Genomic DNA, 115,343 nt, shown 5'->3' with positions numbered 1-115,343 from the left:
TTCATGCTGTCTACCCGTCTCAAAACCACCATTCGCAATACCTATCGACAAATTGCCGATGGCTTACCCGGTTTTGTGCCGCGCAAGGAGCAGAATTTTCTGGTGGCCGAGATAGCCAAGACACTGACCGGGGAGTATGACAAACAGCGTCGCATCCTGGTGGCCGAAGCCGGCACCGGCATCGGCAAGTCCCTCTCCTATGCCCAGGGGGCCATCCCGGTGGCACGGCTCACCCAGAAGAAGCTGGTGATCTCCACCGCCACCGTGGCGCTGCAGGAACAGCTGATCCACAAGGACCTCCCCTTCTACCACCGCCACAGCGAGCTGCCGTTTCGCTTCATGCTGGTCAAGGGGCGCCAGCGTTACTGCTGCGAGCACCTGCTGGAACAGGCCGCAAGCGGCAGCGAGATGGCCAACTTCGAGTTCGACTTCGGCAGCCTCAGCAAACACAAGCCGTCAGACGCCGACAAAAGCTGCTATCAGGCGCTGTGGCAGGCCTACACGGACGGCAAATGGGATGGCGATCGGGACAACTGGCCCAAACCCATCACCGATCTCTGCTGGGATCGCATCGCCGCCGACCGCCACACCTGCAACAAGGCGCTCAGTCATCATCAACACTGCCCCTTCCACCGCGCCCGCAACGACATGGATGCGGCCGATGTGCTGGTAGTCAACCACGCCCTGCTGCTCTCCGACCTCACCATGGGTGGCGGCATCATATTGCCGCCGCCGGACGAGTGTATCTATGTGCTGGATGAGGCCCACCACCTGCCCACCATCGCCCGCGATCACGGCGCCGCCTCGGCCAGCGTCAAGGGTTCGCGCCGCTGGCTGGAGAAGCTGGCGCAGGGTGCCGGCAAGCTGGCCAGAACCCTCAACAAGGAGAGCCTGCTCGATCCCCAGCTCAAGCTGCAGGATGCGCTGGCCTCCCTGCAGCCGGATCTGAAGGCGCTGGAGCAGTGGCTCGCCGCCAACGACCGGCTGTTCAATGAGGAAAAACACTGTCGCTTCGCCGATGGCGTCTTGCCAGACCCGCTGCCGATGCTAGCGGAGAACCTCAAGGAGGCGAGCAAGAAGGCACTGCGGGCGCTGGACAGAATGCAGGGCGCCATTGGCGAGGCGTTGAAGGATGGCGAGATCCGCCGCAAGGAGGCCGAACCCCTGCTGGCGGAGAGCGGCTTCTATCTGCAGCGACTGGAGGGGTTTTGCGCCCTGTGGGAGATGTTGGGGCGGCACGTGGCACAAGGCAAGACGCCGCTGGCCCGCTGGATGGTCAAGAGCGATGACGGCGACATCTGGCTGCATGCCTCCCCCATCGAGGTCGGCTATCTGCTGGAAGAGTGGCTCTGGTCCAGGTGTCTTGGCGCCGTGCTGGTGTCGGCGACCCTGACCGCCCTTTCCTCGTTCAGCTATTTTCGCCATCAGGTGGGGCTCAAAGAGCACGACGGCACCCGCTATCTGCGGCTGCGCTCCCCCTTCGATTACCAGAAGGCCGAGCTCTATCTGCCCAAAATGGAGCACGAGCCCAGCGCCCCCGCCTTCACCCAGGAGCTCATCAGCGCCTTGCCCCGCCTGCTGGCAGGCAAGGAGGCGAGCCTGGTACTGTTCTCCTCCTACCGGCAGATGAACGAGGTGGCAGTGGGGCTGCGGGCCAAGGGGCTCTCCCTGCTGGTGCAGGGCGAAGCCTCCCGCAATGCCCTGCTCACCCTGCACAAGCAAAAGTGCGATGGCGGCCAGGCCAGCATCCTGTTCGGCACCGGCAGCTTTTCGGAAGGGCTGGATCTGCCCGGCCACTACCTCACCAACCTGGTGATCACCAAGCTGCCGTTTGCGGTGCCCAACTCGCCGGTGGAAGAGGCCACCGCTGAGTGGGTCGAGAAACGGGGCGGCAACCCCTTCCTGCAGCTGACGGTGCCGGAGGCCTCTCGCAAGCTCATTCAGGCCTGTGGCCGTCTCATCCGCAAGGAGGCGGACAGGGGCCGGGTCACCATCCTCGACCGACGTCTATTGACCAAGCGTTATGGCAAGGGGTTGCTCGACGCGCTGCCCCCCTTCAGCCGTCGGATTGAGTAAGACAGGGGCCCATTGGCTAGGTCAGCACCCTTGCCATGGCTCGCGTTCGCTTTAAACATCGGGGCCGAGAGGCAACCCAGGCGCCATAAACGCCTATTGCTGCCCTTGGGCAAACCTGTAAAAATGAGCCCCTGTTTTTCAGTGGGCACTCGCCGACTGTTCAAGGAGATGAAATGAAACTGACTGTTCTGGTGCCGGCCCTGGCTGGTCTGTTGTGGGCAGGTAGTGCCCTGGCCGATGCCCAATTGGAAGTGACCAACCCCTACGTCGTACAGCTGATCGATGGCCAATCCATCAATCCCAAGCTGCTCGACAAGACGAGTACCTATCCTATCAAAGCGGGCAAGCACCAACTGGTTGTCGCTTTTGAAGGCAACTACTCCAGCCGCAGCGAGACCAAGCTGGTCACTGCCGAGCCGCTGGTGATCAACTTCACCGCCGCCGACAACCAGAAGCTGGTGCTGGACTACAAGAAGCCGCGCAACGAAGCTGAAGCCAAGCTGTTCGTCAAAGAGCAGAAAGTCGCGCTGAAAGACAAGAGCAGCAACCAGGTCGTCGCCAGCGAGCAGTTCGTGCTGCCGAAAGTCGAAGGCTTCCAGCTGACTCGTGACTATCAGCAAGAGCTGCTGAACATGGGCAAGGCCTTCAACCAGCCGGCCACTGTCGCCGTCTCCACCGCCGCCGTCATGGCCGCCAACAGCGCCCCGGTGCAAGTAGCCCCGAGCAAGGCTCAGAGCAACCCGGAAGCCCTGACCCAGCTGCAAAACTGGTACAACAAGGCCGATGCGGAGACTCGCAAAGCCTTCCAGATCTGGGTGATCCAGCAGCAGTAATGGCGCGCGAGCACTCGTTTCGTGCGACAAGGGGAGCCTGGCTCCCCTTTTTCATATCTGCCTCTCTGCCAAGGCCCTGCCGTCATGTCACTGCGCATCTTCTATCACCCCCTCTACTCCGCCCTGGCCCTGCCCGCGCGCCATCGCTTCCCGCTGGCCAAGTACCAGGCGCTGTTCGAACGGCTCGGCAGCCTCGGCTATCCGCTGGCAGAAGCCTCCCCCGCCACCCCTGAGCAGATAAAACGGGTGCACGATGCCGCCTATGTGGAGGCAGCCCTCGCCGGCACCCTTGATGCAGGCGCCATTCGCCAGCTCGGTTTCCCCTGGTCGCCCCTGTTGATTGAGCGCACCCTGCGCTCGGTGGGAGCCACCCTGGCCGCCAGCCGCCACGCCTTGGAGCAGGGTTGCGGCCTGCAGATCTCCGGCGGCTATCACCACGCCCATCGGGATGTTGGCAGCGGCTTTTGCCTCTTCAACGATCTGGTGATCGCCGCCCAGATGTGCCTGGACGAAGGGCGCTGCGAGCAGGTATTGATCGTCGATCTCGATGTACACCAAGGGGACGGCAGCGCAGCACTGTGCCAGGGGCGGCGCGACATCATCACCCTCTCCCTGCACGGGGAGCACAACTTCCCCCGCCACAAGCCCGCCTCCCACATGGATTTTCCCCTGCCAAGCGGCATGACGGACGATGCCTATCTCACCACGCTGGCAGAGGCGCTCAACCTGGCGCTGCGACTCTACACCCCCGACCTCATCCTCTATCAGGCCGGGGTCGATGTGCATAAGGACGACGAGCTTGGCTATCTCGCCTTGAGCGATGAAGGGGTCCGCCAGCGCGATGCCATGGTCTTTGACTGCGCACTGCGGCACGGGCTGCCCATCGCCGCCGTGCCGGGCGGCGGCTACCGGCGTGACTGGCAGCAACTGATCCCGCTGCATATGTCCTTGTTTGAAGAGGCGAAAAAGCGCTACGGCTAGCCGTTCATCTCTTCGTCAATCTCTCCTCTCCATGAAGCTCTAACTGGCAACCGTTGCAAACAACAAGGCGGCCCTGGGGCCGCCTCTTCTTTATACCGGGTACCCTATTGATACCGGGCACCCTAGCACCGTCTTGCCCCCTTGTCGGGAAGCGAGATTGGGGTCCTGCTGCCCCCGTTCAGGCGTGGGCCACCGGCGTCGGGTGTTCACCCAGCTTGCGCAGCAACATCAGCAGATAAACGCACGACACGCCGGCGATCACGATGAACAGCTGATTGTCCGAGTAGTGCTGCATCAACAGCGCGGTACAGGCCGGCCCCAGCAGGCTGCCGATGGTGTAGCTCAGCAGCAGCGCCTGATTCATCGCCACCAGCTGATGATGCTCGACCTTCTCGCAGGCCCACGCCATGGCCACCGGGTAGAGGGTGAAACCGGCGGCGCCCAGCACAAACAGCGCCGGGCCCATCGCCACGCCGCCGAGCATGGCCCCGCACCCCAGGATCACCACCAGCACCTGTACCCGCAGCACCGGCAAGCGGCCGAGCCGATCCGCCAGACGGCCCACCGGCCACTGCCCCAGGATACCCGCGCTCACCATCACCGCCATCCAGTAGCCAATGCCGGCATCGCTCACCCCCCGGTGGTTCAGATAAAGCGGCATCAGGCCGTACAGCGACCCCAACACCATGCCGGAGATGATGCAACCATCGACCCCGAGCCGCGCCTGCCGCAGCCGCAGCATAGGCCAGACCCGGGTACTCCCTTGCTGCTCATTGTGCTCACTGACGATGCGGGTGAACAACAGCGGCAGGATAGCCGCCAATATCAGCCCGGTCGCCCAGGGCAGCACCTCCATCAGGCCGGTCGGCAGCTTGCTGACCAGCAGTTGCCCAAGCACGGTCCCCAGGTAGTAGACCATCATGTAGGCGGCCAGCAGCCGCCCCCGATTGCGCGCGTTGCCGCTGCACATCAGCGCGCTCTCCACCACCACCCAGATCATGGCGCAGCCGATCCCGGCGAGGAACCGCCAGCCGAGCCAGCTCCAGAAACCAAGGGTGATACCGAGCCCGACACAACCTGCGGCAAAGAGGGCGGAGGCCAGGTAGTAGCTGCGGTTGAACCCGTAGCGCTTGATCAGCGCCCCCGCCAGCAGGGTGCCCAGCAGGTTGCCGCTGAAATAGGAGGAGCTGACCATGCCCACCTGCCAGGTCGGCAGATTGTCATGGGCCAGCCAGAGCGGCACCAGGGTGTTCAACACCGCGATGGCCAGCGTGAGCAACAGCAGGCCGCAGAGCAACAACAGCACTGGCCGGGTGTAGGTGGTCATGGGTAATACCGTGCGGAGAGTCAAAATGCGAGCGCATCATGCCACCGCCAATGCCATTGTCAATCGGCGTTAATTGGCGCAGGGGATGTTTTTTTCGCGCTGGCAACAAATCCTCATTTGGCACAGAGCTGCACTTGCTCGGCAGCCGGCTTATCCCCTTGATTAACGGGTAGTTTGGCAGTGTTGGTGAGGACATGGCCGGTCGATCATCCCCATCGACCTTGCGCGGCGCTATGAAAAGGGCCGCGGAGCACGCACACCAAAGTACGCCACCTCAGTGGCCAAGCCGCTTCGTCATTGATGCTCAATCTGCCCAAAAACGAAGAGGCGACCCCAGGGTCGCCTCTTCGTGAGTACCAGACACAATGCCGGTTAGCGCTGACGCTTCTTGGCGTACTTGCGACGTGCCCGCGCCTGACGCTCCTCTTCCCGCTCGGCCTTCTCCTTGGCCTTCTGTTCGGCCTCCGCCTCGGCTTCCACAATCTCGACGCTCACCATCGCCGGGGTCTCCAGCGAGATGCGGCCCAACAAGCCTGAGCGGAACTCGTTGACCAAGATCTCGGACGCCTTGTGCAGATCGGCCAGGCCGCCCTTGCGCATGAAGCCGCGCTGGCGGGCGATGAGCTCCAGCAGCTCGATCTCTGTTTCCGGCAGCTCGCTCAGCTGGTAGCGCGCCTGGATCCGCTCCGGGTAGGCCTTGATGAAGTAATCGGCGGCAAACATGGCGATGTCGGCGTAGTCGAACACCGTGTCCTTGATGGCGGCGGTGATCGCCAAGCGGTAGCCGCAGGAGGGCGGGTTGAGCTTGGGCCACAAGAACCCCGGGGTATCGGTCAGGATGACGTTGTTGTCGAGCTTGATCCGCTGCTGGGATTTGGTCACCCCCGCCTCGTTGCCGGTGCGGGCGATGATGCGCCCGGCCAGGGTATTGATCAGGGTGGATTTGCCCACGTTGGGAATGCCCATGATCATGGCGCGCACGCCGCGCAGCTCCAGGTTGCGCTCCGGCAGCATCTCGTGGCAAAGGGTCAGCAGCTGCTTGATCTTCTCCGGCTCCTGCTGGGTCAGAGGCAACGCCTTGATCCCCTTCTCCTGCTCCATGTGGGCCACCCACAGCTCGGTGATCTCGGGGTCGGCGAGATCCGCCTTGTTGAGCACCTTGATCACCGGAGTATCGCCGCGCAGCTCGGGCACCAGCGGGTTTTCGCTGGAGAAGGGGATGCGGGCGTCGAGCATCTCGATGATGACATCGACCTGGGGCATGACCTCGGCAATCTCTTTGCGGGCCTTGTGCATGTGGCCGGGGAACCAGTTGATGGACATATCCGTTACTCTCATCTAGGGACTGCGGGCGCTGGCTTGCGGTGGTGCGAGCGGCGAGCGGTGGCGGACGCAGGGCGTCGCAAGGGGGCGCATTTTACCTGCACACGCCCTGATTTGACAGGCCATTCTAGCCGCCGGCCCGCAATCCAGCCAGATTATCTCCCACCCGGCCCCCTCGCCCACCGGCATCCCGTGCTCCGGCTGCATTAATATAAGCTATTGATACAACATAACATTCACGCAACACCTTCATCGGATTGTCATCCCGTTTCACTAAAAGTGTCATCTGCGACCTCTAGGCTGCGCTCAGGTTTTACAAGGAGCGAACCCCAATGAGAAAGATGGCAGGACTTGCATTGATGATCGGCGCCGCCCTGGCTGCCGGCTGCAACTCCAACAACGACAGCAGTGCGCCCGCCCCCGGCGCCAAGAACGTGATCTTCTTCCTCGGCGACGGCATGGGTCTCAATACCCTGACCGCCGCCCGCATCTACGGCGTCGGTGAAGAGGGCAGCCTCACCATCGATACCCTGCCGGAGACGGCCTTCATCAAGACCTTCTCCCACGACGCCCAGGTGACCGACTCGGCCCCCTCCATGTCCGCCTACATGACCGGGGTCAAGAGCAACAACGGCGTCATCAGCATGGACAGCGACGCCACCCAGGAGAGCAACTGCAGCAAGAGCAGCGGCAAGCCGGTCACCACCTTGCTGGAGCTGGCCAAGGCCGCCGGCCGCGGCACCGGCGTGGTCACCACCACCCGAGTGACTCACGCCACCCCGGCCGCTACCTATGCCCACCTCTGCAACCGGGATCTGGAAGCCGACATCGCCGCCCAGCTGGTGCCCGGTGGTGCCGGTTACAACAGCGCCCTCAAAGAGGGGGTGGACGTGGTGCTCGGCGGCGGCAGCAGCTTCTTCTTACCCAAGGCCGACAAGGGCAAGCGCGAGGATGGCCGCAACCTCATCGATGAGATGAAGGCCAAGGGCTACCAGTTTGCCGGCAATCTGGACGAGTTGAACAAGGCCGAGGCGGGCAAGCCGCTGCTGGGGCTGTTTGGCTCAAGCCACATGAAATATGACCTGGACCGGTCCGCCAGCGAGCCTTCCCTGGCCCAGATGACCCTGGCCGCCATCAAGCAGCTCAAAGACCAGAAGCAGGGCTACTTCCTTATGGTGGAAGGGGGTCGCATCGACCACGCCCTGCACGACACCAACGCCAAGCGTGCCCTGCAGGACACCCTCGCCTTCGACAACGCCATCAAGGCGACCCTCGACGAGGTGAAGAAAACCGATCCCGAGCTGAAAAACACCCTGATCGTGGTCACCGCCGACCATGACCACACGCTAGTCCTGAATGGTTATGCCAAGCGCACCGGCAAGACCACCGCCGACAACCCCGGCGTGCTCGGGCTGGTGAAGAATTACGAAACCGGTGAGCCGAGCAAGGATGCCGATGGCATGCCCTACACCATCATCGGCTTTGGCAACGGCTACAACCGGGTGGACGGGCCGCGCAGCAGCGTGGCGCCGCTGGACGACGCCACCGTCTCCGCCAACGACTATCACCAGGAGGTGGTGGTCAAGGTGGGCGAAATAGGCAACGAGACCCACGGCGGCACCGACGTCTTCCTCGGCGCCATCGGCCAGGGAGCGGATAGCTTCCACGGCTCACTCGACAACACCGCCGTGTTCGGCAAGGTCAAGGCTGCGGCCGGGCTGTAAGGAGCATTCCCATGAAAAGAACCATCAACCAATCCATGAAGCAGAACCTGCATAAAACCCTGGTCAGCACCGCCCTGCTGGCCGCCCTCGGCGGCGCGGCCCAGGCACAGGCCGCCGACGCCAAAAACGTCATCCTGTTCATCGGCGATGGCATGGGCCCCAGCGTGCTCACCGCCACCCGCCTCTACAAGGTGGGAGAAGAGGGCAATCTGGAGATGATGAAGCTGGCCCGCAGCGCCCGCATCAAGACCTTCTCCAACGATGCCCAGACCACCGACTCGGCCCCCTCCATGGCGGCCTACACCACCGGGGTCAAGATGAACAACGAGGTGATCGCCATGAGCAGCGACACCAGGGCCGTCGCGCCCGGCAAGGACGCCAACGGCAACAAGGGGGTCAACAACTGCACCAGCGACAACGGCAAGCCGGTGCCCACCCTTCTCGAGCTGGCCAAGGCGGCTGGCAAGTCGGTGGGGGCCATCACCACCACCGAGCTGACCCATGCCACCCCGGCCGCCACCTACTCCCACATCTGCCATCGGGATGCCGCCTACGCCATCGCCGAGCAGGCGGTACCGGGCGGCGCCGGCTTCAACCAGGCGCTGGGGGACGGGCTCGACGTGCTGATGGGGGGCGGCGCCAACCACTGGACGCCCTACAACAGCACCAGCAACAAGGGTGGCCGCGCCGACGGGCGGGATCTCACCGCCGAGCTGACGGCCCAGGGCTATCGCTACGTCACCACTAAAGATGAGCTCTCTGGCATCAACTCGGGCAAGGTGCTTGGGCTGTTCAGCGCCAAGTCCCACCTCGACTACGAGCTGGACCGCGTCGCCAAGGGGGCGGCCAGTACCCAGCCGTCACTCTCCGAGATGACCGCCAAGGCGATCGATCTGCTCAGCCAGAATAGCCAGGGTTACTTCCTGATGGTGGAAGGGGGCCGGATCGATCACGCCCTGCACGGCACCAATGCCAAGCGCTCGCTCACCGATGCGGTGGCGCTGGACGACGCGGTCAAGACGGCGCTCGGCAAGGTGGATTTGAAAGATACCCTGATCGTGGTCACCGCCGACCATGACCACACCATGACCATCAACGGCTACTCCGCCAAGGGCAACAAGGTGCTGGACCTGGTGAAAAATGGCGACGGCTCGACCCAGAACGACGTGGATGGCAAACCCTTCACCACCCTGGTGTTCGGCAACGGCCCCAACCGCGCCGACGTGCGCCCCACCCTCACCAGCGATCAGGTGATGGCGGACGACTACCTGCAAGAGACCGGGGTCAAGCTGGGCTCCGAAACCCACGGCGGCGGCGATGTGATGCTCTTTGCCGACGGCGCCGGCAGCAGCCGCTTCAAGGGGACGCTGGATAACACCAAGGTGTTCGGCAAGCTCAAGGAGGCGCTCGGTCTGTAAACGGCAGGGCCCGGCAGGGTGCCGGGCCCTGCTCGTTCGAGCGATCCCCCATGATGCGACTGTTACTTCCATTGTGGCTGCTCGCCAGCAGCCTCGCTTTTCCCCTCCTGGCCGATGAAGTCCCCGATCTGGCCGCCCGCATCCGTTATCAGGACAGGGTCACCAGCAGCGACGGCATCAGCAAGGAGAACCAGTGGCAGGAGAAGTGGCTGCGGGTTGGCGATCAGGTGTGGAGCCAGCGGCTCATCCCGCTGCCCCTTGCCCGCGCCTATCACGCCACCCACGATGCCACCCCGGGTCACAAGCACTTTACCCACCAGATGGCGGCGCGCTGGGTGACCCGCGATCAGCAGGGGATGCTGCAACTGCGCTACGCCGACAGCTGGCACAACCAGCTGGTGGAGGTGCCGGAGGAGGAGTACGGCCAGGTGGCCTTCAAGCCCGACTGGCCGCGGATCCGCCACCTCATCAACCCGGCTCTGTTGCAGGAGATGACCCCCCTCGACGAGGCGGCCCCCGAACAGGCACGCTGGTATGAAAAACGCGAGGGCAACCAGCGCACCCGCATCCTCTGGTCGAGCCGCTGGCAGCTGCCGCTGGTGGTGGAGTCGGCAAGCCTCGACGGTTATCGCAGCTACCGGATGGAGGTGACCCTCAAGCCCCTGCCAAAGAGCCTGCCCTGGCAGCAGCTGGAGGGCTACCAGACCCTGGATCTGCGGGATTTCTTCGACTGACGGGACGCCCCGAATGGGGTGAGCTGATTTGTGCTGACGGGATGTTACACTCTGTGTACTCATCCCGGATCCGGCCTGCCATGCGTACTTCCCTGCTCTTGCTGCTTTGCGCCCTGCTCTTCCCCGCCATCCAGGCCCAGGCCGTGGTGGTCATCGCCGCCGAGATCCCCCCCTATGTCATTCGCTCCTATCAGGGCGCCCCGAGCGGCATGGCCATCGAGGTGCTGGAGGAGGCGGCCCGCCGCCTCAAGGAGCCACTCACCATCGAGCTGATGCCGCTGGCCCGTGCCCTCAGCCAGACCCGCCACCGCCAGGACGTGCTGCTGGTGCCACCGGTGCGCAGCCCCCAGCGCGAGCCGCAGTTCCTGTGGATTGCGCCGTTGCTGGACGAGGCCTTCGTGCTGGTCAGCCATCGCCAGTACCACCCGGCCCCCATCACCAGCAAAGAGCTGCCCGGCCTCACCGTCGGCGTGATGCGCGGCTCTTATGGCCAGAGCCTGCTGCAGCCCTATCCACAAGTGAAACAGGCGCTGGTGGCCGAGGAGATCCACAATGCCAGCAAGCTGGCGCTGGGCCGCATCCAGGGCTGGGCGGTGGCCTGGAACAGCGCCCGCTACAACCAGCAGCAGGCCGGCCTGCCGCTGGCGGATCTGGTGCGTGGCGACACCCTGCAGCGGGCTTCGCTCTATCTGGCCGCCAGCCCTCGTTTCCCGGCCACCGAGGCGACCCGCTGGCGTAAGATCATCGCCACCATGCACGACGATGGCAGCCTGGCGCGCATCATCAAGCAGTACGATTACCAGGCCCCCTGACAAGCTTGTCAGGATAATTGCCAAAGCAGTCCAGAATGGTTATGGTATCCCCATGAAAGCGCTCATTATTTTATCAAGCCAGCTCACACCCCGTTGAGCCCCCGCCCTCGCCTCCGACAGCGAGTCGTTCGGGGGCATCGCATTCCCGATCTGTTTTTTCGTATCGCACACTCTTTTTCGACCAGCTTGCCCGTCATCCTGGTCCTTTAACCCATTGATAAGGAATATCTTATGAAACAGCCTCATCTCGTGATCTCCAGCCTGGATCTCGACCGCATCGAGCAACTGCTCGGCAACCATCCCCAGCACCTGGCCCTGCAGGAGGAGCTGGATCGCGCCGAGATGCGCGAGCCGGCCGACATGCCGCCGGACGTGGTCACCATGAACAGCACGGTGCGCTTCAAGATGCCGAGCAGCGGCAACGAGTTCTGCCTGACCCTGGTCTACCCCAAGGACGTACAGGGTGACGAGTCGAAGATCTCCGTGCTGGCCCCGGTCGGCAGCGCCCTGCTCGGCCTGAAGGTAGGCGACAGCATCGCCTGGCCCGGCCCGGCCGGTCGCACCATCGAGGTGGAGATCCTGGAAGTGGTCTATCAGCCGGAGCGTGCCGGCGAGCTGCACCGCTAACCCTCCCGGGTACGTGCCAAGCCGCTGTCGCAGGCCTGCGCACGTGCCCGCCCCTGATCCCGATCAAGCTTTGCCACAGAAGCGCCGCCGATCCCGCTCACATGCCCTGCTTTCTCTTGAGCCCGGACGAGGGGGCAGGTATCTTGTTGGCCGCGCCAGCCCCCTGGCCGCAGATTTCAGGCTGACATCATGATAAAGATTGCCCTCATCGACGATCACCAGATCGTCCGCTCCGGCTTTGCCCAACTGCTCAATCTCGAACCCGACCTGCGGGTGGTGGCCGAATTCGGATCCGCCGCCGAGGCGCTGGCGGGATTGCCCGGCAGCGGCGTGCAACTGTGCGTGTGTGACATCTCCATGCCGGACCAGTCCGGGCTGGATCTGCTCAAGCGCCTCCCTTCCGGCCTCGCCGTGGTGATGCTGTCGGTGCACGACAGCCCGGCGTTGATCGAACAGGCGCTGCAGGCCGGCGCCAAGGGGTTCCTCTCCAAGCGCTGCAGCCCGGACGAGCTGATCGCCGCGGTGCGCACCGCCGCCCATGGCGGCTGCTACCTCACCCCGGACATCGCCCACAAGCTGGCCTGCAACAGCCAGGATCCGCTCACCAACCGGGAGCGGGAAGTAGCGCAGCTGCTGGCGCGGGGCCTCGAGGTGAAGGCCATCGCCGAGCAGCTTGGTCTCTCCCCCAAGACGGTGCACGTGCACCGCGCCAACCTGATGGATAAACTCAAGGTCAGCAACAACGTGGAGCTGGCCCACCGCATGCTGGACAGCTGGTGATCCCCCGTCTTGCCAGCTATGTCGCCATCTCGCTGGCGGCCTGCTTCATCTTTGCCGCCGGCTGGTTCTGCCTGTGGAGCATCGGCCTGCACCTGGCGGGATCGCCCATGCTGGCGGCCCTGCTGTTCCCCTTCGGCCTGCGTCTGGGGCTGCTGCTGCAAAGCCCGATCTCCTACTGGCCGCCGCTGCTGCTGTGCGAATCCCTGCTGCTCTACTGGCTCAACCAGGAGGTGGGGCTGCCGCTGTGGCCGCTCATTCAGGCCGGCAGCCTGCTCACCCTGCTGCCGCTGCTCATCGCCCGCCGCCAACCGGTGCGCAACGACTGGCAACAGCTGCTGGTACTGCTGGCCACCGTCACGGTGGCGGCGGGGCTGCAATCCCTGCTCTGGCATCTGGCCGGCGAGGATGGCCTCACCGCGCTGCTGCTCACCCTCACCGGCGGGCTGACGCTGACCTCCACCTGCATGCTGATCTGGCACTACCTCACCCGCGCCACCTGGGTGCCGCTCGGGCCGACTCTGGTGGATCAACCGGTGGACTGGCGTTTTCGCCATCTGGTCTGGTATCTGCTGCTGTTCGTGCTGAGCCTCTGGCTGCAGCTTGGCCTGCCGGACTCGCTGGTGCGCTTCACCCCGTTTTGCCTGGCCATCCCCATCATGGCCATGGCCTGGCGCTACGGCTGGCAGGGGGCCCTGCTCGCCACCCTGATGAACACGGTAGCGCTGATGGCCGGCCAGGCCTGGCACGATCATCCGCTCGATTTGCTGCTCTCCCTGCTGGCCCAGAGCCTCACCGGCCTGCTGCTCGGCGCCGGTATCCAGCGCCAGCGCGAGCTCAACCAGGCGCTGACCCGCCAGCTCGCCCACAATCGCCAGCTCACCGAGCGGCTGCTGGAAACCGAAGAGAGCATCCGCAAGGAGGTGGCGCGCGAGCTGCACGACGACATCGGCCAGACCATCACCGCCATCCGCACCCAGGCCGGCATCGTGCGCCGCCTCGCCCCCGACAATGCCGGGGTCGGCCAGAGCAGCGCCCTCATCGAGACGCTGTCGCTGGGCATCTACGATGCGGTGCGCGGCCTGCTCGGCCGGCTGCGCCCCCGCCAGCTCGACGACATGAGCCTGGAGCAGGCGGTACGCGGCCTGCTGCGGGAGCTGGAGCTGGAGCGCCGCGGCATCGTCACCCGGCTCGAGTGGCAGCTGGCGGACGCCGGCCTCTCCGATGCCCAGCGGGTCACCCTGTTTCGGGTCTGTCAGGAGGGGCTCAACAACGTGGTGAAACACGCCAATGCCAGCTCGGTCACCATCCGGGCCCACCGCCAGGGCGAGCGACTGACTCTGCTGCTGGAAGACGACGGCTGCGGCCTGCCGGAACACCGCACGCCCCAGGGCTACGGCCTGCTCGGCATCCGCGAGCGGGTGCAGGCGCTGGGAGGCGCATTGCAGCTCTCCTGCGTGCACGGCACCCAGCTGACCGTGACCCTGCCCGGCCGCAAACGGGAGGAGAGTCATGAGTAACACCCAGCCGCAGGGGAGAACTGCCTGATGCTCAGCTTCATGAGAAGCGCACCGCCCCAGCCCCTCATCCGCGATCAGGCCGAGATCGACGCCTGTTATCGCCACTGGCGGCTGCACATCCTGCTGACCATGTATCTGGGCTACGCGGTGTTCTACTTCACCCGCAAGAGCTTCAACTTCGCCATGCCGGACATGCTGGCCAGCGGCATGCTGAACAAGGCCGACATCGGCATGCTGTGGACCCTGTTCTACATCACCTACGGCTGCTCCAAGTTCTTCTCCGGCATCATCAGCGACCGCGCCAACCCGCGCTACTTCATGGGACTCGGGCTGATGGCGACCGGGGTCATCAACATACTGTTCGGGCTCTCGTCGTCGCTGTGGCTGTTCGCCGCCCTCTGGGTGGCCAACGCCTTCTTCCAGGGCTGGGGCTGGCCTCCCTGCTCCAAGCTGCTCACCAGCTGGTACTCGCGCAGCGAGCGCGGCTTCTGGTGGTCAGCCTGGAACACGGCCCACAACGTGGGCGGCGCGCTCATTCCCCTCATCGTCAGCACCCTGGCCCTGCAGCACGGCTGGCGTTACGGCATGATAGTGCCCGGCCTTATCGCCATCCTTGCGGGGTTGTTCCTCTGCTGGCGGCTGCGCGATACCCCGAGCGCCATGGGACTGCCCACGGTGGGCGAGTGGCGAAACGATGCCATGGAGCTGGCCCAGCAGACCCAGGATGCCGGCCTCTCCCCTCGCCAGATCCTGCGCAAATACGTGCTCGGCAACCCCTATATCTGGCTGCTGGCCTGCTGCTACGTGCTGGTCTACGTGGTGCGCACCGCCATCAACGACTGGGGCAATCTCTACATGACCGAGCAGCGAGGCTTCAATCTGATGAGCGCCAACTCGGCCATCTCCATGTTCGAGGTGGGGGGCTTTATCGGTGCCCTGGTGGCGGGCTGGGGATCGGACAAGCTGTTCAACGGCAACCGCGGGCCGATGAACCTCATCTTCGCGGTGGGAATATTGCTGGCGGTGGGATCGCTCTGGCTGATGCCCTTCTTCAGCTACGTGATGCAGGCGGCCTGTTTCTTCACCATCGGCTTCTTCGTGTTCGGCCCCCAGATGCTGATCGGCATGGCGGCGGCCGAGTGCTCCCACAAGAATTCGGCGGGGGCCGCCACCGGCTTCGTCGGCCTGTTTGCCTACATGGGGGCGGCGCTCTCTGGCTATCCGCTGGCGAGGGTGCTGGAGATCTGGCACTGGCAGGGCTTCTTCGTGGTGATCTCGGTGGCCGCCGGCGTCTCCGCCCTGCTGCTGCTCCCCTTCCTCAAGGCGCAGGCACCGCGCCCCCGCGACGCAGGTTGACCGGCTAGGCTTGCGCCAGCCGGCAGACCCGGTTCTTGCCCTCCCGCTTGGCCTGATAGAGGGCGCGATCCGCCTGGCTGAACAGGGTGTCGAAGTGCCAGCTGTGCTGGCAGCGCACCAGCCCCATGCTGACGGTGATGCCGATCCCTTGCATGTCCTGCGCCGCCAGAGAGCGGATGATCTGCTCGCAGCGCTGCTGCTGCGCCGTTTCATCCTCCTTGGGCAGCAGCAACACGAACTCCTCGCCGCCAAAGCGACTGGCCACCAGCTCTTGCTGAGCGCCGAGATAGGCCCCCACCGCTGCCAGCACTCTATCCCCCATCTCATGACCATGGCGATCGTTGATCTGCTTGAAGTCATCGAGATCCAGCACCGCCAGGGCACCGAACTCGGTCATCCGGCGCCGGGCCATCAGCTCCATGAAGCCGCGCCGGTTGAGCAGGCCGGTGAGCGGATCGTGGCTCGCCTGCTGGCGCAGGGCCAGTGCCCGGTACTGGGTGCAGAGCAGCAGCACCCCGAAGGTGGAGAGGTAGCTGCCCATCAGCATGGAGAGGAAGGGCAGCACGTTGACACCGCTCTGATCCATCAAGACTCTGGCGTCCCCCTGCAGCAGAAATGCCATGCGCAGCAGGTTGAAGCCGTAGAGCAGGATGTTGACCACGGTGAACACCAGTACGGCGGGCAGGTAGGCGGGATAGCCGTGCCGCCAGATGAGAAAGACGATCACCGCCCCCAGCACCATGTAGCTCAGGCAGGCCAGCAGCACCCGGGGAGCCATCTGATCGTTGAAGGCAATGCTCCAGCTCAGGATCAGCACATAGCTCAGCATGAACCAGCCGCTGGCAGACCAGCTGAGGGGCTGGCCGAAGAAACGCTGCAGTGCCAGCGGCATCAGGGCGATGCAGACGGTGATAAGCAGATTGGCCAGCCAGATCCCCGCCAGACTCGGCATGAAGGCCTGCAGGGTAAAGAGGCTCTGGGCTGCCAGTGCGAACAGACTGGACCACCACCAGTATCCGAGTCCGGGGATCTCCCTGTGGGTCGACCAGATGATGGAGAGGGTGATGAAGCCGAGGCTGTAGCCACCCAGCGCCATGATCATCAGGGTGAATACATCCAGCTTGAGCAGTATTGAGGCGTCCATACCAGTGCCACTAAACGAAGGTAACTGAGTATATTGGAAGCGCAAAACAAGACCCAGCGGCGTCTGACTAAATCCTCAATTAAAAACCATTTGGTGGGCGGCAATCGCACGTACTAAATTCATTCGAATCTGTTTTTTGGCACTTGGCGGCCGGGTGAGCAACAATTGACACTGCTGATGGCGGGCTGGCCTGTAACAAAATGTGCTGAATACATTTTTGGCTTGAACCCGCCTCATTAGATAGATATGTTGTTTTCGTGTGATTTTATGAGTGTCGCCACGGGGAAAAAGCGCCACTAACCTATTGAGTCATCTGGCACAATCGGAATTTGGTACATTTTTCACTCAACGAGCGGCAAATAGAATCTCATATGGGGCTTTTGCCTCAATCAAGACAATAATCCTGTCTTGCCCTGTTGCCGGATGCAGCAGTCTCTTGTGCCACGGAGTCGCACGGGATCAGGTTCAAGGCCGAACACACTTTTGACAGAGACGTCACTTATGATCAAAAAACTCATTCTTTCTACCCTGCTGCTGTGCGGGCTGGCCAATGCGGCGCCCACTTCCACCCTGGATGCCGTGCTGGAGCGCGGCGTGCTGCGGGTCGGTTTCGACGCCGGCTATCAACCCTTCGAAATGACCAACAAGCAGGGCCAATACATCGGCTTTGACGTGGATCTGGCCAAGATGGTCGCCAAGGAGATGGGCGTGAAGGTCGAGTTCGTCAACACCGCCTGGGATGGCATCATTCCGGCCCTTTTGACCGACAAGTTCGACGTCATCATGGGCGGCATGACCGTCACCCCTCAGCGCAACCTGCGCGTCAACTTTGCCGACCCCTATATCGTGGTCGGGCAGACCATCGTCCTGCGCAAGGACAAGGCTGGCGAGATCAAATCCTTCACCGACCTCAACGATCCCAAGTACAAGATCGCGGTCAAGCTCGGCACCACCGGCGAGCAGGCAGTCAAGCGTCTGATCCCGAAAGCCACCCTGCTGCAGTTTGAAACCCAGGATGACGCCAAGCTGGAAGTGATCAACGGCAAGGTCGATGCCTTCGTCTACGACCTGCCCTACAACGCCATCTTCGCCACCCAGAACAAGGGCGCCGTGGTGCACCTCGACAAGCCGTTCACCTTCGAACCGCTGGCCTGGGCCATCCGCAAGGGCGACCAGGACACCCTCAACTGGTTCAACAACTACCTGCGCCAAATCAAGGGCGACGGCAGCTACGACCGCCTCTACCAGAAGTGGTTCGAGTCCACCGCCTGGCTGAACCAGCTCAAGTAACCTCGCAAGGGGCGGCCCGCCGCCCCTTCACGCAGATCCCCACACAATAACTACAACGAGGTTGCGACAGTGCACAACCCAACAAGACAGATGGAAAAACAACCCAATCAACTGCTCTGGCACGGGATCTTCCTGCTGATCGTGCTGGCCGCCATCTTTGGCATCTACAAGGCCGTGCAATCGGTGGATTACACCTGGCGCTGGGAGCGGATCCCCCAGTACATCGCCTATCAGGCAGAACAGAAAAATTACGCCGAATTTGACGGTACCGTGGTCGCCGGCACCACAGAGGCCGACAAGGGCAAACTGTTTTTGCAAAACGATCTCGATCCCAACCAGCGCCAAGCCATCGCCATCAGCGGCGGCCAGGTAGCGGAAGGGGACACCGTCTTTCGCGGCGACACCCTCGACACCCAGCTGAGCTGGACTGCCGGCCCCATCGCCTGGGGCGTCTGGGTCACGGTCAAACTCTCGCTGGTGGCGGGCATCTTCGCCATCCTGCTCGGCACCCTGGCCGGGCTGGCCCGACTCTCCCCCAACCCCGCCCTGCGCAACCTGGCGGTTACCTACGTGGAGCTCATCCGTGGCACCCCGCTGCTGGTGCAGATCTTCATCGTCTACTTCTTCATCGGCACCGTGCTGAACCTCGACCGGTTCACCGCCGGGGTGGCGGCACTGGTGGTCTTTACCGGCGCCTACGTGGCGGAAATCGTCCGTGCCGGCATCAGCTCCATCCACAAGGGGCAGATGGAAGCGGGCAGAAGCCTCGGCATGACCTCGGCCCAGACCATGCGCTACGTCATCCTGCCGCAGGCCTTCAAGCGAGTGCTGCCACCGCTGGCCGGCCAGTTCATCAACCTTATCAAGGACTCCTCGCTGGTCTCTGTCATCTCCATCACCGATCTGACCAAGGCGGGGCGCGAGGTGGTGAGCTCCACCTTCAGTCCGTTCGAGGTGTGGTTCACTGTGGCCCTGCTCTATCTGGTGCTGACTGGCACTCTCTCCTTCCTGGTGCGTCGTCTGGAGGTGAAATATGCGCGCAGCAACTGATCCCATTATCAAAGCCAGCGGTGTAGAAAAGTTCTACGGCACCGAGGTGCACGCCCTCAAGAACGTCAGTACCCAGGTCGCCGAGGGGGAAGTGGTGGTGATCGTCGGCCCCAGCGGCTCTGGCAAGTCCACCTTCCTGCGCACCCTCAACCAGCTGGAGACCATCAACGACGGCAATATCGTGGTGGATGGCATCAGCCTGACCGAGCCGGGGGACGTCAACAAATTGCGGGAAGAGGTGGGCATGGTGTTCCAGTCTTTCAACCTCTTCCCCCACCTGAACGTGCTGGACAACATCTGCCTCGCCCCGCAGAAGGTGCGCGGGCTGTCGCGTCGCGATGCCGAAGACAGAGCCAAGGCTCTGCTGCTCAAAGTTGGTCTGTCGGCCAAGGCCGAGAGCTATCCCTCCCAGCTCTCCGGCGGTCAGCAACAGCGGGTGGCCATTGCCCGGGCACTCGCCATGCAGCCGCGCATCATGCTGTTTGATGAGCCCACCAGCGCGCTCGACCCCGAGATGGTGGGCGAGGTGCTGGACGTGATGAAGGGACTGGCCCGCGAAGGGATGACCATGGTGGTGGTCACCCACGAGATGGGCTTTGCCCGTGAGGTGGCAGATCGGGTGCTCTTTATGGAGAGCGGCGAACTGCTGGTAGACGAGAAGCCGACGGACTTTTTTGACAATCCACCCTCCCCGCGCCTGCGCCAGTTCCTGAGCCAGGTGCTGTAATAGCGCCGGCGATAAAAAGCAGAAGAGGGAGCCCATGGCTCCCTCTTTTCGTTGATGCCCTGCCGACCATATCTATTTTGTCGCGTTGCGTTTTGCTTCATCCAGCATGGCTTGCAGTGCCGGCATGTTGCGCTCGGCCAGAGATTGGCCCACCAGCGAGCTCTCCTGAAAGATGGCCGGCATGGTATCCAGGGATTTCTTCCCGACCGGGCTCTGATAAAAGGCGATCAGTTGCTTGAGCTCAGCCTCGGTGAAATGCTTGCGGTAGATAGCGGCCACTTCGGTACTCATGGCCCCCCAGGAGAGGTAACGGCTCACCCAGGCCTCCAGTACATCGCGGTGCTGGGCCAACTCCTGTGCATGTTCACCGGCGCCCCGGATGATCAGCGGGATCATCTGTGCCTGCATCTGGGCCTGCAGCTGCTCCGCCTGCTGCTCGCTGTTGAGCAGGTTGACCAGTTCCTGAGCGGGATCAGGCCCACACACTGCCACTCCACACCAGGGCGATGACAACCCCTCTTTTCACCCACTGCATAACAACCTCGCTAATCATATAAAAACAACAGGTTACATTGATTTATCAAACAGACCAGTCGCCAGATGGTGGTGATGCGTGCAAGGTCTGTGATGGTCACCCGGATCTGTGCCGGCGACCCCTGTGGTGCAGCCTTGCCCGCTGCCGTGACCGGTGCCCCACCAAAAACAGCAGAGGGACCCTCAGTCCCTCTGCTGTGGCAGAAACCCTGTGTTTACCGGCTGAATCTGACTGGCTCCCTTATCAGTTCAGCGCGGGGACTTTCCCAGATAACGCTCCACTATGGTTCGGATCCCGTCCCGCTTCTTGAGCTCGTAGAGCCGCTTGTCGAACTGCTCGGCAAAGTCCTGCTTGAAGTCGAACTCCCCCTTGCGGCTGTAGCCGAGGAATCCCTGCTCCTTGCTGAGCACTGGCCCCTGCTTGAGCTGGGACATGTCGGCCACCGCCAGCTGGTTGCCCTTGATCATGTTGAGCAACTCATACAGCAGGGAGAGGCGGTCGTTGACGGTACAGTCCACCCGGCCGCGCACTATCTTGAGCAAGTTCTCCCGGTTGCTCTTCACCTCCTCCAACCCGATCTTCTGCTGCTGGACGGCCTGCCAGAAGGGGGCACCGCCGATGGTGAAACCGGCATTCATGCCAAAGCGCAGCCCGTAGTAGTCGACCGGGAACTGCGCCTGCGGGGTATTGACCGCCACCCCGGCGCCGCACATCACCACCAACTCCTCGTCGAGCAAGGGTTGGGAGTAGGGCCACATCCAGGGACGGCTGTCGGGTTGGTAGTAGGGTGGAAAGATGGCGAAGGCACTGCCCTGTTCCACCATGCTGAGACCCCGTCGCCAGGGCATGGCCTTGAGCACCACCTCGTACTCATCCATGGAGGCCGTCACGCTGCGCACTATGTCGGCATAGATCCCCTTCACCTCCTCCCCCTCCTGCCAGGAGTAGGGCGGATAGTTGGCATCGGCCAGGATCTCGACCCGGGTCTTGGCCTGCGCCAGTAGGCAGACCCCCATCAACAAACAACACCACAGCCGCATCATCTGCCACTCCAGAGGTAGAAAACCTCATCAAGCATAGTCACTGCGCCATGGCTCAGAGGACCATCACGCCCTTTCATGGCCATGCACTTGCAGACTCCTGCCGCCAGCGTCAGATGGCGACGGCCATCGGGCGAAAATTGTTAATGAAAGATTAAATTCATCCTTTATGCTGGAGAGCAATTGCTCTGACTGGATACCCGACATGGATGTGCAACTGATCCTGCTCTACCTCTCGCCGCTCTTTCTGGCCTTCATCGGCTGGGAAATGCTCTATCTGCGCAAACATGGCGCCGCCTATCCCACCGCCGGCTACCAGTGGAAGGATCTCTTCGCCAACGCCACCCTGGCGCTGATGCATCAGGGAGGCGATGCGCTGACGGCCATCGCCATCGCCTACCTCTACGACGCCCTCTGGGGCTGGCGGCTGCTGGATATCGATCTCAACCTCTGGAGCCTGTTGCTGCTCTTTTTGTTGCAGGATCTCTGCTACTGGCTGTTCCACTTCGCCAGTCACCACGTGCGCTGGTTGTGGGCCTCCCACGTGGTGCACCACAGCTCGGAACGGCTCAACCTCTCCACCGCCTTTCGCCAGAGCCTGATGTACCCGGTCTCCGGCATGTGGCTGTTCTGGATCCCGATGATCCTCATCGGCTTCCCGCCCGAGGCAGTGGTGACCACCGTGCTCTTGAGCCTGGGTTTTCAGTTCTTCGTCCACACCCAGGTGGTGGGCAAGCTCGGCAGGCTGGAGTGGGTTTTCAACACCCCCTCCCACCACAGGGTGCACCACGCCAGCAACGCCAAATACATAGATCGCAACTTCGCCGGCGTGCTCATTATCTGGGACAGGCTGTTTGGCACCTTCGTGGAAGAGGACCCCGCCGAGCCGTGTCGCTTCGGCATCACCAAGCCCATCCACAGCTTCAACCCGCTCACCCTCACCTTCCATGAGTGGCGCGACATGCTGCAAGAGGCCCGCGGCCTCCCCTGGCGGCAAAAACTTGCGGTGCTGTTTGGCAAGCCGGCCGGTCCTGCCAGCCGCTAAGCCCTTGCCGCCGCTAAAAAGTGCGCGTCGCAGACAAAAAGAGAGCGCCCCTTGGGCGCTCTCTTGCATTGCCGGTCACAACCCGGTCAGACGTGGGCAAAAGACCAGATGGCGGGGATCAGGCTCAGCAACGTCACCCCGGCCAGCAGCCGTTCGCGCCCGCTGAGTCGCAGCTCGGCCCCCAGCTGGCGGCGGCTGTAGAGAAACAGCAGCAGACCCGGCCCGTAGAGCAGCAAGGAGAGCAGCAGGTACTCCACCCCGGCGGCGTAGAGCAGCCAGAGGCCGTAACCACTCGACACCAGCGCTACCGCCCGCATCAGGCCATTGCCCTCCCCACGCAAGGAGAGCTTGAGCAGGAACAGACCGATCAACAGGTAGGGCACCAAGATCATCGAGGTGGAGATGAGCAGCAGGTTGGTGTAACCCTTGCCGAGCAGCCACACCAGCAGCAGACAGCCCTGCACCGTCAGGCTGGTGAGCCACAGCGATGCGATGGGGGTGCCGTTGCGGTTCTGGCGCCGGAAGATTGCCGGGAAGGCGCCGTGGCGCGCCGCGCTGAACGGCACCTCGGCCGAGAACAGGGTCCAGCTCACATAGGAGGCGAGCACCGAGACGATAAGGCCGGCGCTGATGAGCAGCTTGCCCCAGGAGCCTGTCATCTGGGCCATCAGCCCCGCCATGGAGGGGTTGGGCAGGGCCGCAAGCTCCGGGCGGCTCAGGATCCCGAGCGCCAGCACCGAGATGAGCACATAGAGCAGCAGCGCCAGCACTACCCCGAGTACGGTGGCCGTGCCCACATCCCGCTTGTTTCTCGCCCGGGCCGACAGCACCGCTGCCCCTTCGATGCCGGTGAAGACCCAGAGTGTGATCAGCATGGTGTTGCGCACCTGCTCGGAGACCGGTACCGCCAGGGTGCTGCCCTGCTGATCCGCCGCGAAGGTGACCGGGTCGAACCAGTAGCAGGCGAACAAGATGAACAGCAGCAGCGGCAGGCTCTTGGCCAGGGTCGCCACCAGATTGAACAGGGCCGCCTGCTGCACGCCGCGCGCCACCAGCAGGTGCACCGCCCAGAGGATGCAGGACTCGCCGACAAAAGCCGCCAGGGTGTTGCCCTCGCCAAACCAGACCTGTCCCGTGGTGTCGACGAAGCTGCCCAGCGCCGCGAAGGCGATCACCAGATAGCCCACTACGCCGATGGTGGCACAAAGCCAATAGCCCCAGGCGGAGAAAAAACCCACCAGATCGCCGAAACCGGCGCGGGCATAGCTGTAGATGCCACCGTCAAGATCCGGCCTTAACCGCGACAGATACAGAAAACTCATGGCGAGCGCCAGGATGCCCACCCCGGTGACGCCCCAGCCGATCAGCACGGCGCGGGCGCCAGCCACCTCGGCCATGTTCTGGGGCAGGCTGAAGATCCCCGCCCCCACCATGGAGCTGAACACCAGCGCGGTGAGGGACCAGAGCCCGATCTTGTTCTCTTTCATGGGCTCTCCTTAGCGCAGCCGACTGCTCAGTGCCTGGATGTGTTCCGGCCCGATGCCGCAGCAACCGCCGATAAGGTTTGCCCCGGCAGCGCGCCAGCGCTCGGCCCAGCCGAGGTAATCCAGCGGTCCCAGATCGGTGCGGATCTCGTCCAGCCCGTCGTTGGCGGTGGCCTCCTTGGGCTGGGGCGGGAAGGCGTTGGCATAGGCGCCGAGCCGAATATCGCTGCGACCCTGTTCTTGCAAAGCGGCACCGGCCACCTTGAGCGCCCCTTCGATCACCTCGGGCTGACAGCAGTTGAACAGGATGGCGTCCACCCCGGCCGATGCCAGCGCGCAGACCGCATCGGCCACTCGCTCGCCGGAGCGCAGGGTCGGCTCGCTGCCCGGCGCCTCGTCTTCCAGAGTGAAGGAGACCCAGAACGGCTTGCCGTCCTCGGGCAGCAGGGCCCGGATGGCCAGCGGCTCGGCGATGAGGCTCATGGTCTCCGCCAGCCAGAGATCCACGTGGGGGGAGAGCGCCCGAATAAGCGGGGTCGCCAGCTCGCTCACCCGGCCTGCGTCGAACAGGTCGGCGCGGTAGGAACCAAACAGCGGCGGCAAGGAGCCGGCCACCTGCACGCGACCCGGCAGCTCGTCGGCCACCTCGCGGGCCAGCTGACCGGCCAGGGCCGCCAGCACCTCCCCCTCTGCCGCAAAGCGCGCGTCACCGATATGAAACGGCACCAGCGCATAGCTGTTGGTGGTGATGACGCGGGCCCCGCTCGCCACATAGGCCTGATGCACCTCGCGCACCGTCTCGGGGGCCTCCATCAGGGCCAGCGCCGACCACTCCGGCTGGCGAAACGGCGCACCCCGCCGTGCCAGTTCGCGTCCCATGCCACCATCCAGTATCCACAATGCCTGCGTATCCATCTGTCTCGTCTCTTGTTTGTTGTTTTGTTGTGCGGGTCTGTGCGCATTATCCATTGCGCCTGCCCCGGTCGTGCGGCAGCCCGTCGCCTTCATCACCCGGGATAAAATCAGCCATAAAAACATATAGACATTTAGATGGCTAAAGTAAGATAAAGCAAAGCCGGGCCGACGGCAACCGGCATCACCACAAATCCACAAGCCGCAGAGGGGAAGCGGTAAAGAGAGAAAGCAAAAGGCCACCCGAAGGTGGCCTCTTGTGGCGACAGGTGCACTGGCGGCTCAACGTCCGGCCAGTACCCGCTTGGTCTGCTTGACCCAGTCGGACACCCGACCCTGCTGGGGATACCCCTGCCAGATCTGCTCCCACTGGGCGGGGCTGAGCGGGCGGCCCAACCGGCGCTGCACCCCGGCATAGAGGTAGTCGTGAGCCGTGGTGCGTGCCTGGGCGGAGGTGAGGAACTTGGCCACCGGATCGGTCAGGCGCACGTCCCGCATGCCGAGCAGCGGGTAGTCGCTGTGCACCGCCGCCAGCATGGTCTCGCGCATGGCCGATTCGATGTAGCCACGGGCAAACAGGGCGGTCACCGACTCGAGCGAACCTTGATCCGGGCCGTGATACTCCTCGTCGAACACCGGACTCGGCTCCGCAACGGCGCTTTGCACCACCGCATCCGGGTCCTGCTGCGGCACCACCACGGCCGCCTTGGGGGCTGCCGGTTTGGCGACTGTGGTGGCCTTGCGCGGAGCGCTCTGGCTGCAGGCACCGAGTGCCAGGGCGAGCGCCACACAGGCCAGCGCACGGGAATGAGACTGCATCTTCATGATTGCTAACTAGCTCCTTTTACGATTCCTGAGCGGGTTTCTCGGCCGGCGTGGGCTCGACCCGGGTGACCAGCAGCTGGTCAATCTTGTAGCTGTCGATGTCCACCACTTCGAACTTGTAACCGGCGTATTTGACCGAATCGGTTCGCTTGGGGATCTTGCGCAGCATGTACATGATGAAGCCGGCGATGGTTTCATAATTCTGGTTTTCCGGGAACTCCTCGATGTCGAAGGCGCGCATCACGTCGGAGATGGGGGTCACCCCGTCCACCAGCCAGGAGTTCTCGTCGCGCTGCACGATCTGCTCTTCCACCACGTGGGTGGCCCACTCGCCCATGACGGTGCTCATCAGATCGTTCATGGTGACGATCCCCACCACCAGGGCGTACTCGTTCATCACCACGGCAAAATCGCCACGATGGTTCTTGAAGTACTCCATCGCCTCGTAGAGGTTGAGGGTGTCGGGGATGATGATGACGTTCTGCACCAGCGAGCCGCTGTTGAGATCGATGCTCTGGCCGCTGATGACCCGGATCAGCAGCTCCTTGGAGTCGACGAAGCCTTTGATGCTGTCGAGGTTGTGGTCACACACCAGGAACTTGTTGTGGGGGTGTTCGGCAATCTTGGCCTTGATGCTCTCCTCGCCCTCTTGCAGGGTGAAGTAGATGAGGCTCTCACGCGCGGTCATGGCGGAGGTGACACCGAGGGACTGCAGCTCGAACACGTTCTCGATGAGCTGGTGCTCCTCACGCTGGATGACACCCGCTTCGGCGCCTGCATCCATCACCGCATAGATGTCGTCGGAGGTGATCTCGTCGTTGCGCACCATGGAGATGCGCAGCAGGCGGAACAGGCCGTTGGCCATGCCGTTGAACAGCCATACCAGCGGCATCAGCAGGGTGACGCACAGCAGCATGGGGCGCACCACCACCACGGCGATCCGCTCCGGCATGGTCATGGCGAGGCGCTTGGGCATCAGATCGGCGATCAGGATGAACATGCCGGTGACGAACACGAAGGAGGCTGCCGAGCTGATCTCGCCAAGCCAGGGCCCCTGATAGAACTCGGAGATGAACTCCTTGATGGCCGGGTTCAGGGCAGACTCGCCCAGGATACCGCCCAGGATGGCGACGGTGTTGAGCCCGATCTGCACCACGGTAAAGAAGTTGCCCGGCTGGGCCTGCAGTGCCAGTACCTTTTCGGCATGGCGGTTGCCCTCATCGGCCATCACCTGCAACTTGATCTTGCGGGAGGCAGCGAGGGAGATCTCGGAGAGAGAGAAGAACACGCTGCCGGCGACCAGCAGCATCAGGAAAAATAAACTATCGGCAAAACTCATGATTAACCTATTGCAACAGCCGCCTTAGCACAAGACGGCAAACTGGGTCCGGGGGACCGGACCGTGAGTCAATCCGGGACTCACACAGGGGGCATATTCTAGCAGAAAAGCGCCAAGCGGGTGGCGATATCTTGCACTGACTGAAAAGGCAACAAAAAAGGCGCTCAAAGCGCCTTTTTATTCATCTCAGACTCACCCTTTCCCCAGCAGGGTGCCCAGATCGTCCGCCTTGGTGTGGCGCACGTCCTTGCCCTTGACGTAGTAGACGATGTACTCGCAGATATGCTGGCAGCGATCCCCTACCCGTTCGATGGCCCGCGCCGCCCACAGCACGTTGAGCACCTGCGGTATGGTACGCGGATCTTCCATCATGTAGGTCATCAGCTCGCGGATGATGGACTCGTATTCGCGGTCCACCTTGTCATCTTCCTTGTAGACCGCCAGCGCCGCGTCCAGATCCATGCGGGCGAAAGCGTCCAGCACGTCGTGCAGCATCTTGATGGTGCGGCGGCCCATGTTCTCCAGCGACACCAGCGGCGGCTGCGGCTTGTTGGCGTTGTCGGTCAGCATGCGGGCGATCTTGTCCGCCACATCGCCGATGCGCTCAAGATCGGTGATGGTCTTGATGATGGCCATCACCAGCCGCAGGTCGGAGGCGGTGGGCTGGCGCTTGGCGATGATGCGGGTGCACTCCTCGTCGATCGCCACTTCCATGGCGTTGACCTTGTGGTCGTTGGCCACGATCTTGCGCGCCGCGTCCAGATCCTGATCGTGGATCGCCGCGATGGCGTCGGTCAGCTGCTGCTCTACCAGCCCGCCCATCACCAGCACCTGGTTGCGCACGCTCTCGAGCTCGGCATTGAACTGACCGGAGATGTGTTTGTTGAGGTTCATATTGTCCATACAAATAATCCTTGATGCTCCGAGTATGCCTTAGTCGTTGAACTGACCGGTAATCTGTTTGTTGATGCTCATCTTGCTCATCTCCATCGCCAGCACTTAGCCGTAACGACCGGTGATGTAGTCTTCGGTCTTCTTCTTGGCCGGGGTGGTAAAGATGGTGTTGGTGTCCGAGTACTCGATGAGCTCGCCCATGTACATGAAGGCGGTCTGATCCGAGACACGCGCCGCCTGCTGCATGTTGTGGGTCACGATCACCACGGTGAACTGGCTCTTGAGCTCGTTGATCAGCTCCTCGATGGTGAGGGTGGAGATGGGGTCGAGCGCCGAGGTCGGTTCATCGAGCAGCAGCACTTCCGGCTCGATGGCGATGGCACGGGCAATCACCAGTCGCTGCTGCTGACCACCGGAGAGGCCGAAGGCGTTGTCGTGCAGCCGATCCTTCACCTCGTCCCACAGGGCCGCGCCGCGCAGAGAGCGCTCGGCCGCCTCGTCCAGGGTGCGGCGATCGTTGATGCCCTGCAGGCGCAGGCCATAGACCACGTTCTCGTAGATGGACTTGGGGAAGGGGTTGGGACGCTGGAACACCATGCCCACCTGACGACGCAGGGCGGAGACATCCACGCTCTTGTCGTAGATGTTGTGGCCGTGCAGCTGGATTTCGCCCTCGATGCGGCAGATCTCCACCAGGTCGTTCATCCGGTTGATGCAGCGCAGCAGAGTGGACTTGCCGCAGCCAGAGGGGCCGATGAAGGCGGTGACCTGGCCCTTGGGGATCTTCATGTTGACGTTGAACAGCGCCTGCTTGTTGCCGTAGTACAGGTTGAGATCCTTCACTTCCAGCGCGGTCTGCTCCGGGCTCAGGTTGAGCAGGTCGGTCGCGGTGTGCTGGCTGGATGCGGTCGTTACGTTGATCATCTGTTACCTCAAAATCTGTCGGTGGCGGCGGGCACTCTCATTGCCCGCGGCCGGAACGCTTGGCTGGCAGGGAACCCCGTTCCCTGCCCGTCTCTGTGGTGCTGGTCTATCAATGTTCCAGCGACCGGAATTTCTCGCGTAAGTGGTTGCGGATACCGATGGCCGTCAGGTTGAGGCCGACGATCACCGTCACCAGCAGGAAGGAGGTGGCGTACACCAGCGGGCGCGCCGCCTCGACGTTGGGGCTCTGGAAGCCGACGTCATAGATGTGGAAGCCCAGGTGCATGAACTTGCGCTCCACGTGCAGGTACGGGAAGTTGCCGTCCATCGGCAGGGTCGGCGCCAGTTTCACCACCCCCACCAGCATCAGCGGCGCCACTTCACCGGCCGCGCGGGCGATGGCCAGGATGAGACCGGTCATGATGGCCGGGCTCGCCATCGGCAGCACGATGCGCCACAGGGTCTCGGCCTGGGTGGCTCCCAGTGCCAGCGAGCCCTGGCGGATGGTGCTCGGGATCCGGGCCAGCCCCTCTTCGGTGGAGACGATCACCACCGGCAGGGTCAGGATGGCCAGAGTCAGCGCCGACCAGATGACGCCAGGGGAGCCAAAGGTCGGGCTCGGCAGCGCTTCGGGGTAGAACAGCTGGTCCAGCGAACCACCGAGGGTGTAGACGAAGAAGCCCAGACCGAACACGCCGTACACGATGGAGGGCACACCCGCCAGGTTGATCACCGCGATGCGGATGATCTTGGTCAGGCTGTTCTTGCCCGCGTATTCGTGCAGGTAGACCGCCGCCACCACGCCGAGCGGGGTCACGATGATCGCCATCAGGAACACCATGAACACGGTACCGAAGATGGCCGGGAACACCCCGCCCTCGGTGTTGGCCTCGCGCGGATCGTCGGAGACGAACTTGCCGATCTGGTGGAACCAGTAGCCCACCTTGGCCGGCAGACTCATGTCGTTGGGCCACACCACATCCAGCACCTTGGACATGGGCATGGTCACCAGTTCGCCACGCATGTCCTTGACCGTGATGCTGTCTCTGTCCGCCTGGGCACGCAGGGAGAAGAGCTCTTTTTCCAGCACCTGATAACGGTCGTTGAGGGCCTGACGCTCGCTCGCCAGCTCGGCTTTAAGCCGATCGGTCAGCTTGTCGTCCAGCTCGGCCTTGCGCTCTTTGAGGCGCAGCCGCTCCAGCTGATAGTTGATGCTGCCGATGTCCCCTTTTTGCAGATCGTCGGCCTGCTCGGAGAGACCGTTGGCCCGCGCCAGCACGCGCTGCAGGGCAGGATGCAGGTTCTCGGTCAGCGCCTTGCCATCCTCTTTCACCCCGACGATGTAGCCGTAGAAGTTGCCGTTGGTGGCACGCTCCACCATGGCCAGCTCGGTCGGCAGGCTCTGGGACTTGATGTCGGTCTCCAGCACCCAGCGAAAATCCAGGTCGACGAACTCGCGGTTGCCGGTCTTGACCAGATAGCGGGTCAGCAGCTCGCGCTCTTCCCCTGCCAGCGGCAGGCCGGCGGCCCGCAGCCGCTCTACCGGCACCAGCTCGCGGTCATTGATTTCGCCGATCAGCACGCTCTTGTTGCCCTGGGCGTCTTCCAGTTGCCACTCATAGATGGGATGGGGCCAGAAGTAGACCAGACCACGCCAGCCGATCAGCAGCAGCAGACCCAGTACCGCTACCAGACTCAGGCTGACGGCGCCGCCGGTCATCCAGATCCAGGGGGCCCCCGATTTAAACCACTTACCCATTGTCGATTCCTCGGTCCTTTCAGAGCAGCCCATCACAGAGAGCTGTATTTTTCACGCAACCGCTGACGGATGAACTCGGCCAGGGTATTGAACAAGAAGGTGAACACGAACAGCACGAAGGCAGCGAGGAACAGCACCCGATAGTGCGAGCTGCCCACTTCCGATTCCGGCATCTCCACCGCGATGTTGGCGGCCAGGGTACGCAGCCCCTGGAACATGGAGAAGTCCATGATGGGCGTGTTGCCGGTGGCCATCAGCACTATCATGGTCTCACCTACGGCGCGGCCAAGGCCCATCATCACCGCCGAGAAGATGCCCGGGCTCGCGGTGAGGATCACCACCCGGCTCAGGGTCTGCCACGGGGTCGCCCCCAGCGCCAGCGAGCCCTGGGTCAGGTGCTTGGGCACCGAGAAGACCGCGTCTTCGGCGATTGAGAAGATGGTCGGAATGACCGCGAAGCCCATGGCGATACCCACCACCAGCGAGTTGCGCTGGTCGAACTTGATGCCCATCTCGTGGGTCAGCCAGATGCGCGAATCACCGTGCATGAAGGCGTTCTCGATGAGCGGGCTCACCGCGAAGGCGCCCCAGCCAATCAGCAGCAGCACCGGGATCAGCAAGATGGCGTGCCACCCCTCCGGCAGCCAGGATTTGCCGCGCTCCGGCAGGTAGTTCCAGATCAAGGCGGTCAGCAGCATCCCCATCGGCAGCAGGATCAACAGCAGCACCACCCCGGGCAGCGCCCCCTCGATGATGGGCGCCAGCCACAGACCGGCCAGGAAGCCCAGGATAACGGTCGGCAGCGCCGCCATGATCTCCACCGTCGGCTTGACGTATTTGCGCAGCCCCGCCGACATGAAGTAGGCGGTGTAGATGGCGCCGGCGACGCCGAGCGGCACCGCAAACACCATGGCATAGAAGGAGGCCTTGAGGGTACCGAACACCAGCGGTACCAGGCTCAGCTTGGCTTCGAAGTCGTTGCTGGCGGAGGTGGATTGCCAAACGTACTGGGGCTCGGGATAGCCTTCGTACCACACCTGTTGCCAGAGGGCCGACCAGGTCACCTCGGGGTGCTCGTTCTCCACCGCAAACAGCTTGAAGGCATCGCCCTGTTGCATCAGCAGCACGTTGTGACGGGGGGAGATGGCCAAAGCCGACAGGGCGCCGCCCTCCACCTTCTCGCTCAGCAGCTTGGTCTCGCCGGTGGCGTGGAAGAAGCTGACGGTGCCCTCTTTGTCGGCACTGATGAAGCCCTTGCGAAAGTGCTCCGGGGTCAGCTGCGCCACGGCACCATCGCCCTTGAAGTCACGGATCTGGGTGAACTGGCGCTTGCCATCCCGGGCCACTTCGAACCACTGGGAGATGACGCCATTGTCGTTGCCCACCAGCAGGGAGGAGGCGCCGGAGAGCAGCTCGACCCGGGTCACGTTGGCGTTGGGGGCATTGATCTCCATGACATCGCGCAGGGAGATGTCATTGAGGTTGTGAATGTCGTAGACGGAGAGGCGGTTGCCTTCGCGCACGAACAGAATGCGCAGGTTGGGGGTCAGCAGCATCTGATCCACATGACGCGGCAGGGACGGGATGCTGTAGTTCTGGGCGCTCCACTCGATGTCACCGGAGAGGAAGTTCTCCTCGCCGCTCATCACCGCCATCACGCCACGACCATCGGCGGTCACGGCGGCGGTGGCCATCTTGTCCTTGGTGGCCTCAAACACCATGAGCGTCAGCGCCTTGCCCTGGGGGTCCACCACTACCGGCTCTTCGCCGAAGGGGGACTGCAGGCTGGGCTCGATGACCCGCACATCGTTGGGATAGGAGACCTTGAAATAGGGCTGCACCACCTGGGCCTTGCCATCGGCAAAACCATAGGCGATGAGTTTCTGGCCTGGCGCGGGCGGGGCGACGGCGGTGATGTCACCCTTCACCTGCGCCTGACCCAGCACCTGGCCCACCTTGACCTTGCCATCTCCCTGGACGGCGAAGAAGTTGACCTGGCCTTTGTCGCTGAAGCGATAGCCAATCTCGTTCTGCTCTTCCACCCCGAGCCAGGCGGTCTTGCCCGCCACGGGCAAGGTAAATGACGCGGTCGGCTCCATCGTGGCGCCATTGAAGATGGGTTTCACCACATAGAGCAGGTAGAAGAAAATGAGCAACAGGGCGACCAGCACCAGAGCACCACCCGTGGTGACCCCGTACTTGGCCAACTTATCCTTGATACGGCGCTTTCTGCTGCCCGCCATACCTAAGTTTATCGATTCCGATGACATGCAAAACCTCAATGTGAGCTAGGCTTGGCGGCATTATATGGCGGTTGCATGACAGTTTTGTTACATCAAGGCCCTCTGGGAAGAGGTTATTTTGAAGGGAAATTCAGACCAGGAACCGCTGGCAAACAGCATTGCCAACCATCTGTTTTACAAGGACATAAAGGAAAATATAACGCGCGAAGGCGGCCTCACCGACTTCGCCGTTCTCAGTCGGCGGGGCCGCCGCTTTGTTGCAGTGCCAATCTGGCGGCCTTTTTCTCGGCGCGCCGCCGCCGGAAGAAATCCGACAACTGGGCCGAGCAGGCATCGGCCAGCACACCGCCGGTCAGTTCAACCCCGTGGTTGTGACGCGGGTCCTGCAGAATCTCGAACACCGAGCCCGCCGCGCCGGTCTTGAGATCACGGGCGCCGTAGACCACCCGTTTGACCCGGCTGTGGATGAGGGCACCGGCACACATGCAGCAGGGCTCCAGAGTGACATAGAGGGTGGTATCGAGCAGACGGTAGTTTTGCAGCCGAACGCCGGCGGCCCGGATCGCCATCACTTCGGCATGGGCACAGGCATCGTGCTCGCTGATGGAGCGGTTCCACCCCTCCCCCACGATCTCGTCACCCAGCACCAGCACGGCCCCGACCGGGATCTCGCCGATCCCCTCCGCCCTCTCGGCCAACGCCATGGCATGGCGCATCCAGCGTTCATCCTGCTCGCGCTGGCTCACTGATTCTGTGACGTCTGATGGTTTCACACCCTGGTTCCTCTCTGTGACGGGTTGCCGGCGATGCACTTGCAGCTTGATTGCCTGCCGCTCATTAGCCGCAACCGGGTAGCGCAGCCAAACAACATGATGACGGGCTCCCCGGCAATACGGGGCGGCGATTATGCCAAATCTGCGCCACAGCCCCAAGTCGCATCTTGCCTGCACAATAAAGAAGCAGTCAGCATCTCTCTGATAAAAAAGGAGTTGCACCCATTTGCTCAGATCATTAGACTTCCCTCCGTCAGCTCAAACTGACCTCGTCGGTGTGTAGCGCAGCCAGGTAGCGCATCTGCATGGGGTGTAGAGGGTCGGAGGTTCGAATCCTCTCACACCGACCAATTTCCCCGAAAATAGCCCAGTCTCGCGACTGGGCTATTTTTTTGCCTGCTTTATATTTCCGCCACACCTGTTGTAGCGCATCAGCCAACCGTCTAAATGCTCTTCCTGGGTGAGCCTGTCGCAGAGTCACCACACAGTTGTGGTACAAATTTCATTCAGAACCGCTTGAAACCTTTCAAGAGTCCCGCTAGGATACGCAACTTTTCCGCCGGCAGTTCAAACAGGGAGGTGGGAGCGCGGGTGATGGAGTCACCGACCGGCTTGCAATCAATGAGGCAAGCACCCATGACCAAAGCAGTTGACACACAGCCCGAGTACGCCCCCCTGCCCCAACCGGCTACCGAGTCGGCAACCAATCAGTATGCCACCGAACACGGCCCGGTGGTGCGACTCGATGTCGTCGATCTGGCGGCCCCGGACGATGATTACTGAGCCGACGGCGCAGACATGCCGCTCTTGAACTACCGGGAGAAAATGGCAGTGGCACTGGAAATAGCGCCCCGTTTTACCTCCTTTGAGGGCCAGGATGGCCCGCTGATACAAATAACAATAAAATGCTAAATAACTAAACGACAGTAGTCATATCCACTGCTACATCCCCTCCCCGCCCCCAGGCACCTCATCAACCCAAGTGATACAAACCTACGTTATTGCGCCTCACTTTCTCCTCTTCTGCCGACCAGATCCCATTCGACCCCTTTTAGCCTGTATTGTTTTAAACAAACGTTCTTTCCTTAATTTCAGCAGGAGTTATATGCCTGCTGGGTTTACACCTTTCATTTCATACATGTGTTTTTTAGAAGCTTGGAGTTAGGTCGGGATTTGTTTTTGCATTTGTAATTTTACTACGTAATAACTTACATCCATGCATCCCTATTCCCCCTCACCATCCGCTACCGGCAGGGGATGAAAAACAAGAGCATAACCATCTGCATAGAGTTTTTACGCTAATCACATAAATTGTTTATAAACATCAACTTAACATCATGACCAAAACGTGCGTTTTAAAAAACCTGTTGACGAATAGAGCAATATTTCGCACCTTATGAATCGTGTTACCCCGTTGTTACGGGAAGTTTGAAAAAACAGGGATCGACTTTAGTCGTAGTTAATTAGTTCAAAATGTAATTCTCAAAGGAGTGAACCCTATGTCGGCACCGGCCCAGACCCACTGCAGCGCTCGTCTGCGCATCCAGGGCGAGACGCATCCCGATTACGCGCAAATTCTGACGCCGGATGCGGTGGCCCTGGTATCCGAACTGGTGGAACGCTTTGCTCCCCAACGGGACGAATTGTTGAAACAACGTGTGGCGCGTCAGGCCCGCATCGACGGCGGCGAGCTGCCCGATTTTCTGCCTGAAACCGCCCACATCCGCGCCGGAGACTGGACGGTGCGCGGCATTCCCGCCGACCTGCAAGACCGCCGTGTGGAGATCACCGGCCCGGTCGAGCGCAAGATGGTGATCAACGCCCTCAACGCCAACGTCAAGGTATTCATGGCGGACTTCGAGGATTCGCTGGCACCGGCCTGGAACAAGGTGATCGAGGGTCAGATCAACCTGCGCGATGCGGTCAACGGCACCGTCTCCTACACCAGCCCGGAAGGGAAGGCTTATACCCTGAGCGCCGATCCGGCCGTACTCATCTGCCGGGTGCGCGGTCTGCATCTGCCGGAAAAACATGTCACCTTCGATGGCGCTCCCATTCCCGGCGGCCTGTTCGACTTCGCCCTCTACTTCCTGCACAACTATCAGGCGCTGCTGGCCAAGGGCTCCGGCCCCTACTTCTACGTACCCAAGCTGCAGAGCCATCTGGAAGGGCGCTGGTGGAGCGAGGTATTCGCCTGGACCGAGGACAAATTCGGCCTGCCCCGTGGCACCATCAAGGCCACCGTGCTGATCGAAACCCTGCCGGCGGTGTTCGAGATGGATGAGCTGCTCTATCAGATGAAGGATCACATCGTCGCCCTCAACTGCGGCCGCTGGGATTACATCTTTAGCTACATCAAGACCTTGAAGAACCACCCTGATCGCGTCCTGCCGGACCGTCAGGTAGTGACCATGGACAAACCGTTCCTGTCCGCCTATTCGCGGCTGCTGATCAAGACCTGCCACAAGCGCGGCGCGCTGGCCATGGGCGGCATGGCAGCCTTTATCCCGGCGAAAGATCCTGCCGTGAATGAACAGGTATTTGCCAAGGTGAAGGCAGATAAAGAGCGTGAAGCCAACAACGGCCACGACGGTACCTGGGTGGCCCACCCCGGTCTCGCCGATACCGCCATGGCGGTGTTCAACGCTGCCATCCCGGCTGGCGCCAGCAACCAGATCGGCGTGCTGCGCGAGCAGGATGCCCCCATCACGGCCGCTGAACTGCTGGCCCCTTGCGAGGGTGAGCGCACTGAGGCAGGCATGCGCACCAACATCCGGGTGGCGCTGCAATACCTGGAAGCCTGGATCAACGGCAACGGCTGCGTACCCATCTACGGTCTGATGGAAGATGCCGCCACCGCCGAGATCTCCCGCACCTCCATCTGGCAGTGGATCCGCCACGGCAAGAGCCTGTCGAACGGCAAGGTGGTGACCAAGGATCTGTTCCGCCAGATGCTGGCCGAGGAGCAGGAGGTGGTCAAAGCCGAAGTGGGGGCCGAGCGCTGGCAGGCAGGCCGCTTCGCCGAGGCGAGCGAGCTGATGGAACAGATCACCTGCGCCGATACTCTGATCGATTTTCTGACGCTGCCCGGTTACGAGCGGCTCTGAACTACGGGCCTCCCCAGCGGGGCTCGCCAATAACAAGTCAATGGAAACGTGAAATCAATGAAAGAGGGAACTGATATGGCACTGACCCGTGAGCAACAGATCCAGGCTATCGAGAAAGACTGGGCGGAAAACCCCCGCTGGAAAGGGATCAAGCGCGGCTACAGCGCCGAAGACGTGGTAAACCTGCGTGGCAGCCTGCAACCGGTGCACACCCTGGCCCAACGCGGTGCCGACAAACTGTGGGAACTGATCCACGGCGGCGCCAAGAAAGGCTATGTAAACTGCCTCGGCGCGCTGACCGGCGGTCAGGCGGTGCAACAGGCCAAGGCGGGCATCGAGGCAATTTACCTCTCCGGCTGGCAGGTGGCGGCGGACAACAACCTCTCCTCCACCATGTACCCGGATCAGTCCCTCTACCCGGCCAACTCGGTGCCGTCGGTGGTGGAGCGCATCAACAACTCCTTCGCCCGTGCCGACCAGATCCAGTGGGCCAACAAGGTGGGCCCGCAGGACAAGGGCTTCATCGACTACTTCCTGCCCATAGTAGCGGATGCCGAAGCCGGCTTCGGCGGCGTGCTGAACGCCTTCGAATTGATGAAGGGGATGATTGAAGCGGGCGCCGCCGGCGTGCACTTCGAAGATCAGCTCGCTTCCGTCAAGAAGTGCGGCCACATGGGCGGCAAGGTGCTGGTACCGAGCCAGGAAGCGGTGCAGAAGCTCATCGCAGCCCGTCTGGCAGCCGACGTCTGCGGCACCACCACCCTGGTGATCGCCCGTACCGACGCCAACGCCGCCGACCTGCTGACCACGGACGCCGATCCGTACGATGCCGGCTTCCTGACCGGTGAGCGCACCTCAGAAGGCTTCTACAAGGTGCAGGCCGGTATCGAGCAAGCCATCTCCCGCGGTCTGGCCTATGCCCCTTACGCCGACATGGTGTGGTGCGAAACCGCCAAGCCGGATCTGGACGAGGCGCGCAAGTTTGCCGAAGCCATCAAGGCCCAGTACCCGGACAAGATCCTGGCCTACAACTGCTCGCCGAGCTTCAACTGGAAGAAGAACCTGGACGATGCCACCATCGCCCGCTTCCAGCAGGAGCTGTCCGACATGGGCTACAAGTACCAGTTCATCACCCTGGCGGGTATCCACAACATGTGGTTCCACATGTACGAGCTGGCCTACCAGTACGCCCGTGGCGAAGGGATGAAGCACTATGTCGAGATGGTGCAGCAGCCTGAATTCGCCGCTGCCGAGCGGGGTTACACCTTCGTGGCACACCAACAGGAAGTGGGGACCGGTTACTTCGACAAGGTAACCACCGTCATTCAGGGCGGCCAATCCTCGGTGACCGCGCTGACCGGTTCCACCGAAGAAGATCAGTTCCACTGATAGGCAGAACTCTTTGAGAAAGTCCTTGAGATAGCAAAACCCCGGCCACTGGCCGGGGTTTCTTTTTATTGATTGCCTCGGCGCCGCTCGCGCTCAAGCACACCCGAAGGGCTCAGAGCTCGAGGATCTCTTTGACAAAGGGGATGGTCAGCTTGCGCTTGGCACGGAAGGAGGCGTTGTCGAGCTGATTGAGAGTGGTGAGCAGGGTGCGCATGTCGCGCGAGAGACGGTTTAGCAGGAAGCGGCCCACGTCGATGGGCAGTTTGAAGCCCCGCAGCTCGGCACGCAGCTGCAGGGCACTGAGCTTGCCTTCATCGTCCAGCTCGTCGAGGTGGAAGCTCACTCCCCAGTCCAGCCGTGAGGCGAGATCCGGCAGTTGCAGCCCCAGTTTGCGCGGCGCACTGCAGCCGGTCACCACCAGGGTACCCTCACCCTTCTCCTGCCAGCGGTTGTAAAAATCGAACAGGGCCCGCTCCCACAGCGCATTGCCGGCGATCGCCTCCAGGCTGTCGAGGCAGACCAGCGGCAGGCTTTCGAGGGCGTCGAGCATGCTGGGGTCGAGCTGTTCGAACTGATCGAGGGAGAGATAAGCGGCTGCGGCGTCACGGGCATTGACCTCGGCGCAGGTGGCGTGCAGCAGGTGGGAGCGGCCCGATCCCTTAGCCCCCCAGAAATAGAGGAAAGGTGAGCCCTGACCAATGGCCGCATTTTTGAGGGCGGTGATCAGATGAGCATTGTTGCCGGGATAAAAACTGACGAAGGTTTCATCATCCGGTAGTTGTACGGCTAAAGACAGTTGGGCCGGTTGCTTCACTCGTTGGGCTTTGACTGTGACATTTGCGGGCAAGTGTATCATCGCGAAGGCGGATAGAGAACCGCCCGGACGATGCCGGGCGGTGTGGATCCTCATAAAGGATCCAGGCTGCGACCATTGCTAACGAAAGCGGCTACTCCTTGGCCTGCTTGAAAAACCGCACTCTGGGCCCACGCTGGTTGTGCTCGGCCAGCCAAGCAGGATCCTTGCCAGGATCAGGGCTGCGACCATTGATAGCTCAGCCCCTCGGGGGTATCCGCCAGCTGGCGCAACCGGCTCTCCAGCTGCAGCCCGCGGATGAGTTCGGCCTTGTCCCCTTGCAGGCTCAGGTTGAAGGTCACCTTGTCCCCCTCCAGTTTGCCAATCTCCACCTTGGTGACGCTGGCCATCCCCTGCAACATCTTCTGCACCGTGATCATGCCGTCGATGCCGGACAACCCCTCCACCACCAGTGTCTGGCTAGAGGCCACCCCCGAGATGCGCGCCCCGTAGTTCTGCACCAGCCAGCCTGCCAGGGCATCGGCGAACGTCTGCGCCACCTCGGCCTGGGTGCCGGCGCCCTCGCCCTTGGTCAGTTCGCTCAGCTCACCGCCCGCTTTGGGGCCGTAGAGTCCCCAGTCGATGCTCCACTTTCCTTCCTCCTTGCCATCGGGCGTCAACTTGCCCAGCACCACCATCTCGGCGCCATAACGCTGGCTCGCCTTGAGGATGGGGTCGGCGAAGCGGCCCCAGACGTCGGTGGCGTTGACCGCCATGTTGTCGTCCAAGTCCATCAGCGGAATACTGACCGGCAGCCCCATCGCCTGGGCCTGGGTACGCAGGGCGGCGGCCCAGCCATCGTTGGACTGATCCGGCAGAATGCGCCGCTCCCCTTCATTGATCACCAGCCAGATGGCCACTTGTGGCCGAGCCGGGCCCAGCAGGGCGAACTTGCTCTCGGCCACCAGGGCATTGACCTTGGCCACATCGAAATCGGCCTTGAGAAACTTCACCGGCCCCACGTCCTGATAACCGTAGTGCTGCACGAACTCGCCGGGGGCCGCCAGCGCCTTGACCACCGCCGGCTGGGTCAGAATGTCGCGCTTGCCGGTCACCTTGATCAGCACCTCGCCCAGGGCCTGGGACTGAGCCGCCGCCATGTCGCCGCTGGTGGGCGCCTTGCCCTGATAGAGATCGGTCACCTGGGCGGCCGACACCATGAATGACAAGCCGCAGCAGAGGGCGGTCACAACACGTTTGAGCATGAGAGGAGTCTCGAAATGGGAGATGGTGCTTATGGTAGCGGCAAGGCGCGCATGGCAGCAAGCCGGGGCGGGAGAAACAGCGGAGCCGGCGGGGTGCCGGCTCCGTTTGCGCGCCAGCTGGCGCGCGATGAGGCGATCGAGGCTTACTTGGTGCCGAAGATCTTGTCGCCGGCGTCGCCCAGACCCGGGACAATGTAGCCCTTCTCGTTCAGGCCCTGGTCGATGGAGGCGCAGAACAGCTCCACGTCCGGGTGAGCGGCTTCCAGCGCCTTGATGCCTTCCGGCGCGGCAACCAGCACCAGCACCTTGATGGACTGGCAGCCCTTCTTCTTGAGCAGGTCGATGGTGGCGATCATGGAGCCGCCGGTAGCCAGCATGGGGTCGATGACCAGCGCCAGACGCTCTTCGATGTTGCTGACGATCTTCTCGAAATAGGGAACCGGCTGCAGGGTCTCTTCGTCGCGGTAGATGCCGACCACGCTGACGCGGGCGCTCGGCATGTGCTCCAGCACGCCATCCATCATGCCAAGACCGGCACGCAGGATGGGCACGACGGTGACCTTCTTGCCCTTGATCTGGTCAACTTCCACTGGCCCATTCCAGCCATCGATGGTAACCTTCTCGGTTTCGAAGTCAGAGGTCGCTTCGTAGGTCAACAAACTGCCCACTTCCTTGGCCAGTTCACGGAAACGCTTGGTGCTGATATCGCCTTCACGCATCAGACCGATCTTGTGCTTGACCAGGGGGTGTTTGACTTCAACGACTTTCATTATTATCTCCTCTAACTGCCGCAAAAAAATCGCGGAATCATACAACAAAAGCCGCCGCTTGTAGAGCATTTCCGCGCAAAAACGCGCAAACGATTTCCTTTCTGGTTTTTCACCGCCACTGTTAGAATACGCCCCGAATTTTACCCTCCACTTCTTTATATGACGGGGAATACGCGTGACTGACAAAACCTCACTGAGCTACAAGGATGCTGGCGTGGATATCGATGCCGGCAATGCACTGGTTGAACGTATCAAGGGCGTGTCAAAGCGCACTCGTCGTCCTGAAGTCCTTGGTGGTCTTGGCGGCTTTGGGGCCTTGTGTCAAATCCCTGCGGGCTACAAGGAGCCGGTGCTGGTCTCCGGCACCGACGGGGTGGGCACCAAGCTGCGCCTCGCCATCGACCTGAAGAAGCACGACACCGTCGGCATCGATCTGGTGGCCATGTGCGTCAATGACCTGATCGTGCAGGGCGCCGAGCCCCTCTTCTTCCTCGACTACTATGCCACCGGCAAGCTGGACGTCGACACCGCCGCGGCCGTGGTCACCGGCATCGGTGCCGGCTGCGAGCAGTCCGGTTGCGCCCTGGTGGGCGGCGAAACCGCCGAGATGCCGGGCATGTATGAAGGGGAAGACTACGACATCGCCGGTTTCTGCGTCGGTGTGGTGGAGAAGAGCGAGATCATCGACGGCAGCAAGGTCGGCGAAGGGGATGCCCTGATCGCCCTGGCCGCCAGCGGCCCCCACTCCAACGGCTTCTCGCTGGTACGCAAGATCCTGGAAGTCTCCAAGGCCGACGTGCAGCAGCCGCTGGGTGACACCACCCTGGCCAACGCCCTGCTGGAGCCGACCCGCATCTACGTGAAACCCGTGCTCAAGCTCATCAAGGAGTGCGAGATCCACGCTCTGTCCCACATCACAGGTGGCGGCTTCTGGGAGAACATCCCACGCGTGCTGCCTGCCAACACCCAGGCGGTGATCGACGAGCAGAGCTGGCAGTGGCCGGCGGTGTTCAGCTGGCTGCAGCAGGCCGGCAACGTCACCCGCCACGAGATGTACCGTACCTTCAACTGCGGCGTCGGCATGATCATCGCCCTGCCGGCAGATCAGCTGGAAAAAGCGCTGACCCTGCTCAAGGCCGAAGGCGAGAACGCCTGGCATATCGGCCATATCGCCAAGGCGGCCGATGGTGAGGAGCAGGTCATCATTCAATGAATGACCGGATCAACAGCCAAATGACCTCCCCCATGAAACGCATATTGGTGCTGATCTCCGGCAACGGCAGCAACCTGCAGACCATCCTCGACGGCTGTGCCGGTGGCAAGATTGCCGGTCAGGTGGTCGGCGTCATCAGCAACAAGGCCGATGCATATGGTCTGGTGCGTGCCAAAGAGGCGGGGGTGGCCACCGCCATCCTCGCCCAGCAGCAGTTTGCCAGCCGGGAAGAGTATGACGCGGCCCTGTTGGCGCTGATGGCGGACTATCAGCCCGATCTGGTGGTACTGGCCGGGTTTATGCGGATCCTGAGTGCCGACCTGGTGCAACACTTTGCCGGGCGGATGATCAACATCCACCCCTCCCTGCTGCCGAAATATCAGGGGCTGCACACCCACCAGCGCGCCATCGAGGCCGGTGAGGACGAGCATGGCGCCAGCGTCCACTTCGTCACCGAAGAGCTCGACGGCGGCCCGGTGATCCTGCAGGCCCGCGTCCCCATCTTCGAAGGGGATGATGCCGACGAGGTGGCGGCCCGGGTACAGGTGCAGGAGCACAGCATCTACCCGCTGGTGGTGCAGTGGTTCTGTGAAGGGCGCTTGCAGATGCGAGCAGGGTCTGCCTTGCTCGATGGCAAGCAGCTTGGCCCGGCAGGCTATGCCAGCGAGTAACCGCTAACCGCAGTAATAAAATGCAACAAGGGAGGCCCAGGCCTCCCTTGTCATTTCTATCTACCAGCGCACTTGCTGTCATCACGTCCGATTACGCCGCTATGCGGCTAATCGAACCTACACCGGATTGTCGATATCGATAAAGGTGACCTCCAGCCCGTGTACCGTCGCCAGCCACTCCCCCAGCGCCTTGACGCCGTAACGCTCGGTGGCGTGGTGACCGGCGGCGTAGAAGTGCATGCCCATCTCGCGGGCGGTGTGGATGGTCTGCTCGGAGGCTTCGCCGGAGATGAAGGCATCGATGCCCTGCTCCGCCGCCAGATTGATGTAGCTCTGGCCGCCGCCGGTGCACCAGGCCACGGAGCGAATAAGCTCGGGGCCGCTGTCACCGCAATGGAGCGGCTCACGGCCGAGCCGCTCGGCAATCAGCTTGGCAAAATCGCTGCCGCTCATGGGCTCTTCCAGCTTGCCCACCATGGCGACGCTCTTGCTGTTCCAGGGCTCGAGGCCGCGGCGCACCTTGATGTCGAGCAGCTTGGCGAGCTGGGCGTTGTTGCCCACCTCGGGGTGCACGTCCAGCGGCAGGTGGTAGGCAAACAGGTTGATGTCGTGGGTCAAGAGGGTCTTGATGCGGCGCTGTTTCATGCCGGTGATCTGGGCCGGTTCACCGCTCCAGAAGTAGCCGTGATGAACCAGGATGGCGTCAGCATCGGCGGCCACGGCCGCATCGATCAGGGCCTGGCTGGCGGTGACACCGGTCACCACCTTGCGAATGCGCTCACGCCCCTCCACCTGCAGGCCATTGGGGCAGTAATCCTTGATGGCATGCGGTTCGAGCAGATGGTTGAGTACGGTTTCGAGTTTTCGATGAGAGATCATAGGGGTCCCTTATAAAGGCGCCGACCCCTGTGCGGCGATGCAGACAGGAATCGGGCTCATAACGCCGAGGCCCCATGATAATCGAGGCCGGCCGCCAAGACCATGATGCCTCCCGCACTGTAGGCCTGGAATGGCTTCAGACCGGCAGGTCGATCCCCGCCTCGCGCATCTGGGCCAGCTTGTAGCGCAGGGTGCGCGGGCTGATGCCGAGCCGGTCGGCCACCGCCTTGCGGCTGCCGTTGCAATCCTGCAGGGTGTCGAGAATGATCTGGTGCTCCTGCTGCTTGAGCTCGCTGCCCAGGTGTTCGCTGCCGCTGCTGCGCTCACTGCCGACAAGGCGGATCTCTTCTTCCTCCACCTCTTCCAGGATCAGGTGCTCGCAGCCGATGAGGCCATCCGGGCTCAGAATGAGGGCACGCTGCACCACGTTGTCGAGTTCGCGCACGTTGCCGGGCCAGGGGTGAGCCAGCAGCCGCTCGCGCGCGGGTTCTGTGAGCTGCGGCGTCGGCAGTCCCTGCTGACCGGCATGCAGTGCCAGCAGGTGCTCCGCCAGCGGTAGTATGTCACCGGGACGCTCCCACAGCGCCGTCCAGCGCAGCGGGAAGACATTGAGCCGGTAGTAGAGATCCTCGCGAAACAGACCGTCCTGCACCGCTTTTTTCAGATCCCGGTTGCTGGTGGCGATGACCCGCACGTCGAGCGGGATCATCTTGCGACTGCCGAGCCGCTCCACCTCTTTCTCCTGCAACACCCGCAGCAGCTTGGCCTGCAGCCCCAGATCCATCTCGGTGATCTCGTCGAGCAGCAGGGTGCCACCCTGCGCCTGCTCGAACTTACCGGGGCAGCCCTGTACCGCGCCGGTAAAGGCCCCCTTCTCGTAGCCGAACAGAGTCGCCTCCAGCATGTTCTCCGGAATGGCGGCGCAGTTGATGGCGACGAACGTCTGCTCGGCGCGGTTGGAGTTGTCGTGAATGTAGCGGGCCAGCACCTCTTTGCCCGTCCCGCTCGGACCGGTCACCATCACGGTGGCCTCGCTTCTGGCCACCCGGGTCGCCAACTGGAACAGCTCGGCGGTCTTGGGATCGCCGTAGACCACGGCCCGCTTCTCCACCTTCTGGGCCGGCACATAGCGGCTGACCTGGTTGAGCAGCACCTCGGGCGAGAAGGGCTTGGCCAGGTAATCGATGGCGCCTTCGCGCATGGCGCGCACCGCACCGTCGATGTTGGCGTAGGCGGTCATCAACAGCACCGGCACCTGGGGATATTGCTGACGAATGTTGGCCAGCAGGGTCAGGCCATCCATGCCCCCCATCTGGATATCCGAGATCACCATGTCGAAACTCTGGCGCGACAGGGCCAGCAAAGCGCGCTCGCCACTGTCCACCTCGCGGCACTCATAGCCGCCGAGCAACAGGGTATCCACCAGCGCTTCGCGCAAGCCATTGTCATCTTCCACTACCAGGATCCGGGCCTGAGTCATGCTACACCTCCCACCACAGCCAACCTGGCCGCTGCAATATTCATTTCCACGAGCCTGACGCTCATGCTACACCCCCCAGCGGCACCGCTTGCTGGTGCAGGGGGAACGACAGGGTAAAACAGGTCCCCTCGCCGGGTACCGAGGCCACACTGACCTCGCCCTGATGGGCACGGACCACGGATTGCACCACCGCCAGCCCAAGGCCGGTGCCCTGGGAGCGGGTGGTGAAGAAGGGTTCGAAAATCTGGCTGAGCAGGTGAGCGGGCATCCCCTTGCCGTTGTCGAGAATGCGCAGCTCCACCCGGGCGCCGCTGCGTACCGCGCTCACCAGAAGCGACGTGGCGCCGGCCTGCTGGGCATTGGCGATGAGGTTGTTGACCGCCCCCGCCAGCGCGCTGCTGTTGGCCAGCAGATAGAGATCGGGCTCCGGCGCCTCCATGTGCAGCTCACAGCCCTGCTGGCTGCAAAATGCCTCGGCACCGGCCTGCACCTCGGCCAGCAGCCCCTGCACCGACGTCGGGGTCACCACCTGGTTGTCGCCGTTGCGGGCAAACAGCAGGATGTCGCTGATCTGTTTCTCGAGATCCTGCAGGCGCGCCATCAGCTTTTGCTGGAACTGGCTGCGGGATTCCGGTTTGAGGGTGCGGTTGGCCAGGTTGGCGGCATAGAGCATGGCGGCGGAGAGCGGGGTACGGATCTGGTGGGCCAGCGAGGCGGCCATGTTGCCAAGGGCGGACAACCGCTTCATGTGGTTGATGCGATCTTGCAGCTGACGGGTTTCGGTCAGATCGTTGATGAACACCAGCTGGCCCGGCTGATCCGGCAGCGGCTGGGTCGACAGCTGGACCCGGCGCCCATCGCGCAGAGAAATTTCGTGGCCGTCATCCTCGCGGGGCTGGAAACAGCGGTCGATGATCTGGCGCCAGGCCTGACCTTCCAGCGGCTCCCCCAGCAGCGCCTTGGCGGCCGGGTTGGCGCGGGTGATCCGGCCCTCGCCGTCGAGCAGCAAGACACCGGTGGGCAGCGCCGTGAAGATGGCGTAAAGCTGGCTCACCTCGTGAGACTGGAGCGGGGTATCCTGCGGCTGGGCTGTCATAAAGCTGACCTCAAACTGGCGACTGAGTCAGCTTATTCAATTTCCATGCCACTAAAATTTACATATAAAATCAAAGCCTTGAAGCTAGGCGTCAAGGCTTTGACCCTTATGCTTCCTTGCTCATCCCGTATTTTTTCATCTTCTCCACCAGAGTGGTACGGCGCATGCCGAGCAGGTCGGCGGCGCGGGCCACCACCCCGTCCTGGGACTCCAGCGCCTGGCGGATCAGTTCCACCTCCAGGTCGGCCAGCATCTCCTTGAGGTTGACCCCCTCCTCCGGCAGTTGCATGGCGCGGGCGTGGCTGGCGGGCAGATCCAGCTCGGGCGGATCCTGGAACACCGCGGCCAGCGCATCGCGCTCGTCCATCTCGGTCAGCCGCTCGTCCCGCGGCTCGCACGGCAACAACCGATAGCGGCTCGGCAAGTCAGCCACGTCGACGATCTGCTGCGGGTAGAGGATGAGCAGCCGCTCCAGCAGGTTGGAGAGCTCGCGCACGTTGCCGGGCCAGGGATACTGCATCAGGGATTCCATGGCGCGCTGGGTCAGGCGGATCATCCCCTGATGCAGCTCGGCATGGCGGTTGAGCAGCTCCTGCAGCAGCAGCGGGATGTCATCGGCCCGATCCCGCAGCGGCGGGGTCTCGATGGGGAAGACGTTGAGGCGATAGTAGAGATCTTCGCGAAAACCCTGGGTACGGATCATGGCTTCCAGATCCCGGTGGGTGGCCGCGATGATGCGCACATCCGCCTGGATGGGCTTGCCGCCGCCAACCCGATCAAACAACCGCTCCTGCAGCACCCGCAGCAGTTTGACCTGCATCGGCAGCGGCATGTCGCCGATCTCGTCGAGAAACAGGGTGCCCCCCTGTGCCAGCTCGAAGCGGCCGCGCCGGGCCGCGATGGCACCGGTGAAGGCCCCCTTCTCGTGGCCGAACAGTTCGCTTTCCAGCAGTTCAGCCGGAATGGCGCCGCAGTTGATGGGCACGAAGGGGCCCTGGCTTCGGCCGGACAGTTCATGGATCGCGCGGGCCACCACCTCCTTGCCGGTACCCGATTCACCGAGGATCAGCACGTTGGCATCGGTCTCGGCCACCTGGCTGATAAGCCGACGCACCTCCTGGATCCCTTTGCCCTTGCCCACCAGCAGGCGCAACAGCGCCTGCCCCTTGTCGTGGGTCTGCTGACGGGGATGGAGGGAGACGAAGGCCTGGCAAAAGTGCAGATGGCGGGTCAGGGATTCGTAGGTGAAGGGTGCCTCGGCCACTCCGATGAAGTTGCTGTTGGGGAAGTCGGCCTCCACCAGCGACAGGAAAGGCACCCGGGGGAATCCGGTCAGCAGCTCGCCCAGCGGGCGGCCGTTGAGGGAACCGGTCAGCACCCCCTGCAGCGGGCCGGATGACTCGATGGCCACATCCAGATCGCCCTCGGCAACGTCCTGCCAGGGGATCCCCATGAACGAGAGAACTGTCCCCAACTGTTGGCGCCGCTGCGCATCGGCGTCAACAATCAACACTCCCATTGCCATCATATCCATCCCTCTATTCTCGACGTAACTTATTGTTTTATTGTGCTTATGTGGTCAAACCACGCACTTTATGCAGGATGCACAAAGTGCCAAAATTCCGACGCATTGTCAAAATTTGTCGCATTTCACCTAAGTTTATCGACCCAACGGCGCAACAAGATAAATTTTGTCGCCTCTTTTTTTGGGTACGGTGGGCAGACAGCGGGCAAACAAGAGAGGCAGGAACACGAGCAGGTGCACCTGTTTGCGGCCGGCAGCAGGCCGCAAACAGATGGTGAGGATCAATGGCAGGCGTGAGTATGGGGTGCGGCGTAACGGCACTCGGGGAAGCGGCTGCAGGCTAGGAACAGCCGGCCGGCATGGGGGCCCTTCTTGGCTTCCCGCTCCACCAGCGGCGCATCACAGCGCGGGCAGTGCGGCACCTGATGGGGATACTCGTCCTCATCCTCCTCCACCTCGGCAAACAGATTCTCCACCAGCTCGGCGTCGGCCGCCGGCAGCGGTGCACTGCGCGGCGATACGATCGCCTTGATGGGGGCCACGGCCGGGGCACGACCGCCATGACGAGGCTCTTCCACCTCGACCCGATCCAGTTGCAGGGGACTGAAGGTGGGCTCGCGGCGATCCCCTGGCAGCAGATCCTCATCCGGGGCTCGGCGGGGGCCGCTTAGCAGCGGCAGGATCTGTTCGCGCAGCTCTTCGACCTGATAATGGCTGCTTGCCGGGATCTGCAGCAGCGGCAGACCGGCGCTGTCAAAGGCGGCCTTGAGGAAACTGTCGCGCACCTTGCGCTTCTGGTGGCGATGGGAGCTGTCATCGAGCTCGATGGCGCAGATGAAGGAGAGATCGGAGGGGTGGCAGAGCAGATAGTCCACGTGCTTGGCGCTGATCTTGTTGAACGCCTGCTGCCACTTGCTCTTGCCCATGCCCGCCTCCGGCGTCAGCACATCGGCCACCCGCACCTTGGCAAAGACCCGGGCCTGGTCGCCGACCGCCAGATCCAGTACGCCGAGGAAGGCGCGCTCGGCGGGGCTGAACAGAGTCTCCTGCAGATCATAGGGCAGCGCCTTGCCCTTCTTGCCCCTGCTCCAGAAGATCGCCAGCAGCAGCAACACCAACAACACCAATCCCGATACGACAAGGCTATTCATACGCGCACATCCCGTTCACAAGAGCTATCCGGTTCACAATACAAAACAGGGGCATCACTCTACCACGGCGCAGCGGGCGCAGGCAGTGCAGAAATGGCGCCAACCCCCTCCCGGCGGTGCTTTTTCGCCATATTTGCGGTGGGCGGGGCTTCATATGGCCTGTGACAGCAGGCACAATGCTACCGAGTACCCATTTTCCAAGGAGAGCAGGATGCAAAAGCAATTGGTCGTGACCGTGATAGGCGCTGACAAGCCCGGTATCGTTGAGAGTCTGGCGGACGTCATCACCCACCAGCAGGGCAACTGGCTGGCCAGCTCCATGAGCGAGCTGGCGGGACAATTTGCCGGCATCCTGCACGTCAGCGTGCCTGATGAGCACTACCGCAGCCTGTGCGAGGCGCTGGTGATGCTGCCCGGCCTCACCGTCAGCTTCGCCGAAGGCCAGCTCAGCCAGGAGCCGGAACGGCAGGTGATGGTCAGCGTCACCGGCAACGACCGGGCCGGCATCGTCCACGAGGTGGCCAGCATCCTGCGTCAGCTCAACATCAACGTGGCCGACCTCACCACCGGCTGCGAACCGGCGCCCCACTCCGGCGCCCCGCTCTTCTACGCCCACGCCCTGGTGGCGCTGCCGCCCCGACTCGAACTGGGGGATCTCATCAGCGCGCTGGAGTCGTTGTCGGACGATCTGGTGGTCGACATCGATCAGGCCATCATCGACTGAGCGGATGGTCATCAATCTGTCATATTTTCACGCCATAACTGCCGCGCAGACGCGACCTGACCACAGAGGCATCACATGAGCACCGACAAGCAGTATGAAGAGAAGGAGCTGAGTTGGCTCTCATTCAATGAACGGGTGTTGCAAGAGGCAATGGACAAGACGGTCCCGCTCATCGAGCGGGTCCGCTTCCTCGGGATCTTCTCCTCCAACCAGGACGAGTTCTTTAAAGTACGGGTATCGGACGTCAAGCGCCGCATCCTGATCAACGAGGTGCACGGCGGCGACGACGAGGCCAAGGTGCTGCTGCGCGCCATCCAGCAGAAGGTAATGGCACTCGGCGAGGCGTTCGACAACACCTACAAGGAGCTGTTGATAGCGCTGGCCCGCCACAACATCTTCCTGGTCAACGAGTACCAGCTCTCCGAGTCCATCCAGCAGTGGCTGCGGGTCTTCTTCAAGGAGAAGGTGCTGCGCCACATCATCCCGATCCTGCTCAACAAAGAGGTCAACCCGGTCAAGTTCCTGAAAGACGAGTACACCTATCTGGCCATCGAGATGAAGAAGAATGGTCAGGTGATCCAGTACGCGCTGGTGGAGGTACCGACCGACGATCTGCCCCGCTTCTTCCAGCTGCCGCCGGAGGGCACCCGCCGCAAGAAGCAGATCATCATCCTCGACAACGTCATCCGCTTCTGTCTCGACGAGATCTTCAAGGGCTTCTTCGACTACGACGAGATAGCCGCCTACGCGGTCAAGCTGACTCGGGATGCCGAATACGATCTCTCCGACCAGCTGGATCTGAGCCTGGTGGACAAGATGAGTGACGGCTTGAAGCAGCGCCTCACCGCCATGCCGGTGCGCTTCGTCTACGAGCGGGAGATGCCGGCGGCGATGATAAGCTTCTTGAAGCTCAAGCTGCAGATCAGCTCCTACGACGCCATCATGCCGGGCGGCCGTTATCACAATTTCAAGGATTTCATCGGCTTCCCCAACGTGGGCCGGGATTATCTGGAAAACCCCAAGCTGCCGGCGCTGGATTGCCGCGACTTTGACGGCTTCGTCAACGCCTTCGACGCCATCACCAAGCAGGACATACTGCTCTACTACCCGTACCACAAGTTTCACCACTTCACCGAGCTGGTGCGTCAGGCGGCGTTCGATCCGGCGGTCAGCGCCATTCGCATCAATATCTACCGGGTGGCCAAGAAGTCGCGCATCATCCACTCCCTGATCGACGCCGCCAACAACGGCAAGAAGGTGACCGTGGTGGTGGAGCTGCGCGCCCGCTTCGACGAAGCGGCCAACATCGACTGGGCCAACATCCTGACCGATGCCGGCGTCAAGGTGGTGTTCGGGGTGCCAAGCCTCAAAATCCACTCCAAGCTCTGCCTCATCACCCGCCACGAGCAGGGTGAGGCAGTGCGCTACGCCCACATCGGCACCGGCAACTTCAACGAGAAGACGGCGAAGATCTATACCGACTTCTCCCTGCTGACCCGCCACCCGGACATCACCGCCGAGGTGGAGGGGGTGTTCGAGTACATCGAATACCCTTATCGGCGCTACAAGTTCAACCACCTGCTGGTCTCCCCCATCAACAGCCGCCGCCAGCTCTACCGGCTCATCGACAACGAACTGGCCAACGCCAAGGCGGGCCAGCCGAGCGGCATCACCCTCAAGATCAACAACCTGGTGGACAGAGACCTCATCAACCGGCTCTATGCCGCCGGTCAGGCCGGGGTGCCCATCCAGATGATCATCCGCGGCATGTGTGCCCTGCGTCCGGGCGTACCGGGCCTCAGTGACAACATCAGGGTGATCAGCATCATCGACCGCTTCCTCGAGCACCCGCGGGTGATGGTGTTCCACAACAAGGGCAATCCCCAGCTCTATATCTCCAGCGCCGACTGGATGAGCCGCAACATCGACGGCCGCATCGAGGTGGGCACCCCCATCTATGACGAGCGGCTCAAGCAGCGCATCCTCGACATTCTCGAGCTACAACTGAGTGACACCTGCAAGGCGCGGGTCATCGATGCCGACCAGAAGAACGAATACGTGAAGCGGGGCAACCGCCGCAAGATCCGTTCCCAGGTCGCGATTTACGACTACCTCAAACGCATAGAGTCAAACAATGGACAATAGCCTGTACGCCGCCGTCGATCTGGGCTCGAACAGCTTTCACATGGTCATCGCCCGCCTCACCGAAGGACGGCTGCAGATCGTCGATCGGATAAAAGAGCGGGTGCGGCTGGCAGAGGGAATGGACGGCCAGCGCCGCATGTCTGCCGAAGCCATGACCCGGGGCCTCGACTGCCTCGCCCTGTTTGCCGAGCGGCTGACCAACATCAAGCCGGATCAGATCCGCATCGCCGGCACCTATACCCTGCGCCGAGCCAGCAACGCACGTGAGTTCGTGAGCGAGGCGGCCAAGGTGCTCAACCACCCCATCGAGATCATCAGCGGCCAGGAAGAGGCGCGCCTCATCTATCAGGGGGTCGCCCATACCCAGCACATAGAAGGCCAGGTACTGGTGGTGGACATCGGCGGCGGCAGCACCGAGCTCATCATCGGCGAGGGCTTCGATCACAAGGCGCTCACCAGCCGCAAGATGGGCTGCGTCAGCTTCACCCAGAGCTTCTTTGCCAACGGCAAGCTGAGCGAAAAAGCCTTCAACAATGCCGTGCTGGAGGCCCAGCACCAGCTCGCCCCCATCATCAACCAGTACCGCAAGCTGGGCTGGCAGAGCTGCCTCGGCAGCTCGGGCTCGATCCGCACCGTGCGCGATGTGTTGCAGGGAGAAGAGTGGACCGATGGCGCCATCACCCTGGCCGGGCTGGAACGGCTCAAGCAGGAGATGATCCGGCACAAGCGGGTCGGCGATCTCAAGCTGGCCGGCCTCACCGAAGAACGTCAGGAGGTGTTTGCCGCCGCGGTGGCCATCCTGCTCGGGCTCTTCACCTCCCTGCCCATCGAGCGGATGGACTATTCCGATGGCGCCCTGCGTGAGGGGTTACTGTACGAGTTCGAGGAGCGCTTGCAGCACCACGACATTCGCGAGCGCACCGCCCTGGCGCTCTCCACCCACTATCGCATCGACAAGCGTCAGGCTGGCCGGGTCGAACAGAGCGTGCTGACCCTGTTTGATCTGCTCAGCGGCCCCTGGGAGATGCCGGAGGAGCCCTATCGCGCCATCCTCGGCTGGGCGGCGCGACTGCACGAGATCGGCCTTGCCATCAACTACAGTGGCATTCACCGTCACTCCGCCTATATCCTGCAGCACACCGACCTGCCCGGCTTCAACCAGGACGATCAGGCCCTGCTGGCCGCGCTGGTACGCTTTCACCGCAAGGGGCTCAAGCTCTCCGAGCTGCCCTCCCTGCCCAACCACGACGAACAGACGGTGCTGCGCTGCATCCGCATTCTGCGCCTCGCGGTTGCCGCCCACCACAGGCGCCAGGACAACCTGCTGCCCGATTGGCATGTGCAGGCCGCCGGCGATCAGCTGGTGGTCACCCTGCCACTGGACTGGTGCGACGAGAACAAGTTGCTGATGCAGAATCTGGAGAAGGAGCACCGCTACTGTCAGGAGCAGGGCTGGCCACTGCTGTTCCAGCTCGGCTGACGCCGACGCAGCGCGACAAAGCGGCGAAACAAAAAAGGCAGCCCATGGGCTGCCTTTTACATTTTCGGGATGGCGGCTTACTGCAGCTGGGGCAGCAGCAACTTGGCGATTTCGAAGTAGATGATAAGACCGGTACCATCCACCAGAGTAGCGATGAAGGGGGCGGATACCACGGCCGGGTCGATGCGGAAGCGACGCAGCACCATGGGGATCACAGAAGCAACAGTGGCGCTCCACAGCACGATGGCGATGATGGTCAGGGTGACGACCATGCCGATCTGGGGACCAACCCCCAGGCTCCAGGCCCGTACCCAGGCGGCCAGCGCGATGGCGGCCGAGATGAGCAGACCGGTGGAGATCTCCTTTTTCAGCACGGTGCCGAGGTTGCGCAGACTCACCTCCCCGACCGCCATGGCTCGCACTATGGTGGTGGTGATCTGGGTACCACTGTTGCCGCCGGTGCCAATCAGGAGCGGAATGAAGAAGGCCAGCGCGATGGCCGCTTCCAGCTGCTCCTCAAACGCCCGCAACACGGTACCGGTATAGGCTTCGGCCACGAACAGGATCAGCAGCCAGCCCACCCGCTTGCGCCACAGTTGCCAGGGGGTCGCCTGCAGATAGGGAGTGTCGAGCGGTGAGGAACCACCCTGCATCTCCGCATCCTCGGTGGATTCGAGCTCCAGGATGTCGGCAGCATCGTCCACATGGAAGATCCCCACCAGCTTGCCCTGATCCTCGACCGGCAGGGTCGAGATGTCGCGGTCGATCAGCAGGCGGGCGGCCAGTTCCTGATCCGCTCGGGCGTTGATGCGCACCGTCTCCCGGTCCATCAACTCGCTCACCGGCAGTTGCGGGTCGGCAATCAGCAGGGATTTGAGCGAGATGCTGCCAAGCAGGCGGTGGTCGTTGTTGACCACATAGAGGTTCTGGAACAGCTGGGCGTTGTCCCAGGCATCGTGGATCAGCTGCTTGGCACTGCCCACCGTCTCCTGATCACCGATGGCCAGGAATTCGTGACGCATGTTGGCGCCCACCGATTCGGTCGGCCAGTCGAGCAGGGAGTAGAAGGTGGACTGCACCTGCTCCGGGAAGCGGGCAAGCAGCATGGTGCGATCACTGCTGCCCAACCGGCGCAGAATGGCCAGCATGTCGCGACGGGGCATGGCCCCCTGCAACACGCTGACGATGCTGGCATGCAGCCGCATCAGCAGACGCCCGGCACAGTCAGCAGACAGCGAACTGAGCAGCGCCGCACCCTCGGCAGTGGGCAGGGTATCGAAGATGCAGTTGAGCTCTTCCGGACGCAGGGTCAGCAGCTGATCGGCACGCTGAACCGGATCCAGGTTGTGCTCCAGCCAGCCCTGCAGGGCAGCCAGATCGAGCAGTTGGTGACGATTGAGTAGAGTCTGTGTTTTCTTCATCACAAATGACCTCATGTGATTTCAGGCAAGCCTGAGCGCGAACGGTGATCCGTCGCCGTCTGAAAGAAAACAGCAATTTGATTGACGAGTAATAGGCAGGAAATGACGCCGTCCGGCGTGTCATCATCCCCACGTACCAGCTTTAGCACTGCATAACGTATCCGGCATGCCGGAAGCCACTTGGGTTTACACCTTAATCCGATGAAAACTGTCCTGATCTTGGGCGTCTCTGGACGTCGTGAGATCAGTGGCCTGTGTTTATACAGGAGCCTCGCCTAACGAGATGCTGCAAATATGCGCACAACCCTCTGTTGTGCGGGCTGCATGATTATCGAATGCTCAATAGGAGTCAACCCGTCGCAATGCGCTAAATAGCCTGTGGCAACAGCTTGTTACAATTGGCCGACATGGGGAGTTGAATGAGGATAAACGAGCGGGAAAAACAGGGGCCAAGCGGGTAACCATCACTCGCAGCCACCAGAGCCGCGAGCGATGGGCAACCGGTCAACGAATGTAGTCGAACAGGGTCAGCTTGCTGATCTTGCTGAAGGAGAGCTGGGTGGCGCTCAGCGCCGCATCCTCTTTTGACAGGGTGGCAATCACCTCATAGAGATCCGCTTCGGAAACCTTGGCCCTCGCTTGCTGGTTCAAGGTGCTCAGCCCTTCGTTCGAGCCCATCACCTGCTCCAGCCCATTCATTCTGCCGCCAATCTCCCCCAGCCCCTGATCCACGTTCAGCCGGGCATTCTTCATGTGGGCAGTAGCATCTGCCACCTTCAGCTGGAAGGTATCCGGTGTGATGTTGGGATCCCGCAGCGCCGTGATGAAATCGGACATGCCATCGAGGATGTTGTTGTTCTGGGGCGGATCCAGCACGAAGTTTTGTGCCGCTCCCCCCGCCGGCAGTGACAGAGTCAGCTCCAGTCCGTTGAAGGGGATCTTGTTGCCCGCCACATAGTCGCCGCTTTGCAGCAAGGCACCGCCGCCATCCCTGATCTCGTAGGTATCCGGCGTGCCAGCGATGGTGTTCACCGTATACTGGTTGCTGGCGAGCGAAGGGTCGTAGTTGTTGCGGTAGAAGCTGTCAAAGTGGCCCTGATCGGCCACCCCGACCTGAATATTGGCGCTCCCCGCGCTGCTGGTTCTGCGGGTTGGCACTATCTCGAACAGGTTGAAGCCGGAATCGTTGGCGGCAATCTGCACCGTCGGCGACACCTGAATGTTGCGCTGGCCGGTATCCCCCTGAAAGACATAATTGCCGCTGGCATCCTGAATGAAGGGCTGGGTCTTGCTCTGGTTACCGCCGAAAATGTATTCGCCCTGGGAGTTCTTGCTGTTCATCAGGTCGAACATCTGCTTTTGCAGCCCCTCCAGCTCGCTGGCAATCGCCTGACGATCCTCGTACCCCACCGCCGAGTCGTTCGCCTTCTGGATCAGGGTCTGGGCACTGGTCATGGCGGTGTTGAGGGCGGTCAGCACCGTCTCCTCATGGCCCAGGCTGTTTTCCAGCAGGCTGCCGTTGACCCCGTACTGCTTGAAGAGATCGATCTCCTTGGTCAGCGCCAGCTTCTGGCTCATGCCGGAGGGATCTTCCCCCGCCGTCTTGAACTTGTTGCCGGTCATCAGCTGCTCATACGCCGTGCTCAACCGCTCGTTGGCGCCATTCAGCGAGGAGATATTGCGGTCATAGACCATGTTGGTGGTAATACGCATCGATTTACCTCACTGATGACAACAGGGTATCGAAGATGGTCTTGGCGGTGCTGACGATCTGGGCGGAAGCGGCATAGGACTGCTGATAACGGATCAGGTTGGCCGCCTCTTCCTCCAGACTGACGCCGGAGACACTCTCGAAAATCCCCCTGCTCTGGGTCAATTTCGTTTCATCTGCCTTGAGCTGGCTCTTGGCCTGGCTGGCGGTGTTGCCCACCCCGGTCACCAGGCTGGAGTAAGCCTCGTTGAAGGTCATCTTGTCGTTGCTGGTGCCGGCGTTGCTGCTCTTGCGCACCAGATCCTTGTTCTGCAGATCCGCCAGTGCCAACCCGTTGGCGTTGTCGGCAAAGCCGTCGGTGTTGTAGCTGAGAGTAAAGCTGTCCTTGGCCTCCACCTTGCCGGTGATACTGAACTCGTAACCAGGCATCTGTTTAGGATCACTGTAAACAGGCGTACCCACCGGGAAGGGGTTGATAATAGAGCCCATCAGGTTCTGCCCCTTGCTGGAAGCAGGAGCCACCCCAATCAACGTGGTACCGTCCGCCGCATAGACCTGGTAGTTGCCGCTGCCGTCTATCTTCACCACCTGGGGTGAGGCCGGATTCAGGCTGTTGGTGCCAAAACCGGAGCCGGTACCGGTATTGGTGATGCCGTTGAGCTTGATCTCGCCCGAACCGAAGTTGTTCTTGCCTTTGTCGGCCTTGAGCGGCGATGCCAGCGCCAGATCTTCGGCCCGAGTTGCCAGCTGACCCAAGCCGGCTGCCGCCCGCTTGGTCGGTTGCAGCAGGATCTTATCCCCCGCCGCCGGGGTGCCGGAGAGATCGATCTGGATGCCGTGACCGGCCACCTGTACCGTGGCGGGCGGCGTGGTACCTGTGGTCAGCGAAGTGCGGTTGCCATCCTTGTCCACCGAGAACACCTCGTAGCCGGTGGCGCTGCTGAACTGCACTTCGTAATCAAAGGTGGTCACTTCCGTGCCCTTGCCGGGCACGAAGCTCACCTTGGCGGCGCCACTGCCGGTATTCTGGCTGTAGGCCAGACCATCACTCGAGCCAAGAGAGAAGAGATCTCCCCCCAGTTCGTTGTCCAGATCCATCCCCAGCCGGTTCTGCTGGTTCATGGCATCGGCCATGGCGGCGGCCAATTGACCCAGCTCACGCTTGGACGGTTCCAGATCGTTGCGGGCGGAGAAGAGACCGCCGAGACCGCCACCAATGTCCTTGTTGTTCAGGGTGATCTTGTTGGGGTCCATGTTCAGCTGCAACTCAGGCTCACGGGCATCGGGATTGCCCGGCACCACGCTGAGCTGGGCAACGCTGCCATTGAGTACCAAGGAGTGGCCGGTGCTCATGTTGACCAGCATGCTGCCGTTGTCCTGCGGCACGGTGCGGATCTCCATCTTCTCGGAGAGCTGGCGAATGGCCTCGTCGCGCTGGTCGAACAGCATCAGGTTCTCTTCCGGCGTGCCCTGGGTACGAATGATGGCCTGGTTCAGATCGTTGATACTGTTGATCAGGCTGTTCACCCGCTTGGCCTCATCGCCGATGGTGGTGTTGATGGTGTCGGTCTGCTTGTCCAGCTGGGCCGACAGGGTGTGAAAGCGGTTTACCATGCCACTGAGTTGGCTCAGGGTAGTCTTGCGGCCGGAGATATCGGCGGGGGCTTCGTTGGCGGTATGGAAGCCCTCGAAATAGGAGCTGATGGCGGCGCCGACGCTGTTGCTGGTGTCTCCCAGCAGGCTGTCGGTGTTGGCGAGCTGCTGATAACGGGTGGACGAGGCATAGAAGGCGGACGTGTCACGCCTGACCTCCCCCTGGGCATAGGCGTTGATGACCCGTTCGGTCAGCATGTCGCCGGTGCCGAGTCCGTTGGCATTGGTATAGATCAGGGTCCGTTCACGCACATAGCCCTGGCTATTGACGTTGACGATGTTGTTACTGGTGGTCTGCAGCAGTCGCTGCTGGGCCATCACACCCGAGGTACCAATTCCAAGCAGATCGCTTGCCATGACTTACAGCTCCATTTCTGTATTGTTGGTCGCGGAGTAGCCAGCAATGGCATCACTGCGCAATACCTGTTTCAGTTTCCTGGCGTAGTGCGGGTCGGTGGCATATCCAGCCTGTTGCAAGGCTTCGAAATAACGGTCCGGACTGTCCACCTTGGCCAGAGCCCCCTTGTAGCGGGAACCCGAAGTCAGGAAATCGACATAGTCGTTGAAGCTCTCCTCGAACGACTCGTAGGAGCGAAACGCCGCCTTCTGGCGCGATGCCACTCCTTTCTCATATTCCAGGGTGCTGACCACCGTCTTGGGTCCTTCCCAGCGCGGATCGGCCTTGATGCCAAACAAGTTGTGGGTCACCTGCCCCTCCCCGTTCTTGATCACCCGCTTGCCCCAGCCGCTCTCCAGTGCAGCCTGGGCCACCAGCACTGCCGGGCTCAATCCCAGCTTGTCGGCCGCCTTCTTGGCCAGCGGCATCAGCCGGTTGACAAACTCTTCAGGGGTGTCAAACACCTGGGTCGTTTCATCGAACGCCTTGGCGCTGCGAATGCCATGTCCCACTTGCGCAGGTCCCATCGGCGGTATGGTGCGGCGACTGCGATGAGCCATTGCCAAAGGCTGCACATCGCCACTCATCTCCTTGTCAGCAAAATCTTTGCCAACTTTTGAGGCGGAGATGAGATCGTTGGCGGCCGAGGTGGGGGGTTGATAGGGTTTATAGACCCGCTCCGTACGCTGCGGCATCTTGAGCACCCGCCCGTCGTGATGGGTAAAGGTCTCCGGCGAGAGCTGCTTGGCTACCATGGCAGCCAGGCCGATGCCACCCTTGCTCGACATGTCGGCAACCCGCTGCTCGTCCAGCATCCCCTCGTAGAACTGGGTGTAGCTGCTGTTGAAGGGGCTGTCCTGGGTCAATACCTGGTTGGCCTGGCGCATGCTTTGAAACAGGGTCTGGGTAAAAATGGACTCAAACTGGCGAGAAGCCGCCATGAGTGCATCCGCCTTGCCCTCCTTGCTCTGGCTCAGCTGACGCAGGCGATCCAGGTTCTGGATATCCTGCACCATGCCCAGATTCACGCCGCTGTTGGTATCTAACTCTGCCATTTTGCTTACCTCATTGCCGCCCGTGGCAACCCCTTGCCGCTTTATTACAGTATGACCAGCTGGCCTTCGATGGCGCCGGCCTGTTGCAGCGCCTCCAGGATCGCCATCAGATCGCCGGGCGCCACCCCGACCTGATTCACCGCCCGCACCAGATCATCCAGGGTGGCCCCGGTATCCAGCTTGAACATGCGTCCCTGCTCCTGCTGCACGTTGATGGTGGAGTTGTTGGTAACCGCCGTCTGCCCGCCGGAGAGCGGGTTGGGCTGGGACACCTGCTGATTTTCCGCGATGGTGACCGTCAAGCCGCCATGGCTGATGGCCGCCGGCTTGAGCCGCACCTGGCTGCCGATGACGATGGTGCCGGTACGGGAGTTGACGATGATCTTGGCTGCCTCGCTGGCCGGATCCACCTCCAGGTTCTCGATGGTGGCGAGATAGGAGACACGCTGGCCCGGGTCCCGCGGCGCGTAAACCTTGACCGAGGTGGCATCGAGCGCCTGCGCCGTGTTGGGACCGACCAGATCGTTGACCACGTCCGCCAGTCGGCGCGCCGTGGTGAAGTCGGGGCGGTTCAGGTTGAAGGTGATGGTATCCCCCTGGCTGAAGGAGTTCGGGACTTCCCGCTCCACGGTAGCCCCGTTGGCGATGCGGCCCACAGTCGGCGTATTGACCACCACCTTGGAGCCGTCGGCCCCCTCGGCCCCCAGCCCGCCAACGACTAGGCTGCCCTGCGCCACCGCATAGACCCGGCCATCCAGCCCCTTGAGGAAGCTTTGCAGCAGGGTGCCGCCGCGCAGGCTCTTGGCCTCGCCGATGGCCGACACGGTGACGTCTATGGTCTGGCCCGGCTTGGCAAACGGCGGCAGATCTGCATGAATGGCCACCGGCGCCACGTCCTTGATCTTGGGCTTGATGTTGTCCGGCACCTTGATGCCGAAATTGTTCAGCATGGTGCGAAAGGTCTGCTCGGTGAAGGCGTTGCTCTTCTCACCCGTGCCCGGCAGACCGACCACCAGACCGTAGCCGATCAGCTGGTTGCTACGTACCCCTTCCACCGAGCTGATGTCCTTGATCCGGGAGGCATGGGCCATCCCCAGGGGCAACAGGCAGCAGAACAGGGCAACAAGACGGAGCGACTTCATAACACCTCCTAGAGCGGCCACCAGGGGCCATTGAAAAAGCTGGTGAGCCACCCCTGTTCCTGAGTATTGGCCAGATCACCGGTGCCACCGTAATGGATGCGCGCATTGGCCACCTTCTGGGATGAGACGCTGTTGTCAGTGGTCACATCCTCGGGGCGGATCATGCCGGTGATCCGGATATATTCGTTGCCGTTGTTGAGCATGATCCACTTCTCGCCGCGCACCAGCAAGTTGCCGTTGGGCAGGACCTTGGCCACGCTGACGGAGATGTTGCCCTGCAGGCTGTTGCTCTGATCCGCCTTGGCCTGCCCCTTGAAGGCACCGTTCTGGCTGAGGGAAGCCGACAGGTCGTAGGGACCGGCCGTCACCGGCACACCGCCCAACACAGCCGGATTCATGGTGAATTTATTATCCTTGCCGCTCTGGGTATTGGCCTTCTTGGAGGCGGAAGTGGACTCGGCCAGCTCGATGGTGATGATGTCGCCCACCTTGTGCGCCTTGATGTCCGAATAGATGCCGTTGACCTGATCGGGCTGGAAGATGGCACCGGTCGGTCTGACCGAGACCGGCTCCGACTCCCCGTAGACGGGGGCAAACTCGGGATCATCGGGCTTGGCGGTATTGGGTGTGCTGCTGCAGCCCCCCAACGCCAGCAGCCCCAGCATCCATATGGCTTTCATGGTGCGCCTCCTACTTATGTGCGCTGGATCAGGAAGGACATCATGCCATCCACCGCCGAGAGAACTTTGGAGTTCATCTCGTACACCCGCTGGGCCTGGATCAGGTTCACCAGCTCTTCGGTCACGTTGACGTTGGAGGTCTCCAGCATGCCCTGCTTGATCACCCCCAGTCCGTCCGTCCCGGCAACACCCTGCACCGGCGCACCGCTGGACTGGGTCTCGACAAACATGTTTTCGCCCATGGGCTGCAGGCCCGAGGCGTTGACGAAATCAGTGGTATTGATCTGGCCCACAACCTGAGAGGCGCCATCCCCTTTGAGCTGCACCGACACCTGGCCATCCTCGCCAATCGTCACGCTCTGGGCGTTCTCCGGGATCTGGATCTCCGGCTGCAACGGATAACCGTTGCCCGGCGTGACGATGGTCCCTTCGCTGTTGAGGGTGAACTGGCCGTTACGCGTATAAGCCGCGCTGCCATCGGGCAGCTGGATCTCGAAGTAGCCGCGGCCGCTTATCATCAGGTCCAGCGAGTTGTCCGTGGTTTGCACGTTGCCCTGGCTGTGGTTCTTCTGGGTGGCCACTACCTTGGCACCCGCCCCCAGCATCAGGCCGGAAGGGCGCTCAGTATCGGCCGATGAACGACCACCGGGCTGGTTGATGTTTTGATAGAGCAAGTCCTCGAAGATGGCCCGGGATTTTTTGTAACCCACGGTGCTGGCGTTCGCCAGGTTGTTCGAGGTAACCGAGATGTTGGTCTGCTGTGCATCCAAGCCGGTCTTGCTGATCCAGAGTGCAGGGTTCATGTAAAACTCCTTGGTTAGCTGATACGCAGCAGCTGGGTTTGAGCCTCGTCATTCTCTTCCGCGGTCTTCATTATTTTGACCTGGGTTTCAAACTGACGTTGCAACCGAATAAGGTTGGTCATTTCATCGACCACGTTGACGTTGCTCCCCTCGAGGGAGCCGGCAATAAGGCCGACAGTGGCCGATGCCGCTTCATTCTGGCCATCCTTGCGACGGAACAGGCCGTCCTGCCCCTTCTCCACCGCATCCACCGCCGGATTGACCAGCTTGATGCGCTGGAAATTCTCCGGCAGGTTGGCGGCAGCCCCTTCCGGACGGCCACTGATGGTGCCGTCCCGGTTGATTTCAATTTTCTCCATCGGCAGCGGCAGCACGATGGGCTGACCGCCGTCGTCCACCACGTTCAACCCGGTGGAGGTTTGCAGGTTGCCGGTCGCGCTCAGCTGCAGATTGCCCATGCGGGTATAGGCTTCACCGCCCTTGGGATCCTGCACCGCAATCCAGCCCTGGCCGTCAACGGCAACGTCAAGATCCCGACCCGTGGTCATCAGCATGCCATGCTGCAGATTCTGGCCTGGCCGCTCCGCCATGGCGAACACCCGGGTGGGCAGCCCCTCGCCAAACGCCTGCATGCTGCGCGCCTGCTCGAAGTCGGACTTGAAGCCGGTAGTATTGGCGTTGGCCAGGTTGTTGCTTCGAACAGCCAGGCTGTTCATGCTCTCCTTGGCGCCCGACATGGCGATGTATAGCAGGTGATCCATGGGATCCTCCGTCAAACTGATGACTCTGACAGAGGAACTGCAATTTGAATGCCAATCCCCATTACCTCGGGTCGCCAAGGCGGCAAATACCCATGAAAAAGGGCGCCGAAGCGCCCTTTGTTAATAAGAGGATGATTAGCGGATCTGCAGTATGGTCTGCTGCAAGGAGCTGTTCACTTCCAGCGAACGGGAGTTGGCCTGGAAGTTGCGCTGCGCGGTGATGAGGTTGACCAGCTGGGAGGTCAAATCCACGTTGGATTGCTCCAGCGCAGAGGACTTGATGCTACCCAAGGTACCCGAGTTGGGGGTACCGGGCAACGCATCACCAGACAGCAGAGACTGGCGCCAGGAGGTATCACCGACCTGGGTCAATCCTTGCGAGTTGGCGAATTTGGCAAGTGCCACCATAGCAACCTTCAACGTCGTCGCATTGCTGTAGGTCGCCGACACAATGCCGTCCGGCGTAATCTCAACCTTGGTCAGATTGCCAACGGTGGCACCATCCTGAGTCAGTTTGGTAACGTTGAAAGGTGAGCTGTATTGAGTCACATCACCGAGACGGATCTCCAATGTCTGGGTGGGATCTGCACCGTTATTGATGATACCGGCCGCCGTGCCAAGGGCGACGGTTTTGATCGGGTCAGCTGGAACAGTCAGCGTGGGATCCAATTTACCGCCGGAGGTAAACGTCATCTTCACGCCTGTGGGGATACCTGCGGCCGGGCTGGGTGAACCACCAGCGATATCGATGGGCTTGTTCCCTTCATACATGTACATGCTCCAGGTACCCGGTGTCAGCGGCGTTCCCGGGGCAGCCGGATCCTCATGGCGGACAAAATATTTGGTGATCACATGGGGAGCACCAAGCGAATCATAAATTGTCACCGAGGTTGAGTGGGCAAAGGTGGCCGAGTTGGTTGGATCAAACGAAGCCGGTGACGTTGGTTTGGTTTTCGACTCGATACTCAGGTTGAAACTGGCTTCCACCAGCTCGGTCATTTTGGGCTCACCCGCCCGATCCGGTATTTGAATCGGTTTGGTGGCGTTGATGCTGACCGCCTTGGGCGTCCCATCCGTGTTGATTTCATAACCTTGCAGATAGTTGCCCTGATTGTTGACCATGTAGCTGTTTTCATTCAGCTTGAAGGCGCCGGCCCGGGTAAAGGTACGATCCAGGTTGGTCAGACCGTCCGACGTCACGAAAAAGCCGTTGCCCTGAATGGACAAATCAAGGGCGTTGTTGGTGAACTGCAGCGCCCCCTGGTGAAACTGTTGTGCCACCGCCCCCGTTGCCACACCATTGCCGACCTGGGTCTTGGCATTGACGAAGATGGAGTTAGCGTAGACGTCTGCAAACTCGGCACGAGACTCTTTAAAGCCCGTGGTATTGACGTTGGCAATGTTGTTGGCGGTAACGTTCAGATCTTTTTGTGCCGCGTTGACACCGCTCAAGGCATTGTTAAATGACATATCCAGCTCCTTAGATCGATGCTGTTGGCGTGGGGGTTGATGGTGTTTTCACCGTACCTGCAATCTGCAAGATACTGTTCAGGCTTGTTGTACCGAGGCCTTTCAAATTGAGCTGAGTCGGATTGCTTGCCGTACCCAGGATCACGCTGTCGACCTTGCCATAGGCAAAGATCGGGACACTCTCCGACTTCCCGTCCACGGTGCCGTTTGCCTTGAGGGTGTATTTGCCCTCTTTGGCCGGGTTGCCGTCCTTGTCCTTGCCATCCCATACGATTTCGACGTTGCCCTTCTGGTCACCTTCCAGCGGAAACTCCTTGATGACCTGTCCGCTTTCGTCTTCGATGGTGATCTTGACGTTCGAATACTTGTTTTCTGTGCCCACGGCGACCACGCCGGGCAAAGAGCCGTCTTTTTCCAGGTAACCCACATTGCTCTGCAGCAAGACGTTTTGTCCCACCAGCGCCGAGGCTTGCAGCGCCTGGCTGGAGGTCATCAAGCTATTGAGGCTGCCAATCTGGTTGGAGAGGCTGCTGATCCCCTGTGACGTCGACATGGAGGTCATCTGGGAAAGCATCTGGGCGTTGTCCACCGGCTTGAACGGATCCTGATAGGAGAGCTGCATGGTCAGCAGCTTCAGGAACGACTCCTGATCAAGCTCCTTCTTGGGCGTCGATGTCGTGCCCGTGGTCTGGGTGGTCGTGCGGCCGATGCCGTTCACGCCACTGGTTGTATCTGCCATCTATGCGTCCCCCTGTCAGGACTTGCCGAGGTTGAGCGTCTGCTGCAGCATCTTCTTGGCAGAGTCTGCAACCTGCACATTGGTTTGATAGCTGCGCGAAGCGTTGATCATGTCCGCCATCTCTTCCACCATGTTGACGTTGGGCTTGAAGATGAAGCCGTCTTTATCCGCCATGGGGTGGTTGGGGTTGTACTCCTTGAGCAAGGGGGCCTCGCTCTCGACAATCCCCTTTACTTCAACCCCGGCCGACGCCTGCTTGTCCGACATGGCCTGATCCAGCTGGGCGGCAAAAATTGGCCGCCTGGCATGGTAAGTTTTTTCCACGCTGGAGCTGACGCTGTCGGCGTTGGCCATGTTGCTGGCTACCGTGTTGAGGCGAACAGACTGTGCACTCATGGCCGAGCCTGCAATGTCAAAGACCTTGAACAAACTCATCACTGTTCTCCTTTCAAGGCCTTCAGCAGGCCGCTGATCTTGCTGTTCATAAATTCAAGGGAGGTCTGGTATTCAAGGCTGTTACGCAAAAACTCGCTGCGCTCCTGCTGCACGTCGACCGTGTTGCCATCACCGGTATCGGGCTGCAGGGGATTGCGATATTGCGTAACGCCTGGGGCATCCATCTGCAGGGCGAAATGTTTCTCACTGGTCGTGGCAAGGCCAAAGCCCTGTTGTTGCTGGGCCTCTTCCAATGCTTGCGAGAAGTTGATATCCCGAGCCTTGAAGCCCGGCGTGTCCGCGTTGGCAATGTTGCTGGACAACACCTCTGCACGCTTGGAGCGAACGCTCAGCGTGTATTGATGAATACCAAATGCCTTGTCGAATGAAATTGCCATAGCACACCTCCTGCTTGAGAAATTATTAGCAAGAGGTGTGCCAAAGAGGGATTTAAGCGGGGATCATTTAACCTTGTAGACGATGCCGGGGTTGCACCGGATCATCTCGAACCTGTCGGTCAACCCGGCCAGCGACTCGGAAGCCCCCAGCATCAGATAGCCGCCGGGATTGAGGCTGGCAGCAAACTGGTTGAGGATCTTGGACTTCACTTCCGGTGCAAAATAGATGAGCACGTTACGACAAAAGATGATGTCGAACTTGCCAAGCAGGCTGTAGCTCTCCAGCAGGTTCAATGGCCGGAAGGTGGTCAATTTTCTGACACGCTCCACCACTCGCATCTTGTTGTCACCATAAGGTTCGAAGAACAGCTTCTTGCGTTCGGGTGACAGACCGCGAGCCAGCGCCAGACTGTCGTACACCCCTTCTTTGCACTGATTGAGCATGGTGCTGGAAATATCAGTCCCGACGATCTGCACCCCACCTGGCAAGGTGCCTGGTTTTTTTACCTGCTGTTCCAGGGCAGTCATGGCAATGGAATACGGCTCCTGCCCAGAAGAGGAGGCCGCAGACCAGATCTTGATCGGTCGGCCACTCTTGCCGAGCTCGGGAAATATCTTGTCCGTCAGCAGCTGGAAGGGGTAGGTATCGCGAAACCACAGGGTTTCGTTGGTAGTCATGGCATCAACCACTGCCATTTTCAAGTCACGCTCACGCACACTCATCGCTCGAGTAACCAGATCAGACAGACTCTCAATACCAAACTGAGTCATCAAGGGTGAAAGCCGACTCTTGACCAGATACTGTTTGTTGTCACCCAGCACGATTCCGCTCTGTACCGCCAGAAAATTGCTGAATTGTTTGTATAAGTCGTCCGAAAGTGTCTTCATGCAGTTTGTTCTTCTTGATTAGAGTGCGCCTTGTACGGCCTTGGCCAATTCATCCGGCTGGAATTTGGCAATGAAATTGTTCGCACCAACTTTCTGCACCATGGCCTGATTGAACACCCCACTGAGGGATGTGTGCAGAATAACATGTAAGTCCTTGAGATTGGGATTGTTGCGGATCTCGGCGGTAAAAGTATAACCATCCATTTCCGGCATCTCGATGTCCGAAATCACCAAGGCGATCTGATCCTTGATGGGACCGTTTTTGGACATCTCCAGCAACATGTTGAGCGCTTCACGCCCATCCTTGGCCAATACGCACTGCACGCCAATGGCTTCGAGCGCACGCTGTACCTGCTTGCGAGCCACGGAAGAGTCATCAGCCACCAGCACCGGGCGTCCCAGGGTCGGATGTTCCACGCTGGCTTCCACCAGCTCTTTGCTGACCTCGGTCGATACCGGCGAGATTTCGTTGAGAATGCGTTCCACGTCCAGGATCTCGACCAACTCACCGTCGACCTCGGTCACTGCCGTCATATAGTTGATGCGCCCCGCCCCTTTCGGTGGCGGCAGGATGGATTCCCAGTTCATGTTGATGATGCGCTCGACCGAGTGCACCAGGAAGCCCTGAATGGAGCGGTTGTATTCGGAGATGATGATGAAGCATTTGGTCAGATCTTCGATCGGGCGCTTGCCCATCGCCATGCTGAGATCGATCACCGAGATGGTTTGGCCGCGAATATGGGCCACCCCGCGAATGCAGGAGTTCAGCTTGGGCATGACAGTCAAGGGAGGACACTGCAACACTTCACGTACCTTGAATACGTTGATGCCAAATCTTTGACGTCCATTGAGACGAAACAACAATAACTCCAGCCGGTTTTGCCCAACTAGCTGGGTACGTTGGTTGACCGAGTCCAGGATACTGGCCATAAACACTCCCTAAAAACGCTTGGCATTAATCATGCATGCGTGTTGGCTTGCGTCAGACTATCGATGTCACTGCGAACGAATTCTGAAGCAAGCATAGTTAAATATGGTGATATACGTGAACAACTTATCGGCCAGCGAGCGAAAATGATTAGTAGACTTTTCCTCACCTTACTGCTGTTTTGCAGCATTTCTCACGCCACGGCATCCGAGGTGACCAGTTACTTGCAAGAAAAGGCGCAGGATTTTGTGCTCGGCCAGCTCGATGTCCCGCTCGATGCCCAGGTACAGGTGCAGGCAGCCTCCATCGATGAGCGCCTGCCTTTGAGTCGCTGCGACGAACATCTTGCCATCACGCTGCCCGCCAAGATGGAGATCCGCCGCAATACCACCGTCTACCTCAAATGTGAGGAAGAGAAGCCCTGGGATCTCTACCTGCCGGTGCGGGTCAGCATACAGAAGCCTTATGTGACCGTCTCCACCCCGGTGGCCAAGGGCGATATCCTCAGCGAAAGCGTGCTGACGCAGGCCTATCAGGATCAGACGCTGATCCGCGGCGACTATCTCAGCGATACCACGGCGCTCATTGGCGTGCGTAGCAAGCGCGAACTCAAGCCAGGCCAGCCTATCCGGCTCAGTCAGGTCTGCGTGGTCTGCAAGGGCGATCAGGTGACCCTCAGCGCAGAAAATAGCAGCATGCAAATCAAAACCATGGCCCGAGCCTTGCAAGATGGCAGCTTCGGAGACATGATCAGGCTCGTCAATATCCGCTCAGGCAAAACGGTGCAGGGTAAAGTCAACGCTGTTGGCTCCGTGGTGGTCACCTTCTGAGTGTTTTTCAGATCACTTTTTTTCTAAAGTTATGGCGATGACCACCGATAAACAGGTAAGCGAACAGCAAAGCAGACGAAGGTAAACACTATGGCTATTAACAATATCAACAACTTGGCGAACAACCGGTTGCAAAATACCGGAAGCAGCCAGGGTGCCAATACCAAACCAGCGACCTCGTCCCCCGATAACCGTGCGGCGACCGTCAAGACCGACTCCGTCTCCTTGACCAGCGAGGCGCAGCAATTGCAACAGATGCAGAAGAACCTCAACTCAGCCTCCACCGGCAATGAAAGCCGGGTCGAGAGCCTGAAGAAAGCCGTGGCCAATGGTGAATATCAGGTCAACAGTGAAGCTGTGGCCAAGAAGATGTTCAGCTTCGAATCCAACCTCGACAAGTTGCTGGGATAATGGATTTACCTTCGCTGCTGCACACTCAAGACGACTACCTCTCCCAGATGCAAGGCTTGCTGGAGGAGGAGTTCAACCTGCTCAAGCAGCACCAGGCGCTGGCGCTGCCCGAGCTGGCAGAGCGCAAGCAGAAGCTGCTTGCCGATATTGAAGAGCTGGACAAGGCCATGGCGCAGCAGCCAGACCTGAAACAGCAACTGAACGCCTACCCCGAGCAGATGCGCACCCTGCGTGAGAAACTCGATGCCTGCCAGGAACAGAACGATCTGAACGGGCGCCTGCTCGAGCTCAGCATCGTCTCCAACCGCCGGCTGGCCAGCTACCTGAGCAAGCTGCGGGATCGCAACTCCCTGACCTATGACGCCAAGGGCAATACCCGCTCCGGTACCCGCTCCATCGGCATCAAGGCCTGACTTCCCCGTTATGACGGCTGGCTGCTCCGCAGCACGACCATCCCAACCCCCTCTCTTTTACAGTTCCAGCCGCAACAGCACTTCGCTGTCCGCACAGGCGTGGATCCCGAGCACCCCATCCTCGTAGCGGCCATAACTTGCCGCCAGGTTGCCGCGTGGAAAACAGATGGATCCCGGGTTCATCAGCACCAGCTCCCCTTCGCGCTGCAGCACGGGCAAATGGGTGTGACCGCTGATGAACAGGCTGCCGGCAGGCAGCGGTACCTCTGCAGGCCGATAGAGATGGCCGTGGCTGACGAACCAGCGCCGACCATCCACCAGCATCTGGTTGTAAGGGGCGGTGATGGGGAAATCCAGCAGCATCTGATCCACTTCCGAATCACAATTGCCCCGTACCGCCATGACGCGGGAAGCCAGCGTGTTGAGTCGCTCGGCCACGGCCGCAGGGGCATAGCCCGGCGGCACAGGGTTGCGCGGGCCGTGGTTGAGCAGATCGCCGAGCAGCAGGTAGTGATCCGGCTGCCAGGGGACAAGCTGGTCCAGCACCCGCTCCAGCGCACTCAGGCTGCCGTGCAGGTCGGAAAGAATGGCAATTTTCATGGCAAGCTCCTTACTGCTGGCTGAAGTAGAGATCCTTGGTGGCGATCGCCCCCTTGAGGTTCTGTACCGGCAGGCCGCGCAGGGTGGGATCCACCAGCCGCATCTGGTTGTAGTGATAGACGGGAATGGCCGGCATCTCGTCCATCAACAGTTGCTCGGCCTGGTGGTAGAGCCCGGTTCGCGCATTGCCATCCAGGGTATCAGCCGCCTGCTGCAGCAGGCCGTCGAAGGTCGGGTTGCAGTAACCACTCTCGTTCTGGGGATCCTGGCAGCGGAAGCTGTTGAGCATGGCGGAGGGCTCCACGTAATCCCCGAACAGGAAGGAGCGGGCCAGCATGAAATCGCCGCTGTCTTTGGCCACCTGATAGGCATTCCACTCCATGTTGTTGAGCGTCACCTCGACTCCCAGCGGCTTCCACATGGACGCGACCGCCAGCGCCAGCTTCTTGTGATTCTCCGAGGTGTTGTAGGTGAGCGTCAGCTTGAGAGGATGCTGACTGTCATAGCCCGCCTGGGCCAGCAGCGCCGCCGCCTTGGCCAACCGGGTCGGTTGATCCTGCAGGGCCAGGGGGGAGCTCAGCGCCTCGTAGCCCGGCATGCCGGGCAGCAGCGACCAGGCGGCCTGCTCTCCCTGCCCGCTGACCTTCTCGGTCAACAGGTGCCGATCGATGGTCATGGCCAGCGCCTGGCGCACCCGCACATCCTGCAGCTCGGGGCGACGCAGGTTGAAGGTGTAGAGGTAGGTGCCCAATAGCGGCAGTCCCCAGATCCGCTCGGGGGTCGCCTCCTTGGTCTTCTGGTAATACTCCAGCGCCACCTTGTTGGTGAGCTGGATCTCCCCCGCCTCGTAGCGCAGCCGTTCGGCATGCTGGGAAGCGAGCGGCAGGTAGGTCACCCGCTGGATCCGGGTGTGGGCATCATCCCAGTACTGGACGTTGCGCTCGGCTTCGATGCGCTCATTGGGCACCCAGTTCACCAGCTTGTAGGCACCGTTGCTCACCAGTTTGCCAGGCTGTGTCCACTGCTTGCCAAACTGGCTGACCGCTTTCTGGTTGACCGGCACGAAGGGGCGCTGGCTTATCAGTTGCAGGAAGTAGGGCACCGGCCGCTCCAGCGTCACTTTGAGGATCTGGTCGCTTTCCGCCTCCACCCCCAGGGTGTTGAGATCGAGCGCACCGGCATAGATGGACTGGGCATTGTTGATGCCGGTCGCCAGCAGCAGGCCGGCTGAGGGCGAGGCCTGGGCCGGATCCAGCAGACGACGCCAGGCATAGACGAAATCGGCGGCGGTGAGCGCGTCACCATTGGACCACTTGAGCTGGGGGCGCAGGAAGAAACGCCAGACCAGCCCGTCCTCGCTGGTCTCCCAGCGCTGGGCCTGGGCCGGCACGATCCGCCCCTGCCCATCTTCGCTCACCAGCCCCTCGAACAAGTCCACCAGCACCACTTCACCGGGAAAACCGGAGCGGATCTGGGCCGGATCGAGGGACTCGGGTTCGGCGCCATTGCCCTTGACCAGGGTCTGGCGATCAGACAGCGCAGGCTCCTGGGATACCGTGGTCGCCTGCAGCGGCGGCGCCAGCAGCAGACCCAGCAGCATGGGAGGAAGCCAGCGACGGGCTGGCCGGGAAGCGGGGCACAAAACCATGACATAAACCTCGTTCAAAACACTTATTTCAAGAAGGGGGAAGGCCGGCGGCGCGCCTGAATACGAATGCATGATGCCGCGCTTGTTATCCCCGAAGACGCCCCGTATTGTATCGGGCTTGCCCAAGAGATGGAGTCTCTCGGGCTATTTTTTTCCGTAGTTTTTTATGAGGTGCGAGCGGTTGTCGCCTGCGTCCTTCATCTGGCTACATTTTCAGGAGTTTTTATGGGGTACGAGTGGCTGGCACTGGCAGCAGCCAGTTTATGGGCGATAGCTGCCCTTATCTCCGTCAAACCGGCGCGCCACTTGGGAGCATTTGCCTACAGCCGCTGGCGCATGTTGCTGGTCAGCCTGATGCTGGGGTCGGCCAGTCTGGCCACCGGTGGCTGGCAGACCCTGACCCAGAGCGCCCTGCCCCTGCTGGCACTGTCGGGCTTGATCGGCATCTTCGTTGGCGACACCGCCCTGTTTGCCTGCATGAACCGGCTGGGGCCAAGACGCAGCGGCCTGCTGTTCTCCTGCCATGCCCTCTTCTCCGCCCTGCTCGGCCTCTGGTTGTTTGGTGAGCAGCTCGGTGGCTGGCGACTGGTGGGGGCCATGCTGGTCTTTGCCGGCGTCATGCTGGCCATCCTGTTCGGCCGCCGTGGCAATGCTCAGCAGAATGAATGGGAACAGGTACGCGGCCATCTCGTCATCGGCATCGGTCTGGGCCTGACCGCCGCCTTCTGCCAAAGTTTGGGTGCCATCATCGCCAAACCGGTGATGATGAGTGGCACCGTGGATGCGATCAGCGCCTCCGGCATCCGCATGGGCAGCGCCCTGCTGGCCCACTGCACCCTGCGTGCGCTGAGAGTGCCGCTGTCATTGCCGCACAACCCCATCAACCGCCAGGTATTGGGGATGATCGGCATCAACGGCTTTCTGGCGATGGCCATGGGCATGACGCTGATCCTGGTCGCTTTGCGCCAGGGAGACGTCGGCATGGTGGCGATCCTCTCCTCCACCACGCCGGTGATCCTGTTGCCACTGCTGTGGTGGCACTCGGGCCAGCGCCCTTCCCTGGCGGCCTGGGCCGGCGCCCTGCTGGCGACCCTGGGCACCACGCTGGTACTGGGAGCCAGCGGACACTGACTCCAGAAGGGTCAGAACCGGGCGATCTCGTCGGCGGTGAGCTCGCGATATTCGCCCGGTGCCAGCTCTTCATCCAGCGTCAGGTCACCCACCCGCTCCCGGTGCAGTCCCACCACCTTGTTGCCGATGGCGGCAAACATCCGCTTCACCTGATGGTACTTGCCCTCGTGGATGGTCAGACGCGCCTCGCACTCTCCCAGGATCTCCAGCTGGGCCGGCCGGGTCTTCTCGGTCTCGCTGCGCAGCAGCACCCCTTCGGCAAACAGTGCAATGGCATCCGGGCTGACCGGGTCGGCCAGCCAGACGTGGTAGGTCTTCGCGCACTCGTGACGGGGGGAAGTGATGCGATGGGACCACTGGCCGTCGTCGGTCACCAGCACCAGGCCGGTGGTGTCGAGATCGAGCCGTCCCACCACGTGCAGCTTGCCCATGGCCGGCTCATCCATCAGGAAGAACACGGTGGGGTGATCCGGATCTTCGTTGGAGCAGACATACCCTTCCGGCTTGTGCAGCATGAAGTAGCGATTGCGCTGATCCAGGGTCAGGGTGACACCGTCAAATTCCACCTGGCTCTGCTCGTTGATGTGGAAGGCGGGCTGCTTGACCACGATACCGTCCACCATCACCTCTCCCTGCCGGATCAGTTTGCCCGCCAGCGAGCGGGTCAAGTCGGAACAATCGCAAAGAAATTTATCGAGCCGCATGCACAACCTCAGAGTCCATCAAGAAAGGGGCGTCATTATATCGGCCGGGGCCGACAACTCCAGCACTAAGCACCGCGGCCGCCACGCATGTCGCCATGACGAACCGGGGCGCCGGTGTTAGACTGCCAACAGAGGGCCTAACGTTACGCATAATAATAAAGTTCAGGAAGCCGTATGAAGTCGCAAACACCTCATCCCGTTATTCCCGTCAACCAGCTGCAACCCGGCATGTACGTGATCGCCATCATCAGCCAGACCGGCGGCATGGAGATTGCCCAGATGGGGCTGGTGACCACCCGCCAGCAGATCAACGATCTGGTCAAGCGTGGCGTACTCACGGTGCGGGTCGATCTCGCCCGCAGCAAGCTGCCCGGCATCGAGCAGGTCATCTCCCCCGACCCGGCCATCTCCCCGGCCAGCACCCAGCGTCCCTCCGGCAGCGGCAACAGCGAGGGGCGCGAGCTGAAGATCCGCCGGCTTTATCAGGAGGCCCGCGAGCTGCAGGGCAAGTTCATCCGCCATCTCAAGGCGGGGGAGCCCATCGACATCACGCCGCTGGCGGCGGTCGCCGAGGAGATGGTGGACACCATGTTCACCCACGGTGACGCCATGCTCTGTCTGGCCCGCATTCGCGCCAAGGATGCCTACTTGATGGAGCACTCGATGAACGTCGCCATCCTGCTGGCGAACTTCGGCCGCTATCTGGACCTGGATCGCAGCGTGCTCAAGGAGCTGACCCTGGGAGGCCTGCTGCACGACGTGGGCAAGATCATGACCCCGGACGAGGTGCTCAACAAACCGGGCAAGCTCACCGACGAGGAGTTCGCCGTCATGCGCCAGCACGTGGTGCACAGCTACGAGATCCTGAGCAACACCCCCGGCATCACCGCCACCATGCTGGAGGTGGCCGCCAACCACCACGAACGGCTCGACGGCACCGGTTACCCGCAGCGGCTCAAAGGCGAGCAGCTCTCGCTCTATACCCGCATGAGCGGCATCGTCGATGTCTATGACGCCGTTACGGCGGATCGGGTCTACAAGCAGGGGATGCAGCCAACCCAGGCCTTTCGCATTCTGCTCAAAGGGATCAACCACCACTTCGATGCCGAACTGGTCACCAAGTTCATCAAGTGCATGGGGGTCTATCCGGTGGGGACGCTGGTGCAGCTCTCCAACCAGCGGCTGGCCATCGTCATGCAGCGCAATCCCCATGAGCCGCTCAAACCGGTGGTGAAGGTGATCTATCACGGGACCCAGCGCCACTACCTCGAGGTGCAGTGGCTGGATCTGGCCAAGAACGGGGTGCAGGAAACCATCGAGAGCACGGTCGATCCCAAGGAGTTCGGCATCAACCTCGCCAACTTCGTCTAGTCGGCATCTCCCTCCCGCAACCGCTCGACGCAGTGCTGGATGAGAAACTCCTCATCCAGCGGCGACAGATCGAAGCGGATGCAGGCCTCTTCGATGGCCCGGATGTCGTGTTGATGGTGCTCGCTGAGCCAGCGCACGGCGCGGCGCAGATCTTCACCATGGGGCAGCAGGGTATGGTCGCTCATGGGGCACCTCCGATCAGCCATCGATAGTGGCCCATCACTGCGGGCCCTCTCTTCTAGCTTAGCCCGCCTGTCGCCCCTTCATCCTGCCTTCAAGCAGCCTCAGGCAAACGCCCGCTGCCAATCCTCGTCAAACTTCGCCAGCGCCGCATCCACCGCCGGCACCCGCAGCAACTGTTCGGCCACGTCGAGCGGTAATGTGATGGACTGGCAACCCGCCAGCAGGCAGTCAAGCGCCTGGCGCGGAGTGCGGAACGATGCCGCCAGCACCTTGCTGTGCGGCGCATGCAGCGCCAGCAGCTGTTGCAGCTCCTGTACGGTGGCGATGCCATCGCCCCCCTGGGCATCCAGCCGGTTGACGTAGGGCGCCACGTATTCCGCCCCCGCCACCGCCGCCAGCCAGCCCTGCAGCGGGGTATAGACCGCCGTGCCCAGGGTCGGTACCCCGTTGGCCGTCAGGGTCTTGATGGCCGCCAGCCCCTCTTCACATACCGGGATCTTGATCACCAGGTCCCGGTCCAGCTCACGCAGGGCAAATGCCTCGCGCACCATCTCGGTCTCGGTTTTGGCCATCACCTGGGCAAACAGCCGCGCCTTGGGACCCAGCACCTCCCGCAGGGCGGGCAGCAACTCGGTCAGCGGCATACCGCCTGCCGCGGTAATGGACGGGTTGGTGGTGACGCCGGCCAGCGGCAGGATCCGTGACCAGCGGCGCACCGCAGCCACATCGGCAGTATCGAGATAAAGCTCCATCTCTGACTCCTTAATGGGATGTTCAATCTGTCGCCATTCTAGCGAGATAACATCCGCACATTGTTTGATCAAAATCAAATCAACTTTCGAACGAAAGAAAATAGAATGCAAAAACAAAAGGAGGCGGTATGATTTTCGACCTGCAACGCTATTCAACTCACGATGGCCCCGGCATTCGCACCCTGGTGTTTCTCAAGGGGTGCTCGCTGGCCTGTCGCTGGTGTCAAAACCCGGAAAGCCGCTCTCCCAAGCCGGACATACTACTCGACCGGCGCCAATGCATCGAGGGATGCCGGCTCTGCAGCGATGCCTGCCCGGCAATCTTGCGTGACAGCCAGGGTGTCCAGCTCACCCGCTCAGCCCTCGGCAATCAGGATGTGGAACGGCTGCGCGGCCTCTGCCCCAGCGAAGCGCTGCAGGTGTGCGGCCGGGAGGAGAGTCTGGACACCCTGATGGCCACCATCCTGCGGGATCGCCCCTTCTTCGAGCGCAGCGGCGGCGGGGTCACCCTCTCCGGCGGCGAGCCCTTCATGCAGCCCGAATTTGCCGCCAGCCTGCTGGCCCGCTGCAAGGCCGAGGGACTGCATACCGCGGTAGAAAGCTGCCTGCACGTGCCTTGGCACCAGATTGAACCTAGCCTCCCCCACCTCGACCTGCTGCTGGCTGATCTCAAGCATGTGGATGAGGAGCGCTTCTTCGACTGGACCCGCGGCAAGGTCGCCCTGCCCCTGGCCAACCTCAAGCGTCTGGCCGAGCGCGGCGTGGCCATGCAGATCCGGGTGCCGCTCATCCCCGGCTTCAATGCCGACCGCGCCTCCATCGAGGCCATTACCCAAGCTGCCGCCACTCTTGGCACAGTGCAGGAGATCCACTTTCTCCCCTACCACACCCTGGGCGCAGGCAAATACGCCCTGCTCGACCAACCCTATCAGGCGCCCCTGCAGCCACTCGATGACCCGGCACTGCTCGCCTTTGCCCATGAGTGTGCCCGTGCGCAGGGGCTGACCCCGCTCACCCGGGGCTAGCAACACCCCATGACATCCGCCACTGACCGACCATTTACCGTCAACTCACCGTCCTATGACCAGAGGATAAGACCATGACCCAGCTCGACCTCACTACCCTGCCCCCGCGGATCCGTGCCCACAAGGAGAGCCTGATCCACATCGTCCAACCGCCGGTCTGCACCGAGCGCGCCCGCCACTACACGCAAGCCTATCAGGCCCATCTGGCCCGGCCGCTGCCGGTGCGCCGCGCCCTGGCGCTGGCCCACCACCTCAAGGAGCGCACCATCTGGATCAAGCACGACGAGCTCATCGTCGGCAACCAGGCGAGTCAGGTGCGGGCGGCGCCGCTCTTTCCCGAATACACGGTGGGCTGGATCGAGAAGGAGATCGACGAGCTGGCCGACCGCCCCGGCGCCGGCTTTGCGGTGAGCGAGGCAGACAAGCTGGCCATTCACGCCCTCACCCCCTTCTGGCGTGGCCAGACGGTGCAGGATCGCTGCTACGGCCTCTTTACCGACGAGCAGAAGGGGCTGCTGGAGAGCGGCATCATCAAGGCCGAGGGCAACATGACCTCGGGGGATGCCCACCTCGCGGTCAATTACGAGCAACTGCTTGCCCTCGGCCTCGACGGCCTCAAGGCCAAGGTGGCCGAGCGGCGCGGCCGGCTCGATCTGGCGGACTGGGCCGATCTGCAGCGCGAGCAGTTCCTGCAGGCCGTCGCCATCACCTTCGATGCCGTCAGCCAGCACATCGAGCGTTACGCCGCACTGGCCCGCGAACTGGCGCAGCAGGAGCCGCGCCCAGAGCGCCGCTGCGAGCTTGAGACCATAGCCCTCAACTGCGCTCACATCGCCCACCGGCCCCCCGAGACCTTCTGGCAGGCGCTGCAGCTCTGCTACTTCATTCAGCTCATCCTGCAGATCGAGTCCAACGGCCACTCGGTGTCGTTTGGCCGGATGGACCAATACCTCTATCCCTGGTATCGCCGCGAAGTAGAGCTGTCGGAATCCCTGCCGCGCACACGCGCCATCGAGCTGCTGCAAGGGTGCTGGCTCAAGTTGCTGGAGGTAAACAAGATCCGCTCCGGCACCCACTCCAAGGCCTCCGCCGGCAGCCCGCTCTATCAAAACGTCACCATCGGCGGCCAGAACTGGCGGGATGGCAAGGCCCATGACGCGGTCAACGGCCTCTCCTACGCGATTCTGGAGTCCTGCGGCCAGCTGCGCTCGACCCAGCCCAACCTCTCGGTGCGCTACCACGCACGAATGAGCGAGGATTTCCTCGACGCCTGCATCCAGGTGATCCGCTGCGGCTTCGGCATGCCCGCCTTCAACAACGACGAGGTGGTGATCCCCGAGTTCATCAAGCTCGGGGTGAGCGAGGAGGATGCCCACCACTACGCCGCCATCGGCTGCATCGAAACCGCGGTGCCCGGCAAGTGGGGCTATCGCTGCACCGGCATGAGCTTCATCAACTTCGCCCGCATCCTGCTGGCGGCGCTGGATGGCGGCCGTGACGCCACCACCGGCAAGGTCTTCCTGCCCCAGCCCCAGTCACTGCGGCAAGGCTCGTTCGGCCACTTCGACGAGGTGATGGCCCGCTGGGATGAGCAGGTGCGCTACTTCACCCGCAAATCCATCGAGATCGACTGCGTGGTCGACAGCGTGCTGGAGGCCCAGGCCCACGACATCCTCTGCAGCGCCCTGGTGGATGACTGCATCGAACGCGGCAAGACCATCAAGCAGGGGGGCGCCGTCTATGACTGGGTCTCCGGCCTGCAGGTGGGGATCGCCAACCTGGGCAACAGCCTGGCGGCGCTGAAGAAACTGGTGTTCGAGCAGGGCGTGGTGGATCAGCGCGAGCTGGCCGAAGCGCTCGAGCAGGATTTTGCCGGGCTCGAGGGCGAACAGCTGCGCCAGCGCCTCACCCACGCGGCCCCCAAATACGGCAACGATCTGGACGAGGTCGACCTGCTGCTGGTGCAGGCCTACCAGAGCTACATCGACGAGCTCAAGGGGCTGCACAACACCCGCTTCGGCCGTGGCCCCATCGGCGGCACCTACTATGCGGGCACCTCCTCCATCTCGGCCAACGTGCCGTTTGGGGCGGCCACCATGGCCACCCCGGATGGCCGCCACGCCCGCACCCCGCTGGCGGAAGGGGCCAGCCCAGCGTCAGGCTCGGATCGCCTCGGCCCCACGGCTGTGTTCAACTCGCTCGGCAAGCTGCCCACGGCGGCCATCCTCGGCGGCGTGCTGCTCAACCAGAAGCTGAGCCCGGCCAGCCTTGAAAACGAGCGGGACAAGACCAAGCTGATGAGCCTGCTGCGCACCTTCTTCGAGGTGCACAAGGGGTGGCACGTGCAGTACAACATCGTCTCGCGGGAAACCCTGCTGGCCGCCAAGGCCCATCCCGACCAGTATCGGGATCTGGTGGTGCGGGTGGCGGGCTATTCGGCCTTCTTCACCGCCTTATCCCCCGATGCGCAAGATGATATCATCGCCCGCACCGAGCACAGTCTCTGACGGGCCCCACCAGGGGCAGCTGTGCCCCTTTATGACCGGCAAGCCACCCGCGCGGTGGCTTGCCGCTATCCACTGCCAGCCAGCGAGGCCCCATGAACCCACGCCACCAACTGATCCTCACCCTGGTCCATCAGGCCCGCAAGATGAGCGTGAGCGAGCTCTCCCAACGTACCGGGGTATCGGAGGTGACGGTGCGCAACGACCTGACCGCGCTCGAAAAACAGGGGCTGCTCAAGCGGGTGCACGGCTCGGCCATGGCGCTGGAGAGCGACGATCCCGACGCCCGGATGAACATCAATTACCTGCTCAAGGAGCGCCTCGCCGAGCGAGCCGCCCAGCTGGTAGAGGATGGCGAGACGGTCTTTATCGAAGGAGGCAGCGCCAACGCCCTGCTGGCCCGTCATCTGGCCCTGCACAAGCGGGTCACCATCATCACCATCAGCAGCTACATCGCCCACCTGCTGCGCGACACCCAGGCTCAGGTAGTGCTGCTCGGCGGCCTGTTCCAGCATCAGAGCGAGAGCGTGGTGGGGCCACTGACCCGGCTGTGCATCGAGCAGGTACACTTCTCAAAGGCCTTCATCGGGGTAGACGGTTTTCATCCCGAGATGGGCTTCACCGGCCGCGACATGATGCGGGCCGACGTGGTCAACAGCGTGCTGGCCAAGGGGGTGACTAATGTGGTCATCACCGACAGCAGCAAGTTCGGCGCCATCCACCCGAGCCCGCTCGGCACGCCAGGCCAGATCGGCGTGCTGGTCACCGACGACGCCCTGCCCGCCCCCATGCGGGCCACCCTGGCCGCACGCGGCATCACAGTGCACTGCGTCGCCGCCTGAATCGCACCTTGCCCCCCGTTGCCAGGTTGCTCCCCCGCCTGGCGGCTTGACGGCGCCCACCGAGGCTGGGGTATGCTCGTCCTCTTTTGGCCTCTCCTGCCAGAGGCCACAGACCGAAGGACGCTGCATGCACACCAAGGACAAATTTCTGGCTGCTCTGGTCATCCTCTGCTGGGGGCTCAACTTCGTCGCCATCAAGTGGGGGCTGGAGGGGATTCCCCCGCTGCTGCTGGGGGCGCTGCGCTTCGTCGGGGTGGTCTTTCCCGCCATCTTGCTGGTCCCCAGACCCGCCATGCCGTGGCGCTGGCTGCTGGCCTATGGCGGAGCCATCAGTCTGGGGCAGTTCTCCTTTCTGTTTTGCGCCATGAAGTTTGGCATGCCGGCGGGCATGGCCTCGCTGGTGCTGCAATCCCAGGTGGTGTTCACCCTGCTGTTCGCCATGATCTGGCTGGGTGAGCGCTGGCAACCCCACCACTGGGTGGCCCTGCCGCTGGCGGGGGCCGGCCTCTATCTCATCGCCACCCATGGCGAAGGCAATCTCACTCTGCTCGGCTTCGTGCTGACCCTCTGCGCGGCCGCCTGCTGGGGGCTTGGCAACGTCATCAATCGCCAGATCGGGCTGCGCTACCAGACCACGCTGCCGAGCCTTATCGCCTGGGGTGGACTGGTGCCCATCCTCCCCTTCTTCGCGCTCTCCTGGTTGTTCGAGGGGCCCGAGCTGATGGCCAGCAGCCTGCTCAACATCAGCTGGCAGGGGTTCCTGTGCGTGCTCTATCTCTCCTTTGTCGCCACCTGGCTCGGCTACGGCCTGTGGGGACGGCTGCTGATGCGCTACCCGGTGGCGCAGGTGGCCCCTCTCTCCCTGCTGGTGCCCTGCGTCGGCATGGTGGCAGCGGCCCTGCTGCTGGATGAGCACCCCACCCCCTTGCAGTGGCTGGGCTCGGCCCTGGTGCTGCTGGGATTCGTGGTGCATCTGCTGGGCGGCCGGCTGCGCTGGTTCAAGCCGCAGGCTGCAGCCTGATCCTTATTTGCCCGCCGCCATTGACCAGGGCGGGGAAACTTTCCATGATGAGCCAGCCCCCATCGGGGCTGGAGCCACCCACCAGTGGCCTGCAGGACGCAGCCATCAGGAGAGCAAGGACATGCCATCGACCTTCACCGCCAGCCCCCGCATCATCCCGCGCCTTCTGCGCACCAGCGCCATTGCCCTGACCCTCTGCCTGAGCCACTACGGCTGGAGCGCCACCCTGCCAGCCGATCTGACCTGGGAGAGCAACAACGCGGATCCGGCTTTCGCGGATCCGGCCGCCAAGCGGGGCGGTACCTTTCGCGGCTTCATGACCAGTTTTCCGCTGACCCTGCGGGTCTACGGCCCGGACTCCAACGGCGGCTTCGCCGGCTATATGCGGGAGACCAACCTGCCGCTCTTGAGCACCCATCCCGTCACCGGCAATCCCATGCCGATGCTGGCCAACGAATGGGCCTTCGGAGCTGACCACAAGACCCTCTATCTGCGCATCAATCCCAAGGCACGCTGGTCGGACGGTCAACCGGTCACCGCCGATGACTGGCTGTTCACCCTCAAGCTGCTGCGCAGCAAAGAGATCAACGACCCCTGGTACAACAACTACTACAGCACCCAGATAAGCGAAGTGACCAAGTTTGATGACCACACCCTGGCCATCTCCAGCGGCAGTGCCAAGAGTCGCCAGGATCTGCTGGAATCCCTGCCCTTCAGCCCGGCCCCCAGCCACGCCATCAAGATCACCGCCGACTGGGTCAAGGCGTACAACTGGAAGCTGCTGCCGGTGACCGGCCCCTATCAGCTTGGCGAGGTGAAGAAGGGCAAGTCGGTCACCTTCGAGCGGGTCAAGGATTGGTGGGGCAATGACGAGCGCTACTTCCAGCACCGCTTCAACCCGGATCGGATCGAGCTCAAGGTGCTCAGGGATCAGAACATCGCCTGGCAGCACTTCCTGCGCGGCGAGCTCGATACCTTCCCGCTGGTGATGCCCAACTGGTGGCACGACAAGAGCAAAACGCCGGAGTTCGCCAAGGGCTATATCGAACGCCTCTGGTTCTACAACCAGACACCCCAGCCCCCAACGGGGCTCTATCTCAACACCGCCGATCCGCTGCTGCGCAATCTCGATGTGCGGCTCGGCATCCAGCACGCCCTCAATCTCGACAAGATGCTCACCACCCTGCTACGGGGAGATTACCAGCGCCTCAACAGCTATGGCTCCGGCCAGGGGGAATTCACCAATACGGAGCTCAAGGCCCGCCCGTTTGATCCCGAGCTGGCGCGCCACTACTTCGCCAAGGCCGGCTTCACCAAGCCCGGTCCCGACGGTACCCTGCAAAACAGCCAGGGCCAGCCGCTGACTCTGACCATCACCTACACCACGGCGGAGCACGCCCAGCGCCTCACCCTGCTGCGCGAAGAGGCCAAGAAGGCGGGGCTCAACCTCGAGCTCAACCTGATGGATGCCTCGGCCGGCTTCAAGTCGATGCTGGAGAAAAAGCACCAGAGCGCCTGGATGGCCTGGTCAGGCAGCCGTTATCCCGCCTATTGGGAGTTCTTCCACAAGATCAACGCCAACAAGCCGCAGACCAACAACATCATGAACATCGATGATGACGCCATCACGGCCCTGGTGGAGCAGTACGACAAGGAGTTCGACTTCGCCAAAAAAACGGCGCTGTCGCGCCAGATCCAGCAGAGGCTCTATGAGCTGGCCAGCTTCGTGCCCGCCTACCAGGTGCCCTACACCCGGGAAGGGGCCTGGCGCTGGATAAAACTGCCCAAGCTGCCGGCGACGCCCAAGAGCGAGGTGCTCTACTGGCCGCTGGACGGCAGCAACAGCGGCTACAGCTACGGTGGCCTGTTCTGGATTGATGAAGAGGCCAAGACGCAGACCCAGGCCGCCATCGAGGCGGATCAGACCTTTCCGGCCGTCACCCGGATTGATACCACCTATCAGCAGAAATAGGGGCCTGCGCAGCCTGCCTCTTTGCCAAGGTTGGCCTAGGCCACCAACAAAAAGACCCCGCACAGTGGCGGGGTCTTTTTTGCTACCGGGGTTGCCAGCTGGAAGCAGCAGCGATTAACCGCGCTTGGCCTGCTTCTGGGCGATAGCGTCGGCCACGTCGGCCGGCTCCAGCACGATACCTTCCTGATCCGGGGTCGGGAACACGGCAACGCACAACTCATCCTGCTCCATGCCGTCGATCCAGCGCTCCAGCCACACCTTGAGGGTGATGGACTGCGGCTTGCAGTCGGCCCACTCCCCTTCGGCCCACGCCTTGGCGTATTCCGGATGCGGCCATACCGGGATGCAGTCTTCATCGTCGGTGGTCAGCATCATGACGCCGTGCTCGTCGGTCAGAACGAACAGCTCTTCGTGCTCGACCAGCTTGCTGATGAAGTGATCAAAGCGGTAGTCCGCGTTCAGTTGCAGCGCTGCATTGCGCTCGGTGTCGCTCAGTTCATAGCTCATCGGTCAAGTCTCTTGTGCAATAAAGGGCGCCATGTTCACATCTTGCCGGCGCCTTGTCCAGTATGAGAGATCGGTCACCGATTTTTCGCGATCTCATCCCAGCTCGGGGGTCACCAGGGTGATCTCCGCCATCTCGCTGAAACGCTGGCGCAGCCAGTAGGCGGACTCCACCTCGACGAAGCAGAGCGGCTCCCGTCCGGCCAGGGCAGCGGCCATGATCTGCTCGAAACGGGCCTGTTGTTGCGCTTGCCAGGCGGCGGCCAGCTTGCCGCCATGGGCCTCATCCACCACCTCGCGGCGCAACTCGAACAGGTTGTCGGTGATCGGGCTGTTGATCTTGGCCGGGCTGTGCCAGTACATCAGCAAATTGTCCATCATTTCGCTGTCGTAATTGGCCAGCGCATCCAGCTCGGGCGTCGCCCCCTCTTCACCGGTGGCAAAATCACACCAGGCCGCCGTCAGCGGGGCCAGGGTCCGGGCGGCGGCCCCCTTGCCATGCTGACGCAGGGCAGCGACATCCGCTCCCTTGCAGGCTGGCAGCCAGACATCGCCCTGATGCTGCTCGAGCAGGGGCAACAACAGGGAGGCGGGATAGACGGGGAAACGCGTCCCCAGAGTGTGCAGCAGTGATACCAGTGTGATCTTGACCATGGAATACGCCTTGAACCGGAGGCCGATACACAGCGTTCGGCCAGAAAGACAAAGGAGGCACCTATCCTATCATGTTTGGCATGGCAGGGGCGGACTCAACTACGCCTCCTGCAAGCACTGGCAGGACGGCCAAAAAAGCAGCGTTTGAGCACGCATGGAAAGGAGAAAGCCCAATAGTTTGAGCCAGCGCCCACTAAAGTGGATCCGGGAATGCTAGTTTGCATACATCTTTAGCGTAAGGAGTGCATTCATGATCGGGATCGACCAGGTTTCTAACGAGTTTGTAAACGATTTGAAAATACTGGCATGTTTTGATCCGGCCAACATGAGCCTGGGGATCAAGTTGCGCAGCGACATGTCCGACGAACTCTGCCAGGCAGCATCACGCCTGCATCAGCAGGGGCTCATCAGCGCGGAAGATGGTGGCTATCTGACGCCATTCGGCATGACCATGGTCGAGCACCTGCAGCACCTGCTGGTCGCACTCAAACCGCTTTGATTGCTTTGGGAGCCCACAGCGAAAAGTTGAGCAGCTCCCAGCGTTTCCCCTGACGCAGCAAACAGGCAAACAGCAAAGGACCTTCGGGTCCTTTTACTTTGCCATCGACCATCCACTCCCCCACCCGTTTTGGCAATGGTTGAGCCTTGATCTCGTCGGGCAGGGAGCCGCCGTCCACGCGCACCTCGACAAACTGCTGGCATACGGCTTTTGCCTCGGCCTCGACAGCATCCCGCCCCTGTACATCGGCAGAAGTGATCAGCGTGGCGGCAAGCAGAAGAGATGGCAGCATGGTGGAGGCAACGAGAGAGTAGGAAGTAGCACCATTCACTCCCCACAGATGGGAGTGAAGCGTCCATAAACAAAAAGCCGCGGAACCAGAGGCACCACGGCTTTCTTAAATTCTGTAAGAATTACAGAGCAGTTACGTTCTCAGCCTGCGGGCCTTTCTGACCTTGAGTCACAGAGAACTGTACGCGCTGACCTTCAGCCAGGGTACGGAAGCCGTTACCGCTGATAGCGCTGAAGTGAACGAAAACGTCCGGGCCGTTTTCTTGCTGGATGAAGCCAAAACCTTTGGTTTCGTTGAAAAACTTAACGGTACCGGTGATCATGTTAGACATATCTTTAAACCTGTATTCAAAATAATTACTTATGCTTTTCAGCGGATAAAGCTCAAAAAACGGGATTAACTTATGAACAACAGGAAAAGATGTAAAACATCATATTCATTGACATAACTATCGCCCTTTCAAGCTGGTTTAGATTATACGTGGCTTTGGGGATTACGCAAACAATTTGTGCCCTGCCACGGCAGGGCACAAATGTCACAATGAGGGGGCTTCCAGCGCCTGTACCAGGGCCTTGAGGAAGCGTGCCGCCTCACCGCCGGTGCAGGCTCTGTGGTCGAATGTCATCGACAACGGCAGTGCTCTGACCGGGCGTGCCTCCCCGTGGATGAACACGACTTTCTCAAACAATTTGCCCGCCCCTATGATGGCCACCTGAGGCGGCGTCACGATCGGGCTGGCATAGCGCCCCGCGATGGCGCCGAAGTTGGTGAGGGTGATGGTCGCCCCCTGCAACATCTCGCGCGGCACCGCGCGCGCCTTCACGTCGGCAATCATTCGATCCAGTCCCTGCCGTAGATCGGCCCCTTCCCGTTCGGCCACGTTTTCCATTACCGGCACGTAGAGCCCATGTTTGGAATCCACCGCAATGGCCACGTTGACCTCTCTGAACAGCCGTCTTGACAGGGTGTCACCGTCAAACCAGGCATTCATGGAGGGTTCCGCCCGACAAGCCACACCGATGGCCTTGATAAGGCGCACCGTGACGTCTTCATCGGGGCGCCAGTGACGCAAGTCCACCTCATCGGTGATGCTGACCGGCACTACCGTTTTGTGGGACAGCTCCATCGCCTTGGCCATGGCCCGGCGCGAGCCCTTGAGGAACTCGTTGCCACTGCTCTGCTGGGCCTCGAATGCTTGCTGCACATCCTGTTCGGTCACCATGCCGGCACTGCCGCTCCCCTTGAGCCGCTCGATATCCAGCCCCAGTTTCTGGGCCAGCAGGCGTACAGCCGGCATGGCCTGCACCAAGGCACCGCCGGGAGCGATGGCCCCTACTACGAAGTGATCCTCGATGTGCTGCTGATGGGCATTGACCTTGCCCACAACGGTGCCGTCATCCTCACCGCCTTCAAACTCCACCAGCGGAGCGCCGATGTGAAGGATGTCCCCCTCGGCACCACACAACCTGGCGATGACCCCCGCCACTGGCGAAGGTACATCCACCAGCGCCTTGGCCGTCTCTACTGACAACAACACCTGATCGACGCTCACGGTGTCGCCGGCGCTGACCTTCCATTCGACGATCTCGGCTTCGGCCAAGCCTTCACCCAGATCCGGTAATTTGAAAAATTTCATAGCCACTGGTTCTCCATCAGCTGATGAGCCGCATCGGCAATGTCCTGCTCGGTGATGAGGTAATACTCTTCGTTGCGGTAATAGGGGACGGCGGCGTCCACCCCGGTGAGCCGTCTGGGCGGTGCCTTGAGGGAAGTCAGCGCCTCCTCGGTGACCCGCGCCACGATCTCGGCGCCGACCCCGAAACTGCCGCACGCCTCGTGTACCACCAGCAGGCGACCGGTCTTGCGTACCGATGCCAGGATGCTCTCCATGTCCAGCGGCTTGATGGTGGCGAGATCCAGCACTTCGCACTGAATGTCCTGCTCCGCCAGCAGGGTCGCGGCCCGCATCACCTCCTGGATGCAGGCTCCCCAGGCGACGACCGTGAGGTCGCGGCCGGGACGCAGGGTAAAGCAGACATCCAGCGGCAACCCGATGCCGTCATCCACCACGTCGGATTTCATCGAGCGATAGATGCGGTCTGGCTCGAAGAACATCACGGGATCCGGGTCGCGAATGGCCGACAACAGCAGACCATAGGCCCGTTTCGGGCTGGAGGGGATCACCACCCGCAGCCCGGGAATGTGGGCGAACAGGGCTTCCACGCTCTCGCTGTGGTGTTCGGGGGAGTGAATGCCGGCGCCGTAGGGGGAGCGGTAAACGATGGGGCAGGTGATGCGGCCCCGGGTGCGGTTGCGCATCCGCGCCGCCTGGCAGATGATCTGCTCCATACCCGGGAAGATGAAGCCCTGAAACTGGAATTCAGCCACCGGCTTGAGCCCCTGGGTGGCCATCCCGACCGCTACCCCGGCGATCAGCCCCTCGGCCAGCGGGGTATCGATCACCCGCTTGAAGCCGAACTTGTCGCGCAGGCCCACGGTGGCGCGAAACACCCCGCCGTTGACCCCCACATCCTCGCCGAGTACCACCACGTCCGGGTCCCGCTCCATCTCGTGATGCAACGCCAGATTGACGGCCTCGAGCAACGTCATATCACTCATGCTTCCTCCCCGCTGTGCTGCTGCATGCCCTTGGCGATGATGCGCTGGCGCTGCGTGCGGTAATCCTTCGGCAACTCGGCAAACTGATAGTCAAGCAGGGTTTCCGGGGCCTGCGCCGCCGTGTTTTCATACACGGCCACGGCGCGCTCGACCTCGCGGGCCGCCTCGGCCAGCAATGCCTGCTCCTGCTGCTCGTCCCACCAGCCCTGTGCAAACATGAACTGGCGCAGCCGCTTGACTGGCTCCTTGGCCCAGGCGGCTTCCACCTCGGCCGCTTCCCGATAACGGGTCGCATCGTCGGCCGTGGTGTGATCCCCCAGCCGATAGCTGACCGCCTCGATCAGGGTCGGTCCCTTGCCGCTGCGGGCGCGCTCGACGGCGCTGCGGGTGGCCTCATAGACGGCGACCACGTCGTTGCCGTCCACCTGAATGCTGCGCACACCGGCCCCTATCCCTTTCTGGGCCAGGGTGGGAGCGCTCGACTGCAGCTTGCGTGGCACCGAGATGGCCCACTGGTTGTTGTTGATGATCATCACCATGGGCAGGTGCCAGACACCGGCACAGTTGAGCCCCTCCAGGAAGTCGCCCTTGGAGGTGCCGCCATCGCCGATGGTCACCACGGCGACCCTGGGCTGATTGCGCAGTTTGAAGGCCGCGGCGATGCCGGCGGCATGGGTGATCTGGGTGGCGATGGGCACGCAGATGGGCAGGTCCTCGGAGAGTTCGCCATCCGCCTTGTAAAAGACGCTGCCACGCTCGTCTCCGCCCCAGTACTGCAGGTTTTTCTCCATGGGCACGCCCCGAACATAGAGGGTGGGCATGTCCCGGTAGTAGGGCACATAGACATCCTGCGGCTGCATGGCGAGCCCGACCCCTATCCCGACCGCCTCGGCGCCCAGGTGGGAGGGAAACGTACCAAGCTTGCCGGTTCGCTGCAGCGCGATCGCTTTCTTGTCATAGCTGCGCACCATCACCATGTTGCAGTAGAAGGTGTGCAGTATCGCCTTGTCCAGCCAGGTCGGTAGTGTGGCGACCGGGCGCCCTTCCTCATCGAGGTAACGAAGGAAAGGGATGTCGACATGGGTCATAACTGGCTCCTTGCCGTTGTCAACGTCACCACCATGAGGTGACCCTTTGAATGTAAATAGATTGTTAACCAAAGGGCAATGAGATTTAGCCAGGTAGGACCAGTAGAAACTTCTTTAATTTCAGAAAGAAGCTGGATTTTTCGGCTGAGAGAAAACGAAACAGGGAGCTGCATCGGGCTCCCTGTCAGGATGGGGGCGGGATCGCTCAAGGCTCCCGAAAAGGGCTGCACGCCCGGCAATGCCGGTGGCAGCCTGCCATTGCCATCAAAAGTGGCGCCGGGTTACTCCCACAGCCGGGTCGGCACCACCAGCAACACGGTACGCTGGCCGATCGCCACGTTGGCGTTGGGGAACACCACCGCCTCCCGCGGTTTCTCTACCGTGTAGCGCAGCTCGCCATCCTCGGCCAGCACGAAACCCTGGGGAAATTCGGTGAAATTGTCCACATCGCTGGCAAACAGGAAACGAAACTGCTCCGAGCGCTTGTTGATCACCCGATCGATGGCAAAGATGGTGAAGTCATCCGCCCGCCAGGGCTCCAGCACCACCTCGTCCCGGGTCACCAGATCCTGCAGCGCCTGCCGGGTTTCGATGAAACGGGTCATGTCGTTCTCGCCAAACGGGCGCACCTTGCCCAGCTCCACCGTAAAGGCGTGAGCACCGTGGCGGTGGGAGCTGTAATAGCTGAAGGTGGTGGTGGGGCCGCTGGAGAGCAGAATGGTGCGCACGCCGCAGGCGCCGAGAAACTGCACCTGCTCCTTGCAATGGGGCCGCTCGTGGGGGAAGGGATAGACGGCAAATTTCTCGTGACGCGAGCCGCGAATGGCAGTGTGCAGGTCGTAGTGGTAGCGCGGTCTGGCCGGGTCGGCGAAGAAGCGGCTCACATACTGCTCGAGGCGCATGGCGCGGATCCGCTCCTGGTTGCACAGCCCCTCCCCCTTGCTGTGGGCGCCGGAGAAGAGCCGGTTCATGTTCTCCTCCACTTCGCGCACGCCCAGGTTCATGGCCGCCGGGTTGCCGAACAGAAACAGCACCCGGTGACAAGCCCTGAGCTCGCCACTGAGCAGACGGCTCAGCAGCTGGTTGCAGATCTCGATGGGGGCCGTCTCGTTGCCGTGGATGCCGCAGGAGAGCACGATATCCTTGCGCCCGCCCGGCAGGTCGCCGGCACCGCTGGCAGGCTCCAGGCAGAGCACCCCCGTATCCCACACACTCGCGCGAGCACCATCCGGCAGATCAAATGAGAACGGCTCAAGCTGCCACTCGTGGCGGCGAGTCAGGGCCAAAAAGTCATGCTGGGGAATCATCCATCTCACCCTTTTGTCAGGAACGCTTGGCCGGATTATACGCAAGGCCCTCGGGCTTAAAATCAATTTTTAAACAAATTCAAACAGTAATGTTACAAGTGTGGGAGGGAGGAACATCACGAGGGAACAAAAGGGGTCGGCTACAGGCCGTGAGAGAGGGGAACGGGTACAACGAAGAGAACGGGCCCAGGCAAACGGGGCTGTCTGTCACGCCATGGCGACGCTGGCTGGCAACAGTGAGTCAGCAGTAAAACGAGGCATCCTTGCCCGGCAGATCAACCACGCCAGAACGGCTTGGTGGTCTCTTGATAACGATCGGCTTCGTTCAGACCAATGTCCTTGAGCAGGTACTCGGGCAGCTCGGAGAGCTGGCGACGGCTGCGGCTGCGTTCCAGCCAGGTCAGTACGGTCATTTTGACGCGAGCAGCCAGATTCAGTTGGCTGGAATGCTGGTAACCGGCTTCGGTATAAGTCATGTTGGCCATGATGTGGCTCCTCTTTACAATGTCTGCGCGGGGTGCGAATTTGTTGCGCAAAGCTTAGTCAGGGGGGGTAGCCGACTCAATTGACGAATTTTGATAGCAGACATTATTAAAACTAATGGTTGATGTCGTCATGAGCATGAATATAACGCATTGATTAATAACAACTTAATCATCTTTTCGTCTGTACAGAATACCCTGCAGCATATTCTCCTGCATGGATCCCTTCTAACTATGCAGTTTCCTCTACTGGCTATGCATTCACTGTGGGCACAAGCAAGGCGGGCAACCTGGCCTTTACATTCAGTTGTTAACCAAGCGATCTTTTATTGATCCTTTATTAACAGCTAGATACAAAGATTTTACCCTCAAATGACTCCGATCTTTTGTCCCTCTCCAACCCCCTGGAACGCAGGCACTTGGCACCCATGCCGCAGGCTGATATGGTTATTTATACAGTGCTTTCACTGCCCTACGATCAGCCCATTCACCAGGGCTGACAGGGGCAAATACAGGACATGCCGATGGAGACATTTACCCCCACAGCCGCCTTGCGCCAGCAGATGGAGCGACTTGAACAGGCGCTGGACAGCCTGGCCACGCAGCTGGAACAGCTTGAGTTGCTGGAGGCCCACGTCTATCCCCTGCCCGCCGTACCGCAAGGACAGGAGCATGAGCCCATCGAGCAGATCGAGGTGGGCTATCTGGGCGAGGAGGCCGCACTGGCCGCGACCCTCAGCGCCTATCGGGATCACAGCGCCCGCCCCGGTTGCTCCACCAAGGCCACCCACCGCCTGCCGGGCTGGCTGCGCTTTCCTGCCGCCAGTGCCCCCCTGCTGCGACCGCTGATCGACGAGGTCAACGGGTGCAAGCTCGCTTTCAAGGCGCTGGTGCAGCAGGCGGGCGGGCGGGATGAGAAGTTCGAGTTGGTGCACAGGGCCCTGCCAGGAGTCATTACCCTGCAGGTCTATCGCAAGCTCACTTGGCTTGAGGGAGAGCTGCACTCGCTCGGCTTCACCTGGGCTGACAAGCAGAGCATCAGTCGGCTCAGTCGGGAGCAGGTGCTGGAGATGCTGGAGCGCAGCCGCCGCTATATCCCGGCGCTGTCGAACAACGAGGAGTGGAGCAAGATGGTGGATCAAGAGGTGTACGACATCCGCCGCCTGCCTGCGGATGCAGAGCTCAGGATCCGCCGGCCGGTCAAGACCCACCCGATGATCAACCTGCTCTGGCAGGACCGGGAGCCTCGCAAGCAGCAGCTCAAGGCGAGCCTGCCCCTGCTGCTCTGCTCGGACACCCAGCCCGCCGTCACCCACCTTGGCCACTACCCGCCCAAGCTGCGCCAGGCCCGGCGGGATCGCAAGATTGGCGGCGAGCCCATCATAGAGCGGTTGCATCTCTACCTCTATCAGGGATAACCGGCACGAACTGTTGTGCAGCCTCGCCCAGGCGTCACGTGCGCCAAACGGCACGAGCCAAATAACACGTACCAAACAACAAGGGGAGCATCATTGGATGCTCCCCTTGTCTGTAGCCCGAGCCAGCTGATCGCGGTCAGCTCATCAGCAGGGCTCGCAGGCTCTCCACATCCAGCCCGCGCACTTCCGACTGGCCGCTCAGCAGGCCGTCGGCCAGCGCCCGCTTCTCATCGTGCAGGGCGACGATCTTCTCCTCCACCGTCTGTTCGCACACCAGGCGATAGACGGTCACCGGCTGGGTCTGCCCCATGCGGTGGGCCCGATCGCTCGCCTGATCTTCCACCGCCGGGTTCCACCAGGGATCCAGGTGCAGCACGGTATCGGCCTGGGTGAGGTTGAGGCCTGTGCCCCCCGCCTTGAGGCTGATCAGAAACAGCGGCACCGCCTCGTGGCGAAAACGCAGGATGGACTCCTGCCGGGACTTGGCCGAGCAGCCGCCGTCCAGGTAGCAGTAGTCCCACTGCTGCTGCTCGATGCGGGCCCGCAACAGGCTCAGCAGATCGACGAACTGGCTGAACACCAGCACCCGATGACCATTGCCGATGGCCTCCTCCAGCAGCGCCATCGCCTCGTCCAGCTTGCTGCTGGCCTGGGACCACTCGGGCATCACCAGCTGGGGCGAGCAGCAGAGCCGGCGCAGCCGGGTCAGCCCGCTCAGCACGTGCATCAGGGCGCGGCCGTCGGCACTTTGTACCTGCTGCACCACTTCGCGCCGGGTTGCCTCGTAGAGCTGACGCTCTTCGGGGGAGAGGCTGATGTGATGAATGATCTCGGTCTTGTCCGGCAGTTCGGTCAGCACCTGCTGCTTGAGCCGGCGCAGGATGAAGGGGCTGATCACCGCACGCAGCAGCGCCATGTGCTGGGGATCCTTCACCGCCTTGCCGAAGCGGCGCTTGAACTCGCCGAGGCTGCCGAGCAGGCCGGGGTTGATGAAGGTGAACAGGCTCCACAGCTCCCCCAGGTGGTTCTCGATGGGCGTGCCGGAGAGGGCGAGCCGAAAATCGCCGTCCAGCTGGAACAGCAGCTTGGCCCGCTGGGTACCGGCATTTTTGATCTGCTGCGCCTCATCCAGCACCATGGAGGACCAGCGACGGGCTTTGAGCGCCTCCGCCAGACTGCCGAGCATGCCGTAGTTGAGCAGGATGATCTGGCCCGCCTTGGCTTCGCGGATCATCCCTTCCCGCTCGGACGGGTTGTCGAACACCACCACCTCCAGCTCGGGAGCGAAGCGTGCGACCTCCTCCTGCCAGTTGGTGACCACTGACTTGGGTACCACCACCAGCGCCGGGCCCAGATGCTGGCGCATGCGCAGCACGATGAGCGCCTGCAGCGTCTTGCCAAGGCCCATGTCGTCGGCCAGACAGGCGCCAAAGCCATGGTGGGCCAGGGTCGCCAGCCAGCGTACCCCCTCCTTCTGATAATCCCGCAGCGGCCCCATCAACTCGGCCGGGCATTCCACCTCCTGCTGCCACTCCTGTTGCAGGGAGTGCCAGGCGGCATCCCCCTCGGTGGTGATGACGGAGAGCAGGCGGGTCAGCGGGTAGGCCAGCTTGTGATTGATGCGCTGCTCTTCGTCGAGCATGGCGCCCAGCATGGTGAGCCGCTCCACCAGCTTGTCGCTCAACATCAGGCTGGTCTTCTCGTCCAGCTGAACGGTGCGTTGGCCCGGGGTCAGCTGGCGCAGGATGAGGCGCAGGTCGAGGATCTGGTGCTCATCGAGAGAGAGCGCCCCTTCCACCTGGAACCAATCCTGGCGCCGCTCGATCCGCAGGCTCAGGGCAGCTTCATCGAGGCTCTTCAGACGCGCGCTGTCCTGATGCCAGTGAATGACCACGCCGGCATCCACCAGCTCCGGCAGGGCATTGACCAGCGCCAGTGCCTGCTCTCCCTCGAGGCGCCACTCGCTGCCAGGCAACTCGATGGGCAACTGATTGCGCAGCCGCTGGGCCTCGCCTTTCTCGGCCGCCAGATCCCGCTGCCAGTAGTGATAATCCTTGATCCCCTGGCGCACGATGGCCTCGCCCTTGCCAAGGGGCTGCGGCGGCAAGTCGTCAAACCGGGTCACCAGCCGGACCGCCAGCTGGCCATCCTGCCAGTCGAGCTGAACCGAGGCCACACCGGGCCAGGGAGCCAGCTCGGCATTGCCGTGCAGGCCCGCCACCTGGCTGTGCCAGGGCAGCCCCGCAATGGCGTCCAGGGTATGCTGCAGTTCCGCCAGCCCCTCGGCCGGCAGCAGCGGAATGGCCTCCAGCGCAGGCAGCCGGTCGAGCAGCGGCTGCGGGGTGAGAATGAGCTGCCACAGATCCTGCGCCAGCGGCAGTATGTGAGCCCCTCGCGCCGCGGCAGCCGGGCTCAGCACGGCGCTCATGCCCTGCTCGGTGGCCACTATCTGCAGCAAGGGTGCCGTGATGGCCAGCTGCAGCTTCTGCCCTCTGGCATTGAACAGGCGGGAATGGTTGGCAAGCGGTGCCCACACCTCGCGCGGCAACCGCCCCAGCGTACGCGGCAGCGTGCGAACCAGCGCCCAGTCCTCCTCGTCGAGCAGGTTGGCGTACTGGGTGGAGAGCAGGGTGGGATCGACCCGGCGACCGGCAGTCCACTCCCCCTTGGTGCTCTGCTTCTGGATCTTGCACTCGAGCTCGGGCCCTTCCGCATGCAGCAGCCAGACCAGTCGCTCCTGCGGCTTGCGCACGCCGCTGGCGCGTCCCAGCCCCTGCAGCCAGTTGAGCCAGCTGGCAGAGGCAGGCGTCTTGTCCTCCCCGTCCTGCTCGTCGGCCTCCTGCTCGCCGCTGGCGGCGCGCAGTTGCTGCAGCGGCTGCTGCTGCGCCCCCTGCCCCAACAACAGCCGCAGCAGATCCTGACAGAAGGCCATCAACCTGTGGCGGGGCGCGGCATCCAGCACGTGGGAGAGATCCCATTTGTGCAGGATGGCCACCTGGGGGCTCTGCTCCCCATGCCGGGCAAGGGCGCAGAGATCGAGCCAGAGGTAGCCCCAGTGCAGCTCTTCCGGCGGCAATTGCAGGGTATCGAACAGCCCGACCGCCTGACCGTGGCGATCACCCGCCCACTGCCCCAGCAGATCCGCCAGCAAAGGAAACTGGTTGGCCAGACTGCGCTGCCACTTCTTGCGCTGCTCGCTGGCGAGCACGGGATCGGCCTGCTGCAACCAGCCTAGCCAGAGCAAGGCACTGAAAGTCAGTGGCCACTTACCCTGCCCATCCTCTTGCCCCTCCTGCGTCTGCCAAGCCCCAAGCGCTGCCAACAGGCGCTCGGCAAGGGGCTGCTCTCCCCCCTGCTCCGCCAGTTGTTGCAGGGCGGGCCAGTGAGTGTTTGCTTTCCCGCTCAGCTCGCCACAGAGCCACTGCCACTCGGCAGCAAAGCCGTCGCTGAGCTTGGCCAGCTCGGCGGCACACTCGCCGGCCGCCTGGGCCAGCGGCCACTGCCCATGGGGCTCGGCATCCAATAGCGTTTGCAGGGCGAAGTGCTGCAGCATCAGCCGCTGCCACTGGGGGCTCGAGCCTGCCAGCAAGCGGTGGGCATCGGGCAGATCGAGCAGGCTCAGCAGATCGGCCGCCAGATAGTAAGCGGGCACTTGCCCGGCCTCCCCCAGACAGAGCTCACGCACCAGCGCCTGTGCCATCTCCTGGCCGGTGACCGACGGCACCCGTGCCCAGTTGGGCATGGGACAATCGCCGCGACGCACCGCCAGGATCAACGCCAGGGTTCCCTCTGCCGTCAGACTCCACTGTTGTTCCCCACGCAGCCGCACCAACCCCAGCAGTTGCAACTGACTCAACTTGTCGAGCAGGGCCTGCCCGAACGGCAGCTGTTCTTGCAAATAGCGGGTACTGGCGGTGCGCTGCAACTGCAGCTCACCGAGCAGGGCATAACAATCTGAAGAGAGAGTGGACGCAGACATCGAGACTCACGGGCAGGTGCAAAAGCGGAATTTTAACGGGAAAGCGACGGCGGCTCGACCCTTAACGACGAAATAACGCAAAAAAGCTGCGGCATCCCCGTCAGGGGCGGGCTTGGGGCAAGGTGAGACCAGGGGGTTCACCGGATGGAGATGACAGAAAAGGCGCACAAAAAAAGGCGCCTGGGCGCCTCTTGATGGACATATTGTCAGCGTGTCAGCCTTCCAGCTGCGCCAGACGCTCGGCCAGCAGCTGCAGCTGCGCCTTGAGGCTCTCGACCTCCTCCTCCAGCACCGTCAGTCGATCCGCTGCGGGCGAGGCATAACTGCTGGCGGGGGCCGCCTCGGCAAGCGCCTGCAGATCCACCTCGCCACTGAACAGGTGGGCATACCGGGACTCGCGCTTGCCCGGCTCGCGCGGCAGCTTGACCACGTAGGGCCCCTGTTCGGCGAGCTTGGCCAATACCGCATCGACCTGGGTCACGTCATCGAAGCTGCACAGGCGGTTGGTGCGCGAGCGCAGCTCCCCCGGCGTCTGCGGGCCGCGCAGCAAGAGTTCGCAGATAATGCCGAGCTCCTGGGCCGTGAACTTCAGCTCGCCGAACTCGGTGTTGCAGAAGCGGTGTTGGTAACGGGGAACCCGGGCATTGAAGCCGGCGGTATTGACCACCAGACGCTTGCGGATCAGCTCATCCACCACGGCCCGGATGTCGAGCTCGGACAGCTCCAGCACCGGCTCGCGGTTGCTCTTCTGGTTGCAGGCATTGACCAGCGCATTGAGAGAGAGGGGGTATTGATCCGGGGTGCAGATCTCTTTTTCGATCAGACAGCCGATCACGCGGGCCTCCAACGGGCCAAGCACTAACTCCATTTCATACTCCCTACTGAACAAGACGTTGAGGCCACTATCTTAGCCATGGTGCCTCTGCCGTCCAGCAGCGGCCGCCATTTTTGCGAGGCGATGGGGCAGTTGATGAAACATCGCACAGCCTGCCCGCCCGGCATGGCCTCGACAGCCGCTATCAGGCCGAGGGTTTGCGCTCCAGCGCCGTGGCCACGGAGGTGGCGGCCGAGCCGGTCAGCAAGGGATCACCCGGGTAGAGCACCAGCGCCTCGCGGCGCAGTACTCTGGCCTCCTCTTTTCGTCCCAGTGCATCCAGCGCGATCACCATGTTGGCGTAGATGTTGGCTCTCGGCGTGTGGCGCACAAACGCCTGACCCCAGTCGAGATACGCCTCCAGCTCTGCGTGATTGTTGGCCTGCAAACCCACCATCAGCCGCACCGAGTTGACGTCAAACTCGACCCGGGTCAACCAGGCCATGGGATTGACGATCTCGAGCAGCAGGGTCGGCTCCTTGTAGCCGCCGCGCTCGTACTTGGTGACCACCCAGGCGGTATGAATGGCGGTCAGCATGAAGGGCACCACCAGCAGGGGAATGATGATGGCCACGAAGCGCAGCAACAACCAGGGGCGATAGACATACTCGCGCCAGCTGGCACGGCCCGAGGCCTGCAGCCCCTCCTCCACTTCCGCATCCAGCACATACACCAGCAGCAGCAGGGCCCACCACAGTGCGATGGCGTGATAAAGCGGATACTCGGTCTGGGTGTGCAGCAGGATGGGGGTCACCAGCGCCAGCAGCGCCGCCCCCTTGACCCAACCGGCCTTGAGCACACGCCACAACAGAGCGCCGCCCATCAGCACCATGCCGATCATGGGGGCCAGCCCCCCTTCCACCGCCCAGTAGAGGAACTCGTTGTGGGGGTGATCGAGGTTGTATTCAATCTGTACCATGGCCGGGTTCAGCGCCTTGTCGGCCATGTAGTGGTGCAAAAAGGTGGTTTCAAAGCTGCCATAACCCCAACCAACCCACGGAGACTGGGCAATCAGCTTGGCGGCATAGGGCCAGTAGATGGAACGCATGCCGCCCGACTGATAAGCCTCCAGCCCGCGTTTGACACCGCTGATCCCGTACTGGGAGGCGATCCCCAGCCCGACACCGATTGCAACCAGACCCAGTACCTGTGCCAGCCGCCCCTGACGATGCAATTCGGGCACGAGCAGGAGCAGTGCCAACAGGCCCCCCAACTGCCCCACCCGGGATTGCAGCGCCACCAGCAGCAGGCTGGCCGCCAGGATCACCCCATAGCGCAGCCCCTTGAGCCAGGGGTTGGCATTACCGCGCAGTCCCAGCCAGCCGGCCAGCACAAGCCCGGTCGCCATGAAGGTCGCCATCACATTGGGTTGTTGAAAGATGCCGTAGGGGCGGTTGGCGCGGGTGTCATACCCCAGCCAGTTACCCGGGATCAGCAGGTAGTACTGCACCAGGCCCAGCAGCGCCTCGATGGCCACCGCGCCCAGCAGCAGATAGAGCTGCCGGTCACGAGACGCCTGCACCAGCTGCCACTGGTAGAGACAGAACAGAAACAGCAGACCGGCAAACAGCCCCAGCAAACGGGGAATGGCGTAGTCTTTCAGCTCAAAGCCAGGATAGGCCATAGGCAGCAGCAGCAGCAGCGCCCCCAGCCAGAGCCAGCCCTGCAAAGAGGAGAACACCAACCGCTGCTGCAGTGTCACCTGCCACAGCCCCAGACCGATAACTAGGCTGGCGAAGACCCAGCCCCAGGCATTGAACGGCAGATAGAGCCCGGCCCCACCAGGGTTGTGCATGAAAAAGTGCATGCCCAGCAGCCAATAGAATACGCAAAGGATCATCATGATTCGTATTAAAGCCATTGACCGAATCCCTAAAGTTCCTATTTTTTAGTTGAAAATAAAGGGGAACCCTCCCCTCCTTTGAGTACTACAAATAATTATGACTGTAACGGTCGACGAAAAACATGATGACCCAACACAACTCCAACACCAAACAAACAGCCCAACAAAGTGGCCAACACAACTATCAGCGGACGCTTGGGTTTATCACGATTTAGTGGTTCCTCAGGAACATCTGTGTAGGAAAAAGGCCTGAAACTTAAGCCAGTAAAGTTAATCTCTTTCAAACGATTAATTTTCGTTTGCAGCTCAACTAAAGCTGGCTGATAAACAGCCAACTCTATTTTTTTTAATAAAAGAAGCTTCTGTTCTAATCCCTTAACTCCAAGAGTGATAGGAAAACGCTCATTATTACTATAGTTTTCCAAAGGATGTTCAACGCCAGCAGCTTTTGCAACAGAGATTGCTAATGTCAGATTTTTTATTTCATCTTTTAAATTAATTTCTGCGTCTGACTTAGCCATAGACAACTTCGATTGGAGTTCCTCAAGCTTACTCTCTTGCAGCTCAACCAAATCACTAAGCACACGCTGGTTTTGCTTATAAACAATAAGTTTGATATATTGCTCAAGCATGGATAATGCCTCTAAAGAATTATCAGCACTAGTTGTAAGTAATACTTCTGAGCCTTCTCCCTTTTTATCAACAGGCTCAGCAAGCATCAACTTAGCCCAATCACGAAGCCAACGACGCTGACTACGCTCATCTAACTGGTTAGAGACTATTTGACGTTTAAATAAATCGCTACTTCGTAGAAACTCTCGACGATTCTCATAAGAATTAAACTCACGCACAAATTCTTTATAAAGTGCTGTGCTATCAAGGACAGGGAACTCCGTCAAACCAAGCAACCTTGCTCGATTAATGACTCGTAACATGGGCTGTATATCTTTTGTACTAGGGGTATTAATCACAGCATTTGCTGACCAAATCTGTTGAGCATACAAAGCATATATAATACCAATAATTGCAAAGATTGAGGTGAGTGCTAATATCAGAGCTCTCCTGCACCATAGCACTGATAAAAGCTCACGCAAATCAATCTCATCGGCACCTAGATTTGTCCACTGAGTTGGCATCTGTGGCGTTTCTTTGTTCATGATATCTCTCTTGCTTATCATAACTGGCTTTATGATCAATATTATAAGCACTAAAAAGTTAAAAATACAAAATTTATATCTTTTTAGTACAACTAAGCTTCATATGCTCCCACCAAGAATGCCATAAATTAATCTATGAAGTTATTAAGCTATTTTTGCGAAAATTCATATAAAAACTCATTGTAACTCTGTAGCACCATATAGACTATTCTTACGATTCAGCATCTGCCCACCATCGCGAGTCAATGGGACCCAACCGATAGTGCCTTTGGTGGTTGTCGGATGAATCAGCATCAGGTCAAAAGGAATAGTGACATAAATTCCTTTGGTAAAACTACCTTCTCCATACTCTTCAGAAGAGACATTGGTCAGTGTAGCATAAGCTCCAAGCATTACTCCTGAGTCAAACCGTTTTGAAAAATCAAATGTCACACCCGTATCTCCAGCAAGATATCTCCCGACAGCAATTTTAGCCAAGACGCTATCAACATAGGGTAAATGCAAATAACCTGTCAGATGGCCTGTAACTACATCATAGTCAGCCATCTTGAGGGTATTATACCAATCACGCTGTTTTACCCAGTTCGTATCAATACCAATGGCCCAAGACTTTCCATAGGGACGATACAACGCTTCTCCCCCCACACCAGCATACATCATCTCAAGGTAGCCACTATATATTTGTCCATACCAGTCTTCAGATAGTTGCTGCATATTTGTTAGTTGTAAATTGTTTAACAAAATGTCTGATGAATCTACATATTCACGAATCCATGTTCTGACTCGAGGTAATGCCTCGCCATCGACGGGTGGATTTTTATAATTAAACCTATCATAATTATCAACAATATTAATAAAAACTGTACTATCCAATGATACCTGTTCAGAAAAATGCCAACTGGCATTACCATTTATTCCGAGCTGATACATATAAAAGGATTCAGGCCCCCCAAAAGATTGATTCAAATCGGGATCAATTGAGAATACAAATTTGTTCTTTTTCTCTTGAAATACTTTTTTACTACTCTCATAGTCTTTATTAATAGGGCCAGTATAAAACTGCGCCTCATGCTCTTGCCCTAAAACCTGGGTAACATTAGCAGATCTAACCGATGGCAAATCGATAGTCGTTTCTTGTAACTTGAAATCATTCTTGCTATCCAGAACGTGCACCTTACGTACCGATTCAGGTAAATAATTTGCCGCCAGCAAACTGGTTCGAAGCGTAGATTCGGCTCTACTTCTGTATTTAACCTGCTCAGCAATAATCGTTACCACAGCATCATCTTGATATATTACAGTATCTTTCCAACCTGCATTACTATTCAGGTCACTAGCAAATTTATTCCAGTCTACATGTGCCGCCGTATCTGGAACATTTGCAACCTGATATTTTTGGCGAGAGTCATCAATATGTACTGGTTTAAGTTCATTGAAATTGGTTCGCATGGTAATCCCCCACATCAAGGTATTTCCTCGCTGCCAACTCAGATGCGTATCTATATTGTCAAATACTCGATAGACAGCACCAACATTCCATTTCGATGTTTGCTTTAATGGACCATAGCTCGCAGCATACTCTCTGCTATAATCGTTACCATCATACTCCAGTTTCAATCGTAGAGGATGCCATGGTGTTTGATATTCAGCGCCACCAAATAGTGCAGTTGCTCCATGGAAGAGGCTATTCCATTCAAACTTTCCACCACTTCCTGAAACACCTTGGTCCCGCTGACACCAGCTATCTTTAATTTCACAGAATGGGTTATTGATATTACCGCTTTCGGCCATATTGCCCCATCCCATGCCAAGAGTGAAATCGAAAGACCCATAGCGCTTACTCGCAACGACAAATTCGCTATCAAACAACCCGGTGCCCATCAAATCTCTAAAGCCAAGAGCAACTTGGGGGGTCCATTTAGACTCCTGTATCAGTTTGAATTTGAAGTCCATCCCTTTATCTTTATATGTTTGATCACCACTAAAATCTTCGCTTTGACTATAGAGTTGTGTTCTCACATCAGTATAACGCAGGGTAGCTTCAAACCAATCAAAGGGTTGAACAGAAATAGACCAACGACGATATTGATCGTTATCAAAATAGTTGGCGCTAAACTCCCCCTCTTTTGCCATTCTAGCAGTCGGCATCTGCATCAGCCCCACACCACCAAAGTCACTCTGCGATGAGCCATATGGGTCATTAGCGGGGCTTGTTGCATGCACAACACTACTTACGAAAATCGCAATAAACGTTACTCTTGGCATCATCATTCAGGTATCCGGTTGGCAAGCAAATTAGCAATACGAAGATTTAGATTCTTATACTTGGCCGGTAACAAGTCTGTATCAAAACCAACAAATAATGTTGCTCCAGCCATCGGCTCACGATGCAATTGATTCCAGACAGCAACAGGCACCAGCGAAACCTCGCCTGTTGGTTGAATAAGATATGCTTGAGCCAGATCGGCCCCCGCTAACAGCGAATATGCTTGCCAATAATCGGCCAAACCAGCGCCTTCGCGTAAAAGTTGTCTGGAGGCTCCATTAATTAGGCCAGTAAAATAGATAAACTGGCTGCGAGGAGAGATGAATAGTGTGTAATCACCTGATAACAGAGGATTCTTATCTTCATGAGCACGATTGATAACAGGATCAATTGCTATGGGTAATCGTCCTGTAACATTAAGACGGTCAATCTCAATAAGAAGTTGCTGTGAAGATTGTACCCATGCGCCCATATTTCCATCACGCATCCACTGTACTTGCAACGCCTTCAAGTCACTCAACAGATTCATTTTATCTGCTATTATTTTATCGTGAGACTGAGGATGACTTATCTGCGCACTGCGCCAGTACGTCTCAGATGGTAATTGTGAGGACACTAAAAGATCAGCAAGCCTGGCACCTGATAATAACTTCACTGTGGCAAAATAATGATTGGAGTAGAGCACATTTACTTGACTACCCGGTTCCGCACTATGCACCATAATGGTAGGCAATAATAAAGATAAAAGAGTTTTCAATTTCATGATAAATATGGCTTCAAAATGGTCATTTTAATAACTGGCATATCAGGTCCCAGCTGCTGCTCTGTTCTTATCACTTCGCCATTATGTTGATCAACCCAATATTTGTTTAACCACTGTTGATTGAGTGATGGAATATCAATCAGTTCTTCAAAGAGCAAAGTTTGATAAGATTTCCCGAGGATCACAAGCGTGTCTGCTTGAGGAGGATTAACATTTGCACGCACCTGATAGCCGCTTACATAGTCTTTAGTCCATTCACCTCGATACGACCAAGGCTGGTAGATTTGCCGGCATTCTTCATTAGTGATGAAAATCTTGAGAAGACGCAAAGGATCAGCACTGGCTCCGATCTCATGAATACTATAGAGGTCATTATCTAGCCCAACCGTCTTGATAATACGTCCATACTTGGTCACAAAAATATTACTGTCTGCTCCAATCCAGGTAAGGGAACTATCTGGATCAACAAATGCTAATACTACAAATGCTTGTGGGTTATCACCTACTTGCAGATAGGCACTAGCGTAGGGGACCTTGTTCACTTGTTCAGCAGTCAGCTCAACATCTGGATTACCCCAAGCGGCATATCGTAGTGTTGCAAATGTATCGGACCCAGTGGCCGAGCATCCACTTAATAAAAATAACCCTAAAAATATCAATTGACGATTGAAAAACATATCAACAGAGCTCGGTTTGAAACAAAGAATGCTAAAAAATAAGGCTACCAAAGGTAGCCTTATTTATTAAGAATAAATATTCACAATTACTTGGTAGCAGTATTGGTATTGGTATTGGTGCCAGTACCGGCATTGTCTTTGCTAGCTTCAGAAACAACCAGTGCAGTCACCGCAGCAACACCGACACCAATGGCAACGGCTGTAGTAGCACCAATTGCTGCGCCAGTAGCAGCAACACCACCAGCAGCGCCACCTGCAGCGCCACCAGTAGTAGTACCTGCAGCAACTTCTTCAGCAGCGAATGCATTAGTTGACAGAGCCAGCAAAGCGGCCAAAGTCATAGCTGACTTTTTCATGCAAAAATTCCTTATCATAAGTGAGTTAAGAAGATATAGGATAATCCCAAATTGAGAATTTGACCAGCTATCACGTGGTACGTTTGAGTCAAACCCTCGCTTTGTATAGCTACCACACAAGCCGCAATTATGCCACCTTACGACGCATAGCGTGACGACCCAGCAGCAGCACAACACCGAACAAAGTGCCTAGTAAAGTACCAAGTACCACGATCAGCGCACGCTTGGGCTTTAATTTCTCTTCAGCCACAACCGCAGGGTCCAGGGTTTTGAACACATACTCCTGGTTGACTTCAGCCAGCATCAGCGTTTTCGTCTGATCTTCAATCAGTTGATAAAAAACCTTCTGCATATCAGCTACTGGCGTCTTTTCAAGCTGGGACTTAAGGTAAGTAATGTTACGAATAGCATCATTCTGATCACGCGTTTTCATGGTCGCGTTGAGATCTGACACCAACCAGTCAACCCACTGCTTAGCAAGTTGTGGGGAGTAGAAATCAACCACAACAGTCACCAATCCGGACTTGTTATCCTGGCTGACACTCGCCAGCTTGCGAAATGCCTCGACTAGCTCCCAATCCGTAGGCTCCACAGACTTTCCATTCGGCACTTCGCGAACCCACTTTTTGTGGGTTAAGTCATAAATGTCTTCATCAATAATGAGCTCACCTGTTACCTTGTCTGCCCTTGAGGCTGCCATTAATGGCACCTCCAAGTGGTGATCCCGGATAAAGTGGCTTAAAAACTGACGTGATTTACCTATTTCAACAGTAATCGCCGTTTTATCTGCCTTATCACTCTTCAAATTGATACCAGCTAAATTGGCTAGCCCGCCAAACTGGGCAGCCATAGCAGCAAGCCCGCCACCTTGTTGCTCAGATGACGGAGCAAGCAATGCTTCTGCTCGATAAACATTAGGGAGTGACATGGCAATAACAATAGATATTACAGCACCGAGAAGAGTGGTCATAAATAGCCACAACTTCCCCCGCCACAGTGCCATTAATAATTCATGTAAATCTATCTCATTATCTGCAACAGGAGGCATAGCCAGTGAAAGCAAAGGCTGTTCTTTTATGTTTTTCATATAAAACCGGATGTTAAATAGGTCAGATTCATGAATAATAGATATCTGACCCAGCAGTTACAAAACAAGCGCATTTATTATTTTACTGCACTCCATGCGACACCCAGTTGATAGAGGACTTGGGTTGCAGAAGTCATTATGCTCAAATTATCAAGATAGTCAGAATCCACAGGTACGATAATACTGTCACCAGGCTCCAACCCTTTCCGACCACCAAACCAGCTATCACCAGGCAACATGACACTGCCATTTGCTTTTATGACATAGATACGATCCGTATCCGCTTGTTTCTTGGTCCCACCGGCACGGCTTAGATAATCCTTAATACTCAACTCACCGTCATAAATGTGAGTAGAGGGAAACTGTACCATCCCTTGAATTGATACCACATTCTGCAAGGCCGGCACGTAAACCTTATCGCCATCTTGTAGCATGACATCGGCATTCTTTTCACCGCTTAAAATAGCAGGCATATCAATCGTCATACGACCAATTGCTTTGGTATTTTCCAGCTGATTAACAACTGTCATAGCCTCAGCAGGAGAGCTATTGTAGTTTGCAATGCTGGATTGCCGACGTAACGTCATTGTTGCAATTTCTTGTTTCAATTCATCGCGCAACAACTCAAGACGTTCAGCTTCCTGCTTGCGCAGCGCTTCACGGGCAAACACTGTCCCATTTGGATTCGCATAGGGCGTAATACCACCGACCCGCTGAATCAAATCACGCAAACTTTCGCCACGGCGAACAGTATAAGTCCCCGGAAATTTGACTTCGCCAAAGACTTGAACAGTTGCCTCCTCACGCCATTGAGGATGCGGTAATACATTCAGGCTATCTTTGGATTGAACCAATGGCGAACCGGTCACCCGATTTGCCGTAGCCAAATCCAGCCGTTGATTTTCAATCGAGATGTCATTGCCGCGCTCGTTGACACGGGATAACTCAATTATATTGGCCTTTTCATTAAAACCGCCAGCAGCCAAGATCAAATCATGAGTGCGGCTATATCGCGTTAAAGGATAAATCCCCGGATATTTTACCTCGCCACGCACCTCGGCAATCTGCACCGGCTTACCTTGGGCAGCTTGCGCTTTCAAACGCTCCAGAACTGGGGATAGCAAAGCTTGACGAGAAGCACCGACCATTGCTTCGGTCTCTGTTGAACCGGACACCTTCGACAAAGTCATTTTGTCCTGTTTACTAATTTCACTAACTTTAACATCGGCACCAGTACTATTATCTACGGCGTCAGCTTGCTGCTGAATTCGTTGCCGAGTCAGCTGGTTAAGTCCCTCGGAAGAAGGGTGACTATTAGCCACTTGCTTCAATCTATCTGTTGCATCATTACTAAAAATCAACACCTGATCGCGCGGCTGTAAGCGGATATCATCCTCCCCACCAGGCATTTGCAATGCACGCCCCAAATTGAATTGCAGCACCTCAATATTTCGCTGAGCATCCATTTCACGCACAACCAAGGCATAGTTGAGGTCTGTCACCGAAGTCAGGTCGCGTTCAGCGCTTTGCAACACACGACTGATCCGCATACCAGGCTCAAAACTAAAGACACCATCACGGACTACTGCACCTTTCACTACAACAGCCTGACTGTATTCTGTGGTGCTTGGCTTGACATTAATTTTATCACCATCGCGAACGACAAACTGGCGGTCATGCTGACTTGACAAGTTCAGGTTGAAAACCCGCATACCACTCTCACCATAACGAGTGACTGACACCTCATTCAGTGCCGAGGCTTTCATCCCACCAGCCAATCCCAAAACATTACTCAGAGCAGCGGGACCACTCAGCTCGTAAATAGCAGGGCGTTTGACAAGACCATCAATACTCACCTCATTGCCCTTGGCTGGGACAAAGACCGTATCACCAGAGCGCAACCGAATATCCTGACTGGTGTCCCCCCAAACCAACATCTTGTAAAGATCAACATCAATGACTTTATTACCAGCACGCTTGACCTGGATCTTGCGCAATGAGCCAACGGTATCAATACCACCTGCAGCCTGCAGAGCCTGAGTCACAGTCGCCATACCATTAACATTATAAGCCCCGGGGCGATAAGCATCACCCATGACAAATACTTGCATGGTACGCAGAGCTCCGAAGCTGATAAAGGCTTCAACCCCAATCTTCTGCTCTTTAATTCGGCTCTCAAGCTCACTGCGCAATTGCTGGAATGTTTGCCCGGAAGCAGCTATTGGCCCCAGCGAGGGGAAATCGATAAACCCTTCCCGCCCTATTGCGAGGGTATAAGTCGCATTTTCCTTGCCATAAAGCTGAACCCGAATTTCATCACCAGGCCCCATAACATAATCATCTGCCACCGGCATATCGACCACCGGAGCATCTGTTAGAGGTTCACCAGCAAAAACACTGTAACCAAAAGGCTGTAACGTTCCCTCTTGCGCAACACCGGCCACCAAAGGCCGCTGGGAAGTTTGGCTATAATCAACCTCGCGAGGAGCGGCTACCGGCGCAGTCTTAACCGGTGTAACGCTACTTTTTTGTCCTGCCCCCCCGCCCAACTGAGAAGTATCGACACCATACTGTGCAGCCAATGCCTGCTGCTGGGCAGGAGATAACTGCTTAAATTTCGCCATCATCTCTGGTGTTATTTGTGGTGCAGCGACTACCGTTCCAATCAAAGCTGCTGATGATAAACACAGTCCTTTCATTTTATTCATTATGTTTAATGCCTGCCGATATGAAAATTTAATCAAAGTTCGCTTATGGATTGCAAATAACAATCCAACTGGATAGTTAGTCGATGATAAAAACAAACTATCATTAAAACAACTTTAACGGTGAAAGTTCAACATGAAGTTGCCCAAGCTAAAACTCCACGTGAAAAACGCATAACAACAATATTATTATTTATCACCGATTAGACCATAATATTCATTGCATAGGTAGTGATGAATCTGAATAAAGAAAATCTATATTAGTTGATGTCGGTTTATTTAACTGTCCATGACTTGTGATTCTTGCATGCCACACAAGATCACAAATACCGTCTGTTGGTGAAAAACCAGCAGGAATAGCCAGTAAGAGTTCGCGAATTTTTTCGTGATCAAACTGATGACAAGCGCTGTCGAGATCCACTAAAAATGCCCGAAGTTCAGACCAACTGAGCATCTGCTCAGATGCTTTCATTATACGCGGATGTGCAGTCCCTTCGACTTGCTTACCAATTAACAACTCTTCATAAAGCTTCTCGCCAGGTCGTAACCCCGTAATTTTAATTTCGATATCACCGTCGGGAAATTGTTCATTTCTAACACGCAAACCACTGAGGCGTATCATGCGATACGCTAAATCTATAATCTTGACTGATTTCCCCATGTCCAACACAAATACATCGCCCCCCTCTCCCATAGCTCCTGCCTGAATCACCAGCTGAGAAGCTTCAGGAATTGTCATAAAATATCGAGTGATATCAGGATGAGTGACTGTAAGCGGCCCACCAGAGCGGATTTGCTGTCGGAATAAAGGCACAACAGATCCGGAAGAACCTAAGACATTGCCAAAACGCACCATACAAAAGCGAGTGTGAGACTGCGCAGCTGCAAGGGCTTGAAGCACCAACTCAGCCAACCGCTTGGTCGTTCCCATAGTGTTAGTTGGTCGTACTGCTTTATCAGTAGAAATTAAGACGAATGTCTCCACTCCTGCCGAGATAGCCGCTTGAGCACTGTACAAGGTACCAAAAACATTATTACGAACCCCCTCAACAACATTATATTCAACCAAAGGAACATGCTTATAAGCCGCGGCATGATAAACAGTTTGAATTTGGAAATAACGCATTACGGCTTGTAAGCGATGCATTCTTTGTACAGAGCCCAACAGAGGGATTATTTCAACATCAAGGCTCTGAGCTATACATAACTCCCTTAGCTCTTTATCAATAGCGTACAATCCATACTCTGACAATTCAAAAAGGACCAATTTTTCAGGTCGGCAGCGAATGATTTGTCGACATAATTCCGAACCGATAGAACCCCCCGCTCCGGTAACCATGACTTTCTTACCAGATATGTTGGCGTTCATCAAATTAGGGATCGGATCAACAGGATCCCTACCTAGCAGATCTTCGATAGAGACTTCTTTCAATTCATCAATGTGAGCCTTTCCTTCGACCAAGTCCACCATGCCAGGGATAGAGAGTACCTCGCATGGAAAGTGCTCTAAATGATTGATAACCTCTTGACGGCGAGCTCTAGATGCACTGGGCATTGCTAACAATATTTTCTTAATCTCAAACTGGGAAATCAAATTAGCTATACTTTCAGAGCTATAGACGCTGACGCCTTGAATAACAGCGTTAACCAAGGAGTTGTCGTCATCGACAAATGCAACAGGATAAAATTCTTGCCCTTGATTCAAGGCAATCTGTAATTGACGTCCAGATGCTCCGGCACCATATATTAGAACCGGAATACGGGTATGTTTTCCACGGTGAATGGCCATTCTGAAGAAAAGCCTAACCCCACCAACCAATAGCACTGCAAATGAGAAATAAATAAGAGAGACTGTTCTTGGCAAAGGTACGGCAAGAAAGAAAGCCAACATGACGAACATGACGGCAGACAGAGCTACCCCCAATGACACAGTCCATAGTACTTTAAATCCCACATACCGTAATACGGCACGATAAAGACCCAATTTCATAAATATGAAAATAGTCACAGGGAGAAGCAATGCCAGGACATGCCAATATTTGACATCGTCAAATGGCGCCTCTGCGTCAAGACGAACTCCAAACGCACCCCAGTATGCGATTGACAGTAATATCGAGTCAGCAAATACACTGATTAGTCGCTTATAGAAACGAGAGATACCTAAAAAAAGATCCACCATGATTTATCCCAGTATAAATACATATTTATTTATTTTTAATTGCATCACCACTGCCACGGCCTGTTGCGGTCATCAGTATGTAGCGAAAGTATTTTTCAATATTTAATGAATCAATCATTTCACGATCAGTTTTGGCTAACAATGCTGGTGTAGACATATCAATATTCTGAATCTGAGCTAAACCTGTAATACCAGGCAATACATCATAAATACCCAAAGCATCACGCTCTTTGATTAGTTCTTCCTGATTAAATAGATTAGGTCGGGGCCCAACCAAGCTCATCTCACCTTTAACTACATTGATGAGTTGTGGAAGTTCATCAATTTTAGTCTTGCGTAAAAAGGCCCCTAGCTTGGTGATCGAACTTGTGTTAGCCAAGTGGCTCGCCACCGACTGGGTATCGACCGACATGGTACGAAATTTAATCAGCCTGAATGGCTTTTTGTAACGCCCGACCCGTTCTTGTACAAAAATGGGCGCACCGGTATCAAACAGGCCGATCAAGGTGACAACCAACAAAATAGGCCAAAGCAATAACAAGCCAAAAAATGCTGCACAAAAATCAAGCGCTCGAATCAACATCCTTCTTTATCCTCAATAAAACAGCGTTTAATCCCTTCCTCCAGCGATATCGGTGGCTGCCAACTCAATGTTGTTTTGGTGTGGTTGATATCGACCTGAAGATTACCACACAACCGCTCAATCACCGCCTGCTTACCCGTTAGCTTGCCTGCCAATCGTAACCAGCTCATTGGCACCGGCAATAAACGCGGAGATTTACCCGCAGCACGGCTCATCTTCTCAAGTAACTGAGTGGTTGATACATCCTGATCATCACTAACCAAAAAGGTCTGATTGGTAGCATGAGGGTGGGTAATGCAGGTCATAATCAGATCGACCAAATTATCCAGAGCTACCATGCTACGTTGGTTATTAATAGCCCCCAAAGGTAACGGCAGATTTTTTTCAGCCACTGTAAGCAATGAACGAAAATTGCCTTTAACACCCGGCCCATATACCAAAGGTGGGCGAATAATTACCAACTCCATACCTGTACCAACCACCAAACTACGCAGCCCCTCTTCTGCCGCTTGTTTCGAACGACCATAATCATCTTCTGGCGCAGGTAGAGAAGTATGGCCGAAAGGTGAATTATTAGTGGTAGATTCACCATTGACCTTAACTGAACTGATAAAAATAAAACGCTTCACACCAGCAACAATAGATTGACGTGCCAAATTGCACGTTCCTTCGACATTCGCGGCCCAATAAAGATCATCACTTTGATCAGAAGACGACTTCATAACATGAGCTTGGGCTGCGCAATGAATAACTACATCAATATCAGTCAAGGCGGCAGAAAAATCCGCACCATCACTTAAGTCACCGTTGATATGAAGAGTATTTTGCGCGGCATTACAATGCAAGCCGACTGGCGCACGGCGGCCATAGGTCCGAATTGCGCACTCTTGCCTACGCAATAACTGCACTAATACAGCCTGCCCAACAAAGCCTGTAGCTCCAGTTAGTAAAATCATTTTCAACCTTACCGTTTAAAAGATATTGAACAAGAGAGCAAAAGAGAGAGCAATTCGGTCTCGCAACCTGCGTCTGAGTTGATTAACATTAAAAAGCAGGTATAAATTACCAATATACCCTTTATTTAATCCATATTTAACCATTGAAAGATTTTTTAATTCCAGATGTTCTGCAATCTTGGTGACTTGGTTGCGGTACCACTTTCTTTTTATCAACAACAACCTTTTTTTGGCAGCACCGATACTGTTATTGGTTCCTACCTGATTATTCGCATGTTGCCTATAACGCATCCCAGGTCTAGGATCAATAAACCAACGATAACCAAAATGACGACAAAATGCATAAATAAGCCAATCGTGAAGTGCAATATCGTAGTTTATTTTATCATAACGCTCAATGAGCCATGTTTTGAACTTTATCGCGACATCTCGCCTAATCACGTATGTACAGCCGGGCCCTGCAGCTTCAAACATAAAATCAAATTTAACTTGGTGTTGAGACTTATTTATTAAACACTCCCTACCATCAGACCAGAATGCAGTTACGTTACTAGAATATGCGTCAAAATCAGATAATCTATGTATGGCACTTGCTAATTTAGCATTATGCCAAACATCATCTTGATCTGAAAATGAAATATAGTCGAAGGCATCAACATCAACATCAACAATTAATCTGAAAAAATTACTAGCTGCACCACCAAATTTTTTACCATATGGCAAAATTATCACATTTTCATTTTTATACTTATCATTGATATACTCATATGTGCAATCTGATGAAAGATCAACACTTATGAAAATAGTAACTATAACATCTTTTTGCAACAAAATGCTATTTAGTTGCTCATCTATCCACTCTATACCATTATATGCTGCAAGTAAAATAGCGACTTTATTATTTAACATCATTGATTCTCTTTGATAGATATCTTATCAAAAATTGATTTTATCTTCCTCAGTGGGGGGAATAATACAATTATACCAATCACATATTTCAATTTCTTTTCTAAACACGCATGCATATATAGAAAGGAAGATATTTCGATAAAATGACGCCATGCTTTATTAAATGACGTGATTTGCCCCTCATGCCTCCGGTAACAAAAAAGAGTCTCATTTATATTGTGAAAACGCATACCAAAATTGAGCATTCTAATAAATAGTTCATGATCTTCTGACATAAAGCCAAACTTATAACCCCCTATCTTAATAAGATCACTCCGTTTAAACATTAAAGCAGGATGACACATTACATTTCGAATTGGTGTGATTCTCTTAATTTGGTCATGACACTCAACAAACTTAAATTTTTTAGACAGAATACTACCATTACTATCAATTAAAGAGACTCGACAACCAACTACAGCATATTCTGGATTGTTATTAAAAAACTTAATCTGACGCTCTAAGCGCGTAGGTAGGCTAATGTCATCACAATCCATCCTAGCTATATAATTACCAGAAGCATAGTGTATCCCCATATTCAAGGCATTAATGAGGCTTCTAATATCTGTGCTATGTACTATGACGCGGTTATCTTTGGAACAACACGCTTGCAATAGAATCAAATCTTCATCGCATAATCCATTCGCAATAACCAATACTTCAATATTTCTATATGTCTGACAAAGAATACTATCTAATGCTGACTCAAAGTACTTATCAATAGAACCACAAGGAATTATAACTGAAACTTTTGAATTCATTTACCCACCCTACATTTTCAAATTTATTAGAAATTCTCTAGTCGTCATATTTGTATAAAAATAAACAAAAGATAAACCTATAATAAAAATGAAATACGAAATTTTAATGAGAAGTTCACCTTTTCTATTCCCCATAGACATAATATGTGTATAGAGCAATGATATTAAAAATGGCTCGACGGCTGTCAAATAACCGCCTAACCGCTGAGATATAATTGGAACATTATTAAAAATAACATAATAAAAAAAGCCGCCAAAATATCCCACTATTAAAGCTCTAACCCTATTATCAGTATAATACCACTTAAAAGAAAAGAACATTAATGCGATAAAAATGAAGGCGCTCTTGAATTTTTGAATATTACTATTTCCATTTATGTATTCTGTTTGCTCATACCGAGCTACATCATGAGTTCCTATACCAAGTACCAACAAGTCAGTAAATGCTAGTGATGGCATCATTAATAGCATTAAAGTCGCTAATATATAAAATATTTTTTTCCTTCGGCTTAAAGCACTTTTTATAAAAGGGAGTGCAGACAAAGCATACGTTTGGAAAAAAAGTGAGGAAAAGAATATAATAAATATAGACTTCAGTCTCTGTACATTTAAAAGCGCATAGACAATAAGTAATGATGCTACTGCATTCCTTATTTGCGCCATATCTTTCAGCAAAAAAGCGTATGGAAAATAAATCACCCAAGATATTAACGGATTGATGTCAAAACGACTACATATTAATGTATAAAGCAAAAATGAAAAAGATGACATTAATACAAACATTGGTAACGCGGAGTTAGCATCACAGGTTAAGTAATTGATTAACTTAAATCCTATTTCTCCATGTAGAGAATTGTCAAAAATGACATTGATACTATTAGAACTACAAATCCCATTATATATCGAAACATATTCAGAGTAGTCAGGAAAAAAATCACCTCTAAATGCCGCGAATGTAAAGCACAGTAACAAGAATACATAAACAATCTTACTGTCTATTTTGATGAAACAATTCAGAATAAATAGACTTAGAGTAATAGAATATATACTATATATTAGTAACAGTTCCATATTTCAATAAACTCTTTGGCTACTTTAATATGATCATGCTTATCAAGAACAAAATTTCTTGCAGAAATAGCCATTTTTTCAAATCTTGCATGATCATTTGTAATATTTAGCATTTCATTCAACATATCATCCAGGTTGGAGTTAGCATTAATTCCACACTCGTGATTTAAATCATAATATTCATAAAACTCTTTCTCAAAACCAGAAAACACTATTTTCCCCATAGCCATTGCGATCACCGCATTCATACCTTGATCATATGATACTGATTGATCAAATACGATATCAGAGTCTGCTAACAAATTAACATATTTGCTATATGGAACAGACTCCACATTGATTACTTTTATCTTTTTATTATCTGAGACGATTTTTTTAATCTCTTCAAATACTTTGTACCCTTTTCTAAGTCTCTTTCCTTTTTGGATTCCATGAAACAATGTAAAACTATCATAGCTATCCTTTCTTCTATAGGGTAATGCACCAATATCAAGTGGGAAAGGGACTATTTTTGTTACATTATCGAATCCTTTGTTAGATAAGTAATAGTCTAGTGAGCCTGGTATAATTGCATTCACGTCGGAATATACACGCTTACACAACTTTCTGTAACCTGGGTATAGAACATATCTTAAAGGATGAAATGACTCTCTAGATATCAATACTCTCTTATCATTAAACATACTCTTTGTTTTATTTGAAAAAAGATGATAAGACACCCATCTTAGGTCATCACCGACAGAGTACATAAATACTTTTTTATTATTAATCTTTAGGTAAGAGAAAAAATCCAAGTTAAGTTTAGAACTTAAACTTTCACATATGACAGGGTTAACGATTTGTACAATATCAAAACCTCTACATGATTCAATAATATCTCTATTTAGAGATAAAAAATTTATACCGTGACTATCAATATACTTTTTAAACTTACTGTTTTTCTCACTATTTCGCCAGCTCAACTGCGTTGGGATTTCCTTGCTGCCATCACCATCAGAAATAAGTGTTACATCTATATTTAATGCCTTCAATGCCACCCATAGATTATAATGAACACCACTGTAGTCTCCAACTAATAAAACTTTCATTTAACGCACCTGAAGAAAATTTAAAGTTTGATCTGCAATTAAGCAATTAAGCAATTAAGCAATTAAGCAATTAAGCAATTAAGCAATTAAGCAATTAAGCAATTAAGCAATTAAGCAAT

The 115,343-nt window shown here is 58.8% G+C and carries 102 protein-coding genes, 1 tRNA gene and 1 riboswitch; of the genes, 36 read left to right on the top strand and 67 right to left on the bottom strand.

The annotated features are described in order from the left end of the window. The first annotated feature begins 3 nt into the window (after positions 1-3). From dinG to PG899_RS06605, 3 genes are all read left to right on the top strand, one after another. Positions 4-2,076 carry an ATP-dependent DNA helicase DinG gene (gene dinG / locus PG899_RS06615; RefSeq protein ID WP_190284044.1) on the top strand — a complete coding sequence of 691 codons (2,073 nt, stop codon included), beginning with the start codon at positions 4-6 and terminating at the stop codon, positions 2,074-2,076. A gap of 173 nt (positions 2,077-2,249) precedes the next feature. Then, positions 2,250-2,909, top strand: a complete 660-nt coding sequence (locus PG899_RS06610) for a YccT family protein (protein ID WP_043121838.1) — start codon at positions 2,250-2,252, stop codon at positions 2,907-2,909. Between the two features lie 84 nt (positions 2,910-2,993). Continuing rightward, positions 2,994-3,890, top strand: a complete 897-nt coding sequence (locus PG899_RS06605) for a histone deacetylase family protein (protein WP_190284043.1) — start codon at positions 2,994-2,996, stop codon at positions 3,888-3,890. 178 nt (positions 3,891-4,068) lie between these two features. On the opposite strand, the gene PG899_RS06600 is transcribed toward PG899_RS06605, so the two are convergent. Both PG899_RS06600 and ylqF read right to left on the bottom strand, forming a co-directional pair. Next, positions 4,069-5,217 (bottom strand): MFS transporter, encoded by a 1,149-nt coding sequence (locus tag PG899_RS06600; RefSeq protein WP_077095396.1) that lies wholly within the window; start codon positions 5,215-5,217, stop codon positions 4,069-4,071. Positions 5,218-5,589: 372 nt separating this feature from the next. After that, complete coding sequence (ylqF, locus tag PG899_RS06595; RefSeq protein ID WP_016351290.1) at positions 5,590-6,540, bottom strand: ribosome biogenesis GTPase YlqF; 951 nt, start codon at positions 6,538-6,540, stop codon at positions 5,590-5,592. 332 nt (positions 6,541-6,872) lie between these two features. On the opposite strand from ylqF, the gene PG899_RS06590 reads away from it, so the two are divergent. The 8 genes from PG899_RS06590 to uhpC all read left to right on the top strand — a co-directional run bounded on the left by PG899_RS06590 (position 6,873) and on the right by uhpC (position 15,508). Beyond that, complete coding sequence (locus tag PG899_RS06590) at positions 6,873-8,264, top strand: alkaline phosphatase (protein WP_077095395.1); 1,392 nt, start codon at positions 6,873-6,875, stop codon at positions 8,262-8,264. A gap of 11 nt (positions 8,265-8,275) precedes the next feature. Further along, positions 8,276-9,682 (top strand): alkaline phosphatase, encoded by a 1,407-nt coding sequence (locus PG899_RS06585; protein ID WP_405689665.1) that lies wholly within the window; start codon positions 8,276-8,278, stop codon positions 9,680-9,682. A gap of 50 nt (positions 9,683-9,732) precedes the next feature. After that, positions 9,733-10,416 (top strand): hypothetical protein, encoded by a 684-nt coding sequence (locus PG899_RS06580; RefSeq protein WP_077095393.1) that lies wholly within the window; start codon positions 9,733-9,735, stop codon positions 10,414-10,416. 41 nt (positions 10,417-10,457) lie between these two features. After that, positions 10,458-11,228 carry a substrate-binding periplasmic protein gene (locus PG899_RS06575; RefSeq protein ID WP_370539137.1) on the top strand — a complete coding sequence of 257 codons (771 nt, stop codon included), beginning with the start codon at positions 10,458-10,460 and terminating at the stop codon, positions 11,226-11,228. A 231-nt stretch (positions 11,229-11,459) separates the two neighbouring features. Further along, entirely contained in the window at positions 11,460-11,855 is a 396-nt protein-coding gene (gene rnk / locus PG899_RS06570; RefSeq protein WP_011706600.1) for a nucleoside diphosphate kinase regulator, read from the top strand. 189 nt (positions 11,856-12,044) lie between these two features. Next, on the top strand, positions 12,045-12,635 hold the full coding sequence (gene uhpA / locus PG899_RS06565) for a transcriptional regulator UhpA (RefSeq protein ID WP_011706601.1): 591 nt from the start codon (positions 12,045-12,047) through the stop codon (positions 12,633-12,635). Further along, a complete protein-coding gene (gene uhpB / locus PG899_RS06560) occupies positions 12,632-14,152 on the top strand; it encodes a signal transduction histidine-protein kinase/phosphatase UhpB (RefSeq protein WP_011706602.1) in 1,521 nt (506 codons plus the stop codon). Before uhpA ends, uhpB begins: the two co-directional genes overlap by 4 nt. 27 nt (positions 14,153-14,179) lie before the next feature. Continuing rightward, the gene (gene uhpC / locus PG899_RS06555; protein ID WP_077095391.1) at positions 14,180-15,508 is read left to right on the top strand and encodes an MFS transporter family glucose-6-phosphate receptor UhpC; all 1,329 of its coding nucleotides are present in this window, start codon (positions 14,180-14,182) and stop codon (positions 15,506-15,508) included. 4 nt (positions 15,509-15,512) lie between these two features. Here uhpC and PG899_RS06550 read toward each other — a convergent pair whose 3' ends face one another. Further along, positions 15,513-16,652 carry a GGDEF domain-containing protein gene (locus PG899_RS06550; protein ID WP_190284042.1) on the bottom strand — a complete coding sequence of 380 codons (1,140 nt, stop codon included), beginning with the start codon at positions 16,650-16,652 and terminating at the stop codon, positions 15,513-15,515. A 501-nt stretch (positions 16,653-17,153) separates the two neighbouring features. Here PG899_RS06550 and PG899_RS06545 point away from each other — a divergent pair. The 3 genes from PG899_RS06545 to PG899_RS06535 all read left to right on the top strand — a co-directional run bounded on the left by PG899_RS06545 (position 17,154) and on the right by PG899_RS06535 (position 19,719). Next, entirely contained in the window at positions 17,154-17,942 is a 789-nt protein-coding gene (locus PG899_RS06545) for a transporter substrate-binding domain-containing protein (protein WP_016351298.1), read from the top strand. A 90-nt stretch (positions 17,943-18,032) separates the two neighbouring features. Next, positions 18,033-18,992, top strand: a complete 960-nt coding sequence (locus PG899_RS06540) for an amino acid ABC transporter permease (RefSeq protein ID WP_270697293.1) — start codon at positions 18,033-18,035, stop codon at positions 18,990-18,992. Then, on the top strand, positions 18,976-19,719 hold the full coding sequence (locus tag PG899_RS06535; protein ID WP_011706607.1) for an amino acid ABC transporter ATP-binding protein: 744 nt from the start codon (positions 18,976-18,978) through the stop codon (positions 19,717-19,719). Before PG899_RS06540 ends, PG899_RS06535 begins: the two co-directional genes overlap by 17 nt. A 72-nt stretch (positions 19,720-19,791) precedes the next feature. Here PG899_RS06535 and PG899_RS06530 read toward each other — a convergent pair whose 3' ends face one another. Both PG899_RS06530 and PG899_RS06525 read right to left on the bottom strand, forming a co-directional pair. Beyond that, the gene (locus PG899_RS06530; RefSeq protein WP_270697292.1) at positions 19,792-20,205 is read right to left on the bottom strand and encodes a DUF2059 domain-containing protein; all 414 of its coding nucleotides are present in this window, start codon (positions 20,203-20,205) and stop codon (positions 19,792-19,794) included. A gap of 297 nt (positions 20,206-20,502) precedes the next feature. Next, the gene (locus tag PG899_RS06525; protein ID WP_252410875.1) at positions 20,503-21,270 is read right to left on the bottom strand and encodes a substrate-binding periplasmic protein; all 768 of its coding nucleotides are present in this window, start codon (positions 21,268-21,270) and stop codon (positions 20,503-20,505) included. 229 nt (positions 21,271-21,499) lie between these two features. On the opposite strand from PG899_RS06525, the gene PG899_RS06520 reads away from it, so the two are divergent. Next, positions 21,500-22,339, top strand: a complete 840-nt coding sequence (locus tag PG899_RS06520) for a sterol desaturase family protein (protein ID WP_252410801.1) — start codon at positions 21,500-21,502, stop codon at positions 22,337-22,339. An 86-nt stretch (positions 22,340-22,425) separates the two neighbouring features. Here the strand turns inward: PG899_RS06520 and PG899_RS06515 are convergent, their stop codons facing one another. The 9 genes from PG899_RS06515 to tadA form a co-directional block, all read right to left on the bottom strand. Continuing rightward, the gene (locus PG899_RS06515; protein WP_252410802.1) at positions 22,426-23,826 is read right to left on the bottom strand and encodes a basic amino acid/polyamine antiporter; all 1,401 of its coding nucleotides are present in this window, start codon (positions 23,824-23,826) and stop codon (positions 22,426-22,428) included. 9 nt (positions 23,827-23,835) lie between these two features. Continuing rightward, complete coding sequence (locus PG899_RS06510; protein WP_252410803.1) at positions 23,836-24,738, bottom strand: homocysteine S-methyltransferase family protein; 903 nt, start codon at positions 24,736-24,738, stop codon at positions 23,836-23,838. Between the two features lie 279 nt (positions 24,739-25,017). Next, positions 25,018-25,560 (bottom strand): hypothetical protein, encoded by a 543-nt coding sequence (locus PG899_RS06505; protein ID WP_024944846.1) that lies wholly within the window; start codon positions 25,558-25,560, stop codon positions 25,018-25,020. 19 nt (positions 25,561-25,579) lie between these two features. Beyond that, the gene (locus PG899_RS06500; RefSeq protein WP_011706614.1) at positions 25,580-26,899 is read right to left on the bottom strand and encodes a hemolysin family protein; all 1,320 of its coding nucleotides are present in this window, start codon (positions 26,897-26,899) and stop codon (positions 25,580-25,582) included. 192 nt (positions 26,900-27,091) lie between these two features. Next, positions 27,092-27,802, bottom strand: coding sequence for a phosphate signaling complex protein PhoU (gene phoU, locus PG899_RS06495; RefSeq protein ID WP_005334097.1), 711 nt, complete (start codon positions 27,800-27,802; stop codon positions 27,092-27,094). Between the two features lie 96 nt (positions 27,803-27,898). Further along, on the bottom strand, positions 27,899-28,717 hold the full coding sequence (gene pstB, locus PG899_RS06490) for a phosphate ABC transporter ATP-binding protein PstB (RefSeq protein ID WP_011706615.1): 819 nt from the start codon (positions 28,715-28,717) through the stop codon (positions 27,899-27,901). Positions 28,718-28,826: 109 nt separating this feature from the next. Continuing rightward, positions 28,827-30,476, bottom strand: a complete 1,650-nt coding sequence (gene pstA, locus PG899_RS06485) for a phosphate ABC transporter permease PstA (RefSeq protein WP_252410804.1) — start codon at positions 30,474-30,476, stop codon at positions 28,827-28,829. Between the two features lie 32 nt (positions 30,477-30,508). Further along, positions 30,509-32,746, bottom strand: coding sequence for an ABC transporter permease subunit (locus tag PG899_RS06480; protein ID WP_011706617.1), 2,238 nt, complete (start codon positions 32,744-32,746; stop codon positions 30,509-30,511). Positions 32,747-32,952: 206 nt separating this feature from the next. Further along, the gene (gene tadA, locus PG899_RS06475; protein ID WP_017409854.1) at positions 32,953-33,492 is read right to left on the bottom strand and encodes a tRNA adenosine(34) deaminase TadA; all 540 of its coding nucleotides are present in this window, start codon (positions 33,490-33,492) and stop codon (positions 32,953-32,955) included. Between the two features lie 273 nt (positions 33,493-33,765). On the opposite strand from tadA, the gene PG899_RS06470 reads away from it, so the two are divergent. The 4 genes from PG899_RS06470 to aceA all read left to right on the top strand — a co-directional run bounded on the left by PG899_RS06470 (position 33,766) and on the right by aceA (position 37,988). Further along, positions 33,766-33,842 (top strand) — tRNA-Pro (locus PG899_RS06470). 286 nt (positions 33,843-34,128) lie between these two features. After that, on the top strand, positions 34,129-34,275 hold the full coding sequence (locus PG899_RS06465) for a hypothetical protein (RefSeq protein ID WP_017409853.1): 147 nt from the start codon (positions 34,129-34,131) through the stop codon (positions 34,273-34,275). A gap of 716 nt (positions 34,276-34,991) precedes the next feature. Then, on the top strand, positions 34,992-36,599 hold the full coding sequence (aceB, locus tag PG899_RS06460) for a malate synthase A (protein ID WP_106552932.1): 1,608 nt from the start codon (positions 34,992-34,994) through the stop codon (positions 36,597-36,599). A 75-nt stretch (positions 36,600-36,674) separates the two neighbouring features. Then, positions 36,675-37,988 carry an isocitrate lyase gene (gene aceA / locus PG899_RS06455; RefSeq protein ID WP_011706620.1) on the top strand — a complete coding sequence of 438 codons (1,314 nt, stop codon included), beginning with the start codon at positions 36,675-36,677 and terminating at the stop codon, positions 37,986-37,988. Between the two features lie 112 nt (positions 37,989-38,100). On the opposite strand, the gene hda is transcribed toward aceA, so the two are convergent. The 3 genes from hda to upp all read right to left on the bottom strand — a co-directional run bounded on the left by hda (position 38,101) and on the right by upp (position 40,816). Then, positions 38,101-38,802, bottom strand: a complete 702-nt coding sequence (gene hda, locus PG899_RS06450) for a DnaA inactivator Hda (RefSeq protein ID WP_016351307.1) — start codon at positions 38,800-38,802, stop codon at positions 38,101-38,103. A 215-nt stretch (positions 38,803-39,017) separates the two neighbouring features. Continuing rightward, complete coding sequence (locus PG899_RS06445) at positions 39,018-40,046, bottom strand: DUF2066 domain-containing protein (RefSeq protein ID WP_252410805.1); 1,029 nt, start codon at positions 40,044-40,046, stop codon at positions 39,018-39,020. 143 nt (positions 40,047-40,189) lie between these two features. Next, complete coding sequence (gene upp / locus PG899_RS06440) at positions 40,190-40,816, bottom strand: uracil phosphoribosyltransferase (protein WP_005302745.1); 627 nt, start codon at positions 40,814-40,816, stop codon at positions 40,190-40,192. Positions 40,817-40,991: 175 nt separating this feature from the next. Between upp and purM the strand changes: the two genes are divergently transcribed. Next, positions 40,992-42,029: a phosphoribosylformylglycinamidine cyclo-ligase gene (purM, locus tag PG899_RS06435; protein ID WP_016351309.1), complete on the top strand. Its 1,038-nt coding sequence runs from the start codon at positions 40,992-40,994 to the stop codon at positions 42,027-42,029. A gap of 32 nt (positions 42,030-42,061) precedes the next feature. After that, a complete protein-coding gene (gene purN / locus PG899_RS06430; RefSeq protein ID WP_252410806.1) occupies positions 42,062-42,700 on the top strand; it encodes a phosphoribosylglycinamide formyltransferase in 639 nt (212 codons plus the stop codon). Between the two features lie 117 nt (positions 42,701-42,817). Here purN and PG899_RS06425 read toward each other — a convergent pair whose 3' ends face one another. The 5 genes from PG899_RS06425 to PG899_RS06405 form a co-directional block, all read right to left on the bottom strand. After that, positions 42,818-43,579, bottom strand: coding sequence for a Nif3-like dinuclear metal center hexameric protein (locus PG899_RS06425; RefSeq protein WP_289710404.1), 762 nt, complete (start codon positions 43,577-43,579; stop codon positions 42,818-42,820). Between the two features lie 136 nt (positions 43,580-43,715). Further along, complete coding sequence (locus tag PG899_RS06420) at positions 43,716-45,059, bottom strand: sigma-54-dependent transcriptional regulator (protein WP_252410807.1); 1,344 nt, start codon at positions 45,057-45,059, stop codon at positions 43,716-43,718. 61 nt (positions 45,060-45,120) lie between these two features. After that, entirely contained in the window at positions 45,121-46,155 is a 1,035-nt protein-coding gene (locus tag PG899_RS06415; RefSeq protein ID WP_270697284.1) for a sensor histidine kinase, read from the bottom strand. A gap of 106 nt (positions 46,156-46,261) precedes the next feature. Continuing rightward, positions 46,262-47,683, bottom strand: coding sequence for a sigma-54 dependent transcriptional regulator (locus PG899_RS06410; protein ID WP_017409846.1), 1,422 nt, complete (start codon positions 47,681-47,683; stop codon positions 46,262-46,264). Between the two features lie 278 nt (positions 47,684-47,961). After that, on the bottom strand, positions 47,962-48,831 hold the full coding sequence (locus tag PG899_RS06405) for a DUF2726 domain-containing protein (protein WP_041217315.1): 870 nt from the start codon (positions 48,829-48,831) through the stop codon (positions 47,962-47,964). Positions 48,832-49,042: 211 nt separating this feature from the next. Here PG899_RS06405 and PG899_RS06400 point away from each other — a divergent pair, with 211 nt between their 5' ends. From PG899_RS06400 to ppx, 3 genes are all read left to right on the top strand, one after another. Beyond that, a complete protein-coding gene (locus PG899_RS06400; RefSeq protein WP_016351315.1) occupies positions 49,043-49,555 on the top strand; it encodes a glycine cleavage system protein R in 513 nt (170 codons plus the stop codon). A 75-nt stretch (positions 49,556-49,630) separates the two neighbouring features. Then, the gene (ppk1, locus tag PG899_RS06395; RefSeq protein ID WP_016351316.1) at positions 49,631-51,700 is read left to right on the top strand and encodes a polyphosphate kinase 1; all 2,070 of its coding nucleotides are present in this window, start codon (positions 49,631-49,633) and stop codon (positions 51,698-51,700) included. Further along, a complete protein-coding gene (gene ppx, locus PG899_RS06390; RefSeq protein ID WP_029299818.1) occupies positions 51,690-53,180 on the top strand; it encodes an exopolyphosphatase in 1,491 nt (496 codons plus the stop codon). Before ppk1 ends, ppx begins: the two co-directional genes overlap by 11 nt. A gap of 77 nt (positions 53,181-53,257) precedes the next feature. Here the strand turns inward: ppx and mgtE are convergent, their stop codons facing one another. The 14 genes from mgtE to PG899_RS06320 form a co-directional block, all read right to left on the bottom strand. Beyond that, positions 53,258-54,601 carry a magnesium transporter gene (mgtE, locus tag PG899_RS06385; protein ID WP_077095378.1) on the bottom strand — a complete coding sequence of 448 codons (1,344 nt, stop codon included), beginning with the start codon at positions 54,599-54,601 and terminating at the stop codon, positions 53,258-53,260. Positions 54,602-54,721: 120 nt separating this feature from the next. Further along, positions 54,722-54,891: riboswitch (M-box (ykoK) riboswitch) on the bottom strand. Between the two features lie 214 nt (positions 54,892-55,105). Further along, positions 55,106-56,314, bottom strand: coding sequence for a flagellar hook-associated protein FlgL (gene flgL / locus PG899_RS06380; RefSeq protein WP_011706634.1), 1,209 nt, complete (start codon positions 56,312-56,314; stop codon positions 55,106-55,108). Between the two features lie 4 nt (positions 56,315-56,318). Then, complete coding sequence (locus PG899_RS06375; protein ID WP_077095377.1) at positions 56,319-58,322, bottom strand: FlgK family flagellar hook-associated protein; 2,004 nt, start codon at positions 58,320-58,322, stop codon at positions 56,319-56,321. 3 nt (positions 58,323-58,325) lie between these two features. Next, positions 58,326-59,417, bottom strand: coding sequence for a flagellar assembly peptidoglycan hydrolase FlgJ (gene flgJ, locus PG899_RS06370; protein WP_179101309.1), 1,092 nt, complete (start codon positions 59,415-59,417; stop codon positions 58,326-58,328). 44 nt (positions 59,418-59,461) lie between these two features. After that, positions 59,462-60,559, bottom strand: coding sequence for a flagellar basal body P-ring protein FlgI (locus PG899_RS06365; RefSeq protein ID WP_041217320.1), 1,098 nt, complete (start codon positions 60,557-60,559; stop codon positions 59,462-59,464). Between the two features lie 8 nt (positions 60,560-60,567). After that, positions 60,568-61,239: a flagellar basal body L-ring protein FlgH gene (gene flgH, locus PG899_RS06360; RefSeq protein WP_011706638.1), complete on the bottom strand. Its 672-nt coding sequence runs from the start codon at positions 61,237-61,239 to the stop codon at positions 60,568-60,570. A gap of 14 nt (positions 61,240-61,253) precedes the next feature. Then, on the bottom strand, positions 61,254-62,042 hold the full coding sequence (gene flgG / locus PG899_RS06355) for a flagellar basal-body rod protein FlgG (RefSeq protein ID WP_011706639.1): 789 nt from the start codon (positions 62,040-62,042) through the stop codon (positions 61,254-61,256). Between the two features lie 14 nt (positions 62,043-62,056). Further along, a complete protein-coding gene (gene flgF, locus PG899_RS06350; protein ID WP_011706640.1) occupies positions 62,057-62,803 on the bottom strand; it encodes a flagellar basal-body rod protein FlgF in 747 nt (248 codons plus the stop codon). A 135-nt stretch (positions 62,804-62,938) separates the two neighbouring features. Further along, entirely contained in the window at positions 62,939-64,273 is a 1,335-nt protein-coding gene (flgE, locus tag PG899_RS06345) for a flagellar hook protein FlgE (protein ID WP_077095376.1), read from the bottom strand. Between the two features lie 10 nt (positions 64,274-64,283). After that, positions 64,284-65,012 (bottom strand): flagellar hook assembly protein FlgD, encoded by a 729-nt coding sequence (locus PG899_RS06340; RefSeq protein ID WP_011706642.1) that lies wholly within the window; start codon positions 65,010-65,012, stop codon positions 64,284-64,286. A 15-nt stretch (positions 65,013-65,027) separates the two neighbouring features. Beyond that, complete coding sequence (gene flgC, locus PG899_RS06335; RefSeq protein WP_011706643.1) at positions 65,028-65,447, bottom strand: flagellar basal body rod protein FlgC; 420 nt, start codon at positions 65,445-65,447, stop codon at positions 65,028-65,030. Then, positions 65,447-65,845: a flagellar basal body rod protein FlgB gene (gene flgB / locus PG899_RS06330; protein ID WP_011706644.1), complete on the bottom strand. Its 399-nt coding sequence runs from the start codon at positions 65,843-65,845 to the stop codon at positions 65,447-65,449. Before flgB ends, flgC begins: the two co-directional genes overlap by 1 nt. Before the next feature lie 63 nt (positions 65,846-65,908). Then, positions 65,909-66,733 (bottom strand): CheR family methyltransferase, encoded by an 825-nt coding sequence (locus PG899_RS06325; protein ID WP_011706645.1) that lies wholly within the window; start codon positions 66,731-66,733, stop codon positions 65,909-65,911. Between the two features lie 18 nt (positions 66,734-66,751). After that, positions 66,752-67,663, bottom strand: coding sequence for a chemotaxis protein CheV (locus PG899_RS06320; RefSeq protein ID WP_011706646.1), 912 nt, complete (start codon positions 67,661-67,663; stop codon positions 66,752-66,754). 222 nt (positions 67,664-67,885) lie between these two features. On the opposite strand from PG899_RS06320, the gene flgA reads away from it, so the two are divergent. The 3 genes from flgA (at position 67,886) to PG899_RS06305 (ending at position 69,315) form a co-directional block, all read left to right on the top strand. Beyond that, positions 67,886-68,491, top strand: coding sequence for a flagellar basal body P-ring formation chaperone FlgA (gene flgA, locus PG899_RS06315; protein WP_017410414.1), 606 nt, complete (start codon positions 67,886-67,888; stop codon positions 68,489-68,491). A 90-nt stretch (positions 68,492-68,581) separates the two neighbouring features. Beyond that, positions 68,582-68,902, top strand: coding sequence for a flagellar biosynthesis anti-sigma factor FlgM (gene flgM / locus PG899_RS06310; RefSeq protein ID WP_011706648.1), 321 nt, complete (start codon positions 68,582-68,584; stop codon positions 68,900-68,902). Further along, positions 68,902-69,315, top strand: coding sequence for a flagella synthesis protein FlgN (locus tag PG899_RS06305; protein WP_101615492.1), 414 nt, complete (start codon positions 68,902-68,904; stop codon positions 69,313-69,315). The genes flgM and PG899_RS06305 overlap by 1 nt, the downstream gene beginning before the upstream one ends. Before the next feature lie 57 nt (positions 69,316-69,372). Here the strand turns inward: PG899_RS06305 and yfcE are convergent, their stop codons facing one another. Continuing rightward, positions 69,373-69,915, bottom strand: a complete 543-nt coding sequence (gene yfcE, locus PG899_RS06300; RefSeq protein ID WP_101615494.1) for a phosphodiesterase — start codon at positions 69,913-69,915, stop codon at positions 69,373-69,375. A gap of 10 nt (positions 69,916-69,925) precedes the next feature. Then, entirely contained in the window at positions 69,926-71,515 is a 1,590-nt protein-coding gene (locus PG899_RS06295; protein WP_226031493.1) for a peptide ABC transporter substrate-binding protein, read from the bottom strand. A gap of 273 nt (positions 71,516-71,788) precedes the next feature. Here PG899_RS06295 and PG899_RS06290 point away from each other — a divergent pair, with 273 nt between their 5' ends. After that, positions 71,789-72,694 carry a DMT family transporter gene (locus tag PG899_RS06290; protein WP_270697272.1) on the top strand — a complete coding sequence of 302 codons (906 nt, stop codon included), beginning with the start codon at positions 71,789-71,791 and terminating at the stop codon, positions 72,692-72,694. Between the two features lie 11 nt (positions 72,695-72,705). Here PG899_RS06290 and rsuA read toward each other — a convergent pair whose 3' ends face one another. After that, a complete protein-coding gene (rsuA, locus tag PG899_RS06285; protein WP_016351327.1) occupies positions 72,706-73,398 on the bottom strand; it encodes a 16S rRNA pseudouridine(516) synthase RsuA in 693 nt (230 codons plus the stop codon). A gap of 174 nt (positions 73,399-73,572) precedes the next feature. On the opposite strand from rsuA, the gene PG899_RS06280 reads away from it, so the two are divergent. Beyond that, entirely contained in the window at positions 73,573-74,769 is a 1,197-nt protein-coding gene (locus PG899_RS06280; protein ID WP_024944823.1) for an HD-GYP domain-containing protein, read from the top strand. Here the strand turns inward: PG899_RS06280 and PG899_RS06275 are convergent. Both PG899_RS06275 and fsa read right to left on the bottom strand, forming a co-directional pair. Further along, the gene (locus tag PG899_RS06275; RefSeq protein WP_024944822.1) at positions 74,766-74,954 is read right to left on the bottom strand and encodes a hypothetical protein; all 189 of its coding nucleotides are present in this window, start codon (positions 74,952-74,954) and stop codon (positions 74,766-74,768) included. The two genes, PG899_RS06280 and PG899_RS06275, sit on opposite strands and share 4 nt — an antisense overlap. Positions 74,955-75,053: 99 nt before the next feature. After that, positions 75,054-75,704, bottom strand: coding sequence for a fructose-6-phosphate aldolase (gene fsa / locus PG899_RS06270; protein ID WP_024944821.1), 651 nt, complete (start codon positions 75,702-75,704; stop codon positions 75,054-75,056). Between the two features lie 128 nt (positions 75,705-75,832). Between fsa and PG899_RS06265 the strand changes: the two genes are divergently transcribed. From PG899_RS06265 to PG899_RS06245, 5 genes are all read left to right on the top strand, one after another. Then, positions 75,833-76,729, top strand: a complete 897-nt coding sequence (locus PG899_RS06265) for a glycyl-radical enzyme activating protein (protein ID WP_024944820.1) — start codon at positions 75,833-75,835, stop codon at positions 76,727-76,729. A gap of 74 nt (positions 76,730-76,803) precedes the next feature. Then, complete coding sequence (locus tag PG899_RS06260; RefSeq protein WP_024944819.1) at positions 76,804-79,236, top strand: formate C-acetyltransferase/glycerol dehydratase family glycyl radical enzyme; 2,433 nt, start codon at positions 76,804-76,806, stop codon at positions 79,234-79,236. Between the two features lie 92 nt (positions 79,237-79,328). Then, complete coding sequence (locus tag PG899_RS06255) at positions 79,329-80,075, top strand: DeoR/GlpR family DNA-binding transcription regulator (RefSeq protein ID WP_011706659.1); 747 nt, start codon at positions 79,329-79,331, stop codon at positions 80,073-80,075. A gap of 127 nt (positions 80,076-80,202) precedes the next feature. After that, entirely contained in the window at positions 80,203-81,096 is an 894-nt protein-coding gene (locus PG899_RS06250; protein WP_024944818.1) for an EamA family transporter, read from the top strand. A 121-nt stretch (positions 81,097-81,217) separates the two neighbouring features. Then, positions 81,218-83,068 (top strand): extracellular solute-binding protein, encoded by a 1,851-nt coding sequence (locus PG899_RS06245; RefSeq protein ID WP_077095372.1) that lies wholly within the window; start codon positions 81,218-81,220, stop codon positions 83,066-83,068. A 114-nt stretch (positions 83,069-83,182) separates the two neighbouring features. Here PG899_RS06245 and PG899_RS06240 read toward each other — a convergent pair whose 3' ends face one another. Both PG899_RS06240 and PG899_RS06235 read right to left on the bottom strand, forming a co-directional pair. Continuing rightward, positions 83,183-83,575, bottom strand: coding sequence for a DUF2750 domain-containing protein (locus tag PG899_RS06240; RefSeq protein ID WP_005302792.1), 393 nt, complete (start codon positions 83,573-83,575; stop codon positions 83,183-83,185). Between the two features lie 93 nt (positions 83,576-83,668). Then, positions 83,669-84,226 carry a hypothetical protein gene (locus PG899_RS06235; protein ID WP_024944816.1) on the bottom strand — a complete coding sequence of 186 codons (558 nt, stop codon included), beginning with the start codon at positions 84,224-84,226 and terminating at the stop codon, positions 83,669-83,671. A gap of 250 nt (positions 84,227-84,476) precedes the next feature. Here PG899_RS06235 and PG899_RS06230 point away from each other — a divergent pair, with 250 nt between their 5' ends. After that, complete coding sequence (locus tag PG899_RS06230) at positions 84,477-84,725, top strand: TIGR02647 family protein (protein WP_011706664.1); 249 nt, start codon at positions 84,477-84,479, stop codon at positions 84,723-84,725. Here PG899_RS06230 and PG899_RS06225 read toward each other — a convergent pair. The 7 genes from PG899_RS06225 to PG899_RS06195 form a co-directional block, all read right to left on the bottom strand. Beyond that, complete coding sequence (locus PG899_RS06225) at positions 84,712-85,017, bottom strand: hypothetical protein (protein ID WP_024944815.1); 306 nt, start codon at positions 85,015-85,017, stop codon at positions 84,712-84,714. The two genes, PG899_RS06230 and PG899_RS06225, sit on opposite strands and share 14 nt — an antisense overlap. Positions 85,018-85,138: 121 nt before the next feature. Further along, complete coding sequence (locus PG899_RS06220; RefSeq protein WP_005331438.1) at positions 85,139-85,348, bottom strand: cold-shock protein; 210 nt, start codon at positions 85,346-85,348, stop codon at positions 85,139-85,141. A 204-nt stretch (positions 85,349-85,552) separates the two neighbouring features. Beyond that, positions 85,553-86,653, bottom strand: a complete 1,101-nt coding sequence (locus PG899_RS06215) for a dihydrolipoamide acetyltransferase family protein (protein WP_024944814.1) — start codon at positions 86,651-86,653, stop codon at positions 85,553-85,555. Continuing rightward, a complete protein-coding gene (locus PG899_RS06210) occupies positions 86,650-87,636 on the bottom strand; it encodes an alpha-ketoacid dehydrogenase subunit beta (RefSeq protein ID WP_024944813.1) in 987 nt (328 codons plus the stop codon). Before PG899_RS06210 ends, PG899_RS06215 begins: the two co-directional genes overlap by 4 nt. After that, the gene (gene pdhA, locus PG899_RS06205) at positions 87,633-88,724 is read right to left on the bottom strand and encodes a pyruvate dehydrogenase (acetyl-transferring) E1 component subunit alpha (RefSeq protein WP_024944812.1); all 1,092 of its coding nucleotides are present in this window, start codon (positions 88,722-88,724) and stop codon (positions 87,633-87,635) included. The genes PG899_RS06210 and pdhA overlap by 4 nt, the downstream gene beginning before the upstream one ends. A 281-nt stretch (positions 88,725-89,005) precedes the next feature. After that, complete coding sequence (astE, locus tag PG899_RS06200; protein ID WP_024944811.1) at positions 89,006-90,031, bottom strand: succinylglutamate desuccinylase; 1,026 nt, start codon at positions 90,029-90,031, stop codon at positions 89,006-89,008. A gap of 275 nt (positions 90,032-90,306) precedes the next feature. Beyond that, entirely contained in the window at positions 90,307-90,516 is a 210-nt protein-coding gene (locus PG899_RS06195) for a DUF1127 domain-containing protein (RefSeq protein ID WP_011706670.1), read from the bottom strand. Between the two features lie 521 nt (positions 90,517-91,037). Between PG899_RS06195 and PG899_RS06190 the strand changes: the two genes are divergently transcribed. Further along, positions 91,038-91,931 carry a DNA replication terminus site-binding protein gene (locus PG899_RS06190; protein ID WP_024944810.1) on the top strand — a complete coding sequence of 298 codons (894 nt, stop codon included), beginning with the start codon at positions 91,038-91,040 and terminating at the stop codon, positions 91,929-91,931. A 136-nt stretch (positions 91,932-92,067) separates the two neighbouring features. Here PG899_RS06190 and PG899_RS06185 read toward each other — a convergent pair whose 3' ends face one another. The 17 genes from PG899_RS06185 to PG899_RS06105 form a co-directional block, all read right to left on the bottom strand. Beyond that, positions 92,068-95,910: a DEAD/DEAH box helicase gene (locus tag PG899_RS06185; protein WP_024944809.1), complete on the bottom strand. Its 3,843-nt coding sequence runs from the start codon at positions 95,908-95,910 to the stop codon at positions 92,068-92,070. A gap of 214 nt (positions 95,911-96,124) precedes the next feature. Then, positions 96,125-96,778 carry a YceH family protein gene (locus PG899_RS06180; RefSeq protein ID WP_024944808.1) on the bottom strand — a complete coding sequence of 218 codons (654 nt, stop codon included), beginning with the start codon at positions 96,776-96,778 and terminating at the stop codon, positions 96,125-96,127. Between the two features lie 151 nt (positions 96,779-96,929). Further along, positions 96,930-98,645 (bottom strand): PglL family O-oligosaccharyltransferase, encoded by a 1,716-nt coding sequence (locus PG899_RS06175; protein WP_024944807.1) that lies wholly within the window; start codon positions 98,643-98,645, stop codon positions 96,930-96,932. 77 nt (positions 98,646-98,722) lie between these two features. Next, the gene (locus tag PG899_RS06170) at positions 98,723-99,784 is read right to left on the bottom strand and encodes an LPS O-antigen chain length determinant protein WzzB (RefSeq protein ID WP_080688862.1); all 1,062 of its coding nucleotides are present in this window, start codon (positions 99,782-99,784) and stop codon (positions 98,723-98,725) included. Between the two features lie 177 nt (positions 99,785-99,961). Beyond that, positions 99,962-102,055, bottom strand: coding sequence for a YjbH domain-containing protein (locus PG899_RS06165; RefSeq protein WP_080688854.1), 2,094 nt, complete (start codon positions 102,053-102,055; stop codon positions 99,962-99,964). Then, the gene (locus PG899_RS06160) at positions 102,052-102,813 is read right to left on the bottom strand and encodes a capsule biosynthesis GfcC family protein (RefSeq protein WP_080688853.1); all 762 of its coding nucleotides are present in this window, start codon (positions 102,811-102,813) and stop codon (positions 102,052-102,054) included. Before PG899_RS06160 ends, PG899_RS06165 begins: the two co-directional genes overlap by 4 nt. Beyond that, positions 102,810-103,490 (bottom strand): YjbF family lipoprotein, encoded by a 681-nt coding sequence (locus PG899_RS06155; RefSeq protein WP_162791230.1) that lies wholly within the window; start codon positions 103,488-103,490, stop codon positions 102,810-102,812. The genes PG899_RS06160 and PG899_RS06155 overlap by 4 nt, the downstream gene beginning before the upstream one ends. Positions 103,491-103,576: 86 nt before the next feature. Beyond that, the gene (locus PG899_RS06150) at positions 103,577-103,846 is read right to left on the bottom strand and encodes a hypothetical protein (protein WP_080688851.1); all 270 of its coding nucleotides are present in this window, start codon (positions 103,844-103,846) and stop codon (positions 103,577-103,579) included. Positions 103,847-103,973: 127 nt separating this feature from the next. Then, positions 103,974-104,933 (bottom strand): Wzz/FepE/Etk N-terminal domain-containing protein, encoded by a 960-nt coding sequence (locus PG899_RS06145; RefSeq protein ID WP_219279967.1) that lies wholly within the window; start codon positions 104,931-104,933, stop codon positions 103,974-103,976. Between the two features lie 77 nt (positions 104,934-105,010). Continuing rightward, complete coding sequence (locus PG899_RS06140) at positions 105,011-107,641, bottom strand: SLBB domain-containing protein (protein ID WP_219279965.1); 2,631 nt, start codon at positions 107,639-107,641, stop codon at positions 105,011-105,013. Positions 107,642-107,855: 214 nt separating this feature from the next. Next, positions 107,856-109,817 (bottom strand): polysaccharide biosynthesis protein, encoded by a 1,962-nt coding sequence (locus PG899_RS06135; RefSeq protein ID WP_080688762.1) that lies wholly within the window; start codon positions 109,815-109,817, stop codon positions 107,856-107,858. 25 nt (positions 109,818-109,842) lie between these two features. After that, positions 109,843-110,400, bottom strand: a complete 558-nt coding sequence (locus PG899_RS06130) for a sugar transferase (RefSeq protein ID WP_270697253.1) — start codon at positions 110,398-110,400, stop codon at positions 109,843-109,845. Beyond that, the gene (locus tag PG899_RS06125) at positions 110,394-111,356 is read right to left on the bottom strand and encodes a UDP-glucose 4-epimerase family protein (protein ID WP_270697251.1); all 963 of its coding nucleotides are present in this window, start codon (positions 111,354-111,356) and stop codon (positions 110,394-110,396) included. The genes PG899_RS06130 and PG899_RS06125 overlap by 7 nt, the downstream gene beginning before the upstream one ends. A 15-nt stretch (positions 111,357-111,371) precedes the next feature. Continuing rightward, positions 111,372-112,268 (bottom strand): glycosyltransferase, encoded by an 897-nt coding sequence (locus tag PG899_RS06120; RefSeq protein WP_270697249.1) that lies wholly within the window; start codon positions 112,266-112,268, stop codon positions 111,372-111,374. Further along, positions 112,265-113,065 (bottom strand): glycosyltransferase, encoded by an 801-nt coding sequence (locus PG899_RS06115; protein WP_252615994.1) that lies wholly within the window; start codon positions 113,063-113,065, stop codon positions 112,265-112,267. The genes PG899_RS06120 and PG899_RS06115 overlap by 4 nt, the downstream gene beginning before the upstream one ends. A gap of 9 nt (positions 113,066-113,074) precedes the next feature. Continuing rightward, the gene (locus tag PG899_RS06110) at positions 113,075-114,136 is read right to left on the bottom strand and encodes an EpsG family protein (RefSeq protein WP_252615993.1); all 1,062 of its coding nucleotides are present in this window, start codon (positions 114,134-114,136) and stop codon (positions 113,075-113,077) included. Continuing rightward, positions 114,121-115,224: a hypothetical protein gene (locus PG899_RS06105; RefSeq protein WP_270697244.1), complete on the bottom strand. Its 1,104-nt coding sequence runs from the start codon at positions 115,222-115,224 to the stop codon at positions 114,121-114,123. The genes PG899_RS06110 and PG899_RS06105 overlap by 16 nt, the downstream gene beginning before the upstream one ends. Between the last annotated feature and the right edge of the window lie 119 nt (positions 115,225-115,343).

Origin of the sequence: Aeromonas sp. QDB39, assembly GCF_027707585.1 — a bacterium.
In the GTDB taxonomy this organism is placed as follows: Bacteria; Pseudomonadota; Gammaproteobacteria; order Enterobacterales; family Aeromonadaceae; genus Aeromonas; species Aeromonas hydrophila.
The sequence above is the reverse complement of the archived record's forward strand: the minus strand, read 5'-3'. Positions and strand labels throughout refer to the sequence as shown.

Coding starts and splice junctions, on each gene's coding strand:
- dinG (WP_190284044.1), top strand. CDS start 4: ATGCTGTCTACCCGTCTCAAAACCACCATTCGCAATACCTATCGACAA.
- PG899_RS06610 (WP_043121838.1), top strand. CDS start 2,250: ATGAAACTGACTGTTCTGGTGCCGGCCCTGGCTGGTCTGTTGTGGGCA.
- PG899_RS06605 (WP_190284043.1), top strand. CDS start 2,994: ATGTCACTGCGCATCTTCTATCACCCCCTCTACTCCGCCCTGGCCCTG.
- PG899_RS06600 (WP_077095396.1), bottom strand. CDS start 5,217: ATGACCACCTACACCCGGCCAGTGCTGTTGTTGCTCTGCGGCCTGCTG.
- ylqF (WP_016351290.1), bottom strand. CDS start 6,540: ATGTCCATCAACTGGTTCCCCGGCCACATGCACAAGGCCCGCAAAGAG.
- PG899_RS06590 (WP_077095395.1), top strand. CDS start 6,873: ATGAGAAAGATGGCAGGACTTGCATTGATGATCGGCGCCGCCCTGGCT.
- PG899_RS06585 (WP_405689665.1), top strand. CDS start 8,276: ATGAAAAGAACCATCAACCAATCCATGAAGCAGAACCTGCATAAAACC.
- PG899_RS06580 (WP_077095393.1), top strand. CDS start 9,733: ATGATGCGACTGTTACTTCCATTGTGGCTGCTCGCCAGCAGCCTCGCT.
- PG899_RS06575 (WP_370539137.1), top strand. CDS start 10,458: ATGTTACACTCTGTGTACTCATCCCGGATCCGGCCTGCCATGCGTACT.
- rnk (WP_011706600.1), top strand. CDS start 11,460: ATGAAACAGCCTCATCTCGTGATCTCCAGCCTGGATCTCGACCGCATC.
- uhpA (WP_011706601.1), top strand. CDS start 12,045: ATGATAAAGATTGCCCTCATCGACGATCACCAGATCGTCCGCTCCGGC.
- uhpC (WP_077095391.1), top strand. CDS start 14,180: ATGCTCAGCTTCATGAGAAGCGCACCGCCCCAGCCCCTCATCCGCGAT.
- PG899_RS06550 (WP_190284042.1), bottom strand. CDS start 16,652: ATGGACGCCTCAATACTGCTCAAGCTGGATGTATTCACCCTGATGATC.
- PG899_RS06545 (WP_016351298.1), top strand. CDS start 17,154: ATGATCAAAAAACTCATTCTTTCTACCCTGCTGCTGTGCGGGCTGGCC.
- PG899_RS06540 (WP_270697293.1), top strand. CDS start 18,033: ATGGAAAAACAACCCAATCAACTGCTCTGGCACGGGATCTTCCTGCTG.
- PG899_RS06535 (WP_011706607.1), top strand. CDS start 18,976: ATGCGCGCAGCAACTGATCCCATTATCAAAGCCAGCGGTGTAGAAAAG.
- PG899_RS06525 (WP_252410875.1), bottom strand. CDS start 21,270: ATGGGGGTCTGCCTACTGGCGCAGGCCAAGACCCGGGTCGAGATCCTG.
- PG899_RS06520 (WP_252410801.1), top strand. CDS start 21,500: ATGGATGTGCAACTGATCCTGCTCTACCTCTCGCCGCTCTTTCTGGCC.
- PG899_RS06515 (WP_252410802.1), bottom strand. CDS start 23,826: ATGAAAGAGAACAAGATCGGGCTCTGGTCCCTCACCGCGCTGGTGTTC.
- PG899_RS06510 (WP_252410803.1), bottom strand. CDS start 24,738: ATGGATACGCAGGCATTGTGGATACTGGATGGTGGCATGGGACGCGAA.
- PG899_RS06505 (WP_024944846.1), bottom strand. CDS start 25,560: ATGAAGATGCAGTCTCATTCCCGTGCGCTGGCCTGTGTGGCGCTCGCC.
- PG899_RS06500 (WP_011706614.1), bottom strand. CDS start 26,899: ATGAGTTTTGCCGATAGTTTATTTTTCCTGATGCTGCTGGTCGCCGGC.
- phoU (WP_005334097.1), bottom strand. CDS start 27,802: ATGGACAATATGAACCTCAACAAACACATCTCCGGTCAGTTCAATGCC.
- pstB (WP_011706615.1), bottom strand. CDS start 28,717: ATGATCAACGTAACGACCGCATCCAGCCAGCACACCGCGACCGACCTG.
- pstA (WP_252410804.1), bottom strand. CDS start 30,476: ATGGGTAAGTGGTTTAAATCGGGGGCCCCCTGGATCTGGATGACCGGC.
- PG899_RS06480 (WP_011706617.1), bottom strand. CDS start 32,746: ATGTCATCGGAATCGATAAACTTAGGTATGGCGGGCAGCAGAAAGCGC.
- PG899_RS06465 (WP_017409853.1), top strand. CDS start 34,129: ATGACCAAAGCAGTTGACACACAGCCCGAGTACGCCCCCCTGCCCCAA.
- aceB (WP_106552932.1), top strand. CDS start 34,992: ATGTCGGCACCGGCCCAGACCCACTGCAGCGCTCGTCTGCGCATCCAG.
- aceA (WP_011706620.1), top strand. CDS start 36,675: ATGGCACTGACCCGTGAGCAACAGATCCAGGCTATCGAGAAAGACTGG.
- PG899_RS06445 (WP_252410805.1), bottom strand. CDS start 40,046: ATGCTCAAACGTGTTGTGACCGCCCTCTGCTGCGGCTTGTCATTCATG.
- upp (WP_005302745.1), bottom strand. CDS start 40,816: ATGAAAGTCGTTGAAGTCAAACACCCCCTGGTCAAGCACAAGATCGGT.
- purN (WP_252410806.1), top strand. CDS start 42,062: ATGAAACGCATATTGGTGCTGATCTCCGGCAACGGCAGCAACCTGCAG.
- PG899_RS06425 (WP_289710404.1), bottom strand. CDS start 43,579: ATGATCTCTCATCGAAAACTCGAAACCGTACTCAACCATCTGCTCGAA.
- PG899_RS06420 (WP_252410807.1), bottom strand. CDS start 45,059: ATGACTCAGGCCCGGATCCTGGTAGTGGAAGATGACAATGGCTTGCGC.
- PG899_RS06415 (WP_270697284.1), bottom strand. CDS start 46,155: ATGACAGCCCAGCCGCAGGATACCCCGCTCCAGTCTCACGAGGTGAGC.
- PG899_RS06410 (WP_017409846.1), bottom strand. CDS start 47,683: ATGATGGCAATGGGAGTGTTGATTGTTGACGCCGATGCGCAGCGGCGC.
- PG899_RS06405 (WP_041217315.1), bottom strand. CDS start 48,831: ATGAATAGCCTTGTCGTATCGGGATTGGTGTTGTTGGTGTTGCTGCTG.
- PG899_RS06400 (WP_016351315.1), top strand. CDS start 49,043: ATGCAAAAGCAATTGGTCGTGACCGTGATAGGCGCTGACAAGCCCGGT.
- ppk1 (WP_016351316.1), top strand. CDS start 49,631: ATGAGCACCGACAAGCAGTATGAAGAGAAGGAGCTGAGTTGGCTCTCA.
- ppx (WP_029299818.1), top strand. CDS start 51,690: ATGGACAATAGCCTGTACGCCGCCGTCGATCTGGGCTCGAACAGCTTT.
- mgtE (WP_077095378.1), bottom strand. CDS start 54,601: ATGAAGAAAACACAGACTCTACTCAATCGTCACCAACTGCTCGATCTG.
- flgL (WP_011706634.1), bottom strand. CDS start 56,314: ATGCGTATTACCACCAACATGGTCTATGACCGCAATATCTCCTCGCTG.
- PG899_RS06375 (WP_077095377.1), bottom strand. CDS start 58,322: ATGGCAAGCGATCTGCTTGGAATTGGTACCTCGGGTGTGATGGCCCAG.
- flgJ (WP_179101309.1), bottom strand. CDS start 59,417: ATGGCAGAGTTAGATACCAACAGCGGCGTGAATCTGGGCATGGTGCAG.
- PG899_RS06365 (WP_041217320.1), bottom strand. CDS start 60,559: ATGAAGTCGCTCCGTCTTGTTGCCCTGTTCTGCTGCCTGTTGCCCCTG.
- flgH (WP_011706638.1), bottom strand. CDS start 61,239: ATGAAAGCCATATGGATGCTGGGGCTGCTGGCGTTGGGGGGCTGCAGC.
- flgG (WP_011706639.1), bottom strand. CDS start 62,042: ATGAACCCTGCACTCTGGATCAGCAAGACCGGCTTGGATGCACAGCAG.
- flgF (WP_011706640.1), bottom strand. CDS start 62,803: ATGGATCACCTGCTATACATCGCCATGTCGGGCGCCAAGGAGAGCATG.
- flgE (WP_077095376.1), bottom strand. CDS start 64,273: ATGTCATTTAACAATGCCTTGAGCGGTGTCAACGCGGCACAAAAAGAT.
- PG899_RS06340 (WP_011706642.1), bottom strand. CDS start 65,012: ATGGCAGATACAACCAGTGGCGTGAACGGCATCGGCCGCACGACCACC.
- flgC (WP_011706643.1), bottom strand. CDS start 65,447: ATGAGTTTGTTCAAGGTCTTTGACATTGCAGGCTCGGCCATGAGTGCA.
- flgB (WP_011706644.1), bottom strand. CDS start 65,845: ATGGCAATTTCATTCGACAAGGCATTTGGTATTCATCAATACACGCTG.
- PG899_RS06325 (WP_011706645.1), bottom strand. CDS start 66,733: ATGAAGACACTTTCGGACGACTTATACAAACAATTCAGCAATTTTCTG.
- PG899_RS06320 (WP_011706646.1), bottom strand. CDS start 67,663: ATGGCCAGTATCCTGGACTCGGTCAACCAACGTACCCAGCTAGTTGGG.
- flgM (WP_011706648.1), top strand. CDS start 68,582: ATGGCTATTAACAATATCAACAACTTGGCGAACAACCGGTTGCAAAAT.
- PG899_RS06305 (WP_101615492.1), top strand. CDS start 68,902: ATGGATTTACCTTCGCTGCTGCACACTCAAGACGACTACCTCTCCCAG.
- yfcE (WP_101615494.1), bottom strand. CDS start 69,915: ATGAAAATTGCCATTCTTTCCGACCTGCACGGCAGCCTGAGTGCGCTG.
- PG899_RS06295 (WP_226031493.1), bottom strand. CDS start 71,515: ATGCTGCTGGGTCTGCTGCTGGCGCCGCCGCTGCAGGCGACCACGGTA.
- PG899_RS06290 (WP_270697272.1), top strand. CDS start 71,789: ATGGGGTACGAGTGGCTGGCACTGGCAGCAGCCAGTTTATGGGCGATA.
- rsuA (WP_016351327.1), bottom strand. CDS start 73,398: ATGCGGCTCGATAAATTTCTTTGCGATTGTTCCGACTTGACCCGCTCG.
- PG899_RS06280 (WP_024944823.1), top strand. CDS start 73,573: ATGAAGTCGCAAACACCTCATCCCGTTATTCCCGTCAACCAGCTGCAA.
- PG899_RS06275 (WP_024944822.1), bottom strand. CDS start 74,954: ATGAGCGACCATACCCTGCTGCCCCATGGTGAAGATCTGCGCCGCGCC.
- fsa (WP_024944821.1), bottom strand. CDS start 75,704: ATGGAGCTTTATCTCGATACTGCCGATGTGGCTGCGGTGCGCCGCTGG.
- PG899_RS06265 (WP_024944820.1), top strand. CDS start 75,833: ATGATTTTCGACCTGCAACGCTATTCAACTCACGATGGCCCCGGCATT.
- PG899_RS06260 (WP_024944819.1), top strand. CDS start 76,804: ATGACCCAGCTCGACCTCACTACCCTGCCCCCGCGGATCCGTGCCCAC.
- PG899_RS06255 (WP_011706659.1), top strand. CDS start 79,329: ATGAACCCACGCCACCAACTGATCCTCACCCTGGTCCATCAGGCCCGC.
- PG899_RS06250 (WP_024944818.1), top strand. CDS start 80,203: ATGCACACCAAGGACAAATTTCTGGCTGCTCTGGTCATCCTCTGCTGG.
- PG899_RS06245 (WP_077095372.1), top strand. CDS start 81,218: ATGCCATCGACCTTCACCGCCAGCCCCCGCATCATCCCGCGCCTTCTG.
- PG899_RS06240 (WP_005302792.1), bottom strand. CDS start 83,575: ATGAGCTATGAACTGAGCGACACCGAGCGCAATGCAGCGCTGCAACTG.
- PG899_RS06235 (WP_024944816.1), bottom strand. CDS start 84,226: ATGGTCAAGATCACACTGGTATCACTGCTGCACACTCTGGGGACGCGT.
- PG899_RS06230 (WP_011706664.1), top strand. CDS start 84,477: ATGATCGGGATCGACCAGGTTTCTAACGAGTTTGTAAACGATTTGAAA.
- PG899_RS06225 (WP_024944815.1), bottom strand. CDS start 85,017: ATGCTGCCATCTCTTCTGCTTGCCGCCACGCTGATCACTTCTGCCGAT.
- PG899_RS06220 (WP_005331438.1), bottom strand. CDS start 85,348: ATGTCTAACATGATCACCGGTACCGTTAAGTTTTTCAACGAAACCAAA.
- PG899_RS06215 (WP_024944814.1), bottom strand. CDS start 86,653: ATGAAATTTTTCAAATTACCGGATCTGGGTGAAGGCTTGGCCGAAGCC.
- PG899_RS06210 (WP_024944813.1), bottom strand. CDS start 87,636: ATGAGTGATATGACGTTGCTCGAGGCCGTCAATCTGGCGTTGCATCAC.
- pdhA (WP_024944812.1), bottom strand. CDS start 88,724: ATGACCCATGTCGACATCCCTTTCCTTCGTTACCTCGATGAGGAAGGG.
- astE (WP_024944811.1), bottom strand. CDS start 90,031: ATGATTCCCCAGCATGACTTTTTGGCCCTGACTCGCCGCCACGAGTGG.
- PG899_RS06195 (WP_011706670.1), bottom strand. CDS start 90,516: ATGGCCAACATGACTTATACCGAAGCCGGTTACCAGCATTCCAGCCAA.
- PG899_RS06190 (WP_024944810.1), top strand. CDS start 91,038: ATGGAGACATTTACCCCCACAGCCGCCTTGCGCCAGCAGATGGAGCGA.
- PG899_RS06185 (WP_024944809.1), bottom strand. CDS start 95,910: ATGTCTGCGTCCACTCTCTCTTCAGATTGTTATGCCCTGCTCGGTGAG.
- PG899_RS06180 (WP_024944808.1), bottom strand. CDS start 96,778: ATGGAGTTAGTGCTTGGCCCGTTGGAGGCCCGCGTGATCGGCTGTCTG.
- PG899_RS06175 (WP_024944807.1), bottom strand. CDS start 98,645: ATGGCTTTAATACGAATCATGATGATCCTTTGCGTATTCTATTGGCTG.
- PG899_RS06170 (WP_080688862.1), bottom strand. CDS start 99,784: ATGAACAAAGAAACGCCACAGATGCCAACTCAGTGGACAAATCTAGGT.
- PG899_RS06165 (WP_080688854.1), bottom strand. CDS start 102,055: ATGATGATGCCAAGAGTAACGTTTATTGCGATTTTCGTAAGTAGTGTT.
- PG899_RS06160 (WP_080688853.1), bottom strand. CDS start 102,813: ATGAAATTGAAAACTCTTTTATCTTTATTATTGCCTACCATTATGGTG.
- PG899_RS06155 (WP_162791230.1), bottom strand. CDS start 103,490: ATGTTTTTCAATCGTCAATTGATATTTTTAGGGTTATTTTTATTAAGT.
- PG899_RS06150 (WP_080688851.1), bottom strand. CDS start 103,846: ATGAAAAAGTCAGCTATGACTTTGGCCGCTTTGCTGGCTCTGTCAACT.
- PG899_RS06145 (WP_219279967.1), bottom strand. CDS start 104,933: ATGAAAAACATAAAAGAACAGCCTTTGCTTTCACTGGCTATGCCTCCT.
- PG899_RS06140 (WP_219279965.1), bottom strand. CDS start 107,641: ATGAATAAAATGAAAGGACTGTGTTTATCATCAGCAGCTTTGATTGGA.
- PG899_RS06135 (WP_080688762.1), bottom strand. CDS start 109,817: ATGGTGGATCTTTTTTTAGGTATCTCTCGTTTCTATAAGCGACTAATC.
- PG899_RS06130 (WP_270697253.1), bottom strand. CDS start 110,400: ATGTTGATTCGAGCGCTTGATTTTTGTGCAGCATTTTTTGGCTTGTTA.
- PG899_RS06125 (WP_270697251.1), bottom strand. CDS start 111,356: ATGATTTTACTAACTGGAGCTACAGGCTTTGTTGGGCAGGCTGTATTA.
- PG899_RS06120 (WP_270697249.1), bottom strand. CDS start 112,268: ATGATGTTAAATAATAAAGTCGCTATTTTACTTGCAGCATATAATGGT.
- PG899_RS06115 (WP_252615994.1), bottom strand. CDS start 113,065: ATGAATTCAAAAGTTTCAGTTATAATTCCTTGTGGTTCTATTGATAAG.
- PG899_RS06110 (WP_252615993.1), bottom strand. CDS start 114,136: ATGGAACTGTTACTAATATATAGTATATATTCTATTACTCTAAGTCTA.
- PG899_RS06105 (WP_270697244.1), bottom strand. CDS start 115,224: ATGAAAGTTTTATTAGTTGGAGACTACAGTGGTGTTCATTATAATCTA.